The sequence below is a fragment of the Ensifer oleiphilus genome (assembly GCF_013371465.1).
Lineage (GTDB): Bacteria > Pseudomonadota > Alphaproteobacteria > Rhizobiales > Rhizobiaceae > Ensifer > Ensifer oleiphilus.
Genome location: NZ_JABWDU010000003.1, coordinates 114,638 through 229,099, shown reverse-complemented (window position 1 = coordinate 229,099; position 114,462 = coordinate 114,638). Strand labels below are relative to the sequence as shown.

Sequence of the window (114,462 nt, the reverse complement as noted above, 5' to 3'; positions counted from 1 at the left end):
TTCCGCCAGTGGTATGACGTGATGCCTTATGCGGACGGCGTACACGTGGCCACCATGACCGGGGCGCAGATCCGCGACATGCTCACGAGCAACGCAAAACGCATCCTGCGGCCGGAGGAGGTCGACAAGGTCGATACTTCGGCGTTTGTGTCGCGCGGATTCCTGCACTTTTCTTCCGCCTTGCGTTACGCCATCAAGCTCAATGGCAGTGCTCGCGAGGCCGAGGCGTTTGATATCACAATAGCGGGCAAGCCGATCGAGCATGCACTTGATCAGAATTACAAGGTGGCGTTCAACACCTATGTTGCACTTGGGGGATTTGGCGAGACCTGGAACGGTAAGCCGATTGGCGGCGATGTCCCCGGACAGATCCCCAGCATGGATCTCAGGAGCCTGCCGTTTGACCACACCGGATTGATTTATCGCAATGAGGTGGTGGCCATGATCCGCGAAGTCAGAACCGTGGGGACACAAACGGGTGTTGCGCTCGATCAAAGGGTTCATCTCCTCCGCTAGATCCACTGCACCGAGGGGAGTGCGATGACATGCAAAACCGCGTTTCCGAACGAGACGCGGTTTTGCGTGTGGTGGGTCGGACGGCCTGTCAGGGGCCTCAAGATCATTGCAAGCCCTCCCTGGACAGACGATCTACCAGTGGGTTGGGAATGTTACTCGACTGTACAAAGCCATTGGCGATGGTGAAGCCGGCAGAAATCATGCGGTGGCCTTGCAGCTGACGCGCCATTTTCAGTTGGTGCTGTTTTTGCGCCCATAGAGTGCGATGGCTGGGGCCGGGCGTGGGGGAGGAAATGACGTGGGCTGCGAAACTGCGGCTTGGCGCAAAGGAAGGACGTCCGCTGCCGGTCAACAGGACGGGAGAAAGCGGACGTCCGCAGGCAAATGATAAGACTGTAATTTCATGCGTTAATTGCGACGTTTCCAACCCGTGATCATCGAGATCACGAGATTCTCGCGGTGCTCCAGGCTCGCCAAAATGACGCCGACGACATGCAGGCATACCAGGGCAATCGTCAGGTAAACCAGGGTTTTATGGACATCTTCCACCCACTCCATGCCCCAAAACACATCCGTGGTCATCATGTACCCGGTCAGACCGATACAGGTGACCATCGATAATAGTGCAATGACCATGGCTCCCCCTGCCGGGTTATGGCCGAGGTAGCGTTTGGCACGCAGTCGCGCAGTATCGAAAAGGAAGCGCGCGACAACGTGTGGAGCGTAGATGAAGTTGGCGAAACGGGCGTGTTCGGAGCCGACGATGCCCCAGAGAACGCGAACAGATATAATGCCCAGAATGATATAGCCGGAAAGCACGTGCGCTGCCTTCCACTCATCGCCTGTCAGGAACGAGAAGGTGAACATACCGACCAGACACCAGTGGAAAATACGCACCACGGGATCCCAAACCTTGACCCGTACCGGCCGCTGATCGCGACCGGTGTTGAGGGGGGCAAATTCGTCGGGAGCCATCCGCATCAATCGTCTCCGTCAACGCCGACTTGAACGCCTGTCTGCGGATTGAAGAGAGCTTCAACCTTGTTGCCGTCCTTGATCCCGTAGACCTCGTAGCAACCGTCTTCGACCTTGATCTTGCGAACGTCGAAGCCGAGTTCGGTGGCCTTGGATTTCATCGCATCCTCGGTCATCCATTGGTTCTGCGGTACGTTTCCGCATTTCGCGTCGTCGTCTGCATGGGCGACGCCAGCCAGGGCTGTCAGGGTAAGCAGGGTTGCAGCGAGAGATTTCATCATCGACAATGCTCCGTTGTTGAGTTCGGCCGGGCACCAATGCTCGAACCGATGCCGAACCTAGGCCACGGGGACTGAGCGATAGCTGACCGAGAATGTCAGCGAAATTTCAGCTTTGAGATGATATTGAGAGACATGGGATTTGATCGTTTGAGATGGCTGCTGAACACCTTCGAAATAGCGGTGGTCGCCTCTGTCATTCTGGGCGTGGCGTTCGGCGGCACAGTTGACGCACACGCCGATGACGATAACCGAAAGATGCAGCAGGGCGATGATGCGCGCGAAGGCATCCGCAGGGGGGTCGGCAGCGGCAGCATCAAATCGCTGGCCGCACTTCGCCGTATCGTCCAAGCGCGATTTGACGGCCAGATCGTGTCGACGAAATTCGATCGGGAGCACGGGCGACCAGTCTACGAATTCCGGATTCTTGCGGCGAACGATCGTCTGATAGAGGTCGAGGTCGATGCGGCCACCGGCGATATTCTGGAGGTCGAGAACGAAGAATGAGAATCTTGCTTGTCGAAGACGATCCGCTGATCGCGCGCGACATCGTGAGCAACCTAGAAAGGGCCGGCTTTCTGATCGTGCATGAAAGGGAAGGGGAAGCTGGATGGATTGTTGGCGACAGCGAGGAGTTCGCCGCGGTGGTTCTCGACCTTGGTCTTCCATCCCTTGACGGCCTTTCAGTTCTGAAACGCTGGCGAGATGCCGGCAGGACGGTGCCCGTCCTCATTCTGACGGCGCGTGGCAACTGGCAAGAGCGCGTCGCGGGCATCGACGCCGGTGCCGATGACTATCTGACAAAACCGTTTCAGATGGCCGAATTGCTTGCCCGGCTTCGCGCCATCATTCGCCGAAGTGCAGGTCAGGCAAGTCCGGTCATTTCATTCGGCCCCGTTTCGCTCGACACGCGCACCAAGGTGGTCATGAAGGACGGGTTGGCTGTCGATCTGACGCCTCTCGAATATCGCTGTCTTGCCTTTCTTGCGCACAATCGAGACCGTAGCGTTTCCCAGATCGAACTTACCGAACAGCTCTATGCTCAGGATTTTGATCGCGAGAGCAATTCCGTCGAGGTTCTGGTCGGGCGCTTGCGCCGCAAGCTGGGGCGCGACGTCATCGCCACGCGTCGCGGATATGGCTACCGTCTTGGCGAAGAGCTCGATTGATGCAATCGATCCGCACGCGTTTTCTCCTGATATCGGCGGGCAGTGTTGTGGCCGCGCTGGCAATGGCGAGTATCGTGCTCATCTCGCTCTTCACCCGCAATCTTGAGGACCGCATCGACCAGGAGCTTTCGGGGCATATCAATAATATTGCCGGTTCTCTGCAGTTTGGCGCCGATGGCGCAGTGACGCTCGAGGCGCGGCCTGTGGACCGTCGCTTTGAAGAACCTTATGGCGGGCTCTACTGGCAGGTGGAAGACGATCAACGCGGCACTAGCCTCCGGTCACCTTCGCTTTGGGATTATTCCCTGCCGCTGCCTGATGACGAGCACGAAGTGGGGGCTATTCATCGCTATCGGCTTGCCGGTCCGGAGCTCGCGGACGTGGTCGTGCAGGAACGCAGGATCATCTTCGCCGCACCGGGCGGTCAGCGGGCGATCCGCATCGCGGTCGCTATCGACGCTTCCGTGGTCGAAAACGCCAGCCGCGCCTTCGCATACGATATCGTTCCTTACATGCTGGCGCTTGCCATTTTCCTGGTGGCTGCATCAGTCGCGCAGCTCACGTTCGGTCTTCGACCGCTTTCAGCTGTAAGCGCGGGACTTGACCGGATCAGAGAGCGCCGGGCGGACCGGCTTCAAGGTCCTTATCCGAAAGAACTGACGGGCGTTGTCGACGCCGTCAACCAGTTGCTTGAGGCGCAGGCCAAGCTGATCTCGAAAGCAAAGACGCGCGCAGCAGACCTTGCACACGGATTGAAGACGCCGCTGACAGTACTATCAAACGATGCAGCCACCCTGCGCGAGAGAGGGCAGGGGCAGATGGCCGACGAAATAGCGCACCTGACCGCTATGATGCAGTCTCATGTGGACCGGGAATTGACCCGCAGCCGCATTGCTGCCAGCGCCGGTCTGCGCGCGTCCGACGCCCACCTTGCAGTGTCGATTGCCATGATCGTCAAGACACTGAAACGCACCCCGCGCGGCGAGGCATTGGATTGGTTGATAGACGTCCCGCCCGATATTGTGGTGCCCGTTGACCCAAATGATCTGCAAGAGCTTCTGGGCAGCATCCTCGACAATGCGGTAAAATGGAGCCGCTCCTCCATTCGCGTTACCATGGGTGCCGATGCCGATCGTCGTGTGCTCGTCATCGAGGACGACGGTCCGGGCGCAAGTCCATCCGGACTGAAATCGATGGTGGAACGAGGCAAACGGCTCGACACGTCGATGCCTGGGACCGGCATAGGACTGGCGATCGTCCGCGACATCGCCGATGTCTACGGCCTGCGCCTGACGATTGAGAACAGGGAAGCAGGAGGTCTGCGTGTAGCGATTGGATTTTGAAGCAAGGTGATTGCACGGCACCTTACAGCCTTGGTGCATGCATCCCCTCAGGAAGTTGCTGCGACAGGTGCCGTTGACGCTTCGGCGTGATCCGGTCGGGCCGGTCCACTCAGAGCTCGCAAAGCGTTTACAATCACCGCAATATCGATCCCCTCCTGCAGAAGAGCGCCAGCGACCGGAGTGATGTACCCAAAGGCTGCAAACACCATGGCGATACCGGACAACACCAGCCCGACAACGATACTCTGCAGCGCGATATCTCTGGTACGTCGCGCGATCATCACCGCATCGGGCACGCGATCGATCCGATCGACCAGGATCACCACGTCCGCCGCTTCCGAGGATGCAGTCGCCCCGCGTGCGCCCATGGCGATCCCGATGTCGGCTGCCGCCAGCGCCGGTGCGTCGTTTATGCCATCCCCGACCATCATCGTCGGTTGGCGCCGCTGTTCAGCCGACACGGCCTCGAGCTTGTCTGCCGGGCTGCGATCAGCATAGACTTCGTCGATGCCGAGCGAAGCTGCGACCGCATTGGCGGCAGTAGTGTCGTCGCCGGTGACCATGATGATACGGGATATTCCCGCCGCGTGAAGCCGTGCCAGTGCAGCCGGCGCTCCTTGACGGATCGCATCCGCCATCAGCAGGAACGCGACGATGCTGCCGTCCACCGACACATAGATTGCAAGCCCGGAGCTTGCCTCTTGAGCTGCAGCGGCCGATCGCGCCCAAGGTGGCGCTTCCTCGTCCGCAAGCACCAGGGCGCGGGAGCCGGCGCGGATATATCTGCCGTCGACAAAACCCTCCAATCCCGAGCCCCGAAATTCGCGTATGGCTGACGGAGTTGAAAGCGGCATCCCCTTTGAACGCGCCAGCGCAACGAGGGTCTCTGCCAGAACATGGTGCGAGGCCTGCTCAAGCGATGCAAGAAGACGAAGCGTTTCGCCAGCATCGACATTCGGCGCTGTCTTGTAAACGGTAAGCCTTGCGCCGCCTTCGGTCAACGTCCCCGTCTTGTCGAAGATTGCCGTGCGCACAAGTGCCAGTGCCTCCAGCGCTGAGCTGCCCTTCATCAGGATACCGGCGCGCGCCGCGCGCGAAACACCGCCGATGAAGGCAACCGGTGCGGCAAGAATGAGGGGGCAGGGTGTGGCGACAACGAGAACCGCGAGTGCCCTGATGCGGTCACCCGATAGCCACCAGGCGAGCCCTGCAACCAGAAGCGTCGCCGGCAGAAGCAATAGCGCGAAGCGATCTGCCATTCGGATGAACGGTGCCTTGGCCGTCTGAGCGTCTTCGACCATGCGGACAATGCCGGCATAGGTGCTCTTGCTGGCGGGGGCCGAGGCGCGATAGTTGAAGGCTTCCCCGGCATTGACGGTTCCGCTTCTAAGTTGGTCGCCCTTCAACCGCGTTTCCGGCAGCGGCTCACCGGTGACGGCGGACTCATCGAGCTTGGCATGCTCATTGAGGAGATGTCCATCAACGGGCAATAACTCGCCGGCTCTCACCAGCAATTCGTCGCCCGTGATGATCTCTTCAGCCGCAATATCTGTGACTTCACCGTCAGTCAGCTTGTGGGCAAATCGAGGTGTGCGGTCACGAAGTGAGCGCAAGTCGCGCTCGGCCTTGCCGCGTGCATAGTCCTCCAGGAGATTTCCACCTGTATACATCATGGCGACCACCGTGCCCGCCAGCGGCTCTCCCATGGCTATTGCGGCAATCATTGCAACGAGCGCTATCGCATCCACCCCTAGCCGCCCTGCCAGGAAGTCGCGCACCATCGTGATGGTGAGCGCGACGACGACGGGAACCGTCGCCGCGCTCCAGATTATGTTTGGTGCCAGTGCCAAACCGTACCATTGCGCTAGAAGGCCGCCAATCGTCCCGACAAGGGCGATCGCCAAGAATGTCAGGTGGATCAAGCCAGTGTTCATGCCGCTGCGCACCTCCTCTGTCACAACTGCGGGTAAGAACCACTGTGCCACAATCTGGTGCAACCGCGAACGTAACTCCTCACGGGCTGCGCAAGCCTATGGGTGAGAAGCGAAGCAGGGTCACGGTACCCCGGCACCTCCAGGGCGCGCTTTCATAGGTCGTCAACGCGCCATGAGCACTGGCACGGTTGCCGTTTCCAGCATCGATTGGGTCACGCCACCAAAAACCCGTTCACGCATTCTGGAATGGCCATAAGCGCCCATGACGATCAGATCCACTGAAGCATCCTGGGCATATCTATTAAGCACCTCGCAGATGCTTCTCCCCTCGCTTGGCAGCCGCAAGACGTCAACCGAGATGCCGTGGCGAACAAGATATCCTGCAACGTCGGCACCGGGCTCTTCGCCATTGCGACCGTAGCTGGCACTCGGATCGACCATGGTCACATAGACCTCGTCGGCACCGGCTAAAATGTCCAATGCCTCACGAGCCGCCCGCGCAGCCTCGAAGCCGGAATCCCAGGCAAGAACGACCTTCTTCGGAGCGAGCGTCGCCGCCTTTCCTTTTGGTATGATCAATACCGGCCGCGCCGATTGAAAAAGGGCCCCGTCAATCACGCGCGAACGCAGTTCCGGATCTTCTATCAGGCCATCGCCGACAAGCGTGAGATCCGCATAGCGCGCGCGCCCTCCGATTTCATCGTCTGCCCAGGCAACTTCCGTATACATCGTGGTGACATCGAACGAGCTTATTATAGGCTCCAGGACCGCTGTCGCCTTTTCCGCAGCCTCCTGAAGCCTGGTCATATCGCGTTGCCGTCCATCGAGCCAATCGACCGAGACCGCAGCTGCGTAGTCGCCGATCGGCGGAGGTGCGGCAAGTTTGACGATCAACACGGAGAGATGCGCGCCTGTTGATGCGCAGATGTCGGCAGCAGAACGCAGGCTCCGTTCCCCGTGAGGGATGCCGACTATGGCGAGAATGGTCTTATAACTCATCGCAGTTTCTCCCGACGATCTGCCCAAGGGCCAGTGCGGTGCAATCTAGCTTGCGCAAGGATGTCCGCATTGACCGGTATCAACAACGATGCGCCATAAGAGGATAATGTCGCTGATACGGGCAACCGTGTGCCGGGACTTCTTCATCTTCGCGACTGAGGCGACCAGTTGAACATGGTCCGTGCGCTGTCACAAAACCATGGCCGCTGCCAAACATTCCAAGGGGTGGAAACGAATGGAAGAGCTTGTATCGCGGCTCGGGATCGCCTTGGCCATTGGTTTGCTCGTCGGGCTGGAACGCGGCTGGCGCGAGCGGGATGCGCCGGCTGGAAGCCGAACAGCAGGTATTCGAACCTTTGGAATTGTAGGTCTGCTTGGAGGCGTCTTCGCAGCTTTGTCGAAGGAGTACGAACAAGGCATCATCTTTGCTGCCGGATTTATTGGCTTCGCCTTCAGCTTTTGCTGGTTCAAAGTGAGAGAAGCCACACACGATGGAGACTATAGCGTTACCGGCGTCGTTGCCGGGTTCTGCGTATTTGCGCTTGGCGGCCTGGCAGTGTCGGGCGACTATCGTGCCGCTGGCGCAGGCGGTGCCGTTTTGGCCGCAATCCTGTCGAGCCGCGATGTGTTGCATAGCTTGCTCCAACGCTTGTCCTGGGTGGAACTGCGTTCGGCGCTGTTGCTCGCCGTCATGACGGCGGTCATTCTGCCGCTGCTTCCGGATCGGCCGATTGACCCTTGGGGTGGTTTCAATCCGCGCGCAGTCTGGTTCTTTACCGTTCTGAGTGCGGTGATTTCCTATTGCGGATACATCGCTATTCGCTTGTTGGGCACAACAAAAGGTCTGATCGTCAGTGGCCTTGCGGGTGCACTCGTTTCGTCGACAGCGGTGACGGTAAGTTTCGGACAAAAGGCTGCAAGCGGCGAGGAACCGTCGTCCTTGGCAGGCGCCGCAATGCTGGCCGCGACCGTGTCGTTGCTGCGTGTATTTGTTCTGGTGCTGGTGCTCGCGCCTTCATTAGCCGGTGGACTGATTGCGACCATTGCACCTGCGGCTTGTGTCTTTGCGCTCTTCGGCGCCATTTTGCTGGCGAGGGGCGACTTGCGAGAGAATTCCCATGTCGCCGCCCATAATCCCTTCGAATTAATGCCACTCCTGGTTTTCGCCGGGATGTTTGCTATTACAATGACGCTTAGTGCAGTTTTGGCCAATCGGGTCGGCAATGCCGGGTTCCTCATTGTCTCCGCCGTTTCAGCGCTCTTTGATGTGGATGTATCGGTCCTTAGTTCTCTGCGCCTCCTTGGCCATTCCGTCGGTGCAGAGATCGTAACGTCTGGGGTTCTCGTAGCGCTTGTCTCGAATGCGTTTGGGCGGCTTGTGCTCGCGGCTATCGCTTCGCCGGTCGCGTATTGGGGCCGGCTGGCTCTCGCCACTGTCTTGGCGGTGAGCGCTGGTGCAGCTGCTTACGCCTTGATAAGCTAGAGTTGTCGAAGTCGGCGAGACCACACAAACAAGGCTCATCGTTCTATGTGCCAGGGTGCAGTTCGCGCCGGACTAAAACCAACGTCGGGTCATCGGGAAACTGCGTTATCTGAAAACCCATCTCCAACTCTAGTGTGATCGCGGAGCGGTTCGCGCGACTTTCGACACATTGGATGCTCTTTAGCTGACGACCCTCGGCATAGCGCGCCACATGGGAAAGCAGTTCCCAGCCGATGCCGAGATGTTTGTGGTCTGACCGCACGGAAAGTGCGACTTCTCCATGACGAAGGCTTTCGTCGATGGCCAGAGAACCGACCGCCACAAGCAGATTGCTCGGTGACAAGGCGAGAAAATTGACAACCATGGGATCGTCCGCGCACGTCATCGCCTTTAGCCGTTCATGCGATACGTCCTTCATGCCAGACAAAAAGCGGAATGAAAGGTCCTCCGGCGTGACATGGGCGAAGAAGTCGGCGACAAGCGCTTCGTCTTGAGGAACCGCGCGACGAACGCGAAGGTGTAGCCCCGACCTGGTTGTCAGATTTGCCTCGATATCACTGGTGTTGTGCATGACCGTGTCCTTTTCAAGTAGGGCATTTCCGCTTGGCACCGCCCAATGAGGGTGATCTTTTGGGCCGACCCGAAACCTATCGCATTTAGTCTTGTCCATCGATTGTACGGCCAGCCACTAGCGGTTGATTGACCGACATCAACGACCGACACCGGACATCAGCATTTTCTCAAGCCAATCAAGAAGCGGTAATTGACCGATGCTGATCTTTTCGCGCGCCTCGGTAACCGTGAACCAATCGGCGCGGTCCACTTCGGGAAATTGCTGGATGCGCCCACTTCGCGGTGGCCATTCGAGGTCGAACAAATTGCTGTGAAGGCGTGACGTTTCGAAATCAATGGCTGCGGCAAAAGCCACGATGAGCTTGCCGCTTTTCTGACGGCACTCTCCAAGCAGCGTCAGGGGCACGGTCAATGCTTGACCGGTTTCCTCCTCGAATTCACGTCGCGCGGCAGTTTCGGCGGCCTCATCAGCGTTGTATTCGCCTTTCGGGATGGACCATGCCCCTTGATCGCGATTGCTCCAGAAGGGGCCGCCAGGATGCACCAGCAGGACACGAAGGACGCTTCGGTCAAACTTGTAGGCGAGGACGCCGGCGCTCCTTCTCGGCAATTCGATACTCTTTCCTATAAGGGTCTGCGATCACCGCTTTGATCATCAACAAGCAGTTGGTCCTCGACCACCGTAACGCCAGTGGCCGACCAGGCTGCCCTCTCAACCAAGGCTCGCTCGCGAAGCGTGCGCACACTGCCGCTCAACGTGACCTGTCCTCCCGAGGTCTTGATGTGGACGTCCTCTGCATCAATTTCGGTGTTTCGTTTCAGGGCATCCTCGATCTCTCGCGCCATGGCAAATCGGTTGACGTTCGGCCGGATCTCGAGCTGATTGCTGATACCGGTGACACCCGCGAGTTGACGCACCGCGTTTTCGGCGGCGGTGCGTTGAAAGTGCCAATCGACCGTGCCTTCAAGTGTCACGAACCCATGTCTGACCGTCACATCGATATCGTCCGGCCTGGACACCGCGGCCGCCCATTCAAGTACGGCCAGCACGCGGCTGGCGATCTCGTCGTCCGCGGTTTTCTTGTGTTCGGGCAGGCGAACCTCAAGCTCCTGGGCAATCGCCCTCACGCCACGCATATCGCGAACGATCCTCTCCACGGCGTATTTCTCAACGAAGCTGGCAACATGACCGCTCAACGTGACGATGCCTTGATCCACAGCGACACCGATACCGGCTGCATGAACGCTTGGCTCATATTCAAGTTCATCGAGAATGTCTTGCCGCAGAATGAGGTCGTTCATTGTCTCGTCCTCAGTTTGTTTTCGCAGCAGCAATATTACAATCATCGCACCCGCCGTCATTGAGCGGCGTCAATGCAAGGCTTCCAGTCTGTCGCCAAGCTCGACGCGAAAACGGGCGACCTGGAAGGGAAAGGCAATGTTTGTCAGGGAAATGTCCCATTACGAATGCTTCAGTGTTGTCTGCGCCTCCCGCATCGGTCGCCTAGCCTGTTGCAGAAACGACGAGCCTTATGCCGTGCCGATCTACTACTCCATCGCGGGCAATTGCCTCTACAGCTTCTCCATGCTGGGCAAGAAGATCGAGTGGATGCGAGTGAACCCAAAGGTGTGCGTCCTGGTGGAGGACGTCGTGAGTTCACGCGAGTGGCGCAGTGTTGTGATCAACGGGATTTTTCAGGAACTCTCGGCGGAAGGTCACTGGCGTCGAGAGTATATTCATGCGTGGTCACTGCTAGAGAAGCACGCAAACTGGTGGGAGCCCGGCGGGCTGAAACCCGCTTCGCCCGAGATATCAACCGTTTACCAGCATCTATTCTACAGCATAGTTATCAGCGCCATGACGGGCAGGGACGCATGTGACCAGGACAGGTGAGATCTTGCGCGCGAACGCAGTCAAGCGTCGAGGAGTTTGCGCAGCCTGATCTCCAATTCACGTGCCGTATAGGGCTTCGCCAACCACTCCTCATCGCCGGACAGATGGCGGCTCGACAGCGTTGGCTCGGCGTAACCGGACGAGAATAGAACCTTGATATCCGGTCGGAGTGCCCGTGCACGATGTGCTAACTCATCGCCTGTCATGCCTCCCGGCATGATAACATCCGTGAACAGGAGCGAAACTTCCGGGTGTCGGGATAGGAGAGTGAGTGCTTCTGCGCCGGTCCCTGCCTCAATGACGGTGTAACCAGCCTGAACAAGACGCGCTACGGCAACCCGACGCACTCGGGGTTCGTCTTCGACCACAAGAACTGTCTCATGACCCGGAGTAAGCTGCACCTCGATCTCGCCTTTGTCCGCGCCGATGGGGGTCTCCTGCCTCGGTGCAGCTGGTAGGAAGAGGCGAGCGCAGGTGCCCTGTCCAAGCTCGCTGTCGAGTTGAATGTGGCCCCCTGATTGTTTGATAAAGCCATAGACCATACTCAAGCCAAGGCCGGTTCCGGCACCAACGGCCTTGGTGGTGAAGAAGGGCTCAAAGGCATGCTGCTTTACCTCTTCAGTCATGCCGACGCCAGTGTCGGTTACGGAAATGAGGATGTACTGCCCCATGCGCGCCTGTGGGTACATTTGCACATACTCACGGCTAAGCGTGGCGGCGGATATCTCAATACTGACGCGACCGCCGTCGGGCATGGCGTCGCGCGCGTTGAGCGCCAAATTCAGAAGAGCGTTCTGTAGCTGAGAAGCATCAACCAGGGCAGCGTTGCCGACCCCGGTGGTCGCCGTGTGTAGCTCGACGGTCTCACCGAGTGTTCGAGCGAGCAGCTTGGCGAAGTCTGAAACTAATTCACCGATGTCGACAACTGTCGGGTTGAGCGGCTGCCGCCGTCCAAAGGCTAGCAGTTGTGCGGTAAGCTTGGCGCCGTCTTCGGCGGCAGCTTGGGCATCCCGGACATGATCGAGAAGTCGTTTGTCGGTTAGGCGGGCTTCAAGCATCTCAAGATTGCCTGTGATGATCGTCAGCAGGTTGTTGAAATCGTGCGCCAAGCCCCCAGTCAACTGGCCTACCGCCTCCATTTTTTGAGCTTGCCGGAGTTCCTCTTCTATGCGCTGGCGACTTGTGAGGTCGCGTATGAAGCCGGTAAAAATGCGTCTTTCGTCCGATACTGCCTCGCCCACCGACAGTTCCATGGGGAAGGTCGATCCATCCTTGCGCAGGCCTGTCACGACCCGACCAATGCCTATTATTCGACGTTCGCCGGTCTGCAAATAATGCTCGATATAGCGATCGTGCGCATCGCGGTCCGGTGATGGCATCAGCATTCTGACATTCAAGCCACGAACGTCGTTCTCTGTGTAACCAAACAGGTTTTCGGCCGCTGCGCTGAACGATATGATCCGCGCATTTTCATCGATGACGACCATGGCTTCAGGCACAGTCTGCAGGATCGAACGGAGATGAGCCTCCCTGGCGGCAAGTTCTGACTGCGCCCTTCTAAGGACGGTTACATCGGTATCCGTTTGGATAAAACTGCCAACCGTATCGAGCCGGACCCATCTTGTCGCCACGAATACGAAGCATCCGTCACGGTGTGTATGCCTGAGTTCGCCGCTCCAACTCCCCGTTCCGATCAACTGGCTCCGAATTGTTGCCTGGGGCACTGGAAAAACAGTGGCGAGCAAATCGCTCGACATTCTTCCGACGGCCGCGGCGCGCGACCAACCATAGAGTTGTTCGCATCCTTTGCTCCAATGGCTAATAGTGCCATCGCTTGCGTGAGCGATTACATTCGCGTCGTCGAGGACGGCCATGATTTGATTGATGCGATTGTCTGTCATGATTGCTCGTCTATCGGCACCGCGAGCGCAGCTCTTCGTCAGGCATTTGCTGGCAGGCGGCGCTTGTTGGTCGTCGTTGGCGCGGAAGCGGCCTCAAGGTCTTCGCCCCTGGCGATCGAGCGAAGGGTCTCCATTCTCAAGATAGTAATGATATGTCGGTCTGGAACAGCGACAATACCGTGGCTAACGAGTTTGGTCGTCGTGCGAGAAACCGTCTCGATCGTCATGCCAAGATAGTCCGCGATATCCTGCCTGGTCATTGGGAGATTGACCTCCACATGCTGTCCAATCTGTCGGTTCGCCATGAGAAGGAGGAAGCTTGTCAATTTCTCATCGGCGCTTCGACGTGAAAGCAAGACGGTCTGATCCTGTGCCGCCGACATTTCATCGCAAAGTTTCGAAAAGATCATCTCCCGCAACTTGGGTTGCCGAGCGATCTCGCCTTCGAAAAGATGGCGCGGAAATCGCCGCAGCGCGACTTTCGTAACGGCTTCGACGGTGTAGATATACTTATCCTTGAAGGAGACCCCGACGAGATCGCCAGGCTTCAGGAAGCCAACAATGACACGGCGTCCGTCACGCAGCAGCCGAAGTGCTCTCAGCATACCCTCGGCAACCTCGAAGACCTGCGTGGCCTTGTCGCCTTCCCAAAAAATCGTCCGGCCCGATGCGACGCTCTCAGCCGGTTGGTCGACGAACAGAGATGACAGGTTAGCCGCACAAGCCGTTGCGTCGTGGGTAGAGATGCGTTTTGTTGGCTGCACGCTGCTCAGTTGCATGCTCATCTGGCATCCTCCAATTGCTGCGATCGCAAGAGTTGGGTCGGATGGGTGACGCGCCGACGACAGCCGTGCTAGACTCTGTTCGAATATGTGACGGATTGTAACTGTGCTCGAGCGGATTAGCCGCTGACAAGGTGCTTCAAAATGCTTTCTCGCAAGCAGCCGGAGCATGTCCTTATTGTCGATGATGACGACAGAATTCGCCAGATGCTTTCTCGGTACTTCGAAGACGAAGGGTACGGAGTGAGCGTCGCCGGCGACGGCCAGGCGATGCGCAGTTGCCTGTCGCGTGGCGGCATCGACATCGTCCTCCTCGACATTGTCCTACCCGATTCCGATGGTTTTGCCTTGGCCCGGGATCTTCGCAAAGAGTCAGACATCCCGATCATCATGTTGACCGGTCGCAATGACGTGATCGACCGCATCGTCGGGCTTGAACTTGGTGCTGATGACTACATTGCCAAGCCCTTCCACCTTCGAGAGTTGCTTGCTCGGGTGAAGGTCGCGTTGCGCCGCCGCTCACCTGTCGCCAGCAGGCAAATCGAAGGTCGAAATCATGAGGTTTTTTGCTTCGAAGGCTGGCGCCTGGATACTGCGCGCCGGGAACTGTTATCGCCCGCGCGAGAAGAAATTCGTTTGACGACCGGCGAGTTCGAGATGCTTTGTGTCTTCGTCAAGCATGCGGGCCGCGTGATGGGGCGGGAGCTCTTGATGGACCTTACGCGTGGCCGCAATCTTGAAGCGTTTGATCGTACCATCGATGCTCAGGTGGCGCGATTGCGCCGCAAGATAGAGGACGATCCTGCACATCCGTCGCTGATCAAGTCGGTAAGGGGGGTTGGGTACGTTTTCAGCGCCCGCCCCGAGCGGCAATAGTCACAGGGCAACCGGTATCACAACACCGTTCCTGGGATTGGGACCATTGTCTGGCCATAGGCCTGGATCGATGCTTGCCACAATGATGTATCTGCAGTTGTCGGCGCGCGCCATCGCCATCAAGTACCCCATCAGCGCTTTGGAAACGCCGGCAGTGTCTGACACGGTTGCGACCACGAATACGGGCACGTCGAGGATATGCCCATAACCCGCATCGTTTCCCGGATAGGCGATACTGAGGCCTTGGATATAGCCGAGGGGGTTTTCGACGGTAATCACGTCACGTGGAGAGGAGGAAATGAAGCGACGATTAAACTGGCGGTTGCAAAAGCTTCGCCACTGCTCCAGATCGACCGGGTAGTCGACGGCTTCAATCAGGCGATATGCATGATCGACCTGATGACGTTTGATACGTCCAACGAGATATGCCATCGCCATTTCCAGCTCCCTGTCCGAACGTCGCCGTTCTCGCGACACGCACATCGGCACGCTTGCTAGGTTGTCTCCAAGACGTGCTCGACCCTCAACCCTCTCGTGCCAAAGAGACCGACCTACCCATTTCGCCTGTCCAGTGGAGGATTGACCAAACTGCGCACATGATCATTGACGCCCGTCAAAGCTCGAAAATTGGCAAGGTGGCTGGCGTGCGGTTGTTTAACGCAGGTAGCGCCGATCGGTGAGGGCGAGGCCAACAAGGAGCGGAACAGAGCAGTGACTTCTATTACGGACGCCTCGGTGTCGTGTTTCGCACGCCAGATTGGGAAGATTTCGTGCAACTCACTTTGGGCAACGGAGCCGCGCCTTTGGGCGAGTGCGGCGTCATCGCGTCGTTGATTTCTGAAGCGGGTTGGTTCTGCAGTGCCGTATCCTGCCAGATGCGCAAATCGCTTCGGCGATCTCGATTGCTGAATTCTTCTTTATTCGTGGACGAGTTGAGGAGACACGCAGCAATTGCAAGCGACGCTCTACCATTCGAGCAGGCTGAGGCTATGGAGAATAATCTGCAGACCAAGTGCGGCCTGGGTAACGCCGAGAACCACAGCCAACACCTGAAGCGAAGTTCCAATCCATCTCAGAATGGTCTCCGCGAACATCATCGCCGCCCAGTCCATAACCAGGATCAGCAATACGATCGCAGCCAGGGTGAGTCCTTCCGTCTGGTGTCCACCCGACAAAGTTGCGAAAACGATGACGGCGGCGATACCATAGGGCGTTACGATTGTCGGAAATGCAAGGGGGTTAAGGGCGAGTTTCAGGTCGGGCTTTTGCCCCGCTTCAGTCACATGATCCGGCATGTTGACGGATTGTTGCAAAACGGTTCGCAGAGCAACGAGAAACAAGATGATGCCGCCAGTCATCGCCAAGACGGGCAATGATATTTCGAAATTCTCCAGCATGGTGCGCCCAAGCAAACCGGCGATTGCCAGGGCGGCAGCCGAAAAGAGGATCGCCCTGGTGGCCATCCGGCGTCTTAAGCGGGGGTCGCAGTTGGTGGTGATTGCGACGAAGGGCATGAGAATCTTGATCGGGCCAAGCATCAGAAAGAGCATGAAGAACATCTTTCGCGCGCCGAACTCAACGTCTGGCATGCCTGCTGCGAGCGATGATTGCGCAAAGGATTGCGCCGGCATACAGGCGAGAACGAATGCGAGAGTAGGGAGCAGGCGGGTCGCGCAGCGTAAGGCACGCGACTGGGGCATTTCGCAATGAATTGACGTGCGTGACCGCATGCGATCGGCGTAGACGGTGACGAATATACAGTTGAACCTGCTCCACCACGTCGCCATAGGTCGGTCTCCTGTCCGACTACACTCTCTGTAGTCCCCGTCAATGGTGCTCGCGCAGAGCTTGACAGCTCACTTCAAATGGCGGCGTGGCTTACGATAGTAGTGGGTTTGTGGTCGCGGCGGTTTTTCTTAAGTTTGCCTCGCGGCGAAGCCTTTGCCTTAACGCCCAATTCCTTTATTCGCTGCTCAACAGCGAAGGAGGAAATTGTTTGCAAAATGGTGCTGTCGGTCAACTTGGGATCTGAGAGCGCCAGCATTGCCGCACGGACGATCTTACCACTTGCGGCCTTCGGGCAGCGCTCAACCGTAAAGTCGTAGAGCGCCGTTCCCGAGAGACCGTCCGTTGCCCCGGTGAGGATTGCTTCATAAATTCGCGTGCGTTTCTTGCCCATCAAGTTTCACTCCCGATTTGTTACATGAGTTATTCTATTGGGCACGCTTCGGGGGGGATTCGCATTGATGCGCATCAACGAAAGCTGCGAACTTTGGCACTTCCCCAAAAGTTCTCACACCTCATCTTCGATGCTCAAGTCGGGCATTCGTCGCTTGCTGCCGAACGCAAGGGGCAGGCGTCCATCGTCGGCCAATCGTATCGGTGCGCAACGCGCCGAGCGAGGTGTTGCGGAACGTAGGCGATACCGCGAAGCTGCGTGATAACGAAGACATCAGGCCGCGGCTTCGCCCTCCACTGTCTCGCCGGCCAAAGCCTTCTTCTGGGCCTGCTGGAGTTGATGAGCAGCCGCGGCGGCTTCGCCGCCTCCTTCTACATGCACGGTTGGTACAGCAATCTTGATGCCGTTCTCATCAAATGCCTTCTTGATCATCATGAAAGCGCGTCGCCTGATGGCAAATTGCACGCCAGGCTTGGTCATCAGCTTGAGCCTTAAAACGATCGCAAAATCGCCGAAGCTGTCGACCCCCTGCATTTTAAGCGGCTGTAGCGTGTCTGCGGCAAATTCAGGATCCGCTGCCAGCTCCTGGCCAACCTTCTTGATGAGTTTGCGCGCCAATTCGACGTCGGAATCGTAGGTGACGTTGATGGTCATCTTGTCGATCACCCAGTCGCGGCTTAGATTTTCGACCGCGCCGAGTTCTCCGAAAGGGACTGTGTAGATCGGGCCACGGTGATGTCTCAGTCGCACCGACCTCAGGCTGAATGACTCGACAGTCCCCTTATAGCTGCCGCTCTGTATGTATTCACCGACCCGGAAGGCGTCGTCGAGCATATAGAAGACCCCGCTCAAGACGTCCTTGACCAAAGTCTGTGAGCCGAATCCGATAGCGACCCCGAAGATTCCGGCGCCTGCGATGAGGGGCGCGATTTGAACCCCCAGGCCTGACAAGATCGTCAAGGCAGCAACCGCGCCGATAAACACCGCCAACGTGTTGCGGAAAATCGGCAACAGCGTGCGCAACCTGCCGCGTCTTGCCTCGTCACCCGGAGTACTGCCTGTCTGATCAACTAGGTCCAGCCGATGGTTGATCAGGGCTTTCGACGATTGCCAAAGCAAGTCGGCTACCAACAAAATGACAATGGCATTCAGTAGTCCATTGACCACGATTTTACCAATTTCGCTATCGGTCAACGCCGTGGCGCTGTAGCGCCAAACATAGGCGAGCCACGCAACTGCTAATCCGATAACGAGGGCACGAGCGCCCCTGACAACCACCACGTTCACGACGAGGCCAATAGCGCCTGTCAATTGCGCCCTGTTGACGAAGACCTGTGCCAGGTGGCCCGCACCGCGCATCAGGGCCGGCAGAACGAGGGTATAAATGCCGATGAACAACAGGCCGAGGAAGCCACCAACCCAGGCAATCCAAAGTGTGATCAGATAGAGGGTGAGCAGCGAAGAGGCGACGGCGGAAGAAGGGGAGCCGGGGCGTCGCCAGACCACCTCGATCCCTGTCGCAAGAATTCCCATCCCGAAGGATAAGGCGGCCAGCCGTCTCACCTCCATAGAAAACCCCAGGAAAGGCATGATGCTGACAGTGGCTGAGCCGATCAGCAAGATGCCGGCGATCAAACTAATGCGGCGAAGCCAAAAGTACCCTTCAGCATCGCTTGCCGCGAGAGGCATCGACCAATCCGACGGCGGACTGCCGGTTCGGCTGAAACCGACAAGCCATTGGGTGGCCGTGTAGACAAACCGAAACGTGATCGCGGCAACGAGTAACGTCAGCACGACCTTCCGCAGGAGCGGGGGCCATTCGAAGACGAGAAACGAGGCGCCGCTCGTCAACGCAAACGTCAGCAGCGCAACGGCTTCCGCGAGAACACCTTGCCCGCTGTCCCGCACTGCTGTCATTCGTACTCGTGCGAGCGCTTGCCGGATCAGCCACTCGGCGCCGAAGCCGATAGCAAGCACAGCAGCCATGATGCCGGCTACAAGGCCGGGTTTGCCGGAATTGACATCGCGCGAGATCACCGCGAGAGCATGTGTGATCTCCGTGGGTACGCGCGGAATTGCGTTCGCAAGCCCATTCATCCGGTCATCGACGGCGGTCGCCCAATCCGAGATCGCCTCGGCGAACGGGGGATCAGATTTTGGGGAAGGTGTCGCAACCTTTCCTTCGAGCCATGCCTTGACCTCCGGATTATTGGCCAGGTCGAGGAACTGCCGCACCTTTTCGGGAGGCAATCCGGCGGCACCCCCCGTTTGCGCCCCCGAAACGCTCGGTAGCGTCATGATGACGACGATCGCCATAGGCAGGGTCCAGGAGCTACCGATTCCAGACCGGTGTCCAAATAGAAACTTAAACATCATTCACCTCGCCCATCATGGCCTTGGTCTGCAGCAGACACCCATGTTGCGCTGCTTGATCTGCCGGTCGCGGTGGCGCCAGACCAGCTTCGCTGGGCAAGGTCAGGTCACGTCCCACGCAAAGCGGAGCGACTGGGCGTTGCAAGATTCACGGCGAGGGCCGACAAACCAAAATGCCGCCGATCAATATATTCAATGCTAATTTAGGAAAGTGCATTGATGCGGATCAATCAGACCGCGGGGGGGAGGGGGCGCCCGCCGCAGCGCAAGGCATTCGAAGCATTGCGGAAAACTGGATCTCCGATTTTGTCTATGATCGCTACTTCTTCGATTGCTCTTTAGAAGATAGGCGTTCGTTACTTTCATCAGCGGGAAAAGACGCGGTCGATTCGCCGGATTTAACATCAGAATCCGCTGGGAATAGTTTCAGGTACTGTTCCACTGCCATCTCCGCGTTGAACAGCATGCGCTCTTGTCCGAGCTGAGCGTCCAGTTTTGCTCGTCGCACAACATCCAGTACGCTAGGGTTCAGACCTGCCAGCCAAATCGTAGCATTCTGCTCCTTCGCCCGTCTTTCCCCCTCCAACATCATCTGAAGCGCCGTGTACTCGACATCAGGCACCCTGCTGAAGTCCAGCACAAGCACGCGCGGTCTGTATTGCGCGACCAGGCTGCTGATATGGTCAGCCACGTTCTGCGCATTCACGAAGAACAGTCGTCCTTCAGGGCGCAGGATCAACAGCCCGGGAAATGTCTCGTCGTCAGGATGCTCGCTCGAGACCGGCCGCAGCACCGTCGTGCCCCTCTTTCGTCCGATCACATAAACCTGTGGGTACGCCGTTTGGCTGGCCAATCCGATCAACGACACGATGATGGCGATGACAATACCCTGCAGCGTCCCGAAAGCCAGGACGCCGATTGTCGCGACGATTGACCAACGAAATTCCATCCGACGGACCTGCCGGATGGCGAAGAACTCGGCTGGCTTGATAAGGGGCACGGAGTATACGATTACAATCGCGGCCAGTGTCGCATTCGGAAGCAAGCCAAGCAGCGGCGCCAGGACGAGCATGGTGGCGAGGGCGGCGGCTGCCGTAACCAGAGACGCCAGCTGTGTTCGCCCTCCCACTGCTCTCACCACCCCCGTCTGCGATGTGCCGCCGCCGGCGGGCATTGCACCTAGGAATGCTCCGGCGACATTCGCCGCACCGGTTGCGACGAGCTCGCGATTGGCATTGATCGGTGGATCCGTTGGGCCAACGAAAGCCCGCCCCGCCGCGATGGATTCCGTAAAGCTCATCAAGGCGATGCCGAGCGCGGCAGGGAGCAGAGCCCCAATCATACCCGCATCGGGAAATATGATGGAAGGAAGGCCGCGCGGGATATGCCCGACGACGGAAACGCCATGATCGGGAAGGCCCAGCAGGGCCGATGCAGCTATGGCAAGCCCCACAGCAATCAGCGGCGCCGGTGAATGTGGCTTCAAGAGATCCATTCCGATCAGCAAAGCGCCTGTGGCGAGCGCAACAGCGAGGGTCGGGAGAGAAGTTTCAGGCAGATGTTGGATGAGTGTAAGCAGATCGGCGAAGAAGGATTGCTTCGTGATATGAAGTCCAAACAACTTGGGGGCCTGGTCAATAAGTATGACAAGACCAATGCCCGCCTTGAATCCCGTCAGCACGGGACTTGAGATGAAGTTGGCGACAAAGCCGAGACGAAAAAGCCTGGCTAGCAGCAACAGGCCACCCACGAGCGTGGCTAGGGTGGCAGTCGCTGTCAGCAGCTGCGCCGGGTTCCCGTCGGGAACAACCGCACTGATGGCAGCGCCAGTCAGAATGGCGAGCGTTGCAGTGGAACTGACGCTCAGAACGCAGGAGGAGCCAAGCAGACCGTAAACGGTCATGGGAACCAGGGCTGTATAGAGCCCAACTTCGACCGGTAGGCCTGCAACCCCCGCGTAAGCCATGGCTTTGGGCAGAACGACCGCCGCTGCGGTCAGTCCCGCGACGATATCAAAGCGAAGCGCCTCAGGAACGACTCCGCTGGAATTCCCTGAGCTCGTGGTCATTGTCATGCCCTCTTCCCAAGGTCGGGATTGCCCGGCGTTTAGCATCCGCGCCTGTTAACGATCTTAGTTCTCGAGATCGGCTTTGAGGCGGCCTCGATGGACCGCTGCCTTCAGAGCAGAGTAGTCCTTCTCGGTCTGGTCGGCATAGAAAGTGGAGAATTTTCCGATTGCTTCGTCGAACTCGTCGCTGGACCCGAGGTATCCGCTGGTCGCTGCTGGGTCGCCGGACCTGGCGTGGGCCAATGCCAGCGCCCATCCGCAAGCCTCCGCGTAACTCAGCAGCAAGTCATTGTCGAAGTATTCTACCAGGGGCTTGATTTTTACGTCCCGCAACTGTCGCACATAATATTGCCGACCGGATCGCGGAGCTGTCACCCAACCCAGGAACATATCCGATGCGGGCTGTATAAGGCGCTGACCCATCACGATACGCTGACCGTGATGGGAGTAGACGTTCTTGCCGACATAGGCTTCGAGCGCCGATGGGACTGCCTCTTTGAATTGGAGGAACAAGGGATCGTTTGATGCGGACATCAGCAGCACGATCCAGCAGTGTCGGCCCACGCTACCGACGCCGACGACCTTCATCGCGGCGTCAACGAGTTCATACCATTCAAGCAAAGTCTTGCGCTCATCCGAGAGGCTGCTGCTGTACACGCGGAACGTCTCTCTTACGGTCTCTTCGAACTCGGATGCACTCGCCGCCTTGGGATGGAAGATCAGCGCTGGCGTATCGTGAATCCGCAATTTTCCGCCCACGACATTTGTGATTTTCAGCAGTTCGAGCTCGGAGCCGTGCTGACGGTTCGCTTCCTTGACCCGCTTCTTCATACGACCGCGCTCATGCGCCAAGCCGAAAAGGTCCTCCGCGGTGATCCGGGAGTACCAAACGTCGATGGGGTGCATCTTGGAATATCTGGCGATATGTTTCCGATAGGCGTGTGCGCAAGCGACGGCCGCTTGTCTGGCGTCCGATTCGGAATGGCCGTTCACGCGCGCCGCAAGGACGAATGACGTCGCCAGACGCTTCACATCCCACTCCCAGGGGCCGACCAGGGTTTCGTCGAAATCATTGATATCGAAAATTGTGTTTCGTTCCGGAGTGGCAAATCCGCCGAAGTTTGCCAAGTGGCAGTCGCCACAGGCTTGGACTGAAATCCCGGTTGCGGCAGTTGCGACTAGATCTGCGGCCATGATTGCTGCCGAACCGCGATAGAAGGCGAAGGGTGATTGCAGCATTCGGCCGTATCGGATCGGAACAAGCTCCGGAATTCGACCGAGATCGGCAGCCTGCAGGGTCGCTATGGGGTCCGGGCGACCTTCACGTTGCTTCCACGAACTGTGTGCTTTTCGGCCCACATTCTCCCTAAGGGCTCTGCCTGCCTGCTCTCGCACCTCGCGAGCGCTAAGCTTGCTCAACGCATACGATTGATGACCAACTTCCAGGTTGCCGGTATCGTCTCTGCTCCGCGAGCCAAGCAATACGGCGGGGTTACCTGCATCGGCCCGGCGCTCCAGATGCTTCCTGCGTGAATGCATAACAACTTCCTATCCTCCTGGACATTCTGTCATCTTCAACAATCATCACAGGTCCTTTCAGCGTAGCTGATCTACACGCCTCACTTACTGCGCTTCTGGGCAAGCAGCCCTAGGGATCGATGTTTGTCCGCAGCGACTGCCACCCCGACATCCGTTCGCCTGCCAGCCAGGAGCCGGTTCGAGAAATGCGAATTGCCGGTCACCTCGGGCCCAAGCCAATCGGGGAGCACGGGATTATCGGCCTGGTCTTTAAGTTCAACTTCTGCGATTACCAGGCCGCGATGCTGGCCGGCATAGACGTCCACTTCCCAGATGTGACCTTGATGTTCCACTTTGAAGCGTGTTTTTTCGATGGCTCCTTGAGCGTACTGAAACATCTCCTTCGCGTCCGCGTATGGAATGTCGTATTCAAACTCCTCGCGCCTGGCGCGGCTGCTTCTGATCTTTACCGTCAATTTGGCGCTCCGCGAATCAATCGTCCGAACTCGGACGATTCGGTCCTTCGTCGCCACGAGGTAGGCTTGCCGCAGCACAGATCCTTCACAAGCCCGCTGCCGCCACCGATCATCAAACACCAAAAATTTTCGCTCAATTTCTGCGGACATGCTCGGCCTCATCGATTGAAGGTGCGGTCAGTGCGGCTCAAAATTTGCAGAGCTTTGTCATCGGGTTCAACGTTGCGCGTTCGTTGACCTTTTGCATTGATCCCCGTCAACGGGGTTCCTTTTCGACGCTTTTAAACGGATCAAGCAGCAAGCAGGATCTGAGATGTCACAACTGCAGCTTCGAGGCGTTTATGATTATGGATCTCGTGCGGTCCATTCGCTCAGCGCCCTATAGTGTGCGCGTGCTCCGGGTTCGCCGCGTGGGCTTTAAGTGCTCGAACGCGACCGCGTATTTATCAGTGCACTCGGGAAGGCAGAAAGTTCCAAGTGGTCCCGCTGCATCAGCTTTTCAGGTCGTAATGGATCGCGCTATTCTGCATCCCTCGGCGGTGGTGAGGGCACTCCCTCACGAATTGCCTTCGAGAAGCCGGGCGTCAGGCCGATGGCGCGAGCCCGCTCGTTGATCTGTGCGATCTTCCTTAATTCGGTCAACGGCATTGAAGTGTCGATTGCCTTGCGGTCATAGGCATAGTCGGGAAGATATCCATTGACGATCAGTCTCCAATCGAACGGAACCTGGTCTCCCGCAACCCGCATCAGTTTGACGACAGTTGTCGTGCAGTTTGTCGTGAGAGAGTTGTACCACCGCGGTTGGGCTGCGAGTGCGTTCGCGTCGGCGACGTACTCTAGCAGGAGCAGTCGGGCTTGCTGCCGGGTGGCACGCAATCGATAGATCTGGACGTCCTCGCCGCGCACGTTCGAGCGCACGCCGACAACATCGCGCTCGTCTGCCGCCAGTATCACAAGGGGATCATTCTTGAAGAGATCGGCCAGTGGCGAGAATGAGCCGCCCTCGCGGTGGCGGACCTCTATCGACCATGCAAGCTGCTCGCCGCCCTCGAAGCCGAAGCTGAACATCACGTGGGCTATTTTCGGTCCGGACCAGTAGGACATGAACATGTCGACCGTCTGCAGGCGGCTGAGGTCGTAGGTGCGTGTCGTCCAGCGTTCAGTGAAGTCGATATTGCTGCGCCACTCGAAGTCGCGGACATTTGTGAGTGTCAGCGTGTCGCTATTGATCCTGCCTGTGACCTGCCGGGCAACATCGGGCGCCCAGGCGGCATTGGCCTCTGGTTTGATCGTACTCCACCATACCAGTACACCGAGGAAAAGCGCGAGATAGGCGCCCACTGCCGGGAGCCGCCAACGGCCAAAGAGTGCGACCACTACAACCAGGGCGAATCCTGCGGAGACGCTGGCGGCAATTCCGCGGCCGGCTTGCGGGATCGGTAGCCGATACCATAGGGCGAGTGACAGCCAGGCAGCTGTCAGCACAATGACTGCCGCGAGCACAACATTAATGACAACGGATAGGAATCGACGCACTCAAGTCTCCTTTTTCCACTGTGTACGGTTTTGCGTTACGAGACGATACAGCGGATCTCAAAGGAAATAGAATGTGCCTTCGATGGGAAAGATTATCGAAGAATATATCGATGGGAACGTCAGGGGCCGCCTCGCTTACGTTCTATAGCGAAGGCCGTCTGGGTGCGGACTCTATCGACTGTGACCTCGTGAGAAAAAGCCAAACCAACATTAGATGTCGTAGGGATTTCGGCGAGCCACGCTTGCCGATCGGAATCATCGAGTTTAGCGCGCATAATCAGCACTGCCATGAAGGCGGCAGGATCACCGCCACGGTCGGAGCCTGCAGCGATGGACGCCTGCGCTCGAACGTCTGGACCGCCGAGGAGCGCGTCCCAATCGCAGCCGTCAGTTCGTCTTCGCCGTGTCTCCTTCCCGCTCAGACTTCAACCAGCGAAGAGCGAAAACATAACTGTTGAATTATGATTTCCACCCCATATTTCATTTTTGCATCACCGTTTCGCATGGCAAACTGACAAGCATCAAATTCGGATTGCTTTGCGATGACGGTGCCGGGACGGGAGTGCACGGTGCCACAGGGAGGAACTATGAAACGGACATTTCTCGCCGCGCTTGCGGCCTTGGCCATGAGTGGCGCTGCCTATGCCGACACAATCAAGATCGGTGTCGTTGGACCCTTTTCCGGCCCGTTCGCGCTGCAGGGTAAGAATTTCAAGGCCGGCATCGATGCCTATATGGCCGTGAACGGCAGCAAGGTCGGCGACGATGACATCGAGATCATCTATCGCGACGTGCCGCAGGCCGATCCTGCCCAATCCAAGGCGCTGGCGCAGGAGTTGGTCGTCAAGGAAGGCGTGCAATATCTCGCCGGCTTCTATTTCACACCCGATGCAATGGCCGTGACCCCGCTGCTGGAGCAGGCAAACGTGCCTCTGGTGATCATGAATGCGGCGACCTCGGCGATCGTGACCAAGAGCCCGCTGGTGGTGCGCACCTCGTTCACCACCTGGCAGACCTCGACGCCGATCGCCAAGGTGGCAAAGGATGCGGGCGTCTCCAAGGTCATCTCGGTGGTCAGCGATTATGGTCCTGGCGTCGACGCGGAGAATGCGTTCAAGGCCGGATTCGAGGCTGCCGGCGGCCAGGTCGTCGAAGCGATCCGCATGCCGCTTGCCACCAATGACTTCTCGCCGATCATGCAGCGCATCAAGGATTCCGGCGCCGAGGGCGTCTTTGCCTTCCTGCCGTCAGGCCCAACCACGCTCGGCTTCGTCAAGGCCTATAATGAAAATGGCCTGAAGAGCGGCGGCATCAAGTTCTTTGCACCGGGCGACCTGACCCAGGAATCCGATCTGCCGGCGCTGGGCGAAGCCGCCCTCGGCATCCAGACGACATTCCACTACGCCGTCTCGCACGACAGCCCTGAGAACAAGGCTTTCGTCGAGGCCGCTTCGAAGGCGATCGGCAATCCGGCCGAACTCTCGTTCCCCTCCATCGGTGCCTATGACGGCATGCATGTGATCTACAAGATGATCGAAGCGACCGGCGGCGAGCAGGATGCGCAGAAGGCGGTCGATGCGGTCAAGGGTCTTGCCTGGACGAGCCCGAGGGGACCGGTTTCCATCGATCCGGAATCGCGCCACATCACGCAGAACATCTATCTGCGCGAAGTCGCCAAGGCAGATGACGGCACCTACTACAACAAGGAGGTTCAGACCTTCGAGAAGCAGGGCGACCCCGGTCTCGCAGCTGTGAAGTAGCCGCTTTGGCAAGGATGGGTGGTTGTTATGGCCGCCCGTTTGCCTGGGAGGAGACAGGCTGCATGACAGTCGATTGAACTGGACGAAAGGCCGTTGCCTCTGGAACGGCGCGACGTGCCTTCCAGCGGGAAGTGCTCTAAACATTGATCCGGATCGCTTGCAGCACTCGCTAAAGCAGCGGTGATCCTGGCGGGTGGCCGTTTGGCGGGCAGGGCTCGTCTGCCCTGCCGCCGCACCACGAGCGATAACGAAAAGGCATCGGATAGTCCCATGCAAACAGTCCTCAGCATCGCGATCGATGCCCTTGCCTACGGCATGGTGCTCTTCGTCATCTCCATCGGGCTTTCGGTGACCATGGGGCTGATGCGCGTCGTCAATCTTGCCCATGGCGCCTTTGCCATGATCGGCGGCTACATCGCATCCTACGCCGCGCGCGATCTCGGCCTTGCATATGGTTTTGCCATCGTGCTGGCTGTCTTCGGCACGATCCTGATCGCGATACCGATCGAACGCCTGCTTTACCGGCGCATCTATGGTGCGCCGGAATTGACCCAGGTGTTGATGACCATCGGCATCACTTTCTGCATCATAGGCATCGCCAATTACGTCTTCGGCCCGACACTGAAGACCGTGCCGCTGCCCCCGCAACTACAGGGTTCCGTCGATCTAGGCTTCCGCGCCATCGCCACCCACAGGCTGTTTGCGATCCTCTGCGGTCTCGCCGTGGCACTCGCGCTCTGGTACGCGATCGAAAAGACCGCCTTCGGTGTGAAGCTGCGCGCCTCGGTCGACAACGCGGCGATGGCCGCAGCGCTCGGCGTGCGCACCGAGATCGTCTATGCTGTCAGTTTTGCAGTCGCCGTCGGACTTGCCGCCTTCGGTGGGGTTGTCGGTGCGGAGCTTCTTCCGGTCGAGCCCTACTATGCGCTGCGCTACATGGTGACATTCCTGGTCGTCGTATCGGTTGGCGGTGCCGGCTCGATTCCTGGCGCGCTCCTGGCGTGTCTTCTGCTTGGCGGCATCGATACGACCGGCCGCTACCTGATGCCGGAATTCGGCGAATTCTTCTTCTATCTGGCCGTCATCGCAATCATCTGCGTTTTCCCGCGCGGACTTGCAGGGAGAGCCAAGGGATGAGCATGACCACCACAAACGACCTTATCGCGGAGAGGCCGGCCAAGCACCGCTTCGGCGGCGGCGACCTGATCGGCCTTGGCGTCATTCTGGCGCTCGCTGTCATCGGCTACTTCCTGTTTCCCAACAATCTGGCGCTGCTGACGCGCATCATCGCGATCGCGCTTCTGGTACTCTCACTTGATCTCGTCACCGGCTATTGCGGGGTCGCGACGCTGGGGCACGCCGCACTCTTCGGCGCCGGTGCCTATGCCGCGGGGATTGTTTCGGCGCATTACGGAATCAATGATCCCATCGCCATGCTCGCCTTCGGCATCGTCGCCGGTGCCATTGCCGGCCTGATCTGTGGTGCCGTGATCCTGCGCGCCCATGGTCTGCCCCAACTTGTGCTCTCAATTGCGCTCATTCACCTCTTCCATGAGTTCGCCAACAAGGCCTCGTCCTGGACCGGCGGCAGCGACGGTCTCTCCGGCATTGCGCCGAGTGCGCTCATCGGTCTCTACGAATTCGACCTTTGGGGCCGCACCGCCTACGTTTTCGGCGTCGTGCTGCTGGTGCTTGTCTTCTTCATTCTCAGGCTGATCGTGCGTTCACCGTTCGGCATGCTGTGCCGGGCGATCAAGGAAGATCCGATCCGCATCCGCTCAATGGGGGCATCGCCCAAGGCCGCGCTGATGAAGATGTATATCATCTCCGGCGCCGTCGCCGGCGTCGGCGGGGCGCTGAATGCGATTTCGACCCAAGTGGTTGGTCTCGACAGCCTGTCCTTCACCATGTCGGCCGAAAGCCTGGTCATGCTCGTTCTCGGTGGAACCGGGTCGCTGTTCGGCGCACTCACCGGCACCATCGTCTTCATGTTTTTCGAAGACGTCGTTTCCGCCGCCAACCCATTTCATTGGCTGACGATGGTCGGCGCTCTTCTGATTGCCGTCGTCCTCTTCGCACCGAAGGGGCTTTTTGGAACGGCCGCCGCCTTCGTCGCCCGCCGCCGGGAGGCAAAGTGATGCAGCCCATTTTTGAAGTTCGCAATCTCAAGCGCGCCTTCGGCGGCCTCGCCGTCACTAACGACGTCAGCCTCAGCATGGCGCCGGGCGACCGCGTCGCGCTGATCGGCCCGAATGGCGCCGGCAAGACGACGTTCGTCAATCTGGTGACCGGCAATCTGGTTCCCGATTCCGGCGATGTTCGTCTTGGCGGCGAGACTGTCACCGGCATCGATGCGATCGGCCGGGTGAGGAGGGGGCTTGTGCGCTCCTTTCAGGTCACGCGGCTTTTCCTCGACATGACGCCGGCCGAGCATGTGGCGCTTGCGGTGCTGCAGCGCGATGGCCGATCCGGGCGGCTGTTCGGCAACTTCCTCGCCATGCCAGATGTGATGGATGAGGTCGGTCAGTTGCTCGGCAAGCTAGGGCTTCGCGATCTGATGCATCGCAAGGTCAGCGAGATCGCCTACGGCCAGCAGCGCCTGCTTGAAATCGCCGTGGCGCTCGCCCTGAAGCCGAAGGTTCTTCTGCTCGACGAGCCGGCCGCCGGTGTGCCGCAGAGCGATACCGGACGGATCGAGCAGGCGCTTGCCGACCTGCCGGCCGATCTCGCAGTCCTGATGATCGAGCACGATATGGATCTTGTCTTCCGCTTTGCCAAGCGCGTCGTCGTGCTTGCCGCCGGCGCCATTATCTTCGACGGCTCGCCGTCTGACGTCACCCAGGATCCACGGGTGCGAGAAGCCTATCTGGGGAGCTACGCCAATGCCAGCCACGCCGCTTGAGGTGGAAAACCTGTCGGCCGGTTATGGGCCGACGCGGGTGCTCGAAGACATCTCGTTCTCTGTTCCATCGGGCGCGCGTCTTGCCGTTCTCGGCCGCAACGGCATGGGCAAGACGACGCTTCTTGCAACACTGGCCGGTCAGACGAAGCGCTATGACGGACGCATTCGTTTAGGTGATACGGATGTGACAGCGCTTCCAAGCGCCTCGCGCGCCCGCAGGGGCCTGGGCTTCGTGCCGCAGGCGCGCTGTGTCTTTCCAACGTTGACGGTCGAGGAGAACCTGTTCGTTGGCCTTAAGGACCGGCCGAAGGCGGCGCTGCAGGAAGCCTACGACATGTTCCCGCGGCTTTTCGAGCGACGGCGCAACCTCGGCAGCCAGCTCTCCGGCGGCGAGCAGCAGATGCTGTCGACGGCGCGTTCGATCCTCGGTCGCCCGTCGGTCCTGCTGCTGGATGAACCGCTCGAGGGGCTAGCGCCTGTCATCTGCGAGGAACTGATGAAGGCCTTTTCCGAGCTCGCGAAGACCGGTGATATGACGATCGTGCTCGTCGAGCAGCGCATCCAGAGCGCGCTCGATTTTGCCGATCAGGTCATCGTGTTGGAACGCGGACGTGTTGCCTGGGCAGGCACGCCACAGGCGCTTTCAGGTGACCACGGAGCCGTCGAGCGATTGCTGGGTGTCGGTGGGCTTCACTGAAGACCGAGAGCCACAACGGAAATCGGACATTCGGCACTTACGGTTTTTTGCACTGGGCTGTCCGGAGCCTGGCTCGCTCGCCCTCGTAGTATGGGGCGAGCGCTGGTATCGCGCTCTTCATCTGGTCGAAGATGACGTCGTGGATCGTGAGGTTAGCACCATACTTTGCTTCCAGGAAGGTCTGGTGACGCTGCAGAGCATCCTGCGGGGCGTGAGGAACGACCGTAAACACAGGTGAAACCGCGCTTCGGCCTTTGACGGTGATGCGATCGAGTTCGGCGACTGGGAACGTCTCCTTAACGAGCGAGGCGGTGCTTTCGCCCAGAAGCAACGGAATGTCGTAATCCTTGGAGGCGCCCTCGAGGCGTGAGGCTAGGTTGACTGCGTCGCCGAGCGCCGAATAGTCGAAACGTCGAATGGACCCCATGTTCCCGACAATACATTCGCCGGTGTTGACACCGATCCCGATGCGCAACGACTGGACCGCGCGGCCGTCTGTCTTGGCTTCCGTCGCAAGCTCATCATTGACCTCCTGGAGTGCCGCGAGCATATCAAGTGCCGCCTGCACTGCGTGGGTTGCGTGATCCGGGTCGTCGAGCGGTGCGTTCCAGAATGCCATCAGGCAATCGCCGATATATTTGTCGATTGTACCGCCCTGCTGGAGAACGGCCTCCGATAGCGGGGTCAGCAGTCGGTTGACGAGTGTCGTCAAGCCTTCGGGATCCTCCTTCATGTCTTCGGCGATCGAGGTAAAACCTCTTATGTCGCAAAAAAGCACCGACAATGTCCGCCGCTCGCCGCCGAGTTTCAGATGTGATGGGTCCCGCGCGAGCCGCTCGACAAGTGCGGGGGAGAGATATTGCGAGAAGGCGCGGGTGATCTCTCGCCGCCGTCGTCGCTCCTCGGCATAATCGAGCCCGGCCTGACCGGCAACAACGCCGAGAAACGCAAGGCCAGGTCCGATAGGCGAAACAAAGACCTGGCCGAGTCTCATGGTGGCATAGCTTGCAAGGACGATTAACACGAGAGCGATGACGGCATGGCCAAGCGTCTGCCAGCCGGTCGCGGGCAATACGGTCAAAGCGGCTATGATGGCGGCGATCAGAATAGCGGCGATGATGGCCGGCGGCGCCGCCCGGGTGATGAACAGGCCACATGCTAGATTGTCGTAGATCGTCGCCTGCATCTCGACGCCCGAGACGAGTTTGTTCGAATGCACAGTATCCGAACTTGGAAAGGCATCGGCTCCGCCGTCGGCAATCAATGGCGCATTCTGCAGGCTGAGGCCGACGAGCACGACCCGATCTCGGAAGGTGTTTTTCGGCAGAAAGTTGTCGGGATCAAGGGCCTGATAATAGGATACTGTTGGATAGGTGCGGGCCGGGCCAAAAGTCTGGATCAAACCATATTGTGGTGGAGGCACGGAACGTGCGCCAGCGACGTCGGCGAGAACAGCTGCAAATCCATCAGGGTAGACAGGCACTGCCCGCAATGTGCCGTCTCCGCCGAGATCGACCGAAGCAATTCCTGTTCGGGCACCCTTCTTGGTGAAGATCGCAAGTGGTTCCGTGCGGATAAACTGGTCGGCCTGAGGTGCCTCGACCAATGATTGGTCGCCGGCTAGGACGACGTCTGGCCCCAAGGCACGCTCAAGCAATGCGTCGTTTGCCGGATCCGCCGACGGTTCTGCAAAAATCACGTCGATGCCGATCGCACGCGCTCCGGCTTTGCGCAGAGCATCTATAAGGCGCGCATGTAGGGCTCGCGGCCAAGGCCATTGACGACCAATCTCGACCATGGACGGCTCGTCAATCGCGACGATCACCGGCCCGTTGGCGGGAAGCGGCGGCCGGTAGACAGTCGAGAGGTAGTCGAAACTGCGCAGTTCGTTGAGCGACCATGCGCCAGTCAACGATGCAATTGACAGCGCAATACCGATAAGTGCTGCAAGCACGAGCAACTTTAGCCGCCTTTGCAACTGTCCGTGTCCATCCCCTTGCGCAGATGCGCCGCCAGAAAAATAGAACGCGCCAAGATCCTTCATCAAAAGCGCACTTTGACCGTGCCCTTGAATGTCGGTCCCCAGCCGGGCAGGCCGTCTCGCAGTTCGAACTCCTCGTCAAGCAGATTGAACGCCGCCAGATTGACTTCGAGTTGCTTGTCGAAGGGCTCCCATTCCAGGGAAGCGTCGAGTGTCCAGAAATCGTCAAGCGTTTTGCCATCACCTGGGCGCGTGCCGACATAGTTGGCTGCGATCGTCGCCTTCACGTTGGCCGTGCTGACCCAGGTCAGGGCCACCTGACCACTGTTTTCCGGAACGAATAGCAATTCGTCGGCGAGGTTGGCGGGATCGTCTTTGACGTCGGCGTTTGTATGGGCGGCCGTCGTCGAAAGGCCAAAGCCGTGTCCGAGTGCGAAATTTGCAGTTGCAGCCACGCGGTCAAGCCCGACCTTGGCGTAGTCGAGGCTCGTCGTGGACAGCGGCACGTCGAGCGACAGCTCTCGAATTTTCTGGTGTTGGTAGTCGAGGGCGGTGAAGAGCCAGTCCCGCCATTCCGCGTCCCAACGAAACGCCAGTGTATCCGTGTAGCCTTCGGCACCGAAACGCAGTTGGTTCGGTTGCAGGTTGACGACGCCGATCGGGGCGAGCGTGGCCACGTCGAAGTTCACGCCGTCGCGCATCGCCGCTGCTCTCAGCCAATGCCTCTCCGCCGGCGCCCACGCGATGCCGATCTTCGGCTCCAAGCGAACATCGTCGTCGTTGACGTCCTCGATGTAGCGCGCAAGCAGTGCTCCCTCGACTTTCAGGTCCGGAGTGATCTCGTAGATGCCGTCTATGTAGGCCTTTGCCACTGATTGGGTCGCGGAAACCGAGCTTGAGAAAGAAACCGGAGGTGTCTGACCCGTAGGGTCCGTCAGGAGAATATCGGCGGCATTCTTGGATCTGACCTTACCCGCCTCGACACCATAGCGCCAGGTCATCGCATCATCGCCAATTAGGTGATTTACCGCAGCGACATAGGTTGTTTGCTGTTGTTCGTCGCGGGTCGCGACCAGTGCTGGTAGGTTCGCTCCGGAAAGCGCTAACCTCTCGCTTTCGACAGTTTTCTGATCGCTGAAGAAGAACGCAACGTTTGCGACATTCCGGTAACCGAATGTGTGGCTCCAAGCGATGCCGGAACGCAAACGTGATGAGGTGTCGTCGTTTACTGTGTCCAGATTGAAGGGCGCCGCGCGAGGATCCGGTATGTCAAATATGCTGCCGCTATCATCGAACTTACCATAGTTGGTATAGGCTATGATCCTGTCGTCTGGTGTCGGCGTTGCCGTCAGATAGCCGTTGCCGCCGAGAAGGCGTACTTCTCTATCGAGTCGCAGGCCCTGTTCGAGGTCGATGGTATCGCGCGGTTCTTCCCATTGCACACTGCCATAAACGCTGATCGGGAAAGGCGAAAACGTAAGACCACGCAGTTCCGCCTCGCCGATCCACCCTTGGTTCTCGCTATCAGTGATGATGCCACCGCCGAGTGCTGTCTCGAAGAATGGTCTCTGCAAGATGTTGGCGGTGCGTTCGCGGCTTGCGAGCATGAGCGGCTCGATCAGTAGACCTTGGAAGAAGGCCGAGAAACTTTGTGGGTTGGCAGTGTTGACGACAGGGCTGCCGTCGAAATCATACGTGTTGAAGAGCGGATTAACGCTTCCGCGCACGGCCTGGTCGACGTAGCTCGAGCCGGTGAAGGGATCAAAAACGGCGTCGCCGTAATATTGTCCCCAGGCATTGAGTCCCTGCAGGCGAAACGCGTCGTTGAGCGTGGAGCCGGCATCCTGATTGGCGCCTAGCGAGGTTGTTTCGCCACCGCGCGCCCGGGTTCGGCGCATGAGCTCCTGGGCATAACGAATTGCGGCGTCCGAATCATAGTCGTCGATGGCGATCGCAGTGCGCATCTGCATGACGACAGGATCGTTGGGATCTAACCGATCGGCGTTATCGAGCGCCTGGGCGGCGGGGATGCGATCACCCTTCTCATAGTAGGCGCCAGCGAGCAACACTTGGGCGCCGGAGTAGGCTGGATTGGCGGTAGACCCCGCGAGCAGATCTTCGACGGCTTTGTCCAATTCGCCGGTCTGCATGTGATAACGCCCGCGCGCCACCAGTGTCACGTCGAAGGTCGGGTCGGCGGCAAGCGCTGCATCAATTTCGCTCCTTGCCTCCACCATGCGGTTTTCCATCAGGTAGAAAATAGCCAGATTTGCATGTGAAACAGGATCCTGCGGGTCGAGCGCGATCGCACGCTTGAAGGCACTTTCCGCCGCGCGATTGTCGCCGCGTTCGCCCTGCACGAGCCCGAGAGAGTTCCAGATTGACGATGAGCCGGGCGCTGTCTTCAGGCCTTGCTCGAGGTCTGCCAAAGCTCCATCGAGATTATTCTCGATGTGAAAGCGGTAATCGGAGCGGGCTTGCAGCGCGGTTGGGTCCTCCGGATCGATAGCCAGCGCCCTTTCGATACCATCGCGGACTTCTTCGCGATCATCCAGTAGCAGGGCGAACTGCGCGCGGGCGGCGGGCAATGTCGGGTCGTCAGGAAACTGGCGCTCTGCCTGCTTGAGGGTATCAATCGCAGAACGGATGTCGTTGCGAAAGCCGTTGGTCCAGGCCCGGGCAAGCGCTCCGTAGGCACCCGCTGTATGACGCGGAGGCGCCTCAGCGTGGTCGGGGTTGGCAAGTGAACGAGCGAAGTAGCCGCCATAGGCAGCTATGGCTCGCCGATTGGTGTCCAGACCGCGCGCCGCACGCGAGAAGAGCATTGCCGCGTCGTCATAGCGATTTTCAGAACCCGCGATCAATGCCTCGACGAGGTCGGCACGTGCCTGCTGCGTTCGGCCAAGCTGACGTCCACGCGCCTCTGTCAATGCGTCTTGCGCTTTCTGACGACCGTCCAGGGACATGTAGATCTCTGACAGCGCGAGCCAGTCTTCGGCAGATCTTGATGACGGGGGTATTGCCTCTATCCGTTCACGCTCGGTGCGCATATCCGGCACACGTAAAGGAGATGCGGGCATCCAGACGAAAGAATCACGCAAAGAGAGATGGAAGAGCATTTGCTCGCGATCTCTCGGCGTGACGACCACGATCTTGGATGGAGCCTGTCCGATTGCGGCCACCGCACCTTCGCCTTGGCTGACGGTCACGCTGCCAAGCGCATTGCTAAGTTCGACCATGCCCTCAAGCACGATAAGAGACGTCTTGCCGTCGGCGCCAACTGTCAGTGTCCAGTCGGTGCCCCGCACAGCGGCAGTCGCAGCCGGGGTGTCGACAGCAAGCCCCTGGCCGCCGCGTTCGGCGCGAGCCCAAATCGTACCGGTCTCAAGTTCCAGTTGCGCGTCGCCAGCGGTCGCCATCTTCTTGACGCGCAGTGCCGTGTTTCGTCCGAGCCGTATCTGGGTTCGGTCGGAAAAAAGAACGGCAAGCGCACCAGTTGCGTTGGTGCGCAATACGTCGCCGGCAAGAAGATCTTGAGTGATATCCACAAAACGCCAGTTGGACACGTCGACGAAGCGTACTTCTTCGCCGGATCTGCGCGCAATGACGGAGCCTGCGGCGGGGGGCGGGCGAGGAACAGGGTCAGCCAATACATTGCTTGATGCAAGCACAGCTGCTGCCACAAGCATTATGTGAGAATTTGGCCGCCCCATCCCAATTCCCTATCCCGATCGCCTCGAAATCAGTGAATTTCGTCTATATTGAAAGTCAATGGGATTCTAATGTTTCGCGGTGTTTTCTAGTGTCGGTGTAGTATCAAGGCGACAGGTTTCTTGTCGGATCCCGGTTGCCTTTTTCAGGACTGTTTCGATCGAGCACAGTTTTTGGGCCTGAAGGTTTGAGCGCGAGCGAGCCGTCTTTGCCTTGGAGAGGCGACGTAAAACGCAGTGCTCGCCGCAGTTTGGATGGGCCGACGGACGGGTGGGCTCGCTCAAAATATTGTGGCTGACCCCAAGAATAGGACGCTGAGCAAGAAAGAGACCGCTAGCTTAGAACGCGACGACAACGCTTCTTCAAACCGAAGCGCGCACCCGCTCCCAGGCGTTCATCAGGTGGCGCCCCAACACTTCGGAAAGCTTGACTTTGTCGCGCGCTTCGAGTGCGACAATCATCTCATCGTGCTCTGCAACGGCCGCCGCCCATTTTTCCGGGCCTTCGTGACCGATGAAGCGAATGCGCTTAAGCCGTGTCTGCAGGACGGCGTGCATGTCGGCGAGTGCCGCATTTTCGGCGAGCTGGACGATCGCAGAGTGGATCTGCTGGTTGAGCTTGTAGTATTGCAGCCGGTCGCCGGCTTTGTAGCGGCGGACCATTTCGTCATGCAGAGCGCGGACTTCTGCAATGGCGGCATCGCTTGCCGCTTCGCAGGCGAGCTTGCCCGCAAGCTCCTCCAGCGTCTGCAGCACAGTCAGCATGTCGTGCACGTCCTTGGCGCTGAAGCGCTTCACGACGGCGCCGCGGCTCGGCACGAGTTCCACCAAGCCTTCGCTTGCCAGATACTTTATGGCTTCGCGCAACGGCGTGCGGGAAACACCGAGCTGCTCTCCGAGCTGGCCTTCATGCAGCCTTGTGCCGGGTGACAGGTCGCCTTCGATGATCATGTCGCGCAGGTGGCTGACCAGCGTGTCATGCAGAGCCGTCCGCCTGATCGGGCCGGGGCCGCCGTCGGCGCGTCTCTCCAGTGGTGTGATTTCGTTCATCGTTTCGCTTCTGCGCTTGGCGGCCGCGTGTCGGCCGTCCGTTCCCCGAGCGTGCCGATTGAATCAGCACTGTCTGATTGAAGCATGGAGGCAGGGCACGCCATCGTCAACAGAAAATGCTGCATACAGAATACAAAAGACTTGATGCAGAATTTTGAATAACGTATGAAAGCCGTCGAAAAGCATGAAGTGGAGGACATCTCACATGACGACCAATGGTGCTGCCGCTAACGGCGCGCGTCCTGTTATCGCGCTTGCCATGGGCGATCCTGCCGGCATCAGCCCTGAGCTGACCGCCCGCCTGCTGGCTCTTCCCGAAATCAAAGAGGCTGCACACATCATCACGATCGGCGATCGCCGCATTCTGGATGAAGGTGCCAAGGCTGCAGGCCTGACGCTCGATCTGGAGGCCTCAACGCTTGAAGATCTCGACAAGGCCGGAATGACCCGCCACGTCTTCGTAGATCTCGGCCATCTCGATCCGGCAGACGTCGATCGCGGCGAGGCGACGCTTGCTGGCGGCACGTTCGCAACGCGGAACTTCCGCACGGCCCTGGAGCTTGCTCATTCCGGCAAGGCCGAAGCCGTCTGCTTCACGCCCTTCAACAAGAAGGCGATGCGTTTTGCCTATCCGGGCTATGACGATGAAATCCGTTTCGTTGCCGACGTGCTCGGCTTCACCGGCAAGGTTCGCGAATTCAACGTTCTCGAAAAGGTCTGGAATGCACGCGTCACCTCGCACATTCCGCTCAAGGAAGTGGCCGATAACCTCTCGATCGAGGGCATTATTGCCGAGCTCGAATTGACCCGGGCCTGCCTCAAGGAGGCTGGTCACGAAGACGCAAAGATCGCGGTTGCCGGCCTTAATCCGCATGCCGGCGACGGCGGCAGCTTCGGCATGGAAGAGATCGATATCATCGAGCCGGCGGTCGAAAAGGCCAAGGCGCTCGGCTTCAATGTCGATGGGCCGTTCCCGGCCGACACCGTTTTCGGTCGTGCTCTCAAGGAGGGCTACAACGCCGTCCTTACCATGTACCACGACCAGGGTCAGATCGCGATGAAGCTCATGGGCTTCGACAAGGGCGTGACGATGATGGGCGGCCTGCCGTTCGCGCTCTGCACCCCTGCGCACGGCACTGCCTATGACATCGCCGGCAAGGGCATTGCCGATGTCGGCGCAAGCCGCGAAGCGGTTCTGCTCGCAGTTCGCATGGCGAAGAAAAAGGCTGCCCTCAACGCTGCTGCCTGAATTCGCACGCTTTCAATCACTACCGGCGCAGGAGGAGGTCTTGCGCCGCATCTCACCCAATGGGAGGACTAGACATGAAAAAATCCGTTTCACTCGCATGCATCATGGCAGCCGCATTCGGCGTTGCTGCTCCGGCCTCGGCTTTCGAGCCCGACCGTCCGGTTGAATTCGTCGTTACGGCTGGCCCGGGCGGCGGCACGGACATCTTCGCGCGCACGATCCAGGCGATCATCGGCAAGTACGAACTGATGAAGGCGCCCGTCGTCGTCACCAACAAGGGCAGCGCCGGCGGCGCCGAAGGTTTCGTCTACACGGCGACCAACAAGGGCGACGCCTACAAGCTGGCATTCGGCACGAACAATGCATACCTGCTGCCGGTCCGCGCCAAGGTACCCTACAAGGCCGAAGACCTGACACCGGTTGCAGCGCTTGCCTCCGACGAGTTCATTCTCTGGGTCAATGGCAAGGCATCGTACGCAACGGCTGCAGACTTTGCCGCAAAGGCCAAGGAAGGCGGGCTGAAGATCGGCGGAAGCCAGTCCAAGGACGTCGACCAGATCCTCACCTCGATGATCAACGAGGCGACCGGCGCGACCATCAACTACATCCCGTTCAAGAGCGGCGGCGAAGCGGCAGTCCAGCTCGCAGGCGAACACCTCGACGCCAACGTCAACAACCCGAGCGAAAACCTCGGTCAGTGGCAGGCCGGCATGGTCAAGCCGCTTTGCGTCTTCAAGAGCGTCAAGCTGACGAACGATGCCAAGGTTGCCGGAGACAAGGGCTGGAGCGACATTCCGACCTGCAAGGAAACCGGCATTGCCATCGACAACTACTCCATGCCGCGCACCGTCTGGCTGCCGGCCGGCGTTGAACCCGATGCGGTCAAGTTCTATGCGGACCTGATGCGCAAGGTCTCCGAAACGCCGGAATGGGCGAAGTACCTGGCCGATACCTCGCAGTCTCCCGCTTACATCGCTGGCGAAGACTTCAAGGCCGCCATCGAGATGGACGGCGCCGCAGTCGGCGAAGTTCTGAAGCGCGAAGGCTGGCTCGCCAACTAAAACTGGCGATATATCGGGACGGGCGCTGCTGCAGCGCCTTGCGTCAAGTCTGACGCCGAGAGGATGCTTCAGAGCGCCCGTCAACCGGTTCGAAAGGTCACGATCATGAGTGAAAACAGTGCGAATGGGCTGTCGCGCTTCGCGGTGGAGCTTGGCGTTGCCACGTTGACGGGTATCTTCGGCGCAGCCGTCTGCTATGGCGCCTCCGATGTCGGCGCCGGATGGAGCGATTTCGGCCCGGAGGCCGGCTATTTTCCCTTCTACATCGGCGTTCTGATCATTCTGGGAAGCGTCGCAAACGCGATCGGTGCGTTCGTGAAGCATCGTGGCACCGGTGATATCTTTATCGACGGTGCCCGCGCCCGCGTCGTTGCCTCTTTCTTTTTGCCCCTGATTGCGTTTGCCGGCGTCTCCGCCTGGCTCGGTCTCTATGTCGGTACTGCGCTCTACATTGCCGGCGCGATGCTCTTCCAGGGTCGCTACAAGTGGTGGATTTCACTGCCGGCAGGCGTTGCCGTTTCGCTCTTCTTCTTCATCGTATTCGAGATCGGCTTCAAGGTTCCGCTGCTGAAGGGACCGGTCGAGGCCTGGTTCGGGATCTACTGACCCCGACCCCATAAAAGTTTCCCCGGGAGGAATGACATGGAAAATATCGGTCTTCTGATCGATGGCTTCGGCCACATCCTCAGCTGGAATCACATCCTGCTGATGATGGTCGGCGTCACGCTCGGCATTCTCGTCGGCGTTTTGCCCGGCCTCGGTGCGCCAAACGGCGTATCGCTGCTATTGCCGCTGACCTTCTCCATGGATCCGATCTCCGCCATCATCCTGCTCTCCTGCATGTATTGGGGAGCGCTGTTCGGCGGTTCGACGACATCCATCCTGTTCAATATCCCGGGTGAGCCTTCGTCGGTCGCGACCACCTTCGACGGCTATCCGATGGCGAAAGCCGGCCAGGCGAGCCGCGCCCTGACGCTGGCCTTCGTCTCCGCCGGTATCGGTGCGCTCGCCGGCGTCGTCATGATCACGCTTCTGTCGGGCTGGGTCGCGAATTTCGCGCTGCGCTTCTCGTCGCCTGAATATTTCGCGGTCTACTTCCTTGCCTTTGCTAGCTTCATCTCGATGGGTGCACAATCGCCGTTCAAGACGCTTGTCTCGATGATGATCGGTTTTGCGCTGGCATCTGTGGGCATGGACACGATCTCCGGCGACCTGCGCCTGACCTTCGACATCCCGACGCTGATCAAGGGCGTCAGCTTCCTGATCGCCGTCATGGGCCTCTTCGGCATCGGCGAACTGTTGCTGACAACGGAAGAAGGCCTGCGCTTCGAAGGCATCAAGGCGCGCGTCAAGCTCGCCGAAATCGGCCGCACCCTGGTGGAAATCCCGCGCTACTGGCTGACGATCGCCCGCTCGACCATCATCGGCATCTGGATGGGCATCACGCCCGCCGGTCCGACCGCAGCCTCCTTCATGAGCTACGGCGTTGCCCGCCGCTCGGCGCGCGACAAGTCGAAGTTCGGCAAGGGTGATCCACGCGGCATCGTAGCCCCCGAGACCGCCGACCATTCGGCCGGCACCTCCGCACTGTTGCCGATGCTGGCGCTCGGCGTTCCCGGCTCGGCCACGGCCGCCGTCATGATGGGCGGGTTGATGATCTGGGGCCTCACGCCCGGTCCGATGCTCTTCACCGACCGTCCCGATTTCGTCTGGGGCCTGATCGCCTCGATGTATCTCGGCAACGTCGTCGCCGTCATCCTGGTGCTTGCCACCGTGCCGCTCTACGCCTCGATCCTGCGCGTGCCGTTCTCGATCATCGGCCCGATCATTGTCGCCGTCATCTTCTCCGGCGCCTACCAGGTGGCAAACTCCGTCTCCGATATCTTCATGGTCATCGGCTTCGGTGTGCTCGGCTACGTCTTCAAGAAGCTCGATTATCCGCTGGCGCCGCTGGTGCTCGCTATGGTGCTCGGCGACAAGGCGGAGGACGCCTTCCGCCAGTCGATGCTCCTGTCGAGCGGCTCGCTCAACATCTTCTGGTCGAACGCGCTGGTTTCGTCCCTGATGGCGCTTGGCCTGGCAATGCTGCTGTCGCCCGTCGTCTTCGGACTGATCGGCCTGGTTCGCAAACGCAAGCGCGACGGTAGCGCGGCGGCTTGACGGAGCCGCCGCACCAAACATTAAGACTTGGGGGAAACGCCATGGCCAATGCGACGCGCAAATGGAACCGTGACACCTGGCCGATCGCGGCCGCGATGATCCAGTATCCAAACATTCTTGCGGATGGTCGATCGGTTCAGGACCAGTCGGTCGAGGAATGGGCGCTGACACTCGACGACGTCGTCGATGCCGGCTTCACCGAGCTTGATCCGACCGATAGCTGGATCCGGCTTGCGGATCTGTCATCGGCCAGGCTCGAAAGCTTCGTCAAGTTGACGCGCGATCTCGGCCTGACCATGCCGGGCATCTCGACCGCACGCCGCAGTGTCATCGATCCCGTTCATGGCGACGAGTACCTTGCCTACGGTCACAGGGTAATAGAAACGGCAGCTGCAATCGGCGCGGGCTCGGTCTCCTTCGGCTTCTTCGGTCCCCTGACCGATGCGCAGAAGAAGGCGCTGTGGTTCTGGACCGTCGATGGTGTCAAGAACCCCGACGATGCCGCCATCTGGCAGAAGGGCGTGTCGCGCATCCGTGAGCTTGGCCGCCATGCCGAAGAGCTGGGCATCGAGCTGGCGCTCGAGATGTACGAGGATACCTATATCGGCTCGGCCGACAGCGCCGTGCGCTTCGTCACCGATGTCGGCCTTGCCAATGTCGGCATCAACGCCGACCTCGGAAACCTGATCCGCCTGCATCGTACGGTCGAGCATTGGCAGGACATGATGGCAAAGGTTGCGCCCTATGCCAAATACTGGCACGTCAAGAATTACAACCGCACCGAGGACGAGACGTCGGGGCTGATCGTTACCCATCCGGCTCCGCTGGAGTTCGGTGTGATCAACTACCGGACCGCCATTCGTTTGGCGCTTTCCCACGGGTTCCAGAGCCCGTTCCTCTGCGAGCATTATGGTGGCGATGGCCTTTCCGTCAGCGCGACCAACCGGGATTATCTGAGGCGCATTCTGCCTCGCGACTAAGGGAATAAGTAGCGATGACCACGATCTTTGACGCACCGGAAGATTTCGCCGTAACCGCGCTCGCCGGCTTCAGCTCCATCTATGCCCGCAATGTCCGCCTGGTGAAGGGCGGCGTCGTGCGCTCGACCAAGGTGCCGAAGGGCAAGGTCGCGGTCGTCATTGGTGGCGGCTCAGGCCATTACCCGGCCTTTGCCGGCTATGTCGGCCCGGGCCTGGCGGATGCGGCCGTTGCCGGTGACGTCTTTGCCTCGCCGTCGACCGCTGCCGTCGCGCGCGTCTGCCGCCATGCCGACCAGGGCGGTGGCGTGCTGCTCGGCTTCGGTAACTATGCCGGCGACGTGCTCAACTTCGGCGTCGCTGCCGAGCGGCTTCGGGCCGAAGGCATCGACGTGCGCATCGTCCCGGTGACCGACGACGTTGCCAGTGCCGCGGCTGACACCGCTGCCAAGCGCCGTGGCATTGCCGGTGATCTCGTGGTGTTCAAGATCGCAGGCGCTGCCGCCGAAGCCGGTCTGTCGCTGGACGAGGTCGAGCGCATCAGCCGTTTTGCCAACGACCGCACGGTCTCCTTTGGTGTGGCCTTCGGCGGCTGCACGCTGCCGGGCGCCAACCATCCGCTTTTCACCGTTTCTAAGGGTGAAATGGCACTAGGCCTCGGCATTCACGGCGAGCCTGGCATCAGCGAAGAGAAGATCGTCTCGGCAACCGAGCTTGCCAAACTGCTTGTCGGCAAGTTGCTTGCCGAGCGCCCGGACGGAACCAAAAAGGTCGCACCGGTGCTGAACGGTCTGGGCTCGACCAAATACGAGGAACTTTTCGTTCTCTGGGTCGCCGTCGAGAAAGAATTGAAGGCGGCGGGCCTCGAAATCGTCGATCCGGAATGCGGCGAGTTTGTCACCAGCTTGGACATGCAGGGCTGCTCGCTGTCTCTGCTCTGGCTCGACGAAGAGCTTGAAACCTACTGGCGCGCGCCTTGCGATGCGCCGGTGCTGCGCAAGGGCACGATCATCAGCGCCGAACCGGCGACCGACGTCATTTCCGATGAGGACGGGCCGGCGACCTTCGCCCCTGCCTCGCAGGCGTCGAAGGAAAGTGGCAAATGCATTGCCCGGTTGATCGGCAAAGTCGCCGATGCCCTGAAGCAGGCCGAAGACGAACTCGGGCGTATCGATGCCTTTGCCGGCGACGGCGACCACGGCCAGGGCATGCGCCGCGGTTCTGCGGCGGCTCAGGACGCCGCTGATGTCGCAGCGGCCGCAGGCGCTGGCGCTGCCAGCGTGCTCGCAGCTGCAGGAGATGCCTGGGCCGATCGCGCAGGCGGAACCTCCGGTGCGATCTGGGGCCTCCTTCTTCGCTCCTGGAGCAACGCGTTTTCAGACGACGACAAACCGTCGGACGCGGCCATCGTCGAAGGTGCGCGCCTTGCGCTCGAAGGTGTCACCCGTCTCGGACGCGCCCGCGTCGGCGACAAGACGCTAGTCGACGCGCTCGTACCGTTCGTCGACGCGCTGGAGCGCGAATTCGGGGTCCACAAGTCACTGATCGCGGCCTGGGAGATCGCAGCCAAGGCCGCGACCGATGCGGCCGATGCCACCTCGAGCCTGACGCCGAAACTCGGTCGGGCCCGTCCGCTTGCCGAAAAAAGCATCGGCCATCCGGATGCCGGTGCGGTGTCGCTGGCGCTGACCGCCCGCGTCGCCGCTGATTTTCTGAAGGAATCCGTCGACGGCTGATAACGTCGCCCGGTTCATTCCTCGCAAAAAGGGCGCGGGTCCTCCCAACCGCGCCCTTATTGTTGTCTTGCGCACTGCTGCGTGGGCAGCTCAGACACAAGCGGTGTGCCAGCAGAACCTTGACTGAGATTTGATCATCAATGGCGAGCGGTGATGCCTACAGCTGCCGACCACAATGGTGTTCACCATGATTGGGCGCGGCAGATGAAAAACGGGCTTACCAAGTGCCATCCGCTTCGCGAAGATAGCGGCCAGCGACCCATCCCTTGACGCCTCTGCGGTTTTCGACCTGACACCACCTTGTGCCGCCGTTGATAGCGCAGCCTCGATTGCGCAGGATCTCGCCGTTGCGGGCCGTATCGAGGATGCGATCGCGCGCCGATGGCGCGGCGCGCAGGTTCAGCACGTCGCCGGCCGGAACCTCGCTGACACGCCAGGTGTCGGGGCCGCCTGCCAGACCGTCGGCAAAATCCGGGCTTGTCGTGGCTGCCTGACCGGTTGCTTCGGCCGACACCGTCAGCGTGTATCGGGCGCGTTCGTTGCGGCGTGCGGCGTTGCGCATCAAGTAGACGTCAATCACGTGTTTGCCCGATACCTCCGCGACAAAGCTCGTGCTCCCTCCGGAAACAGACCCGTTGAACAGCGCTGACTCTGCACCGGGTGCGATAACGTTGAAGTAGTTGCTCCGATTGCTGGTATCGAGCTGTATGCTGACGCGCTGCCCACGTTTCACATCGAGAACATATCGGACGGATTCACGCCCCGTGATCGAGCCTTTGATGCTCGCCGAGGAGGCCCCACGCAGGAAGCGAATCGTTTCCGTTCGGATATCCTGAGCCAGTGCGGCGGAGAATATCACTGACATCACGAGAGAAACAAAAGCAGTTAGAACCAGACGCATGGTCACTCCTTGCCCGTGACTAGAGATCGAAGACCTGACAGACAACGCCGTTCGTGCCTTGAGTTGTACTCAGGAAATTGAGCCCGTGCAACGCGGTTGGGTTGCCGTCCTGCGCAAGCTCTGCACGTGGTTTGCCCTTAAGTTATAGCGTTCGATGACCTCGTTCACTATGCGCCAGGTGCCAAGCTCTCCTAAACGATCTGCGTTTTTGACTTCATCCATCCAACGACGGTCCACCTCCCGTCGCTCATCGATGGATGGCGATCACAGATCACGGCTGGCAGACAATTTGGGGATGGTGCAGCGGCTCCGTTCAGGTGTAGCGCACCAGAAATTCTTCCGCCGTTAGGTCGCGGAAATCATCGAGGGCCTTGCGCAGGCGCAGATGGTCCCAATCCCACCAGGCGAGGCTGTCCATACGTTCGCCGATGCCGTCATTGAACCGATCGCGGATGAGCTTGGCCGGCACACCGCCGACGATCGTGTAGGGGGCGACATCCTTGGAGACGACAGCGCCGGCTCCGATCACTGCGCCATTGCCGACATTGACGCCGGGCAGAAGCGTTGCGCCGTGGCCGATCCAGACATCGTGCCCAATGCTGACGCGGTTGGACCGGCGCCAGGCGAAGAGATCGTGATCGACTTCGGTATCGTCCCAATAGTTCGGCGCGCGGTAGGTGAAGTGGTGCAGGGTTGCGCGCCAGGTCGGGTGGTTGGTGGCGTTGATGCGCACAGCGGCGGCGATGTTTACGAACTTGCCGATCGTCGCGCACCAGATGGAGCCGTCCTGCATGATGTAGGAATAGTCGCCGAACTCGACCTCTTCCAGGCGCGAGCGCTCCTGGATTTCGGTGTAGCGGCCGAGCGTCGAGTTGTTCACGCTGGCCGTCGGGTGGATGAAGGGCTCGAGCCCGAGTTTCTGGCTCATGCGGCAGCCTTTCGCGGCGAGAAGGCCGACACGTCGAGAATGCGGTCGGCAACCGCGTCGCGCACTTCCTCATCATGGAAGATGCCTATCAGGGCCGTGCCCTTCGCCTTCTTCTCCGCGATCATTTCCACGACCACCGCACGGTTTTTCGCGTCGAGCGAAGCCGTCGGTTCGTCGAGCAGCAGGATCTTGTGGTCGGTGATGAAGCCGCGGGCGATATTGACGCGCTGCTGCTCGCCGCCGGAGAAGGTCGCCGGTGGCAGGGACCACAGCGCCGTTGGCAGGTTGAGCTTCGATAGAAGCTCGGCGGCGCGTGCGCGGGCATCCTCGATGGCGACGCCACGCGCCTGGAGCGGCTCGGCGACGATATCGAGCGCCGACACCCGCGGCACGACCCGCAGGAACTGGCTGACATAGCCGAGCGTTGCGCGCCGGACTTCCAGCACGGTGCGCGGTTCGGCGGTGGCAAGGTTCACCAGCTTGCCGTCATGCTCCATCAGGATCTGGCCTTCATCGACGCCGTAATTGCCGTAGAGCATTTTGAGGATCGAACTCTTGCCGACGCCCGAGGGGCCGCCGAGCACGACGCACTCACCGGCTTTCACGGAGAAGGTGACGTTGGCGACGACGGGCAGGCGGATACCGTCGCGCAGGTGCATGGTGAAGCTCTTTGCGACTTCGGAAACAACAAGGGGCGTAGCCATGGTACTTACTTTCCTTTGCGCATGATCTTGGCCGAAAACCGATTTTCACTTTTCGGGATCATGCTTCAGACCTGCAAAATGGAGGAGACGAGGAGCTGGGTATAAGGCTCGCGCGGATCGTCGAGCACGCGGTCGGTCAGGCCCTGCTCGATGACGGCGCCGTCCTTCATCACCATCATGCGATGCGACAACAGCCGGGCGACGGCGAGATCATGGGTGACGATGATGGCCGCAAGCCCGAGGTCGTGCACCAGACCGCGCACCAGATCGAGCAGGCGCGCCTGGACAGACACGTCGAGGCCGCCGGTCGGCTCGTCCATGAACACGAGACGAGGGTTGGTCACGAGATTGCGGGCAATCTGCAGGCGCTGACGCATGCCGCCAGAAAAGGCGCGGGGCTGATCGTCGATGCGGTCGATACCGATCTCCACCCTCTCCAGCCAGTCGCTGGCGGCGGCACGGATGTTGCCATAGTGCCGGTCACCGACGGCCATCAGCCGCTCGCCAACATTGGCGCCGGCCGAGACCGTCATCCTGAGGCCATCTGCCGGGTTCTGATGGACGAAGCCCCAGTCGGTGCGCATCAGGAAGCGCCGCTCGGCCTCGCCCATGCGGGCAAGGTCACGGTACTGGCCGTCACGCATATGATATTCGACGATGCCCGAAGTCGGCATCAGCCGGGTCGAAAGGCAGGACAGAAGCGTCGTCTTGCCCGAGCCGGATTCGCCGACGATCGCCAGCACTTCGCCTGGAAAGAGGTCGAAGGATACGTTCCGGCAACCGATGCGGCTGCCATAGAATTTCGAGACATCGTTGACTTTAAGGAGCGGTACGGCACTCATTCTGCGGCTTCCTTTCGGGCAAGCATATGTCCGGCATGGCCGCAGTCGCGGCGGTCTTCGCAATGGTCGGTGTCCGAGCAGACGAACATGCGCCCGCCCTTGTCGTCGAGCACCACTTCGTCGAGGTAGACGTTCTCGGCGCCGCAGAGCGCGCAGGGCTTGTCGAACTTTTGCACTTCGAAGGGATGATCCTCGAAATCGAGGCTGACGACTTCGGTATAGGGCGGAACCGCATAGATGCGCTTCTCGCGGCCGGCGCCGAAAAGCTGCAGCGCTTCCGACATGTGCATCTTCGGATTGTCGAACTTCGGCGTCGGCGAGGGATCCATCACATAGCGCCCCTCGACCTTGACCGGATAGGCATAGGTGGTGGCGATGTGGCCGTTGCGGGCGATATCCTCATAGAGCTTCACATGCATTAGCCCGTATTCTTCGAGCGCATGCATCTTGCGGGTCTCGGTCTCGCGCGGTTCGAGAAAGCGCAAGGGTTCCGGGATCGGGACCTGATAGACGAGCGTCTGGCCTTCGCGAAGACCTTCTTCGGGAATGCGGTGGCGTGTCTGGATGATCGTCGCTTCCTTGGTCTTGGTCGTGACCGCGACAGCGGCGACCTTCTGGAAGAAGGCCCGGATCGACACGGCGTTGGTGGTGTCGTCGGCACCCTGGTCGATGACCTTCAGCACGTCCTTGGGCCCGAGGATCGAGGCGGTGACCTGCACGCCGCCGGTGCCCCAGCCATAGGGCATCGGCATCTCGCGCGAGGCGAAGGGAACCTGGTAGCCGGGGATGGCGATCGCCTTCAGGATGGCGCGGCGGATCATCCGCTTGGTCTGCTCGTCCAGATAAGAAAAGTTGTATGTGGCGAGGTCATTCATCTCAGAGTACCCTCAAAAGAGTCGTTCGGTGACGAGGCAAAGACGTGAGCGAAATATTCTTCTGGTTCGCCATTCTCTTCATCATCGGTTCTGCCGTGGCCGGATTGGCCCACCTTGCCAGTATTGGTCGTCGCATCCGCGAGGCGGAGACGGGCGGAACGCCTGTCAACCGCAGAAAGGGCTGGCTCTTTGAAGCTGTCGTCGGCGATGGCGATGGTGGCGGCGACGGCGGCGGGGACTGAGGCGTCTACGAACTGCGGTGTCATTCGGCGGCCTCCTTCAGGTCGTCCGGGCCGCCGGTGCGGGCAGCGTCATAGTCGCGGCGCATGCGCCGGACGAGATCGAGCTCGGCCTGGAAATCGACGTAATGCGGCAGCTTCAGATGCTCGACGAAGCCCGTTGCCTGCACATTGTCCGCGTGCGAGATCACGAATTCCTGGTCCTGGGCCGGCGCGACGATGTCTTCGCTGAATTCGTCGGTCCTGAGGGCACGATCGACCAGCGACATCGACATCGCCTTGCGCTCGCTCTGGCCGAAGACGAGGCCGTAGCCGCGGGTGAACTGCGGCGGCTGCTTGGCCGAACCCATGAACTGGTTGACCATCTGGCACTCCGTCACCCTGATGACGCCGAGTGAGACGGCAAAGCCGAGCTCGGGCAGGTCCAGTTCGACTTCGACCTCCCCGATGCGCACTTCCCCAACGAAGGGGTGTGTGCGGCCGTAGCCGCGCTGGGTCGAATAGGCGAGCGCCAACAGAAAGCCCTCGTCGCCGCGGGCGAGTGCCTGCAGACGCAGGTCGCGGGCCATAGGAAACTCCATCGGCTCGCGGGTGAGGTCGCCCATCACGTGGCCTTCGGGCATGCGGCCGTCGCCTTCGATCAGCCCTTCGCCGTCGAGAATGTCGGAGACGCGCATCACACGTTCGCCCGGCTCCTTGACGGCAGGTTCCTTGACAGAGGCGTCATCGATCAACGAGGGATCGAGCAGGCGGTGGGTATAGTCGAAGGTCGGACCGAGCAATTGGCCGCCGGGCAGGTCCTTGTAGGTGGCCGAAACGCGGCGCTCGACCTTCATGGTCGCGGTGTCGACCGGCTCGGAATAGCCGAAGCGCGGCAAGGTCGTGCGGTAGGCGCGCAGGATGAAGATCGCTTCGATCATGTCGCCGCGCGCCTGGCGAACGGCAAGCGCTGCGAGCTCCCGATCGTAGAGCGAGGCCTCAGCCATGACGCGGTCGACGGCGAGGCCGAGCTGTTCGACAACCTGCTGGATGGTGATCGACGGCAACGTTCGGTCGCCGCGGCGGCGGTCTGCAAGGAGACGGTGGGCGTTGGCAATGGCGGCTTCGCCGCCCTTTACTGCAACATACATGGACTATGCCTCCTGTCGGACAAGGCGGGTGGTGCGCGGCAGGCAGAGAACGCTGTCGCCTGCTGTCAGTACGAGGTCGATGCCGCGTGGGAAGATGGCGCGGTTGGCACTCCAGAAGTCGAGGAAGACTTCAGGCAGGCCGCGCACGGCGATGGTGACTTCGTCCCGGATGCCAGGTCCGCGCGCGGTGAGCGGTTCGCCACCGGAAAGCGCTCCGATCTCTATGACAAGCGTCGTCGAGCGATCCGGATATTCCTGGGTGCCGAGGGAAAACTGGTCGAAGCCCGGGACCGGTGCGCCCTTTTCGACAAAGGCAAAGCGGGCATCCGTCTTGCTGTCAGTCACTGCTGCGCCGGTGTGGAACGCGATCCATTGCGGAACTGCAGACTTGGCAAGGGCCGGCGTCAACCAGACGGGCGTGTCATGATCGCAGAGCGTCAGGGCGACGGCTCCGGCGGCAGTGCCCATCGGCGCCGGCGGAACGCTCGACGCGCCAAGGCGAATGATCTGTCCCGGACGGGCAAAGCCGTCCATCAGGCTCTTGAAGACGGACTGGGCGGAAAAGACCGGATCGGCGAAGGCGCCGGCGAAGATTTGCGATTGGCTGGCCATCAGTCGTCTCCGCGAACCATGGTGAAAAAGTCGACGCGTGTTGCAGCGGTTTCCTCAGCCGTGCGGCGGTCTTCCGCTTCGATGCGCGCAGCGATCTGCCGGTGAAGAGCCTCTACGGCTGCGCGGTCTGGATCGCGCTGGAAAAGGGCATCGAAGATGGCGGCAAGGCGGGCCCGCTGCTTGTCTGTACCGAGCAGTTGCCCATGGCCGATTTCGCCGGTCGATAGCCGGACCGTGGCGCGCGACACGGTTGCTTCGCCGAGGTTGAAGGCATCGCCGCCGCCGCCGATGCGGCCGCGCACCATGACGAGGCCGGTCTCCGGGCCGCGAACCGGGGAAACGTCGGGCTTGTCGGCAATCGCTGCCCAGGCTGTATTGAGTTCTTCAAAAGACGCGCGGGCGAGCAGCCGCATGCCTTCCTTGCGTGCCATATCCGGGCGTGCCATGTCCGGCGGGCTTTCCTGTTTCAGCTTCGCATCCATCACTTTCACCTCAAATGTCTATTGATCTAGACAAGTGTACATCTTATACCTTTCCTTAGCGGCAGGAAATGACAGGCTTGTGACATGGCAATTCGAAAAGTGGTTGAACGGCAGACAGGCGTCGCGCTCTGGCGGCAGATCGCCGACAGGATCCGGTTGGCGATCAGCAACGGTGATTACGATGCCGCCGGCATGGTGCCGCCCGAAACGGTTCTGGCCGGCGAGTTCGGCGTCAACCGGCATACGGTCAGAAGCGCGCTCGCAGCCCTTGCCGAGGAGGGCCTGGTCCGCGCCGTCCAGGGCCGCGGCACGATGATCGAACGCAAGGAGCGGGTCAGCTATCCGATTTCCCGCCGTACCCGCTTCTCACAAGGGCTCGGTCGGCAGGTGAAGGAGATCGGCACCCGCCTGCTCGGCCATGCGGAACTACGGGCATTCGGCGAGATCGCCACGTCGCTGGGCATTGCGCCCGGCGAACCGGTGATCGAACTGCGCACGGTCAGCAGCGGCGACGGCAGGCCGTTGTCGGTTTCGTCAAGCTATTATCCCGCCGCGCGTTTTCCGCGCATGGCGGAGGAATTCGAGCAACTGCATTCCGTCACCAAGGCGTTTGCCGCTCATGGGCTCGACGACTATGTGCGCGTTTCGACTGAGATCGTCGCCCGTCATGCCGACGGCGACGAGCTTTCCAAGCTGAAACTCTCGGCAGGTGCGATCGTGCTTGAAACGCATTCGATCAACGCGGATCTCGACGGCAAGCCGGTGGAGTATTCCCGCAGCTGTTTCGCCGCCGACCGCATGAAGCTCAAGATCGAAACGTAGGCCGCTCGCGGCAACAGCGGCCGAACTCTCCGGGGCGCTTCGCCGCCGGCGTTAACGATCGAGACATGCGATTGCGCGAGAGGTCGGGCCGCAAGCTCAGGAGATGGTCGACGCAATCCGCCACATGAAGGCATTTCCACTTCTGAGGAAATAAGGCGAGACGCCGCATTTCCGACGCGTTCTTGCCGCATCACCAAGCCTTGCATCAGGATCCGCGCATTGGGAATTCTCCAGGGAGAATGGAAATGGCGACGTGGCGACCCGATCCTTCCTTTTATCCATCACCACGCATGGCGGCGAAGGCTCCGAAGGAAACCTTAGCCTATGTGGCGGCGTTTGATCCCGAACGAGCAAGGCCGGATGCCATCGCCGTCGTCGATGTCGACCCGACGTCGCCGCGCTACTCGCAAATCGTCGGGCAGGTCGACATGCCCAATGTCGGCGACGAGTTGCACCATTTCGGCTGGAATGCCTGCTCTTCCTGCCTTTGTCCCAACGCGCCGCACCCGCATGTCGAGCGTCGCTATCTGATCGTGCCGGGCTTAAGATCCTCGCGGCTCCACATCATCGACACCAGGCCGGATCCCCGAAATCCGAAGATCGTGCGTGTGATCGAGCCCGAAGAAATTGCCGAAAGGGCGAACTATTCGCGGCTTCACACGACGCATTGCGGCCCAGAGGGCATCTACGTCAATGCGCTGGCAGACCGCAACGGCAACGCGCCCGGCGGTATCTTCCTTCTGGATCACGAGAGTTTCGACGTGCTCGGCCAGTGGGAAATGGACCGCGGGCCGCAGAAGCTTGCCTATGATTTCTGGTGGCATCTCGGCCATGACACGATGATCACCAGCGAATGGGGCACGCCGGATACCTTCGAGAACGGGCTGGTTCCCGAGGTTCTGCTCGGTTCGAAATATGGCCGAAGACTGCATTTCTGGGACCTGCACAAGCGCAAGCACCTGCAGGAGATCGATTTCGGGGAGGAGCACCAGCTTGTCTTCGAGCTGCGGCCAGCCCACGACCCGACCAAGACCTACGGCTTCGTCGGCTGTGTCATCAGCCTAAAGGACCTCTCTGCATCAATCTGGACCTGGTATCGCGATGGCGACCGATGGGCGGTCAAGAAGGTGATCGAGATCCCGGCGGAGCCCGCCGACCCCGATCTGCTACCGCCGGTGCTCAAGGGTTTCAGCGCGGTCGCGCCGCTGGTCACGGATATCGACCTGTCGATGGATGATCGCTTCCTTTACGTCTCCTGTTGGGGCACCGGCGACATGATCCAGTATGATGTTTCCGATCCCTTCAGCCCGAAGGAGACAGGTCGGGTGCGGATCGGTGGCATCGTTTCGCGTGCAACCCATCCAAAGGCCAAAAACGGTGCGTTGAACGGTGGCCCGCAAATGGTCGAGATCAGCCGGGACGGCAGCCGCGTCTATTTCACCAACTCGCTTTACGGGGCGATCGATCCGCAGTTCTATCCCGAGGGCATCGAAGGCTGGATGGTCAAGCTGGATGTCAATGACGGCGGCGGGATAGCATTCGATGAAAAGTTTTTCGTCGACTGGCCGAAAGGCCATCGCCCGCATCAGGTCCGCCTCGAAGGCGGCGACTGTTCGTCCGATTCCTACTGCTATCCTTAAGGAGGGGCAGCCGTGCGGCCCGCTCAGGGCAAATGACGACCTTCTGGCCTTGGCTTTACCTTGCCGGCCTTGGCGCTTTTCACGGCGTCAATCCGGCGATGGGCTGGCTCTTTGCCGTGGCGCTCGGGCTTCACCGGCAGAGCCGGCGCACCGTCTGGCTGTCTCTCATTCCCATTGCCATCGGCCATGCCGTTTCCATTGCGGCCGTCCTCGCCGTTTTCGTCTCATTCGGCACGGCCCTGGATCCGAACAGCTTCCGGAAAGCTGCGGCCATGCTCATTCTTGGCATCGCCGGCTACAGCGCGCTTTACGGGCACCGTCACCGTGTTCGGGTCGGAATGCAAACCGGCATGGCCGGTCTTGCGGTCTGGTCATTCCTGATGGCGACGAGCCATGGGGCGGGTCTGATGCTGGTGCCGGCGGTCCTAAGTCTCTGCCTGGCAGACCGCGGGGGCGAACTCGCGATCGCCAGTTCCTTGCCGCTCTCGCTGGCCGCCCTGGCGGTTCATAGTGGTGTCATGCTCGCGGTCATCGCGGCGGTGGCGCTCGCCGTCTTCGAATGGCTTGGCCTTGCGGACCTGCGTTCCGCCTGGATCAACTTCGATCGCCTCTGGACCCTTGCTCTCGGCGCGACCGGTGTCGCGCTTCTTGTTCAATGAGCGACTGACCGCGCCTTTCGCTTGGAGCGGAATGAGGACATCAGATGTTGCGGCGCTTGCCCTCGATCAGGTCGAGCACGGCGCGGGCGGCGTCGAGCACGTTGGTGCCGGGGCCGAACACGGCCGACACGCCGTTGTCCATCAGATACTCGTAATCCTGACGCGGGATCACGCCGCCGCAGATGACGATGATATCCTCGCCGCCGCGCTTTTTCAGCGCTTGCGCCAACTGCGGCATCAGCGTCTTGTGGCCGGCGGCGAGCGACGATACGCCGATGACGTTGACCTTGCTTGTCACCGCCATGTCGGCCGCCTCTTCTGGGGTCTGGAACAGGGGGCCGGCCAGCACGTCGAAGCCGATATCCCCGAAGGCAGAGGCGATCACCTTGGCGCCGCGGTCGTGGCCATCCTGGCCGAGCTTTGCCACCATGATCTTCGGCTTGCGGCCGAGCTTGTCCGAGACCTCCCCCAGGCGTTCGGTGAGCACGGCCAGTTCCGGCTCGCCCTCATAGGCCTTGCCATAGATCTTGCTGACGACCTTGGGGGTTGCCGCGTGGTCGCCGAAGGCGGCGCGCATTGCGTCTGAAATCTCGCCAACAGTCGCGCGCGCCCGGGCCGCTTCCACTGCTGCGGCCAGCAGGTTCCCATCGCCGCTGCGTGCAAGGTCTGTAATCGTCGCCAGCGCCTTTGCCACATCCGCCGAGTTGCGCCGCCGTTTGGTTTCCTCGATCCGGCGGATCTGGGCCGCGCGAACGGCGGTGTTGTCAATCTCGAGGATGTCGATCGGCTCTTCGTTGTCGAGACGGTACTTGTTGACGCCGACGATGACTTCCTCGCCCTTGTCGACGGCCGCCTGGCGGCGGGTGGCCGCCTCTTCGATCAGCCGCTTTGGCAGGCCGGCATTGACTGCTTCGGTCATGCCGCCCATCGCCTCGATTTCCTCGATCAACGCCCAGGCTTTTTCGGCGAGCTCGTTGGTCAGGCTCTCGACATAATAGGAGCCGGCCAAGGGATCGACGACCTTGGTGACACCCGTCTCGTGCTGCAGGATCAACTGGGTGTTGCGGGCAATGCGCGCCGAAAACTCGGTCGGCAGCGCGATCGCCTCGTCGAAAGAGTTGGTGTGCAGAGACTGGGTGCCGCCAAGGGCTGCCGACATCGCCTCGAAGGCCGTGCGGATGATGTTGTTATAGGGATCCTGTTCCTGCAGCGAGACGCCCGAGGTCTGGCAATGGGTGCGCAGCATCAGCGACGACGGCTTCTTCGGCTCGAACTCGGTCATGATCCGCGTCCACAAGAGCCGTGCAGCCCGGAGCTTGGCGGCTTCCATGAAGAAGTTCATGCCGATGGCGAAGAAGAAGGAGAGCCGGCCGGCGAATTCGTCGACGTTCAAGCCTTTGGCAAGCGCTGCACGCACATATTCGCGGCCGTCGGCAAGCGTGAAGGCGAGCTCCTGCACCAGCGTCGCACCCGCCTCCTGCATGTGATAGCCGGAAATCGAGATCGAATTGAACTTCGGCATCTCCTTGGCCGTGTACTCGATGATATCGGCGACCAGGCGCATCGAGGGTTCCGGCGGGTAGATGTAGGTGTTGCGGACCATGAACTCCTTGAGGATGTCGTTCTGGATGGTTCCCGACAGCTTGTCGCGCGAAACGCCCTGTTCCTCGCCGGCGACGATGAAGGAGGCGAGGATCGGGATAACTGCGCCGTTCATGGTCATCGATACCGACATCTCTTCCAGCGGAATGCCGTCGAACAGGATCTTCATGTCCTCGACTGAGTCGATCGCGACACCCGCCTTGCCGACATCGCCCTCGACGCGCGGGTGATCGCTGTCGTAACCGCGATGGGTGGCAAGGTCGAAGGCGACCGAAAGGCCCTTCTGGCCGGCCGCGAGGTTCTTGCGATAAAAGGCGTTCGATGCTTCTGCCGTCGAGAAGCCGGCATATTGCCGGATCGTCCAGGGCCGGCCGGCATACATCGTCGCGCGGGGCCCGCGCAGAAACGGCGCGAAGCCGGGAAGGGAACCGACATGGTCGATGCCCTCAAGGTCATCAGCGGTGTAGAGCGGCTTGACGGCGATGCCCTCCGGCGTCTGCCAGGTGAGGCTTTCGGGCGATGCCTTCAGCTCGCGCTCGGCGAGGTTTTCCCAGTCCTTTATGGTTTTTTTGGTCATCGACGTGCTCCGCACTCTGCTTGTCCCAGCCAGCCCCTCATCCCCCTGCCGGGAGCTTCTCCCCGTGGGACGGGGCGAAGGAGGATACTGGCACTCTCGGCGCTCAACTTCCCTCCCCCCCGCGTGCGGGGAGAGGGGTAGGGGCGAAGCCTAGATGGCTTGCCCGGCAGTTCCTATTCGAATTCCATGATCAGTTCGTCGACCGCAAGGCTTGCGCCGGCAGCGACGGCGACGCGCTTGACGACGGCGCGTCTTTCGGCGCGCAGTATGTTTTCCATCTTCATCGCCTCAACGATCGCCAGAGACTGGCCAGCCTCCACCGTGTCGCCGGCCTTGACCGAGACTGACGTGATGACGCCAGGCATCGGGCAGAGCAGCATCTTCGATGTGTCCGGCGGCAGCTTCTTCGGCATCAGCTTGGCAAGCTCGGCGACGCGCGGGCTTCTGACCCGGGCGATCACATCGATGCCGCGCCAGCGCAGCCGGATTGCGGTGCCGGTCAGTTCGACCTTCACGCTCATCGGCTGATTGTCGATGTTGAAGGTGGCGAGCGTGCGGCCCGGCGTCCAATCGCCGGCGATCGAAGCGGACGTGCCATCCTCGAAGCGGACATAGGCGCCGTCGGCGGAAGAACCCGCGGTGAGCGGGAAGTCCATGTCGGCGAGATTGACCACCCAGTCGTTGCCGACGATGCGGCGATGATTGCCGATGGTGCCGGAAATCTGGCTGGCGCGCTCCTGCAGCACCTGGTTGATCGAAACGGCGATGGCCGCCAGCTTGCGCGCCGAGGTTTCATCCGGCGTCACGCCATGGAAGCCGTCGGCGAATTCCTCGGCGATATAGGCGGTCGTCAGGCGGCCGTCGCGAAAGCGCTGCTGCTGCATGACAGACGAAAGGAAGGGCAGGTTGTGGCCGATGCCTTCGACCTCGAACTGGTCGAGCGCGTCTGCCATGGCTTCGACAGCGGTCAGGCGGTCCGGCCCCCAGGTGCAGAGCTTGGCGATCATCGGGTCATAATACATCGAGATCTCGCCACCCTCGAAGACGCCGGTGTCGTTGCGCGTCACGGTGCCGTCGTCGTTTGCACCTTCTGCTGGCGGCCGATAGCGCGTCAGCCGGCCGATCGACGGCAGGAAGTTGCGATAGGGATCTTCGGCGTAAAGACGGCTCTCGATCGCCCAGCCGTTGAGCTTCACCTCCGCCTGGCGGAAGGCGAGTTTTTCACCGGCTGCAACGCGGATCATCTGCTCGACGAGGTCAAGGCCGGTCACGAGTTCGGTGACTGGATGCTCGACCTGCAGGCGCGTGTTCATTTCGAGGAAGTAGAAGTTGCGATTGCCGTCGACGATGAACTCGACGGTGCCGGCCGAGTGATAGCCGACGGCCTTCGACAGCGCCACGGCCTGTTCGCCCATGGCCTTGCGGGTCGCTGAATCGAGGAAGGGCGAGGGGGCTTCTTCGATGACCTTCTGGTTGCGACGCTGGATCGAGCATTCGCGCTCGCCAAGATAGAGCGTGTTGCCGTGCTTGTCGCCGAGCACCTGGATTTCGATATGGCGCGGTTCGGTCACGAACTTCTCGATGAAAATACGGTCGTCGCCGAAGGAGTTTTTCGCCTCGTTCTTCGAGGACTGGAAACCTTCGCGCGCTTCCTGGTCGTTCCAGGCGATGCGCATGCCCTTGCCGCCGCCGCCGGCAGACGCCTTGATCATCACGGGATAGCCGATCGATCCGGAGATCTTTACCGCCTCGTCGGCATCGGCGATCAGGCCCATGTGGCCCGGCACGGTGGAGACGCCGGCTTCGGCTGCAAGCTTCTTCGAGGTGATCTTGTCCCCCATCGCCTGGATCGCGCCAACAGGCGGGCCGATGAAGGTTACGCCTTCCTTTTCCAGCGCTTGCGCGAAGGCGGCATTCTCAGAAAGGAAGCCGTAGCCGGGATGGACCGCATCGGCGCCGGTCTTGCGGATCGCCTCGATGATCTTGTCGATGACGATATAGGACTGTGCGGAAGGCGAAGGGCCGATATGAACGGCCTCGTCGGCCATGCGCACATGCATGGCATCGCGGTCGGCGTCGGAATAGACGGCGACGGTGGCGATACCGAGTTTCTTCGCGGTCTTGATGACGCGGCAGGCGATTTCGCCACGGTTGGCGATGAGGATCTTCTTGAACATGCGTATCTCTTTCAAATCCTGGGTGTCGCGTCAGCGTTTGAACTTGCGCCGATAGGGCAGGAGTGCGATCGACGATGCCGCAACAGCGCCGCCGAAGAGCAGCGTAAAGGGCACGACGACCATGGCCGTGGCAAGAATGGGGCTGGTGGAGCGGGCGATGTGGGTGCCGACCGCGCCGATGTTGAGCCAGATCAGCACACCCGCGACAGTTGCGCCGGTCGCCAGGCCGTAGAGCGCGTGGATGCCCATGTAGCGCAGCATCTCGCGATGGTCGCGGCGGGCCTCCTCCGGCGTCATGATGCGTTCGCGTTCCGGCTCCATGATTGCCTCCATCATAAGGGGATCGTGTCGTGCTTGCGCCAGCGAACGTCGACCTGCTTGTTGCGCAGCGATGCGAAGGCGCGGGCGATCCGGCGGCGCGACGAATGCGGCATGATCACTTCGTCGATGAAGCCGCGCTCGGCGGCAACGAACGGATTGGCGAAACGCTCCTCGTATTCCTTCGTCCGTGCGGCGATCTTCTCGGCGTCGCCGAGTTCGGAGCGGTAGAGGATCTCGGTCGCCCCCTTGGCACCCATGACGGCGATTTCGGCGGTCGGCCAGGCATAGTTGACGTCGGCGCCGATGTGCTTGGAAGCCATGACGTCATAGGCGCCGCCATAGGCTTTTCGCGTGATCAACGTCACCATCGGAACGGTCGCCTGGCTGTAGGCGAAAAGCAGCTTGGCGCCGTGCTTGATGACGCCGCCATATTCCTGGGCGGTGCCGGGAAGGAAGCCGGGCACGTCGACAAGCGTCAGGATCGGGATCGAGAAGGCATCGCAGAAACGCACGAAGCGGGCGGCCTTGCGCGAACTGTCAATATCGAGGCAGCCGGCCAGCACCATCGGTTGGTTGGCGACGACGCCGACGGTCTGACCCTCGATGCGGACGAAGCCGGTGATGATGTTGCGAGCGAAACTCTGCTGCAGCTCGAAGAAGTCACCCTCGTCGGCAAGCGCGAGGATCAGTTCCTTCATGTCGTAGGGCTTTGCCGCGCTATCCGGGATGAGGCTGTCCAACCTACGCTCCAACCGCGACGGATCGTCGTGGAATGGGCGGACCGGCGGTTTTTCGCGGTTGTTGAGTGGCAGGAAATCGAAGAGCAGACGCACATGTTCCAGCGTCTCGATGTCGTTTTCATAGGCAGCGTCGGCGACGGAGGACTTTTTCGTGTGGGTACCGGCGCCGCCAAGCTCTTCTGCCGTGACGATCTCGTTGGTGACGGTCTTCACCACATCAGGCCCGGTGACGAACATGTAGGACGAATCGCGGACCATGAAGATGAAGTCGGTCATGGCAGGCGAATAGACGGCGCCGCCGGCACATGGCCCCATGATGACCGAGATCTGAGGGATGACGCCGGAGGCCTCGGCATTGCGGCGGAAGACTTCCGCGTAGCCGGCAAGGGAGGCCACACCTTCCTGAATGCGGGCGCCGCCACTATCGTTGAGGCCGATGACAGGGGCGCCGTTCCGGACTGCCATATCCATGATCTTGCAGATCTTCTGCGCGTGGGTTTCCGACAGCGAACCGCCGAGCACGGTGAAGTCCTGCGAGAAGACATAGACCTGGCGACCGTTGATCGTACCCCAGCCGGTGACGACGCCATCGCCGGCGACCTTCTGGCCGTCCATGCCGAAGTCGACGCAACGATGCGTGACATACATGTCGTATTCTTCGAAGGAATCATCATCGAGCAGAACCTCGATGCGCTCGCGCGCCGTCAGCTTGCCCTTGCCGTGCTGGGCATCGATGCGGCGCTGACCGCCACCGGCCCTTGCCTCCGCCCGGCGAGCTTCGACCTGTTCGAGTATGGCGCGCATAAATCCCTCCCGGTTTTTCCGTGATTGTGCAGAGGCGTTTGTCGCTTCGCAATAGCGTCGAAGGCCGGATGGTAAAACGGCCGTTCATGTGCAAATGTGAAATAGAGAATATTGCGAAATGTAAATTGCAAAGTTGCGAACATGGCGATCGGCAAACTCTATATCGGGCGCAAGGTCCGGGAACTACGGGATGCGAACAGGGCGACGCAGGGGCAGTTTGCCGAGCGCATCGGCATCTCCACCAGCTATCTCAACCAGATCGAAAACAACCAGCGCCCAGTATCGGCTTCGGTGCTGCTGGCGCTTGCGGAAAAGTTCCAGATCGATATCGCGGAATTGTCGACCGGAGAGGGCGACAGGCTGCTGTCGGCACTCTCGGAGGCGCTCAGCGATCCGCTGTTCGAGACCTATTCGCCGAGCCTGCAGGAATTGAAGCTGATCACCCAGAACGCGCCGGGTCTGGCGCACGCACTGATCAGCTGTCACCAGGCCTATCGGCGCAACAGCGAGCAGCTTGCCAGCATCGACGATACAATCGGTCGCGGCGGGCCCTCTGTTGAAACAACACCTTATGAGGAGGTGCGCGATTTCTTCCATTTCGTCGACAATTACATCCATGACATCGACCTGCTCTCCGAGCGGTTGGCTGGCGAGCTGGGGCTTGGCGAGGGCGACAACCATGCCGCCCTTGTCGCCTACCTCGAGCAGCGCCACGGCGTGCGCGTCTTGCGGGGTGCAGCCGGCGACGAGGCGATCCGCCGCTACGATCCGCGCGCGCGACTATTGACGCTGAACCCGTATGCCCCGGCGGCGACGCGCGACTTCCAGGTCGCGCTGCAGATCGCCCAGCTCTACGCTCGGGAAGAGATTGACCGTGTGGCCGGCGCTGCCGGATTTCGCACGGAGGAAGCCTACGAGATCTGTCGCATCGGGCTGCAGAACTATTTCGCCGGGGCGCTGATCCTGCCCTACCAGGCATTTCACAAGGCGGCGCGGGAACTCAGGCATGACATCGAGCTGCTGGCGGCCCGTTTCGGGGCCTCGCTGGAACAGGTCTGTCACCGCCTATCGACGCTGCAGCGCCCGGGGCAGAAGGGCGTACCGATCTTCTTTGCCCGCATCGACCGGGCCGGCAACATCACCAAGCGGCACAGCGCGGCCAAGCTGCAGTTTGCCCGCTTTGGTGCCGCCTGTCCGCTCTGGAACGTGCATCAGGCCTTCGAGACACCAGGCCGCATCATTCGACAACTGGCCGAGACACCGGATGGCGTGCGCTATCTCTGTCTTGCCACCCAGATCACCAAGGGCGGCGGTGGTTTTCGCGCAGCCCAGCCGCGCTATGCCTTGGCGCTCGGCTGTGAAATTTCCTACGCCGACGCCTTCGTCTATGCCGACGATCTCGATCTTGGCAACCGCGCGGCGTTCGATCCGATCGGCATTTCCTGCCGGATCTGCGAGCGGACGAAATGCGCCAGCCGCGCCGTGCCTCCCTTGAAGCGAAGGCTGATCGTCGATCATGACTTGCGCGGCGCTCTGCCGTATCGTCTGAGTGAGAGCTAATGGAGCTTGGTGGTGTCTGTTCGTTTTTGAACAGAACCTGTGAGAAGTTGCACCTGTGCCTGTACGGAATTTGGTGTAACTAGCCGCATATCGTTCAATATGCGGTCAGGGAGGACATGCATATGGATTTTCGCCTGTCAGAGGAACAGGAAGCCATTCGTCAGATGGCGCTCGATTTTGCGCGCGACGAACTGGCGCCCAATGCCATCGAGTGGGACCAGGAAAAACACTTTCCGGTCGATGAGTTGCAGGCCGCCGCCGCGCTCGGCATGGCCGGCATCTACGTGCGCGACGATGTCGGCGGCACGGGCCTGACCCGGCTCGACGCCGCGATCATCATCGAGGCCTTGGCAACGGGCTGCCCGGCGGTCGCCTCCTTCGTCTCCATTCACAACATGTGCTCCGGCATGATCGACCGCTATGGCACCGACGAGCAGCGCCACCGGCTGCTGCCGAAGCTGCTGACGATGGAGACGCTGGCGAGCTATTGCCTGACGGAGCCTGGATCCGGTTCGGATGCGGCGGCGCTCAAGACAAAGGCGGTCAGAGACGGCGACAGCTACGTGCTGACCGGGCAGAAGCAGTTCATCTCCGGTGCCGGCGTCTCCGGCCTCTATGTGATCATGGCACGGACCGGCGAGGACGGGCCGAAGGGCATCTCTACCTTCGTCGTGGAAAAGGACGCGCCGGGCCTCACCTTCGGTGCGAACGAGAAGAAAATGGGCTGGCACGTGCAGCCGACCCGCGCGGTGATGCTCGACAGCGTGCGCATCCCCGCTGAAAACCGCCTTGGTGCCGAGGGAGACGGCTTCAAGATCGCTATGGGCGGGCTGGACGGAGGCCGGCTGAACATTGCCGCGGCATCGCTCGGCGGCGCGCAGGCCGCCTTCGACAAGGCGCTTGCCTATGTTCAGGAGCGTCGCGCTTTCGGCAAGGCGATCGGCGAGTTCCAGGCGTTGCAGTTTCGCCTCGCCGACATGGCGACCGATCTCGAGATTGCTCGCACCTTCCTCTGGCGTGCGGCCTCGGCGCTTGACGCCGGTGATCCGGAAGCAACCAAACTCTGCGCCATGGCCAAGCGCTTCGTCACCGATCGCTGCTTTACGGTCGCCAACGACGCGCTGCAGCTTCATGGCGGTTACGGCTATCTCGCCGACTATGGCGTCGAGAAGATTGTCAGGGACCTGAGGGTGCACCAGATACTCGAGGGCACAAACGAGATCATGCGGCTGATCGTGGCGCGATCGATCATCGGCCGGAAATAGGAAGGGTCTTTCATGGAAATGCAGGCGGCAGCACCTGAGGTCATCGTCGAACGCCAGGGCGCGATCGGCCGGATCCGGCTCAATCGCACACGGGCACTGAACAGCCTCAACGTTCCGATGATCCGGCTGATTGCCGAAGCGCTGACCGAGTTCGAGACCGATCCTTCCGTCGCCGTCGTTATGGTGACGGGCGAAGGCGAGCGCGGACTTTGTGCCGGCGGCGATATCCGCATGATCTATGAGAGCGGCCGCGAGCGGCCGGCCGAAGGCGCGCAGTTCTGGCGCGAGGAGTTTATCGTCAACAGCCGGATTTCCGCCTATCCGAAACCCTACATCGCCATCATGGACGGCATCGTCATGGGTGGCGGCGTCGGGATTTCTGCGCATGGCAGTCACCGCATCGTCACCGAACGCACACGGCTCGCGATGCCGGAAACGGGCATAGGCTACTTCCCTGATGTCGGGGCGACCTGGCTGCTGCCGCACGCGCCCGGTGAGTTCGGCACTTATCTCGGCCTCACCGGCCGCGACATTGCTGCGGCTGACGCGATCCATGCGCGGCTTGCCGATCACTTCGTGCCGGCGGCCAAGCTCGACGACCTGTTCTCTCGCCTTACCGCACTGCCGGCTTCGGCCATTTCGGCGGACGTCGATGCCGCAATTCTTGGCCTTGCAGAGGAAGCACCGGCCTCGTCACTCGCTCCGCATCTGAAGGCGATCGACCGCTGCTTCGCCTTCGACACGGTCGAGGAGATTCTTGCGGCTCTGGAGGCGGAAGACAGCGATTTCGGTTGGGAAACGCTGGCTCTGCTTCGCTCACGTTCGGCACTGAGCATGAAATTGACGCTCGATCTCTTGCGGGCTGGGCGCAAGAGCGCTTCGCTCAATGAATGCCTTGAGCGCGAGTATTCAGCGACGCTCGGCATGCTTGCCAATCCTGATTTCTATGAGGGCGTGCGCGCCGCCGTCATCGACAAGGACCGCAATCCGAAATGGTCGGTGGGTCTGTCGGATGTGACGGAAGAGATGCGCGCGCGTTTCGCGAACCGAGATCACCTGCCACTGTTTGTCGCCTGAGGGAGCCACCCGCTCCTATCGGCGTCGGTCGAACTGCAATTCAGGAGGAGTGAAGATGACGAAGATTGCCTTTATCGGGCTTGGCAACATGGGCGGTCCGATGGCTGCCAATCTGGTGAAGGCCGGCCACGCGGTGACCGGCTTCGACCTGTCGGAGGCTTCGCGCAACGCAGCCGCCAAGACGGGCGTATCGGTTGCAGGCTCGATCGCGCATGCGGTGCGCGAGGCGGAATGCGTCATCACCATGCTGCCCGCCGGCGCCCACGTTCTCTATGTCTGGGATGAACTGCTTGGCTTCGTCGATCCCGGCACCTTGCTGATCGACAGCTCGACAATTGACGTCGATAGCGCCCGCAAGGCGCATGCGTTAGCCGAAAAGGCCGACTGCCGTTCACTGGATGCGCCCGTCTCGGGCGGCACAGGCGGCGCTGCCGCCGGCACGCTGACCTTCATGGTCGGTGGTGCCGACGACGCCTTTGCCCGCGGCAAGCCGTTGCTCGATGCCATGGGCAAGAAGATCGTCCATTGCGGCGATGTCGGCGCGGGCCAGGCGGCAAAGATCTGCAACAACATGATCCTCGGCATTTCCATGGCCGGCGTCTGCGAGGCCTTCGTGCTCGCCGAGCGTCTCGGCCTGTCGCACCAGGCATTGTTCGATGTGGCATCGACCTCGTCGGGCCAGTGCTGGTCGCTGACGACCTATTGCCCGGTGCCGGGGCCGGTGCCGACGTCGCCCGCCAACAACGATTACCGGCCGGGATTCGCCGCCAGTCTGATGTTGAAGGACCTGAAGCTGTCGCAACAGGCGGCAAGCACAAGCGGTGCATCGACGCCGATGGGCGCCCAGGCGGCGCAGCTCTATTCGATGTTCGAAAAGCTCGGCCACGGCGGAGAGGATTTCTCCGCGCTTATTCATCTGCTGCGCGGCAATGACGAAGCGAAGCCCGGCTAAGCAAGCTCAAAAGAGGTACGGCGTCGATTCGAACCGACGCCGTATGCCCACTGGCTCCGTCATAAGAGTTGACGTTCAAACCGCAGCCTTGAGCTTGTTGCTGATGTAGCGAAACTCCTGCGTCTTGCCTTCGAAGCCGTAGGCGGCTGCGGAGACCTCGTGCACGAGGATGTAGCTTTCCGAGTGCACATTGCCGAGCAGGCTTTGGAAGCCGGCAAAGACGGCCTCGAGATAGCTCGCCATATCCTGCTTGGTGTTGGTGCCGTCCACAACCTTGATATCGAGCCAGAAACTGTTGGCGCCCTGGTCTGCGAGTGAGCGGCCGCCGGCGAACCAGTGTGCCGGATCGGCGTAGTTGACGACGATGGCCGTGATCGTCGGGTCCTTGTGGAGGTGCTTGGCGGTCAGGTCGCTCACAGCGGCGGCAATGCGCTGGGACAGGGCAGGGTCGGCCTTGCCGGTGACGGTGACATTGATGATGGGCATGATGGGCTCCGTGACGTGCGGGTTGGTGTTGACGCCAATGTCGCATCCATATTGATTAATGAAAATCGAATTGTTTTTAAGATATAGTTCGATTATTGTGAAGTTATGCAGATGCTCGACCCTGACCTTTTGCGGACATTCCTGGCTTTTGCTGAAAGCGGCTCGCTCGCCCATGCGGCGACAGTGGTCGGACGCACGCCCTCGGCGGTCACGGCCCAGATGCAGCGGCTGGAAACAGTTATCGGGGAAGCGTTGCTTGCCCCTTCTGGCCGCGGTCGCGTGCTGACGTCCGCGGGCGAAGATGTCGTCGTGCAAGCGCGCAAGATCCTCGACGCCCATCGCGATGCCTGGCTCAGCCTCAAGGGGGCGCGCACCGACGGTCGCGTTTCGCTCGGCTGCACCCAGGATTTCGCCGACAGTACGTTGCCGATGCTGTTGCAACAGTTCGCGCGTGCCCATCCGCGCGTGCGACTGGACCTGCGCGTGGGCCGCTCGAGGGAACTGGTGAGCCAGTATGACCAGGGGGCAGTGGACGTGATGATCGTCATGCGGCAAAGCGGCGCGGTCGACGAAGCGGCGGTGCTGAGCGAACCGATGGTCTGGCTCTGCGCGTCGCCCGATGTCATGCCCGTCGATGAACATTTGCCGCTTGCCGTCCTTGATCCGCCCTGCGGCTTCCGTTCAGCGGCGATCGATGCGCTGGAAGTGAGTGATCGGCCCTACCGGATCGCGGCGACAAGCCCGAGCCTCTCCGGGCTGCGCGCCGCCGTGCGCGCCGGCATCGCGGTGACGGCACGAACCACGCGCTTTGTCGGGGACGGTGTGGCGATCGCGCCTGAGAGGTTGGCGCTTCCCGCCTTGCCCGACGCGGAATTCAGCCTGCGTCTCAAGCGGAATGCCGAAAAGGCAGCGGCCACGCTCGCGGACCTGCTTGCCGATGGGCTTTCAAAAACGGTCGCTATGCCCTGACCGCCTATGCCGGCGCTATCCCCTACATCTGAACGGTCATGCCGCCGTCGACCGTCAAGGTGATTCCGTTGACGAAGCTTGAGGCAGGCGAGGCGAGGAAGACTGCTGCAGGAGCTATCTCTTTCGGCCGTCCCCAGCGTTTCAATGGGATGCGGGCATCGACGAATTGCTGCAACACCGGATCGGCCGCAAGTGCTGCGTTGGTTTCCGTCGCGAACCAGCCTGGCGCGATGGCATTGACCGTCAGGCTGTCGGAGCCGAGCTCGACCGCAAGCGATCGGGTCAATGCGCCCAGTCCGCCTTTGGCTGCGGTGTAGGCCGGGTCGCCGGCGCGAGCGGCAAAGGCGGCGATCGAGGTGACGAAGATCAGCCGTCCGGCGTTCGATCGTCGGAGATAAGGCAGTGCGGCTTTGGCCATTCCGTAAGCGGCAGTAAGATCGGTGTTGATGAGGGCGGCAAAACCGGCGGCATCCATGTCGTCGGTACCGCGCCGGTCGCGCTCGCCGACGGCGTGGATCAGAATATCCAAGCCTCCGGTGTTGAGTGTAGCCGCAGTCAGAATCTCTGCTGCATCCGTGGCGACATCGCCCGGCGCCACCTCGAGCGTGATGCCTTCGCTCCCGACCCGATCGCGGGCTTCCTCAAGCGCCGACCGGTCACGGCCGTTTATCGCAACCGATGCGCCCGCCTTGGCGAGTGCCTTTGCCATCTCGAGGCCAAGTCCGCGGCCACCGCCGGTAACCAGTGCGCTTTTTCCTGTCAGATCAAACATTGATCGCCTCATCTTGCTTCTGCGACGGACTTTGGCCGGACGGAAACGCACAAGCAAGTCTCTGCAGAGGCCATAGGAGCGATCGGGCTATTGCGATTGGTGGCCCCCGTCGCAGATCGTCAGTTCGGCCTGGACATGAGCATAGTGGCCGGCATCGACGACCGATGCAGCGACTGCGCATTGACTTGCCAAAACGGTGCTAAAGCTTACGGGCGAAGACTGCGATCTCCGCAGCGTTCTCCGGGAAGCGTTGGCCGAGCCGGACCAGTCCTTCGATCGTGTTTTTGCCGACGATATCAAGCACCTCGCCCATCTGGCCATTGGAGAACGGCTTGAACATGTAGCCCGAGAACGCGAGTTCTCCGAAGCCGGCTTCGACGACCATCTTCTCCAGCGTCTCCCGGTGGAAGACATTGGGCTGCCCGAGTTCGACGTTCCTCTCCGAGAGTTGCGTTGGCGATTGCATCAGGCCCATTTCGACGCCGAGCAGGCGATGAAACGACAAGGCGTTCGGCACGCTGACCAGTAGTGCGCCGCCGGGCCTCAAAAGCGCGTTGGCGGCCGACAGCATGGTCTGCGGGTTGGTTGTTTCGTGCAGCAGGCCCGATAGCAGAACGGCGTCAAAGCCTTCCGGCATTCTTGCCTTTGCCGCTTCGACCCGCTCTTCCAGATAGCCGCGTTCAAGCTCAAGCTTGCTGAAGGATGCGCGCTTCTGCTCGATCAGGTCGGCGTAGAACGAGGGCTCGATCACCAGCCAGCTTTGGATGGACGAACCGGCGAAATCGAAGCGGTCTATCAAGAGATCGGGGCCGCAACCCACCTCGACGACCGACGTTGGCGAGAATGTATCGAGGAACTCCAGGCAGTTGTCCTGGCGGGCGGTGATGAGATGCTGTTCGAACGCCATGTCGACGAGATACTTCTGGGCATACTCCTCGGCACCAATCAATTTGGACGCAGTGGCAATGGCGTCAGGCATAGTCTTCGGCTCCGATCGTAGTTTTGATTGCCAATGCGGCTTCCTGGATAATTCCGTCAAGGAAAGGCGTACCCGCCGAACGGCCGACAAAGCGCAGATTGGGGATGAGCTCAAGCGTATCCCGCTTCAGCTGTGCCGTCGCCTTGCCGTAGTCCACGGTAGGGACAGGAATGATGTTGCGATAGAGATCGCTGTGACTGCCGAGAACGGTCGCCCTGGCATCAATGATGCCGCATCGTTTGCATTCATCCAGCGCCGCACCTGCAAGGTCCGCCGGCAGAAGTTCGTCAACGAGGTGTTCGAAGGTGATGATGTGGCTGTCGGCCGCGACATCACCGATGTTGTCGTGGAAGATGGCGCGGAAGAAGGCCGGGTGGCGATTGAAGTTCAGCGCGTACTCCGCCTGATGGCTAACAGGCCGGTCCACGAGCGCGTGGGAGATCTGCAAATGGCGGAACCGCGGCATGGTACCGGGGGACACGCCCATGGCGCGGGCGACGAGCGCGGGCGCGATTGTGCTGATCACTCCTGCCGGGCGGATGACCTCGCCGGAGCGAAGCACGATGCGCTCCAGACGCTGGGTGACCGGTGCGCGATGAATCTCTTGCACCGCGTCGTTGAACAGGAATGTCACACCGTCTGCTGCGAGGCTCTGCTGCAAGGCATTGATCCAGGTCGAAATGCCGCCGCCTTGCGGACGCAGGAACTGCCGCGCAGAATTTTTGGGCAAGTCACTGTAGCGTGCATGCGCAATGCGCCCGGCGAGAGCCTCGTCGTTCAGCAGTATCGAGGTTGCCTGATGGTCCCCCGCGATCATGCGGCGCGGCAGGAACCACTTGACGGCATTCGGTGCCAGCTCGGGCAGTTCCGTTTCGAAGAGCCCGAGTACGGCGTCGCGAACGAGGCCGTTTGTCAACGTCGGACCGAACCAGTTCAGGCTGTAGTCTTCGGCATTGTCGGCATTTTCGACCGGTCTTGTCGCACGCATCTCGTCGAGCGCAACATTCAGACGGGTCCCAAGGACGGTTGTGTCGAGACAGGAGCTTTCCGAATTGAAGCTGTCCGCGGTGATCGCGCTTTCGCGTGGCCAGCCGTCATAATAGACCCACGAAAACTTGAAGTCGGGGCGGTGGAAGATGGCATCGTCGATCGACTTCGTCCCCGAAAGAACCGGGAGCCGCAAGCCGGCATCCAGCTTATGCGACCGTCCGCCGAATTCGACGGCGGTCGATTTCCACAGGCCGCCTGCCGTCGGGCCGGCCTCGATCACGGTTACGGAAGCACCTTGCGCCCTCGCAAGCGCTGCGCACACGAGCCCTGCGACGCCGGCTCCGATGACAACGAGTTCGGTCATGTCAAACCTTCCAGATCCTGAGCCACATTGTCATGATGCAAAACCCGCATCCACATTCGCCAGTTGCTCCAGGTCGACGTCGAAGTGCCAATGCACCGCGACGCCGGAGCCGAAACGTAGCTTCTGCTTCAACAGATTGGTGTTGATCGCGTATCCATCCGACAGGGTGTTGATGCCGAACGACATCACCTTGAAGCTGCTGGCCGCTGTTGCGTCGATCACGCCGGCCAACAGGTAGTCCACGGCGCCAAGTTCTCGCCCGCGCGAATTGGAGGCGATGTATTGGGTGTGGAGCGTTTCGGCGTTGTAGGCGAAACACCATGTGCCGGCGAGAATCTCGCCGTCCGGCCCGTATGCAAGCCACAGCTGGTTTTCGCCCTCGAGGCGCTGGCGCAGATCGAGCATTTCGGCGAGGCTGTGCACCGGCACGGTCGAATGTCGCTCCTGTAGGTTGCTGGACAGCAGCGTGTGGAAAGCTACCCAATCCGCCTCCTGCTCGGCTTGCCGTAGCTCTACGCCCTTGCGTTCGGCGGCTTTGATCGACGCGCGCCTTTTGGCGGAGAAGGCATAGGCTCGGTCGATCCGGATGAAACTCCAGAGATCGGCCCGGCGCACGGTGCCCGCTCTTAAGAGCAACCGCAGATCGCTTTCGTCGAATTGTTGTCCGAAGATTGCCGGAACGGTCTTGTAGACCAGCTTGCGATATCCGCGCTCGAGCAGCGTCCCGGCGATCGCCGAGAGGATGCTGGCCCGCTCCGAAGGGTCGATCACGCTGGCGATCATGCCACCGAAGGTGCTTCCCGGATGAGAGGCAACGACATCGGAAGTATTCGGTGCGCGCGCCAGGGGAATGGCTGCCTTCAGCCGAACACCGGGGTCGCTCCAGACGCACACGCTCTCGTCCTTGAAGCGCTCGCCATGGTATTCGAGGAACCGCCGGCTGTGCATGATCGTGCCGGCTTGCGTCGTTGGCACGAAGGCGTCCCAGGTTTGTTTGACGCTGTCGTCATAGGACGTGATGTGATGGATCATGCGCAGTTCGCCGCTATAGAGTTTCCGCTGACCTTAGCGCTTGGCTCGCGGCATCGGTCGGTGATGACATCCTACGAAAAGCGAACGGCAAATCTCGGCCAGTCCGTCTATCTCGTAGCGTTCTCCGAAATGTTTCCAGTCCGGAATAATACTGGTGAATTCATAGTCTTGGCGCGGCGACAACGATTGCGTTTCGAGGTCTGCCGCAATCGCGTTGTATTGGTGCAATCTTTTGCCAGGCTTTCCTTCGCTGACTCTTCGGCCTTCTATTATCAATCGGAAAATTAGCCGCGTTCAGGCCGGGACAAGCTTTGTGATCCAGTTTGCGGCGCATAGTTTTCTTGATGGATGGGAATATGATCAAGGTCGCATTGTTTGGAATGGGATATTGGGGGCGAAACCTATTCCGGGTGATTTCCAGCAACCCTGGCCTCCAGTTGGCCGCAGTTGTTGATCCCGCGCCTGGGCTGCAGGAAAGGCTGGCTGCATCTCACCCCAACGTCAAAGTCTACCCCGACGCGGCGCCGGTGATGGCCGATAGCGATATTGACGCGGTTGTCATCGCGACGCCGGTTGCGTCGCATTACGATCTTGCGCGTGCAGCGCTCGATGCCGGCAAGCATGTCATGGTCGAGAAGCCCATGTGCAGCTCGAGCGATGAAGCGGCCGATCTCGTTTTCCGGGCTGCTGCTCGCGGCCTGACCCTGATGGTGGATCACACCTTCCTCTTTCATCCGGCCGTCATGAAGCTTGCCGAGCTCGTGCACTCCGAGGCGCTCGGCCGCATCTCCTATTTCGACTCGCAGCGCGTCAATCTCGGCCTGTTTCAGCCCGACGTGAACGTGCTCTGGGATCTGGCTCCGCACGATCTGTCGATCATCGACTATCTGTTCCAGCACGAGCCGGTCGAGATCGAGGCAAGCGGCTATTGCCACGTCAACCCGACCTCGCCTGATATCGCCTACCTGACGTTCCATTATCCCGGATCGATGGTTGCCCATCTCAATCTCAGCTGGATGTCCCCGGTCAAGGTGCGGCGCATCGCCGTCGGCGGCAGTGCCCAGATGGCGGTCTGGGACGATCTCAATCGCGAAGAGCCGCTCAAGGTCTACGATTCGGGTATCACCTTCCAGTCGGAGCAGGAGCGTCACATGATCCTGCCGAGCTACCGTATCGGCTCGGTGCATTCGCCACGCCTTGCGGGATCCGAGCCGCTGGTGGATGTGCTTGAGCATTTTCGGCGGGTCATTCTGGGGCAGGAGCGATGCAAGACGGACGGACGCCTGGGGCTCCGGGTCGTGCGCACCCTGGAGCAGGCGCAGGCCAAGCTGGACTTCAGTCTGCGGCGTGTTCGCAACGGCCTGGCGGCGCAGCAAGCAAGTGTCGTTGCGGCGGAATGAGATCCGGCCGATCCGGCACCTTCTTCAGAATCAACATTTATCAGCGTCGATCGCTTTCCCAGCCGTCTACAGGCGGGCAGGTGTTCGAGTGCAAGGGAAAGAGAGCTAGATGAACGCGCATTCCACAGTGCCCTTCGTGGACCTGTCGATACAGTGGAACCAGATTCGCAGCAGCGTCCTGCCTGATATGGAGCGCCTGTTCGAAGCGAGCGCCTTCTGCCTCGGCCCTTGGGCCAAGGACTTCGAGCAACGGATTGCGGAGTATCTTGGTGTACGTCACGCCGTGGCCGTCAGCAGCGGCAGCGCCGCCCTGCATGTCGCGGTGATCGCAGCCGGAATTGTCCCGGGTGACAAGGTCCTGGTTCCGACCCACACATTTATCGGCACGGTCTGGGGTCTCATCTATGCCGGAGCCATCCCGGTGTTCTGCGACGTTGAGCCGGGCGCCGGCACGATTGACGTCCGAGATGCCGAAAGCAAGCTGGACGAAAAGGTGAAGGCAATCATACCGGTTCACCTCTATGGGCAGCCGGCCGACATGGCGGCGGTTCTAGACTTCGCCCGGCGTCACAAGCTTCTGGTGATCGAAGACGTGGCGCAGGCGATCGGCGCCCGCTACGATGGGCAGTCGCTGGGCTCTCTCGGCGATTTTGGCTGCTTCAGCTTCTACCCCGGAAAAAACCTTGGCGCAGCCGGGGAGGGCGGCCTTGTCGTCACCAATGACGATCGCAGCGCCGATGCGATGCGCGCCTTGCGCGACCACGGTCAGGCGCAGCGCTACGTTCACCAGATGATCGGCTACAACTACCGCATGGATGGCATCCAGGCGCTGGTGCTGGGGCACAAGCTTGCACATCTCGACGATTGGACGAACCAGCGGCGGCAGATTGCCCTGCGCTACGCCGAAGGTCTGGCCGGGCTTCCCTTGACGCTGCCGGAGATTGTTCACGGCGACCACGTGTTCCACCTCTATGTCGTGCGCACGCAGCAGCGCGACGCGCTGAAGGGCTATCTTGAAGGACACGGCGTGCAGACGGGCCTTCATTATCCGATCCCGCTTCATAAGCAGCCATGTTTCGCCGACATGGCAACTGCGCAGGGCAGGTTCCCGGTCGCCGAAGAGTATGCGGGCACGGTGCTGTCGCTGCCGGTGTTCGCGGGCCTCACCCCGGACCAGCAAGACCGGGTCATCGATGCCGTGAGAAGCTTCTTCGAGCGAGGTGACGAAAATGGCCGCTAAAGCGCCCCGCAGGCGGGTCCTGTGTGTCAGGCCGACGCCGAATCCGAACGCCGCACCTTTTTTGCGGAAGATATCGGATGAGTGGGTTCATGCACTCGCGCTGCATTGCAACGTCGAAACGATCGAGCACGACTTCGACTTCAAGGAAGTCTGCGGCAGATTTAAGCCCGATTTCGTCGTCTTTGATGCCGTCCATTGGGTCCGCCCTCAGCGTCTCAACATCACGAACATCGACGCATATGCGGAAATCCCGCGTGTCTTGTACCTCAATTGCGATCCTCATGATCCGATGAGGCCACTGCTTTTCGGCATGTTGGATGCCTATCGCATCGAAGCCATCTTTTGCGGCATCGAGCATCTGCAACACACACCGGAGTTGGAGCGCTTTCCCTGCTACCTCCTGCCTCTTTTCGTCGACAGCAAGATATTCAAGGATCACACCGTCGAGAAAACGATACCGATCGCCATCTTTAGCGGTCACTTGTTCCCGGCGTTCTACCCCTGGCGCGCAAAGATCACACAGGAAATACAGCATTTCCTGCCAACGCTGATCTATACGCACCCCGGCTATCAGTCCGGCACGCCGGTGCCATTCGAGGTTCGCGACGAAAAATACGCTCGTCTGATATCGCAGAGCTACTTCTCCATCGCCGATACGACCCGGCTGGATTACGTGGTGCGAAAGCACCTTGAGATACCGGCAGCAGGTGCGATCCTTGTCGCGCCGGACTCCGAGGTCGTGAAGAGATATGGGTTCGTCGACCTTCAGAACTGCATTCTGGGTGCGGGGGATGAACTCTACACAAAGATCGTTGCGGTATCCTCGAAGCCTGATGTGTACAACCGCATCAAGAACAATGGCTATCGACTGATACAGGACAATTTCACGCGCGAGAAATGGACTTATCTGCTCGACTGGTACGAATGCCGTCTTGTGCGCAAGGCCGGCGAAGTCACGCAGCAGACAAGGCAGTTTGGCAAGTTCAGGAATGTGCCGGCGAAGCCGGGCATGCCCGCGATCGATAATTTCTCGCTTCACGACAATCCGATGTCGGCCATCCTGCGCGATGCTCGTGATGCGATTCTGATCGGCGACGACCTTGTTGAAACCCAGGCGGCGCTCAACGACGCAAGCCAATGGATAGGCCATATTGCCGAGCCGCCGTTCATGCTTGGCATTCTGGCCATGCTTCAGGGGCAGCTCGAGGATGCTATCGTCCTCTTCACCCGCAGAGGCAATGCGCAGGGGCGTCTCGATCCGAACATGGGGCGCTTGGATCCGTGTGAAATCGCCTGGCTTCTGTTGCTGTCGGCCCTGTTGAACGACGCAGATCTGCGCGAAATGATGATGCGGCAGGCAGAAACCGTGCCTCACGTCAGCATTCGTCGCACCATGTGGCTTATATCGGGGCCGGTGCAGTGCATCGATTTCGAGAAGGCCGGCTTGGAAGGCCCGGTGCCTGGGGATTGCCTCTCCATTCATTGGTTTGGACAGGAAGATTTCCCGCAATGGCTCTCACTCATGGAGCGAGTCCTCGACGGCTGCGGTCTCACCGACCAGGCTGCGATGATCCGCGTTTTGGCAGACGGCCTTTCCGGTATTGCCTCGGCGAAAGCGATAGCGGTGTAGCGGGTTCACCGGCCGCCGTGACGGCGGCCGGTCGCAAACGATCCGTCTTACTTCATCGTGTAAACGTCGACGGTGAAGTACTTGTCGTTGATCTTCTTGTAGGTCCCGTCGGCGCGGATTTCGTCGAGCGCCTTGTTGAGCTTTTCGCGCAGTTCGTTGTCGTCCTGACGCACGGCGATGCCGACGCCTTCGCCGACGAACTTCTTGTCGGTGATCGGTTCGCCGATGATTTCGCAACAGGCCTTGCCGTCGTCGTTCTTCGTCACCCAATCCAGAAGCGGCAGCATGTCGCCGACCTGAAGATCGAGACGGCCGTTGACCATGTCGAGATTGGCTTCGTCCTGCGTCGGATAGAGCTTGATCTCCGCGTCCGGATAGGTGGCGGCGATGAAGTCGGCCTGGGTCGTGCCCGACTGCGCGCCGATCACCTTGCCCTTGAGGGCCTCGTTGGTAAACGTGGTGATGCCGGCGCCCTTTGGCGCAACATGCGTCATCGCCGCAAGGTAGTAGGGATTGGTGAAGGCGACCTGCTTCTTGCGATCCTCGGTGATGAACATCGAGGCGATGATGAGGTCGTATTTCTTGGCGAGAAGACCGGGGATGATGCCGTCCCAATCCTGCGCGACAACCTCGCACTCCGCCTTCATGCGCTCGCAAAGCGCCAGCCCGATATCGACGTCGAAGCCGCCGATCTTGCCGGCTGAATCGATAAAGTTGAAAGGAGGGTAGGCGCCTTCGGTGCCGATCTTGATCTTGTCGGCGGCCCCGGCCGAACTTGCCGTTGCCATGACAGCCAGCGCGATCGCTGCAATCTGTTTTTTCATCGTCGTTCCCCTTGTTGGCGCATCATTCTTGATGCTTCCGGAGAACAGTATGTCCGGTCTTCCTATAAGCGAAATAGATAGGCGCGATAATCGGTATTGTTTCGATTGATTGTGATCGCCGTCAGGCGATCACTTGTAGCGGCCGTGGCGCTGCAGCACTTCGATCTTGTAGCCATCGGGATCGGTGATGAAGAAGAAACGCGCCAGAAGGGCGCCGTCGCGATTGAATTCGACGATCTTGTTCGGGCCAAGTCCAGCCTCGGTCAAGCGCTTGTGCTCATTGTCGAGGTCGCTCACCGACAAGGCAAGGTGGCCGTAGCCATCGCCGAGCGCATAGGGTTCGGTGCGGTCCTTGTTGATCGTCAGCTCGAGCTCGAATTCGCTCTCTTCATTCGCAAGGTAGACGAGCGTGAAGGTTTCGAAATCGAGCCGCTCGGCGATCTCGAGCCCGAAGGCCACTCTGTAGAAGTCCAGCGACTTCTGCTCGTCGAGCACACGGATCATCGAGTGGATTGCCTTGGCCAAATGAGCCTCCTTCAGCGTTGAGACGGGTGCGAGGTATCAGAGGAGGAAGAAGGATGGAACCCTTCCCCTCAAAGTGACGATCGTCAGTGCGCTGTCAGATATTTCGGGCTTGTCTTTTCAGCTGCTGCTCGCGGAAGAAGATGAAGAGGCCCGAGGCAACGATCAACCCGGCACCGATGATGACGGTTGGGCGCGGCATATCGCCGAAGAAAAACCAGCCGAAAACGACGGCCCAAAGCAGGAGTGTGTATTGTAGCGGCACCACCGTCGCCGCGTCGGCAAGCTTCAGCGCGCGGTTGACCAGAATGTGCGCGAGCATTGCGACGATGCCGAGCATACCGAGCTGAAGGATGGCCTCGCCATCGACCGGAGCCCAGCCGGCCGGGTTGGCGGCAACGCCGACGAGCGAAAAGACGAGCGCACCGATGACCTGCCAGAACACCAGTGTCGTATCCGGGGTCGAGCGCAAAGTTCGACCGAGCATCAGCGCGAAGGCGAAGGCAGCGCTGCCGACAAGGGCGATCAACGCGGGCAGGCTGAACGTGTCCTTCGACGGCTCTAGCGCGATCACCACGCCGGCAAAGCCGATGAGGATTGCCGTCCATCGCCGCCAGCCGACCTTCTCACCGAGCAGGAACGGGGAGGCGGCGGCCACGTAGATCGGCGCTGCCAGCCAATAGGTCATGGTGTCAGCGAGAGGCATATAGGCGACGGCGAAATAAAACGCCGATGCGTCGACGGCGAAAAGCAGCGAACGCAGCGCCTGGAGCCACGGCCGCTCGACCTGCAACATCGAGCGCAGGCCGCGCTTGAGGATGAACGGCGAAAGCACGAGCAATGCTGCGATGCTGCGAATGACCATCAGCTGGCTGACAGAATATGTCGCCACCAGCCATTTGCCCATGACGTCGTTGAGCGAAAACATCAGCATGCCGAGAAGCATGATGATGACACCCGTCCGAGCAGCGTTCGGCGCGGTGGCGGAGGTGGCTATGATGGTCATGGGAGTGGCTTTCAAACGTGTTCCCCCGTGCCTTTTGCACATTCTGGCGCGCCGATCCATCGCGCTCTGCGTATGGGACCATAAGTTTTACGAATGATACGGCCGGGAACCACCTCGATCTACCATCGAGGATTTCGATGGTGGAATGGCAGATCGGCCTCGGAGAGGTGGCCTTGCCTCTTGACGTAACGTGCGGCGCTGCTAGTTAAGGGGTGATCTCGCCGACCAGACATCGGACCGCGGGATGAACACTGGTGCCGGGCCCCTCTGGCGAGAGTTTTTACGGCGCTCTCGTGATGTCGGTACCGCCAGCAAATGAGCCGGCGGATTAGCTACCATGAAAACTGATCTCATGCCTAACGCATGCGCCCTTTCGGCCGTGCGTGTTTTCGTTTCCAAACCCCACTTCTTCTCGGAACCGGGCGTCGTGCGCTCGAAGGAGGCACGTCGATGACGCAGCCTCCCACGCACGCAAGCTCGCTTGGCTACTTCAAGTGGGCCTTCATCGTTACCGCGGTCGGCCTGGTGCTTGGCGCCTGGCTCGGTTGGCAGTCGACCGGCACGCTCGGCGGCATGGCAACCGTATTCTTCATCTGCACCGTGTTGGCAGTCCTTGAAATCTCGCTGTCCTTCGACAACGCGATCGTCAACGCCAACAAGCTGAAGGACATGACCCCGGAGTGGCAGCACCGCTTCCTGACCTGGGGTATCATCATCGCCGTCTTCGGCATGCGCATCGTCTTTCCGCTGCTCATCGTCGTCATCGCGGCGAGCATCGGCCCGATCGACGCGATCATGCTGGCGGCGACCAAGCCGGAAGAATATGCCCGCATCATGAATGATGCCCATCTGCCGATCGCAGCCTTCGGCGGCACCTTCCTGATGATGGTCGGCCTCACCTATTTCTTCGACCATGAGAAAGACGTGCACTGGATCGCCTGGGTCGAAAGCAAGATGGCGCGCTTCGCCACGATCAAGGGCATCGAAATTGCCTTCGTGCTTGCGCTCATCCTCGGCTTCTCAAGACTGCTTGAGCCCGCTGACGCGCATACCTTCGTCTACTCGGGCATCTACGGCCTGTTGACCTTCCTCGCTGTCGAGGTGGTCGGGGGGCTGCTGGACGCGTCGCAGCAGACGCTGGACGCAGCGGCAAAGGGTGGCTTCGGTGCCTTCCTCTACCTCGAAGTGCTTGATGCGAGCTTCTCGTTCGACGGTGTCATCGGCGCCTTCGCCTTGACGCAAAACCTCTTCGTCATCGCCATCGGCCTTGGCATCGGCGCGATGTATGTGCGCTCGATGACGATCATGCTGGTGGAGAAGGGTACGCTCAGCGAGTACCGCTACTTGGAACACGGCGCATTCTACGCGATCCTGATCCTTTCGGTGGTGATGTACTTCCAGACATTGGTGCACATTCCCGAAGTGATCACCGGCCTCGGCGGCGCTGCCTTGATCGGCATCTCGCTCTGGTCGTCGATCCGCTACAACAAGCGGGAGCGTCAAGCAGAGCTTAATGGCGAACTCAGCCATGGCCAGGCTCGCGTCGAGGCATAACCGCTTCGACCCCAGCGCTCTGAAAAAAGGGCCCCGGCGCAAAATTCGCGCTGGGGCCCTTTGCTTTTGACCACCGCAACACGAGTTGCTGAGATTGCCAAACGATCGCTATCCGGAGATAAGCGTTTGATGATTTCAAGTGATCTGACGCGGGTCTTGGAAGAGGTATACCGAGCGGGCGCCCACCGGGTGGCGGCCGACGATATCGATTGGCCGCAGGAGCTTCACGCAGCAGTCTTTCGCGCCTTGAACATGCAATATATCACAAGACGAGAGATCGACGGCAGCGTCCGTTTTTCGCTGACGCAGGCCGGATACCGGGCAATCGATGCGGAGGTGCCATGGGGGCGCATTCTGAGGCAGCGCATGCGCGACTTTGTCCGCGCGGCCACGGGGCGCTAGCAAAGCCAAATGCAAAAAAATGACGGCCCGCCATCTCGCGATGTCGGGCCGTCTCATCCTTGGGAGGATAACGCGCCCTGTCGCGATGACGGGCGCTGGAAATCTCTGTTAGTTGCGCTCTGCACCCGGGAAATTGGCCGGATCGATGCCGAGGGTGCGCAGGTCGCTTGCCTTCGGGCGGCGGTGGCCTTCGACAGCAGCTGCAGCAGCGCTAGCGGCGCCGAGAACTGCGAATGCGCGGCCGATGAAACCCTTGCGGTAAGTTGTGGTAGCCATCTTTTTGCTCGCTTTCGTTTTCTCTCTGATGAGCAAAAGATGGGGTTTGCCGGGTCTTTTTGCAATGCATAATTGGACACTCCAGCCATGCAACGGAAGCAGGCCCGGCCGATTATCCATCGACCGGGCCCGCTGTTTGAGCCTTGGGAGGCTCCTGCATCATTCCCCCAAACCGGAAACGATTTAGGGACAACGATGCAGAAGGTCAGAGCCATACCGCGCCGGCCCTGGAAGGCGCGACGCGGGAGGGCAGTTTAGTCTTCGTTGGCCGCGAGCTGTGCCAGCACTTCCCCGCGCCCGCGCGCCCTGAGGATCAACGGGATGATCAGGGCTGCAGCGGCGATGACCAGCAGCACGGCTGCGATCGGCGAGGTGAAGAGCACGCTCACGTCGCCCTGGCTGATGGCCAGCGCGCGGCGGAGCTGCTGCTCGGCGAGCGGTCCGAGGATCAGGCCGACGACGACAGGCGCAATCGGATAGCCGAAGACGCGCATCGCATAGCCGAGCAGACCGAAGGCGAGCAGCATGCCCAGTTCGTAGACCGACGGGTTGGCGCCGATGGTGCCGAGCGTCGCAAACAAGAGAATGCCGGCATAGAGCCATGGCTTCGGGATGGTCAGCAGCTTCACCCAGAGCCCGATCAGCGGCAGGTTCAGGACCAAGAGCATGAAGTTGGCAATCAAGAGGCTGGCGATCAGACCCCAGACGAGCTGCGGATTGGTCGCAAACAACAGCGGGCCGGGCTGCAGGCCGTACTGCTGGAAGCCGGCCAGCATGATTGCCGCGGTCGCCGTCGTCGGCAGGCCGAGCGTCAGGAGGGGCACGAGCGTGCCGGCGGCCGACGCGTTGTTGGCGGCTTCCGGGCCGGCGACGCCTTCGATGGCGCCGTGACCGAACTCTTCTGGATGTTTCGCCAGGCGCTTTTCCGCCGCATAGGACAGGAAGGTGCCGATTTCGGCGCCGCCGGCCGGCATCGCGCCGATCGGGAAGCCGATGAACGTGCCGCGAAGCCAGGGCTTCCACGAGCGTGCCCAGTCGAGCTTGCTCATCCAGATCGAGCCGCGCACGGCCTCAACCTTGTCAGGACCCTTTTCTCCCTGTGCGGCAATGAACAGCGTCTCGCCGATCGCAAACATCGCCACGGCGAGCGTGGTGACTTCGATGCCGTCGAGCAGTTCGGGAACGCCGAAGGAGAGGCGCGCCTGGCCGGTCAACTGGTCGATGCCGACGACGGAAAGCGCCAGGCCGACGAACAGTGCGGTCAGGCCGCGAAGGGTGCTGTCGCCGAACGCCGAAGAAACGGTCACGAAGGCGAGAACCATCAGCGCGAAATATTCGCGCGGACCGAAGACCAGGGCGAGCTTGACTATATAGGGCGCGATGAAGGCAAGGCCGAGCGTCGCGATCAGGCCGGCAACGAACGAGCCGATGGCGGCGGTGGCAAGTGCTGGCCCGCCCCGTCCGGCGCGCGCCATCTTGTTGCCTTCGAGCGCGGTGACGATCGAGGCGCTTTCGCCCGGCGTGTTGAGCAGGATCGATGTGGTCGAGCCGCCATACATGCCGCCGTAATAAATGCCGGCGAACATGATCAGCGAACCGGCGGGATCGAGCTGATAGGTGACGGGTAGCAGAAGTGCCACGGTCAGGGCCGGGCCGATGCCGGGGAGAACGCCGACAGCAGTGCCGAGCGTTACGCCGATCAGCGCATAGAGCAGGTTCATCGGCTGGGCAGCAACCCACAGTCCCTGCAACAGGAATTCAAAAGTAGCCATGGTCTACGGCCCTCTTAGAAGAACAGGTGTTCGAGCGGCCCTGCGGGCAGCGACAACTGCAGGAGCTTGGCGAAAATCACCCACACGGCAAAACAGAGCGCAATGCCGACTGGCAACGAGAACCAGAGCTTGCGTTTCCCAAATCCGCGCGCGGTGAGCGCAAAGAGAATGCCGGTTGCGATCGAAAAGCCTGCGACGTTCAACAGCAGCATCTGCGCTGCAAGCCCGGCGACGATCCAGATGACCGGCGAGATTTCCTGGTGCTCACGCTCGGGGAAATCGTTGCGGAATGCGGCAAAGACGGTCCAGACGGCAAGGCCCGCGAGGCAGCAGGCTATGGCATAGGGTACTGTCGTCGGTCCGACCTGGGAGTAACCGGCAGCGCCCGAAAGGCGCGACACGTCCCAGAAAATGAGGCCAGCGATGGCGGCGAGCACAGCCGCGATGAAGAGCGCCGCCCGATCCGGGCGACGCGTTGTGGTTGAAGGGTTGAGCCCCTTGTTCATTTCACCAGTCCAATGTCCTTGAGGACGCCTTCGGTTGCCGCAACGTCCTTGTCGAGTTGGGCGGCGAAAGCGTCGCCGGAGAGGTAGCTGTCCTGCCAGCCCTTGGTCTTGAGCACTTCCTGCCAGCCGGCCGACTTGGCGAGCTTTTCGACGTCGGCAGAAACGGCTGCCTTCTGCTCGTCGGTGAGGCCCGGAGCGGCTGCAACCATGCGCCAGTTTTCAACGACGACATCGAGGCCGGATTCCTTCAGCGTCGGGGCGTCGATGCCGGCGAGGCGCTCGCCGCTCGAGACTGCAATCAGGCGCAACGTGCCGGCCTTCACCTGGGCTTCGAACTCGCCGTAGCCGGAGATGCCGGCCGTGACCTGGCTGCCGAGAATGGCTGCAAGCGCTTCGCCGCCGCCGGAGTAGGCGATGTAGTTGATCTTGGTCGGGTCGACGCCCGCTGCCTTGGCGATCAGGCCAACGGCGATGTGGTCGGTACCGCCGGCAGAGCCGCCAGCCCACGACACGGCGCCCGGATCCTTTTTGAGGGCCGCAACGAGGTCGGCCATCGTCTTGATCTCGGAAGCGGCCGGAACGACGATCGCTTCAAATTCGCCGGTGAGGCGCGCGATTGGGGTAACGTCCTTGAGAGTGACCGGCGACTTGTTGGTCAGGATCGCACCGACCATGACGTAACCGCCGACGATGAGCGCGTTCGGGTTGCCCTTCTGCTGGCTTGCGAACTGGGCGAGGCCGATGGTACCGCCGGCGCCCGGAACGTTCTGGACCTGAACGTTGCCGGAGATGCCTTCCTGCTGCAGGACGGTCTGGAGCGAACGGGCCGTCTGGTCCCAGCCGCCGCCCGGATTCGCCGGAGCGATGATGGTGTAGTCAGCCGCATAGGCCGGCAGCGCCATTGCGCCGGCGAGAATGGATGCCAGGAAAAAGTGTTTCAAGGTCAGTCCTCCATGAGGCGCGATTTTCCACGCGCACGTTGTTTCTGCGTGCGAACGGGAAGGCGCGACGGTGCCCGAAGACCCTTGTCGCTGACCGGATTGGTGACTTCCTCCCAGTGCGCAACCGGCGGGCCCGCCTCCACGGGGCGCCAGTGACTGCTAAGCCATCATAGAAAGCTGACATTAAGCTGACATCAAGCCCTCAATGCGAAAATGAAACGCGGTGTTTACGAAATCTTAGACGGTTCTTGCCGTCAGGCGGCCTGGCCGCAGGATCAAAAGCGGAGCCGCGGGCCAGTCGCCGTCTGCAGGTTGGGTCACGGGTTCTGCCCGGAGGTTAGAATCAGTTGGTCTGATCGCGTGTTTCGGCGGCGGACTCGTGCCGGATGGCGGCTTGCAGCGGGCATGCCACCAATGCGTATGCCCACCGCGCGGTGAAACGCTGATCTAACCCGCAGTCTCCGCACCATTGAGATGAAGGGAGAAGCCGGTTGCAGTGGGCTCGCCCAAGCCGGGACGCAACTCGAGGCTCGGGATCAGATAGTCGCCGCCGTTCTGGCGCCGGTACGGAATGGGTGGTGTGGTCGAAAGGGTACGCATCCTCTCGCGCAGGCGCTCCGCAATATCTTCGAAGCCGGCTTCGTCAATGCGATCGACCCGGTAGGCGACGAAAGGTGGCAGCACATTATATCCGGGGTAGTAGAGGATGCCGTGGTTGATGGGGAACAGGAGGTCGTCGATCGGTCCGTTGACGCCGCGCGCCGAGTAGTGCTCCTGCCAACCGCCGGTGGTGACGATCAGCATTGCCCGCTTGCCCTTGAACGTGCCCTCGCCAAACCGATCGCCCCAATGGGCGTCGCTGTGCTCGCCCACGCCGTAGGCAAATCCATAGGCGTAGACTCGATCGACCCAGCCTTTCAGGATCGCCGGCATCGTGTACCACCAGAGCGGAAACTGCAGGATGAGCGTATCCGCCCATAGCAGCTTCTCATGTTCAACCGTCACATCCTTGGTCAACTGGCCGGCTGCAAAGGCGGCTTTGGAGGCGCGGCTCGGTTGAAACGGCGTTTCGTGGTCAAGAGACGGGAAGTCGGGCCGATCGATTTCGGACTTCCAATTGTCGGCGTAAAGGTCGGAAACCCTGACTTCGTGCCCCTGGGCCTCCAGTTCACGGATGGCGACGTCGCGAAGAGATCCGTTGAGTGAACGCGGCTCCGGATGGGCGAAAACAAGCAAGACTTTCATGATCAGCATTCCTTTGATGAGAAACCGACCCTCGATGTAGACAGCATCGCATTGCTGCACTAGATCTACGCAATGGATATGATTGTGCCGGAAAATGGATAAATCGGATATCACGCTCGACCGCATCAGGACCTTCGTTCGTGTTGCCGAACGCGGCAGCCTGTCGGCCGTTGCGCGCGAACTTGGGCTCGGGCAGTCGACAGTCACGCGGCAGTTGCGTGAACTGGAACAGGCACTCGGCGTGCCTCTCATCAGCCGCACCACCCGGCGCGTGACGATGACCGACGAGGGCAGCCAGTACTATGCCAACAGCGTCCAGATCCTGCGTCTGGTGGAGCAGGCCGCCGATGAGGCACGCGGCACCCGCGGGGCCTCGGCCGGGACGATCCGGGTGTCCTCAACTGCGGCTTTCGGCGTGCTGCACGCCACGCGGTTGATCTTTGCCTTCCAGGAGCGCTACCCGGATATCGGTGTCGATCTCAACCTGACGGACGAGCGCATCGATCTTGTGCGGGAGGGGATCGATATCGCGCTGCGTTTGGCGCCGCTGACCGACAGCTCCATGAAGTTACGGGCGCTGGGCCAAAGCCGGCGTCTGCTCGTTGCCGCGCCTGACTATCTGGCCAAACGTGGAATGCCGATCGTTCCCAGAGATCTGTCGGACCATGAGGGTATTCGCATGTCGAATGTGGCAGGCAGCGACCTGCTGGAGCTTCACGGCGAGAACGGCGAGCGGCATAGGGTGCCTTTCCATGGCCGTCTGCGCGTGGACCATGGGCTGGCAGTGCGCGAGGCGCTCGTCGCTGGCCGCGGGATCGCTCCGACCCACCGTTGGCTCGTCGACGATCTGCTTGCCGCCGGCCGGTTGGTGCCCGTCCTGCCGGAATATCTTCTGCCGTCCGTGCCGTTGAGCATGCTGATCGCGCCCGAGCGTGCAGGCATTGCCCGGGTGCGGTTGCTCGTCGACGATCTGGCTGAGCGGATCGGCGGAATTCCGGGCCTGGAATGAACGGCTTGCATTGACGCACGACAGTCCATGGTTGCCCGCGATGTTCGCGGTCGTGCTCTGCCGCCTTAGACCCAAGACATTCAGTGTCGAAATGCTTTGGCTAATGGAGCCGCAGGACCTCGTTCCAGCGGGCAATGAGCCGCGACCGCTTGACCTGATCGAGATAGACCATCAGTCCCGGGCTGACGGGCACGGGACGCAACTGCGCGCCAAGCATTTCCTGCATCGTGTTGGCGGTGTTTTCTCCGGCGACATCGGGGCTGACGGCCGGGATCTGCAATTGCCGCGCCATGATCGTCTGGCCTTCCTTCGACATGAAGAATTCCAGGTATCGGCGGCCGAGGTCGGGATTGGCGGACGCCTGCGGCACCAAGCCGATCCGCGACATCACCACGGTGTAGTCCTTTGGCAGCACGATGCCGACGTCCGGGTGGCGTTTTGCCCAATCGGCAGCGTAGGAGCCGAGGATGTTGTAGCCGAGCACGAACCGTCCATCGGCGACACGCTCCAGAATGGCCTGGCTGGTCGAATAGAGTTTGACGCCGGCAGCGCCCATGGCCTGGATGACGTCCCAGATATCGTCGAACTGTTCCTGGTCGCGTGACATGAAGAGAAAGCCGACGCCAGAGCGCTCGATGTCATAGGTGCCGATCCGGCCGAAGACATCGGCACCATGGCGCTTGAGATAGGCAACGAACTCGGCACGGGTGGAGGGCGGGGCTTCCTTGGCAAAGCTCGGCTTATGGTAGACGAAGACGGCCGGCTCGAAGGTGAGCGCGTAGGCGGTGTTGCGCCAATTGGCCCAGGCCGGCCAGCGACCGCTCATCGGCATGTCGCTGCGCTGGGCATAGCCGTCGTTGCTGAGCTTGACTTGCAGATCCATTGCGGACGAGAAGGCGAAGTCCGCGGTCTTCAGCCCCGCGTCGGTTTCCTTGACGATACGGTCGTAGATCTCACCCGTCAGCATATCCTCATAACGCACGGCAACATCCGGATTGGCCTGTTGAAAGCCTAGGATCATTGGTTTGGCCAAGGGCTCGTCGAGCGAGGAGTAGACGACCAGCGTCCGGGCATCCGAGGCGCCCGACAGTGCCGGGAAAATGACCGGTGCGGCCAGAAGCAGCCGGGGACAGAGAGCGAAAAAGAGAAAAGAAATCAAGTACCGCATAAAACCACAATGCCTCAGCGCGCCACCGTTCACAAGCAAGCCGACGGCGGATAGAGTGGAGCGGGGAGTAAAGACAATTGCGCATATTGCTCGTTGAAGACAATCAGGTCCTGGCCGAGGGCCTGTCGGCCATCCTGCGCGGTAGCGGCTATGCCGTGGATGTCGTCAGCGATGGCGCATCGGCTCACGCGGTTGCCGCCGCCGAGACATTTGATCTGGTGATCCTTGACCTCAACCTGCCCGAGATGGACGGGCTTGAGGTCTTGAGGGCGATGCGTGCCCGGCAGAACAGCGCTGCGGTCCTGATCTTGACGGCAAGGGGCACGCCGGAGGAGCGCGTGAAGGGCCTCGACCTTGGCGCCGACGATTACATGATCAAGCCGTTCGATATCGGCGAGTTCGAAGCGCGCGTGCGCGTGCTGCTTCGAAGGCAGGCGGGCTTGCGGGCGTCGACGGTCAGCTATGGCAATGTGTCACTCGATCTCAATGCGCGCAGCTTTTCCTCCGGCGGCGTGCCGATCGAAATCCCGGCGCGTGAACTCGGTCTGCTCGAACTCCTGTTCATGCGGGCCGGTAAGGTCGTCGCCAAGGAGGCGATCATGCAGTCGCTGACGGGTTTTGACGACGACCTCAGCCCGAACGCGATCGAGCAATATGTCAGCCGCCTGAGGAAGCGGCTTGCGCCCCATGGGCTGACGGTCAGAACGGCGCGCGGTATCGGCTACTATCTCGACAAAGCGGCCGGGCCCGAATGAGGTCGGCGGTCTACTCCCTCCGCCGGAGGCTGCTTGGCTGGCTGTTGATCTCCACTGCGGTCATCGGCGTCATCGCGCTGATGGACACCTATCGCGAAGCTGTCGCGACGGCCAACGTCGTCTCGGACCGTGTTCTTGCCGGCTCGGCTCTGGCGATCGCCGAGCGCGTTGTTGTCGCCGAGGATGGATCGCTCGAGGTCGACATTCCCTATGTGGCGTTGGAAATGCTGACATCGGCTGCGCAGGACCGCGTCTTCTACCGGGTCGATGGCCCGCCGGGGCAATTCATCACCGGTTACCAGACGCTTCCTTCGCTTGACGAGGTTCCGGGAAGCTCGACGAGCTTTGCCGACGCCTCGTTCCGCGGCGAGCCAATCCGCATCGCGGCCCTTCGCCGTTCGGCCTCGACCGGCATCAACTCGGTTCCCTTCGTCGTGACCGTTGCTGAAACGACGATCGCGCGCAGGCAGCTGGCGCAGACGATCCTCGTTCGCTCCGCTTTGCGCCTTGGTCTGATGATCGCCGGTGCCGCAGTCATCGTCTGGATTGCGGTTACCTTCTCTCTGAGGCCGCTCTATCGCCTGGGTGATGCGATCGCCGAGCGCAGCCCCGACGATCTGCATCCGATCGGCGAGCGTGTGCCGAACGAAGTCCAGGGACTGGTTGATACCGTCAATTCCTTCATGGGGCGGCTTCAGTCCGCGCTCGAAGCGCTGCGCAACTTTACCGGCAATGCCAGCCATCAATTGCGCACGCCGCTTGCGATCATCCGCACGCAGCTGGCGCTCGCACTGCGCGCCGGGTCGATCGAAGACACAAAGATAGCGGTGAAGAAGGCCGATGAGGCCGTGGCGAATGCCGAGCGCATCCTGGCGCAACTGCTGCTGATGGCGAAGATCGACGCTGCCGGCAAAGATGAGGCACGGAAGCTTGAACGGATAGACCTGGTCGAGCTGACGCGCGGCATCACAGCCGAGCATGTACCGGCCGCTGGAGACGCCGGCATTGATCTCGGGTTCGACGGCGAGGGCGAAGCCTTCGTTCGTGTCGAGCCCCTGCTGGTTGGCGAGATGCTGAAGAACCTCATCGGCAATGCGTTGCTCTACGCCGGGCGCGGCGCCGAGGTGACCACCCGGGTGACAGAGAAGGAAGGTTTCGTGTCTTTGGAAGTCGAGGACAACGGGCCGGGGATCAGGCCCGAACTGCGCGAGAGCGTGCTGAGAAGGTTTCAGCGGGGCGCCAGCGAAGCTCCGGGAACGGGGCTGGGCCTGCCGATTGTCGAGGAAATTGCAGCACTTTATGGCGCACGAACGAGCCTTGGTGATGGGGCGGGTGGATGCGGGCTTAAAGTTGCCATCCTGTTTCCGGCCGGATGAGCAAGGAGCCGGTCAGTACTCATCCAGCGCCACAGATAGGGCAGGCCGGACAAGGACTGGAGTAAGCGCTTTAGCGGCTGCGCTGGCCGAAGAGGGAAGCTGTTTCGCGGGTCTGGACCCGAAGCATCGCGTTCCAAAGCTGAAGAACGAAACGCGGCTGGAACTGGCTCGCAAGCTTGCGCTGCGACAACATGATAAATCTCCGATAGTTTTGGATGGCGGACATATAGTTGATCGCGGGTTCAATTTCCAGAGCAGTTGTGTCGTGGCAGCTTTGCGCGGCAAGCATATCTTCATTCGGGCGAAGCGTAACTTGCGTGACCGAGCGAATTTCGACTTGCAGATCCGATCAGAGCCTGCACCGTTTAGTGCGTTTATGGAGCGAGTGCCAGTGCCGCGTGATCTCCGCCTGCTCTCATGAAGCGCGGCGGTCACTTTGTTCATGATCAAAACCACCCCTGAATGCGGCCAGTCTTCATGCGCGGTAATCTGCCTTGCGCGAGGCGGCGTCGTCACACGGAGCGGTAAGCGATGAGACGCGCGTCTCGAAATTATTCACCCGAGATATCCTTTGCCTTGGCTGGACTATACCCGTGCCTCCCAGGTCGCGGGGCGCGAGAACGTTACGACGTTTGATACGCGCTGTTTCGCACCACCTTCAAATTCAGATGATCAGCCAGTCGCATTGCGAGTGCAAGGATCATCAATGTGGGATTGGCGTGACCACTGGTTGGGAACACCGAGCCCCCGGCAACATACAAATTGTCCACGCCGTGAACTCTGCAGTCGGGGTCGACGACACCCTTCGTCCGATCGGTCGCCATACGCGTCGTGCCAAGCGTGTGCGCCATGTCAATAATGACGAGATCTTGTGGCCGGTCTCTTGTCCAGGATTCCAGAATAGGGGTGGGCAGCTCGGCCCCAGCAAGAGCCTGATGCGATAATTCGGCAATTCTGAGCAATGTCTTGCGTTCGAGATCGCCAATGCGCCAGTCGATCTTGGCCAGCGGCACGCCGAATCGGTCCTTTCTATCACTGAGGGTTATCCTGCTTGAGGGATCCGGCGCCTGTTCGCAGATCGCTTCGATTCTCAAGCCGGACAACTTGTGTGGCAGCCCACGAGACTGAAACTCTTCGGCAACGAGATTGGGTGAAAGCAGGATTGCACCGTTCACGAAGAAATCCTTGATGATCTTGGGTGTTCGGGTGTCCGATAGGATTTTCATGCCGATCCCTCTGGCAATGAAACCGGACCCGGAAACAACGGAGAGCAAATCTCGTCCGAGATCGGAGCTGCGCGAGTTCAAAAGCTTCTTCAAGGCAACCCATGGATCGTCGGGGGCACGTTCAGTTGAGAAGAAGACAGCAGCATTCAGGACTTGGTCGCGCTCTTGCACCTCCGGAGTAGGAGCCAGGCCGTGCGCGAACATGTGCGCACGCTTTTCATGGTGGAGCCCATAGAAGCCGAAGTGCTTTGTTAGCTCCGCAATTTGATCAGTCTGGAATCTCCCAACACGTGCTGCAATGTGATCCATCAGGTATCGCCCGACGACATCGAAGTGATTGCCTATGCCTTTTGAGCAGACATCATTGGACGCTAGCAACAACCGGGCATTCTCAATTCCGCCGCAGGCCAGCACACAGAATGTGGCGTTGATGCGAGCGCATTTGCCACCCAAGCTCACAACGTCTATGTGCGAAAACTTCGATCCTTCGCGGTTCAGGCCCACGCATCTCACCGTCGCGTCAAGAAGAACATGCAAATTGGCAGGGCGGCGAGCCAGGAACTCTTGGCCGAACCGCATGATGTCAAGGCGATCGATGCGCGAACGAGCAAATTGCCAATAGAATGAATGCAGACCTTCCTTGTCGAAGCGTCCCGGCGGTTGCTTCGGGCTGAGGTTCAAGACATCCATCGCCCGCAGGAGATAGGGAATGATGTGCTGGTAATCCATTGGCCACCCGGAATGTGGCACCCAGCTTCTCGCCTTGAAGTCGAGTTCATCAAACGGAGCTGATTTTCCGGCCCATGCGTGCGTTGATCCCCCAAACGCCCTGCACCGAACGCCATAACGCTGCACATCAGGTGACCAGAACCTGGCCTGCGAGCCATGAAATTTTGTTCTCTTGTGGATCTGCGCCTCGGTTTGAAGCTCGCCGATGTTTTCAACTTCATTGAGCGCGGAATGCTCGGAGGTCTCGAGTTCTTCCCCGCTCTCTACGACCAGCACCTTTCTGTCCGGTCCCGAACACTGTTCAGCGATTGTCAGACCAGCAGGGCCAGCCCCGACGATAACGATATCGGCCGAAATGATGGAATTATCATCCAATTCCGCAAGGCGCGAGATTCTCATTTCAAGCACACACTCTTCAAGTATGCGCCGACTATCCCTATGGTCAGACTTGGATGAGCGGAGCGGCGACTGATTTCGTCAGGCTGAATGACTCCAGGAACAAGCCTTTGCACTTGTGGCTTGAGCGAACTTACGGCGCTGCAGTCCCGGTGTGCCTGAACGCCTTTCTCCATCAGCCCCTCCAGCCCTAATGCTTGTGACTTTACAGGCCCTGACGCCCGCCAACGTTGCGCTGGATCAACTCGTCGATCAGCACGACGCTGCGCGGGTTCATCGGTCAGCGCAGCACGGCGTTAACTGCTAGCTGTACTCGGGAGTGTGAGGGATTTCGCCCAAATCTGTTGCCTGATCCATTGCCCGAGACAACCAAGCGCGGCATGATCTGCGGCATGCTTCACCACCTAGATCCAGAAAGCTTTATTGTGCGCGCCGAGGTTCATATCCTCGGTATCGAGCCCAAGATCAGACGCACTCTCGAACTGCCAATCTCCCTCAATCTTGCCCAACTTCACGAGGTCCTGCAGGCCGCCTTTGGCTGGACCGATAGCCATCTGCATCAGTTTAATATTGGTGGTCTCATCTACGGAGCCCCGGAGTTCGATGAGGACGGTCTGTCCGACAGCCGCACCTTCGAGGCGACCGAGGTCAGGATGATCGACTTTCACTTTCCCTACGACCCCGAGGAAGACCCTCTCACGATCCTCTACGAATACGACTTTGGCGATGGTTGGCTTCATTTGCTGCGTTTGGCGCGCGTCGTGCGCGAGCAGAATGCAGTATATCCCCGCTGTATCGCGGCCGAACGCTCCGGCCCTCCCGAAGATGTTGGCGGGCCTTCAGGTTATGCCGACTTCCTTGAGGGATGGATTGATCCCGACCACGAAGAGCATAAGGCGTTGCGTCGATGGGTCGGCCGTAAGTTCCATCCCGAGATCTGCAACGTTGACGTCATCAACAAATCTATCGCCAAAGCCTTGCGCGCATCGAAAGGGGACTATCGCTTCCGTCGAGAAAGCGATCATGGTTGACAAACTGGCAACACTTCAGCGCCAAAGTCCAAGGCGCATCCAAAAAGGCGAGGGGAACAAGGATATTCAGTTGAAAGTACGGTTGATGCATTTTCTGGATGCTTCATTCGCTTCAGCCTGATGTCGGCGCAAGCTCATCGCCAAAGGCGCCTCCAATGACGGGTTGCCTCGCCCGATGGCTTGCGTTGATCCCCGTCAATGTCGGAGCGACCGCAATCAGATATTCTTAGAAAGTCGCGCACCATCAAATCGATTTCAGGTTCGTGCCAGGTCGATCGGCATGCGCACATTGGCTAAATGCGTTCGGATAGATCCCCGATGAGAACCGATACCGATGTTTTCAAAGACTTTAGGCTGAACGCCACGGCTTTTCGCTTGTTTCACAAAGCCTCCAGTGTCGGCGAAAAGCGGGGAACCTTAGCGTCGGTCGCCGCCATCTTGCTGTCTTATCTAACAATCTTGATCTTTGTGAGTTCCGCGCAGGCAGCACACTGCAAAAGCTGGCCGAAGCCAGGCGTGAACTGGAGCGAATGCAACAAGAGCCGCCTCATGCTTGCTGGCGCGAACTTGGAAAGCGCCAACCTATTTAACGCGAATTTCACCATGACCGATCTCCGCGACGCAAACCTAAGCTTCGCCAATCTCGAAAAGACAAAGCTAGTGCGCGCCTCGCTGGCCGGGGCCAGTGCTAGGAAGGCAACTTTTGCTCGAGCCGAAGCTCACCGGGCCAGCTTTGTCCGCTTCTCCGCCAAAGACGTTTCTTTTGAAAGTGCCGAGTTACAGCGGACCGACTTCAGTCGGGCGGATCTCGCTAGGGTCAATTTCGAGAAGTCGGAGCTCGGCCGTGCCACGTTCGGTGGTGCGAGGCTGGAAGACGTTCGTTTTTCGCTTGCAAACTTGTCGCGAGCCGACTTCACTGGCGCATCTTTCGCAGGGTTTATTGCATTCGATCGTTCTATTTTATTCCTGACGAGAATAGAGGGGGTCGACCTCTCGACTGCGACCGGCTTGCGGCAAGCTCAGATCGATACAGCCTGCGGGGATGCCGCCACGAAACTACCGGCTGGACTTTCTGTGCCGGCAAGCTGGCCCTGCATGTTCGACTAGGTATGTTCGATGAGATGAGCGTGAATGCTCACTGGTCCGCAAGTGAGATTGCTGTCAATATCCAATCGCGGCAAACACGATCGCCGTCGAAATTCCTGCTGTTACGAGTGCCACCACTAGCATGGTGGCGAATTTTCAAAGCCGATCACGCCTGGCACGCATTTCGCACCGCTCATATGCCACACCATCCTCATGGCTAAGTGTGGCGAGTCGTCGCTTCCGGCATCGACAGCACGCTGAAGCAAGTCGGTAAGGGTGTGGCAGCTTCTCGCTTATGCAAATACGCATATGCTGCAAGCGGCGGTGACTGAACCAGCATGGGATCGTCGACTCCAGACGATTTTCGTGACGTCCCGCCGCTGAGCGATGCTCATGTCTGTCTCCACGGCCGGTTCCACCTCGATCTGGAAAAGCCGGACCGACATCGGCAAAATCACAGCGTGAGCAGTCAGTACAAAATGGGAGTCGGGAATCGAATCCCAATTCCGCTCTTCGAGCCTCCGAAGCAACTAGGCAGCAATCTCCCAATGACAATAGCACAGACAAGCTTTGACCACGGTCAATGTGGCTCTCGCCGTATGGGCTTACTGTCGGGTTTTCCAATCAGGTGAGGAGCAAAAAATGGCTACGAGACGTCAGTTTATCGGCGCGATTCCTGCTGCAGGCGCCGCGTTTGCCGTCGGAGGCAACTTCTTGCTGGAAAACAGTCCTGCGCGAGCATCCACCTCGGCTCAGCCGTTACCAAGCCACTTCCATCCCAAGGGCAAGGCCCCATCCAGCTTTACAAAAGCGATGCTCCAGGATGCCAAGGCAACATTGCCATTCACCGACGTAAGGGACTTCGAAGAGCAGAAGAAGGGCCTAATTGCGCCAATGACTGACATGAAGATCATGGCCGACGCCGGACATGTCGCATGGGACATGGAACGTTTCCAGTTTCTTGATCAGCAGGAGGAGTTTGACAGTATTCATCCATCGCTACACCGTCTTTCGCGCCTCAATAACAACTACGGCCTTTATGAAGTAATTCCCGGCATCTACCAGGTGCGGGGTTTCGACCTTTCGAACATTACGTTTGTTCGCGGCAAGACCGGCTGGATCGTCTTTGACCCGCTGGTGAGCGGTGAACCTGTCAGGGCCGCATGGACCCTCTTTCAAAAACACGTCGGCCTGGGCCTGCCGGTCACCGCCGTGATCTATTCCCACACGCACGGGGACCATTGGGGTGGGGTGCGGTCGATCGTCGATGAAGACGATGTTCGCTCCGGTAAGGTTGCGATGATCGCACCGGCAGAGTTCATGGATTTGACTATTTCTGAGAACGTGTATGCCGGCAACGCGATGAACCGCCGTCTCTTCTATCAATACGGTCTGCTCTTGCCTGCCGCACCTCATGGCTATGTCGGCCAGGGACTAGGACAAGGGGTTTCGGCAGGCGCGACCGGACTGATCGCTCCAAACCGTTTTGTCTCTGACCCCATTGAGGAATTCGAGGTCGACGGCATCCGCATGATCTTTCAGAATACGCCCAATACCGAGGCGCCACGCGAGATGAACACATACATCCCGGACATGAAAGCGCTGTGGATGGCAGAGAATATTATCGCTTCCCTGCATAATATTTATACGCTGCGCGGCGCACCCGTGCGCGATCCGCTCAATTGGTCGAAGTATATCGCCCAGGCGCTTCAACTCTATGGTCAGGAGGCCGAGGTCATGTTTGCGTCGCATCATTGGCCGAGATGGGGCAATGAAAGGGTCCAAGATGTACTCCGTGCGCAGCGCGACCTCTATGCGAACATGAACAATCAGGTCCTTCACCTTGCAAACCAAGGTGTCACGATCAACGAAGTCCATAATGTCTACAGGCTGCCAAAGGGTCTGCAGGAAAAGTGGTATTGCCGCGGCTATCATGGCTCTCCTGAGCATAATGCCCGCGGCGTGATCCAGCGCTATCTGGGTTTCTGGGACTGCAATCCGGCGACACTCATCCCCCTTTCGCCTGCGGATTCGGCGCCGCTCTATGTCGAAATGATGGGTGGCCCAGGGAAAATCTTGGAGAGGGGGCGAGCACTACACGACGAAGGTAAATACCATTTGGCGAGCGAAATTCTAAATAAGCTTGTGCTAGCAGAGCCCAGCAACGGCGACGCTAAGGATCTGCTCGCTGATGTCTTCGAACAACTCGGCTATCAGCAGGAAAACCCGGGATTGCGCAACAGTTTCCTGGCAGCCGCATACGAGCTTAGAACTGGCATACCGCAGGGCGAAACGGCAAATTCGAGCAGCCCGGATGTCATTCGTGCAATGTCGACTGAACTCTTTCTCAACTTTCTCGGCATCCGTATGGATAGCCGCTTGGCGGAGGGCATGCGGTTTACTGTCAATCTGATCATTCCAGACAACGGCGAGAAGTTTATAATCGAAATGGAGAATGCTACACTCACCAACATCGCTGGCTTTCAATCACCGAAGCCTGACCTCACCCTCACGATTAATCGCTCCGACCTTGAGCAGACTATGATGGGTGTGAAGACGCTCGAGGCTCATCTGGCCAGCGGTGCCGCCAAGGCCGATGGTGATATCAGTGTTCTCGCCAAGCTCGCTTCAACAATGGTCGACTTCGATCCGCGATTTGAGATCATGCCGGGAACCAAGGCACGGACGACGGTGATCGCGCATGCAGACCCTTACGAGGCTGTACCGACGAAACCGATCGCTGAATAGAAGCGCAGTTTACGTGTTGCCATTTGAAACGACTCCAGTGACACCATGCGACTCTGTGGTAGTTGCCGAGGGGAGTGGTCGGTGAACTCCTACTCCAGATTTTTTTGCGGTGCTGCTAAATCTATGTGTGCTCGGCGCGTCCCCGGTGTTTGCGGCTGACCCACGGATGGGGGTATCGTCATCCGAAATTGCCACGATCGACGATCCAAAATGATAGGCAGCGGACCGAAAATCCTCATCGGCGGCCGGCCAAGCTGGATACATTAGCCGCGCCTTGTGCCACAGGCTCGGTGCCCGTGAAGGCATAGAGCGCAACATGCTCGCCACGCCCACCTAGTGGTTCTCGGCCGACCTCGCTCCATAGATGATGCTGTCCTGCCTGCATGATGACAGTCTCAGACACGAGCAGCGCGATATTGAATCGCTTGGTGGCCTGCTCAATCTTTGCGGCGACATTGACAGTGTCGCCAAGGACGGTGAATTCAAGCCGTTCGTCATCGCCGACAAGCCCGTAATACATCTCGCCGCTGTGGATGCCGATCCCGACCCGGATGGGCGGATCGAAACCACGTTTGCTGTTCCACTGCTCTATGAGCTCGAGGATGCGATGAGCGCAGGCTATCGCACGTGCGCAATCATCACGCTGGGGTTCTGGAATGCCGAAGACAACCAGAGCTCCGTCGCCAATGAATTTGTCGATCACCCCTCCGTATGCTTCAGTGGCACGCATGACACGTCGCCGGAAGGAGGAAATGAAGATCGACAGCCTCGCTGGGTCTAAATTCTCGGCATAAGCCGTGAACCCACGGATATCGACGAATAGGATGGCGCCCTCCTGTCGGCGGCCTTGCCGCCAAGTGGCAACATCATTTTCTCCCACCAATGGCGCGATTTCGGCTGGCAGAAAGCGAGCAAGGTTTGCGCGCCTGGCTGTCTCACTCGCTACGCGGATCAGAAGACGCCGAGAACGTGCCATGGCCAGTGCCGTTATTAGACCCATCAGTACCAATATGACGGCCCGCATGAGATAGGGCGGCAGTGAAAGGAGGCGGCCGATGTTGTCCGCCAAACTGCCGAAAGAGTCCTGGTTCACAACACCCGTAAGGTTAAAGCCGAGCCCAACCGCGACGCCAACCACAGCCACCATTGTTGCCAGCGTGGCCCATATCTGAACAAGAGGCCGATATCGAAGCGCGCCGACCGCGAGAAGGAGGGGCGCGGCCCAGATGGTCGGGATAGCAACCACCCAATTTCCGCCCATCCCCATCCCTTTGAGGGCAAAATAGAGGCTGGCCCCAAGAATCGCTGCATCTCCTGTAACCAGGGCAAAGGCCATCCAGGGCCTGAACTGACGGCTGATAACGAGCAGGAACGATAGGATGCCGAGGGCCAGAAAGGCGGCGACGGTAATCAACGCCGTAACGCGAAGTTGGTTCAGATTGTACTCTTGAACGAGCTCGGCCGTTTCGGAGGAAACCAGGAAGCCACTCGCAAACAAGGCAAGACCCAGCGTAATCCGGACCCACCCGATCGTATATTCTGCTTCATGCTCAGATTCCCAGAATACCGTGTCGACAGAGGTGCTCGGCAGGTCCGACGGGCGTGTCTCGGGCCGAAATGCAGTGAGATGAAATATCCCCATCAACAACCACTCCACAAAAGACGATGGGCCTTCCAACAGAAAGTCGCTGGAGGAACGCTATCGCATAGTAGCGCGATAGAACCGATTGCGTGAGAGGGTCGAGTTGCTCGGCCATCGGTTGATCTTCGACCCTCCACCGCACGTTAGAATTGCCGGGTTGATCTCGGTGGGCCCTATATTTTGTCCTCGCCTTGTCAACCATTTCGGGGACGCTCCGCCGAAAGGCGCAGCTTTGACCGACATAACAGTTGAGCCAACGGGATGGGGGCGTACGATTGCAATGGTGGGAGGGGCGCGGCTCACTTATAGGCGAGTTGGATCGCGAAGCACGGCCATGAGGTGCGCCTGATGCGGCTGGCCTGCGTTTGGCCGGTCTTCAAGTCGGACTAGAAGCCTCACATGGAGCGAAGAGGGCTTTTGAACCGGAAATCATCAATCGTGTGAAATGGCGAGTTGTGAAGAGCATTGCCTGCCGCCTTCATCATCGATGGCCCTGGCCGCACATTTAGTCGTCGTTCAGCTGCAAGCAGATCGACGTAATCGCCCACCTTCGGACGCGTAGTGAGGGTCGAATTGATGCGCGTCAATGCGTCGGCACGCGAAGCTGAGATGCTGAAGCTGTTGCAAGGAGCCCAAAAGATGCCGAATGTTCCATGTCTTTTGCTGACCTTCGCTATCCAGATGCTCACCGTATCCTTCGCCTCAGCAAGCGGGTTCGACCTGAGTTTTTCCGGGACGCTCGACCGTGTAAGCCCTGCCATCGTCGGTATCAGCACTACCGCCAATCGCGTGCTGACGAACGAAATGCTCGATGACAAGAATGTCCGTAGAATTTTGGGCCTGCCGGAGGGCGCGCTCATCGTCGAGAGCAACGCGACCACAACCGGATCCGGTGTGATCATTGACGGAGATAACGGCTACATCGTCACCAGTCGACACGTGATAGCCGACGCCGATGACGTTGCCGTTACACTGAAGGACGGCCGGGTCTTCGCGGCGGAAATCGTTGGAAGCGACGCGACGACGGATCTAGGCGTGATCAAGATTGGCGCCTCGCCGCTGGTCGCCCTTGAGTGGGGCCGATCATCCGACTTGAAAGTGGGGGACTTCGTGGCTGCGGTGGGTAGTCCACTCGGTCTGGAGCAGACCGCCACGTTTGGAATCGTGAGTGGGCTGGGGCGTTCCGGCCTCGGTGTTGACGACTACGAAGACTATATCCAAACAGACGCAGCCGTTAATCCCGGCAGTTCGGGCGGCGCGCTCGTAAACGCGGCTGGCGAGCTTTTGGGCGTGATGCGGGGCGTGCCGATACCCAATGAGGCAAGCCAGGGCATCGCCTTTGCGATACCATCCGACATCGCAGCTCAGGTCGTCCAAGCTCTCATCAAGGATGGTGAGATCAAACGAGGATGGCTCGGGGTTTCCGTCACATTTGCCCGCACCGACGACGGCAACGCCGGCGGTCTCGTCGTTGACCAACTCGCCTGCAATTCGCCAGCGGAACGTCAAGGTGTAAGGCTTGGCGATATCATCACAGCCCTCAATGGTCGGCCGCTTTCGACAGAGGCGTCCTTCAATAATTTAGTCAGCCTTCTTTCCCCCGATGCTCGCATCACGCTGGACGTTCGCCGCGGAGAAGCGATAGAAAGATTGGCACTGACGCTCTCAAATCCCGACTCTATCCAGACTGCTCCGATGCATCCGGTGCTTGGCACGGTGGTATTTGGCTTGCCAGTATCGTCGCCTTCGCGCGCGTGTATGCCTTCTGGCCCGGTGCTTTTGATGGTTCCCTCCGATGGCGCTGCATTTATGGCTGGCCTTCGGACGGGGGACTATCTCACCGCCATCAACGGCGAGCCTGCTTTCTCCGCCGGACAAATTCAAGATCTTTTGGAACAGTCCGACGGAAGGATTTCAATCGATATCCTGCGCGCTGGCACTGCCTATCGCATCGAGGCCGAGTAGCGATCGCTAGGGAGTTTGCTCCAAGTCAGGAACCACAGGAACGGGAACGCGATACAATGGTCGATCAAACTTGGAACTGCCGCGAGGGACCGAGATACGCGTGCACGTGACATTCGCCCTGTTGCTCATGTGGATCTGGGGCATGCGCGATCGCAGCCATTCTTGCCTGGCGCATGTCATGGACGCGTGCCACCAAACTGCGGTATTAGATAGCAAATGCCACCAACGGCCTCTTCCGGCCCGAAGTCGACACGGAGGCGCGATTTTCTAGGGGCAGCTTCGCGCCCCGATAATGGTCATCGAGCCACCGGTCGCTGTCGCCGCAAAGCGGACATGTCGGTGATTAGATCACGAATTCCTCCTCGTACGTCTGTGGCTCGGGAACGACAGTAACCTCCACGGGAACGATCCAATTGGCCGCGTAGCTCTCGCAGTCGGAACGCGGGAGGTCGGGCTGCACGCACCCCGCCCCATCGATCGCGCGACATCGCAGTTTATATGGCCCCACTTCTTCAGGGGTCCACATGTACTCCCACAAGCGCCATGCAAAGGGATGTTCGGTTTCGAGGAGCCTTCCCTCGCGCCAACCCCTGCCATCTCCGGTACAGACCTGCACCTGCCGGATAACAGCCTCGCCGCTCCAGGCGGCTCCGAAAATCCGATACGGTTGGCCGGCGATGAGACGCGCCCCCTGCACGGGTCGCGCGATCTGTGCTTTGACCTCCATCTCCGCGAGAGGGACCAGCCTGGGTTCCCCGAGGTTGCGCTCCCAACGGAAGTAGTCTCGCGCCTGCCAGTAGCCAAGGAACGGTTGCTCCAGAACTGTGATATGCGTTATCCACTTGACCCAAGCCATGCCGAACCAGCCACCCACGACCGCGCGCAGCGGGTAGCCGTGATCGCGCGTCAACGGCTCCTCGTTCATCGAATAGGCAAGGATCGAACTGTGAGCGATCGCCTTCTCAAGCGGTAAGCTGCGCGCGAAAGCGATGGGGCCGGGAGAAGCCGTTTTCTTGTTCGTGTCGACGACGCCGCTATCTGCGCCTACGAGCAGAACCTCGCATGCGGATCGCTTAACACCCGCCATTTCCAAAATCTCCCGCAGAAGAACACCTGTCCACGCGGCATTGCCGACGGCTCCGTTCTGCCACTGCAACCCCTCCTTCGGCGGCACATAGTAGACGCGCCCGTTCCCTGCGCACTCGACGACGGCGGTGCAAGTCGTGCTCCGCATCGCCTTGATGCTGTCGAGGTCAAGTTCGATTGGCCGCTCCACCGCCCCGCCAACGCGCAATCTCCAGTCTCGCGCATCGAGGTCCGGCGACGGGAAATGGTTTCGCACGAAGAACAGCTCGGTTGGGATCAGCCAATCGGAGAGCGACGCAAACGGAAACTCGATGTTCTGTGGGGATTTCTGTCGAACTATTAGACTGGGTCGCTCTGGTGTCGGCATCGTCCTCGTCTCCCCTTCCAAGACCACAACGTCGGCTCTCGGTCGCGCGAATTCCGGTTCGATCACACCGCCCATCGCAGTGCGTCTGTCGCGTTCCGCCCTTCGGTTGCATTCTAGCACATACCGCACGTTCCTCGGATCGACCTCGAACGGCAGCAAAGCGCTTCCATTTCGGTCACTCCTCATCGAGGACGGATCTTCCGAAACCGGCCTTCCCTTTAGCCCAAGCGAATGCCTATGAAGGGCGGTGAGCGAATATTCGCGTGTAGAACCCCATGGCATCTCGACGAAGTGGTCGTGACGATTGGCGGGAGAAAGCACTGGCTGTGGCGCGCGGTCGATCAGGACGGATACGTGCTCGACGAGATCGTCCAGAGCCGACGCAACACCAAGGCTGCCAAGCGTCTCTAGGTCCGGTTGATGAAAAAGCAGGGATGCCCTCCAAAGTGCATCGTCACTGACGAGCTTCGCTCCTATGGTGCGATACGACGCCAGGTCATGCCGACAGTTGCGCATCGATCGCAAAAGGGCCGAACAATCGCGCCGACAACTCGCATCTGCCTTTGCGAAAACGAGAGCGGGCCATGCAGGGATTTCGGTCGCCGGGCGGGATGCAATGATTCCTGTCCGTCTTTTCGGCGGTACGAAATCTCTTCGTTCCGCCTCACTCGAAACACTCAGCCATAGCCCTCCATCTGCATCGCCTCAGGGCGATTGCGCATTGGAAGGCCGTTACCGGCGCAGCAGCCTGATTCAGGCATCTCGTAAACGTGCTCTCTGGCGGATTTAACCTGATGTGGTGGATGGCGCCCTCCGACGGCATCGAGTGCGCCAGAATAGGTTGTTGCAAACCTTGAGAGGAGCCACCCACCATGGGAGAGATTACGACGATTGGCCTCGATGTCGCAAAGAATGTTTTCCAGGTTCGCGGGGTCGACGCGGATGGGCATGTCGTTGCGGCGCAGCCAGATGCAACCCTTCTTCAAGCAGCTTGCCCCTTGCCTGATCGGCATGGAAGCCTGCGCGACTGCCCATCACTGGGCGCGAATGCTATTGCAAGCTGGCCATGACGCCCGGCTGATCCCGCCCAGCTACAAGACAGTTGGCGGAATGACGATGATATGATGTGACAGCGACAGCGGAATGGACCGCACGCACCGAAGAACCCTAGGTGATGTCTTGCGCACAACAGCGCGATAACTTGATAGGGATCGGCTCAAGCAGACAACATCAGGGCCGGCGGTCGTATCGTACCGCACAGACAGGCCGGAGACATGACTGCACCCGACCCGCAAAGCTCAATCATCATCCAAGATCACATTGCCAAGCGGGCGCCATCCAGACATGACATCACCAGCGCACTTCCTGTCAGAGCTTAATGTCATGGGGGCGAACAACACTGTTAATTGAAGTTAAGTCTCGGGAAAACTGGTGTCGCTTGTTGAGCGATGATCGAGCAATCCCCCGAAACTCGGCTTTGCGGTGCCGCGTATGACGCGTTTCTGGCGGCAATCCGACGCACCAGGGCCCCGCCCGCACGAGCGAGGCATTCGATGGAACGGCTTTGTTCAGTCGTCGATCGGCAACGGAGCCCCAGGATTGACTAATCCAGCCTCGCGCAGTCCACGCCAGAAGTCGGCAGGCACGCGTTCCTCGAGCGCGGCACGGTCCTCAGCAAGTCGGCTCGGCTGGCTCGCTCCGGGGATAACGGCAGTCACTGCTGGGTTGGCGAGCGAAAACTGCAGGCCAGCCGCCTTCATGCTGACCCCATGGCGTTCTGCGATTGTCTTGATCCGCGCAACTTTGTCGAGGATTGCCGGCGTTGCCGGCGCATACTCGAAGTTCGGACCGCCGACCAACGCGCCGGAGCTGTATGGGCCGCCGACGACTATGCCCAAACCGCGTTCTGCAACGGTGGGGATTACCCGCTGCAGCGCGCGGTCGTGATCAAGTAGGGTGTAGCGACCTGCAAGCAGGAATCCGTTGGGTCGCGGCTCCTCAAGCGCCAACAGCAATTCGATCGGCTCGACGCGATTGACGCCGAGACCCCAGGCCTTGATCACGCCTTCGTCGCGCAACCGATCGAGCGCCTTGAAAGCCCCCTTTCTGGCGGTTTCAAAGACGTCGAGCCATTCGTCACCGTAGAAATCCTGGGCTACGTCGTGGACGAAGGCGATCTCGATACGATCGGTCTTCAGCCGCTTGAGGCTGTCCTCGATCGAACGCAGCGTCGCGTCTGCCGAATAGTCGTTGACGATCCTATTGGGACGGCCGTACTTGAAGACGTCTCCCTTCTCGCCAAGATCACGCGCGGTGACATCCCCGATCTCGTCAAGGATTATTCGGCCGACCTTGGTGCTGATGGCGAACTCATCGCGGGGTTTTCCGGCAAGCACTTCACCCATGCGCAGTTCCGCCAGGCCAGCCCCATAAAAGGGTGCATTGTCGAAATATCGGATACCGTCATTCCAGGCTGCTTCTACGGTCGCGAGCGCTTCCGGTTCCGGAATGTTGCGGAACATGTTGCCCAGCGGAGCCGCGCCGAATCCGAGCTCACTTGGTAATATATCTTTGAGAGTCATCGATTCGATCCTTTGCTGGTTTTTGATCCTGACCGCGGATTCAGTACCGAGGTCCATGGCAAAAGATAAAAGGCAAACCCGAGATCGGTAGGCGTCCAGGGATCCCGATGTTGTCGGTCGCGCCGAACGCTGCGCGACGATACACAAGCCCGATCCGTTTATGCCTTGCACCCGTCGCCAGCGCTACTGGGCGAGATAGCCACCGTCGATGTTCAATTCGGTGCCGGTGATGTAGCTGGCCTCGTCGGAGGCAAGGAAAAGGCAGCCATAGGCGATCTCGATCGGCTTGCCGCCGCGTTTCATGGGCGTCGCCGCGATGACAACGTCGTTCAGGTCGGGTGCCTGCGCGTCCGTCAGCGGCGTATGGATAAAGCCCGGATGCACCGAGTTGACCCGGATTCCGTCGGATACGTACGTCATGGCCGCGTTCTTGGACATGTTGCGGACAGCGCCTTTTGCGGCGTGGTAGGAATGCGCACCGGAAACGGCCGCACTGCCCCATATCGACGAGATGTTGACGATCGAGCCGGTCTGGTGCTTGCGCATGACGCGAACTGTCTCCCGCATGCCGAGGAAGACTCCGGTCTGGTCGACGGCGATCATCTTCAGCCACTCCTTCATCTCCAGCTTGTCCAAAGGCTCGTAGGCGATAATCCCCGCATTGTTTATCAGCACGTCAAGACGCCCATGCTTCTTGACGATCGCGGCAACGATCGTTGCCCATTGCTCTTCGCTGGTAACATCATGCGTCATCGCTTCGATCGCCCCAGGATACGGCTTTTCGGGCGGCTTGACGTCTGTGGCGACGACGATGGCACCCTCGCGATCGAACAGTTCCGCGACGGCGAAACCGATGCCGCCTGCGGCACCTGTAACCAATGCAACTTTGCCCTGAAGTCTCATGTCGCAACTCCTTTCCGATTTGATGGTACAGCCTTGGAAACGTGGTCAGATTCGATGTTGGAAACCGCAACGCGGCCTTCGCAAGCCCCAAGCAACCATGGTGGCATGACCTACTTGCCGGTCGGCGCAAGGATTTCCATTCGCATCACTTTCACTCCGCCATCGGCGAGATCCGGAAGCTTGGCAAACCATTCCTGCACATAGGGCATGGCGTTATGAGCCTCGAAGTCGGCTTCGTTGGCGAATATCTCGTAGAAGATGAAGTGTCCGGGGGTCCCGCGGTTCTCCTGGAGAAAATAGACGAGATTGGCTGGATCGCCGCGGACGAGCTCGACGAGTGGCAGCGTAATGGCACGCAGTTCAGCCTCTTTGCCCGGCTTGGCGCGAACCTCGGCAACGACTGAATAGGCTCCGTTGTCGATCTTAGCGTAGCCTTGGCCCGGTCCTTCCTGTGCCATAGCACCGCCGGCATTGAATATCGAACCTGCAAGCAGGATGGCTGACGTCTGTAGCCTGAGCGTCGTCATCATGTGGTCTCTCCTTCTCCCGTCGGGCGTGGTGAGATGGCGGGCAGCCCAGCCGGCTGCCGGCTGGCAAATATGGCGGTGCTTGCAGGTTGCCTTCAATTGGCGCTGGCAAGTTGCAAATGCGCAGCCAGAGCATCCGCGAACCGCTTTTTCACCGGGCCGAGCGCCTTGACGAATTCGAGCTGTTCGCCCTCCGGGCCCTTGCAGTAGATCAACTCCCAGCCGTCCGAGGGCGCAACCGTAACCTTGTTGGTGTTGGCGCTGAGGGGGGTCGCCTTTCGTTCCTCCTCCGTCGAAACGCGAATGATGCGGTTTGCCCGTACCTGTGTCATGCCCCGCTTGGTGGATTCTGCTTCGAGATCGGCGATGAACTGGTTGAAGTCGACATCGTCGCGAACGTAGAAGCAGATGTGCATCATGCGCGGAAAAGCCGGACTCATGTGCTCCAGCGGCTCGGCGAAAGCCTTGGGGCCGCCCATCGGCTGGTCGGCATCGCGATATTGAAGCAGTTCGATCACGACGTTATCGAACTGGATGAACCGGACGTCGAGGCGTTGGGCGCCGCCCCTCAGATCCGGAACGCCGATCGTCCGGGGATTGACACCGAGTTCATTGGCAAGGATTTCCTGATCTGCAAGCAGCGTGTTCTGGACGGCGTCGCCTTGGAAGTCGCCGTGGCGAAAGACTTCTGTGCCACCGAGCACTGCAGTGTAGAATTCGTACGCGCGTTCCATGTTCTGCACAGTGAGGCCGAAATGCTGAACGCCCTGGAGCCGGGCACCCAGCGAACCTGGATCGCGGGTTGTGACCTGCGTATCCTGGGCGGACGCTGTACCGGGGCCTGCAAGAGCGGCGGCAATTCCACCGAGGGCAACGGTTCCGGCAGCACAGATCACGGCGCGACGATCCGGGTCTTGCGGTTGGATAGAGATCTCTTGCTCGTGCGACATCGTTGCCTCCCGTTGCTCGTGAATGTGCAAATTCTAATGCAGCCGCGCTTGCTAGGCTGGTTAATATCGGGGAAATTTAGTGAACCGAGCAGTGATCCGGTTAACACGATGCCGACGATGCGGTGTCTTGTTGTGAGGGGACTGCGGCCTCCAGGGAACGGCGCCAACAAGGGCTCGCAGAGGATATGGACACGACGGCGGGGCGGACGAGACGGATTGCGATCGTGCTGGGTTCCGGCGCGGGGATGTATCTGAGCATCGGCATCGTGCTGATCTACGGTTTCAGCGTTTTCATTGTGCCAATCACGGAGGACACGCGCTGGGACCGGACCGTTGTTGCTGCGGTCGTCGCACCGATAGCCATCGTAAATGGCCTTATGTCGCCGGTGGTGGGGGCCCTGACGGATCGCTTCGGCCCGCGCCGGGTGCTCACCTTTTCATCCGTGTTGATGGCGCTCGGCCTGATTGGCATCGGGATCGTGTCGCAGAACCTCACCGCCTTTATCGTGGCAGTGGTCGTGGCAAGCCTCTTGGGCGCCGCACAGACCGGTGTGCCATATACCTATGTGGTGGTCGGATGGTTCACCGCCCGGCGCGGCCTAGCATTGGGTGTCATGCTTTCCTTCGTCGGGCTTGGAATCGCGACGGTTCCTCCGATCCTTGCGTTTCTGATAAGCGAGTGGGGCTGGCGCTTTGCCTTCATCGCGGCCGGCCTGGCGGCGATGGCAACTACGCTTCCGGTCGCACTTTTCGTTATTCGTGATCCACCCGTCGTTCAGAAGGTCGATCGCGCGGATATCGAGGGCTGCACTGTTCGCCAGGCGGCGGAGACAGCAAGCTTCTGGCTGATGCTGGGCGCATTTTTTCTCAACTACTTCGCTGCTGCGGCCGGGTCGATCTCGCTTCCCGTCGTGCTGGCGGATCGCGGAGCCGATCCGGCAACGGCGGCATTGGTCATGAGTTTTGTGGGTTTGTCTTTCATTGTCATGCGTCTCGGATTCGGGGCCTTGCTTGATCGATTTCCCCCGGTCCCATTGACCAGCCTGGCCTTTCTGTCGCCCGTTGTAGGCCATCTTATTCTGTTGAATTCCGAGGGCCTGATCCCGGTCTATGTCAGTGCCGTCTTTTTCGGCCTCGCCACCGGAGCGGAGGGCGACGCGATCGGCTATCTTCTGGCGAAACGCTTCGGAATGCGAAGCTTTGGCAAGCTCTTCGGCATCAATTACATGGCTTTGACGTTTGGCGCGGGTCTCGGACCGGCTTCGTTACACATCGCGGCCGCCGAAGGCGCCCGCTACCTCGAGGCTTTCACGATCTTTGCCGGCATTGCCCTGATCGCGCCAGTGTTGCTGATCCTGGATCGTCGAACGCGATCGCTTACTGCCCAGGTTTAGATACCTTGCCGCTCGTAGCATCGAAGACGGCATCGCGTCTCTTGCCGGCGTCTCCCAAAACATTGAGAAGCGTGCGCGCCTTAAGAACATCGCGGGTGGCTAACCCGTCATTGAAACGTCGGTAAACTGGCGCCAGAACTCCAACCGCCTTTGCGCCTTGATCCATCCGATGCCAATGCTTGGCCAGAGCCGTTGCGGCGCGCAGTTCCCATGACAGCGCCCCTTGCCGTCGCGCAAGATCAAGCGCTTGCATAAAGAGTGCTTCGGCGGCGTCCGCCCTCCGGCTGGTGCCTTCCTTGCTCAACAAGTCCGCCTTTATGCGCAGCAGTTCCGGCATGCACCAAATCTCGCCGGTTGATGCCGATAGTGCGATCGCCTCCTCGATGGCGATTCTGCCTGCATCAACGTCTCCATGCTTCCCCAGAGCAGCCGCATAAATGCCGATATAGAAGGGGCACCGCATGCGGAAATGCACCGCGAGAAGCTCATCGAGCGCGCGCCTTAGCGTTGTCAGTCCAGACGCATCGCCGCTTTGCAGGAGCCACTCCGCGCGAAGGCAGCGGCTCATGGCACTCCAAACTGTCATCGCATGTTCGGCGACATGAGCTTCGATGCCGAGAAGCAGGCGCTCCGCGGTGGCGAGGTCTCCCGTCAGCAGCGCGATGGGGCAGGTCGTGTGGACCACTGCATTGCAGAGCGCGAGGGCATGCTGCGCCGCCCGCGCCTCGTCCAGTTGGCGCTGCGCCATGGCAACCGCCTTGTCGGGATGCCCCTGCAACCAGATGACGTTCGCAAGGGTGCCACGCGCCGCCGATCGCGGATCCAACTGAAACCGCGCGATGTCCGAGCGAGCCACGGGAGGAATGTATCGGGCGATCATGCGCTCGAGGTGACGCTGCGCCTCGGCGAGCTCGCCGAGGTAGCGCAGAGCGGTTCCTGTTTGCCTATCGACATTGATGCGTGCGTCGAGGTCGCCGCGATCGGTTGCCAGCACTCTGATCTTTTCCGCCATCGCAAGGGCCGAGTGATGGTCGCCCGTCCAGGTGAAATAGTCGCACAATCCCCAAAGACATCTGAGCCGGTAATCCGTGTCGTGGAGCGACTCGGCGCAGCCGAGAGCTGTGATCCAGGCCGCCTTGACCTGCGGAAGGGGTCCGCGTGTATGAAGCAGCGCCGTGCCATAGGCAAACTGCAGCTTCATTTCGTCGACCGGGCTACGAAATTTTGTGAAGCGACTGCTGAGCGCGAGTTCCGCCCCCGCGCGGCATTCTTCTGTGAGCGATAGATGCTCCCAGAACGGGAGAGCGGCTACAGTGAGCGCGACGGCAATGGCAGCGTTGCCGCTCCCCGATAGCGCCCAGCCCAAAGCACTGCGGAGATCATCCATCCTTCTCCCGTAGTCTGCGAGCCAGTGGGCAGTCGGCCGGATTTTCCACTCGGTCTCGGCGCGTTTGGCGAGTTCGAGGAGATGTTCTGCGTGGCGTTGGCGCAGGCTCCCACCTTCACCGCTTTCAGTCAGTTTCTGTTGCGCGTATCTGCGGGTTGTGTCGAGCAATCTGTACAGCGTCCCAAACTCTCCTCTCTCGATCGAGACAAGGGATTTCGCAACGAGGTTGGCGACGGCGTGAATGCATTCGGATCGGGCACGACCCTTGTCGACCGCTACGACGCAAGCGGATTCGACACTGAAGGCGCCGGCAAAAACCGAGAGGCGTCGCAGCAGAACTCGCTCGGGCTCGGCGAGCAGGCCAAAACTCCAGTCCAGTGTCGCAGCCAAGGTGTGATGGCGAGTGTCGCCGCACCGCCTATCGCTCAACACAGGGGTTTGATCGGCAAGAAAGCCCAGGAGTTCGCTTGTGCTGAACGCATCTAGTCGAGGCGCGGCAAGTTCGATCGCTAGGGCCAGCCCGTCGAGCCTGCGGCAGATCTCGGCCACGACCGGCGCATCTCCGTCCTCAAGCACGAAATCGCCGCGGCTTCCGGCTGCGCGCTCGACGAAGAGCTCGACTGCAGGGAACGCCAAAGCCTCGGCCGCGGACAGTCTGGACACCTTGGGCGGTGTTTCCAGCGGCGGCAGGCGATAGACCTGTTCTCCGTGAACCCGTAGCGGTTCGCGGCTTGTGGCGAGAATCCGCACCCTTGCTGCAGCAGCCAGCAACGCTTCCACACAGGCGGCAACCGCTTCGATAACATGTTCACAATTGTCAAGGACAAGCATGAATTCGCGGTCGGCCGCGAAGGCGGCGATCGCCGCCTTGATGTTCGCCGAGTGGACCCTCAATCCCAAGGCCGTTGCGATCGACGTCGGTACGAGCGTCGCATCGTTCACCGTCGCCAGATCAACGAACCATACTCCATGCTCATAGGCTGCGGTGAGTCGACCAGCGATTGCGAGAGCCAGCCTCGTCTTGCCAACGCCACCCGGGCCAACGATCGTCAAGTGGCGCGATGCCTCAAGGGCGGCCCGGATCGCATCAATGGCATGGTCTCTTCCCACCAGACGGGTTGTCGAAATCGGAAGGTTATTCGCGCGGCCACCCTGAAACTTCGCGGCGACGGCGGCGGAGCTCTGCTCGGAAACACTTACGGGAAATACGAAACGATAGCCACGGCCGCTCACCGTCGCTATGTACTGCGTGCCGTCCGGAGCGTCGCCCAGCGCCCGACGAAGAGCTGCAACATTCACCTTGAGATTGCTTTGCTCGACAAAGGTATCCGGCCAGGCACGCGAAATAAGCTCAGCCTTGCCAACCACTTCGCCGGGACGCTCGATCAGCGCCGCCAGGATTTCGAGTGCGCGGCTACCGACACGAACGGCCGTGTGATCACGCAGCAGCGACTGCCGCTCTGGCACAAATACATACGGACCGAAGGAATACGAAAGCACGGCCGAAGCTCCGGATGCAAACGCACAGGCTTTCTGAATGCGTGAACGATCGTTTCACGAGAGCTCACACGTCCGGACTATAGCCGCTGTTACATGCGAAATACATCACTGATTGCTCAGCAATGATGGCCGTTCCCCCGCCGATGGATAAGTGCTCGGCGGCCATGACGCCGCGACAGGTCATCAAGGCATCTGGCATCGGTTTTCGCAAGGCCGCTGGGCGCAGCGGCCTGCCGCAGGTGGCGTGCCCAGGCTTCGCGTGCTTACTTGGCGTCCTCCGAGCCGTGGGATTAGTTGCGGCCAGCGGTACACCCTGGATTGTGCAGTGTGTACTTGGAAACCGGTATACCGTGTTAAGGTAGTGCGTAAGCGTCATCGAGCCTTCGTTCCAAGCTCGCATCATCGATTTGAAGGCCCGCTTTCTCTGACTGCCTGCAGAAAAGCAGCCATTCTGCTTCCGGCCCCAAGTTGGTCACCGCTCTAAGCACAGGAATGTCTCCTGTTGGCGCGCAAAACGGCCACCGCACGATCACCGGCTGGTGGCATTTGCTACATAATTCCGCAAACTTGCGGCTCTAATCGCGCAAGCGATCACCTTAGAAACGGGTGTCTTTGGCGTCTTCTTCAATCCGCTGCTGATCCTGATTTCCATCTTCCCATATTTCCCCGCGGAAACGCAAAGCAAAGCAAAAAGCGTCGGGCGATCTCCGACGGCACGTGCGTTTGCTGAGGTGATCAATACCAGTTTCGCAACGCTCGGCCCGCAGGCTCATGCCGGGGCAGTAGAGCTTTTGCTCGCGACCAGCCAAATTGAGTTTCCTGTTGTTGACAAGGCCGGGCGGTTCGAGGGGCTAATGACGCGCGAGGGCATCGTTCAGGCGATGAGTGAAAAGAGCAACGAACGCGTCAGTGCGAGGTGTCATGCGGCGCGACATCCCTACAGTCGACGCGCGGTCCCATATCGACGTCAATCTACGGTAGATGCAGGATGCGACCGCGCTCGCCGCAGCGGTTCGATCGGTGTCAGGCGCCTCCCATCTGGCCTTCAATGCGCCATTAAAATGGGAAATTTGGCCTCACTAAACATCGATTTCGTGACACCGCCGAGGATCAGCTGCAGCAGTTTGGAATGTCCATAGGCCCCCATAACAATCATGTCGGCGTTGATGTCAATTGCGTGTCTGTGCAGGGTTTCCACCACAAACCGGCCCGAGCTCGGCAGAGTATCGACCGAGACGTTGATCCCGTGACGCGCAAGATAGGTCGCGATGTCTGCACCAGGTTCGTCACCACTCACTCTCGAGGCGGCAACCGGGTCGACCATGGTGATGTGTACGGACTGGGCCATCTTCATCATTTCGAGCGAATCCCTTGCGGCATGTGCCGCACTCGGGCGCGAATCCCACGCGAGCAGGATTGTCTTTGGCTTCAGCGTCACCTTCACATCTGGTGGAACGAACAGGACGGGGCGTCCCGCTTGAAAGAGCCCGCCGCTGATGATCTGTGGCTTTAGGTCCTCGCTCATAAAGGCGGCGGGCCCGGCCAAAAGAAGGTCGGCGTAAAGCGCCCTCTCACCGATGTCATAGGCTGGTCCGGTGACTTCCGCGTAAACACTGTCGACGTCAAACGACAATCCGCTCGGTGCGATCCGCTCTCGGATAGTCGTGAGGCTTTCGGCAAGCTTCTGCAGGTTGCGTTCGCGCACTTCCAGCCAGCTCGGCGATAGCGTCTGATAGCGCCCGCTCGGCACAGGCGCCATCACGACCAGAAGCGCGGTTAGATGCGCACTTACCTCGCCTGCGAGTTTCATCGCGATCTGAAGATCCTCGCCTGCACCGTGCTCGCCGAGCACAGTCAGAATTGTCTTGAAGGGCATATCTTCCTCCTTTTCTGCGCGCAGCTCCACAGAGGGAGCGTGTCCTTTGTGGAGCCGGACGCCAGATCCTCAAGCGGCTTTTATCTGAATCTTGCGATCGTTCTGGAGAGCCTCCTGGCTCTTCGGCAGCGAGACCGTCAGCACCCCCTTGGAGAAGGTCGCTGCAATGTCGTCAGCTTTGATGCCCTCGGGTAGTTTGAAGGTTCGTTGGAACGAACCGTAGCGCCGTTCCGACAACACGTATTCCTTGTCCTTTTGTTCGCGGTCCTCCTGCTTTTCTCCTCGGATCGACAGGTTGCCGTTTGAAACCTTCACCTCGATATCCTTCTCTTCGATACCTGGCAGCTCGGCGGTGATCTCGTAGCTTGCCTCCTTCTCCACCAGGTCAACAGCCGGTGCGATCGCCCAACTCGGCAAAAGAGGTGCCCGACGAGCAGGGGTAGGCTCAAACGAACGGCGCCAGAAGCTCGGGGTAAAGTCATCGAACAGGCGGTCGATTTCGGCCCGAAGGCTGTCAAAGGGCATCCACGATTCCGTGCGAGCCGGGGTTTCCTTTTCTTGCTTGATCGGGAGTTTGGTTGAAGTCTCGGCCATGATTGCTTTCTCCTTCAGATGGAAATGGATCTCGGCCAGTGACGCACGTGAGGGGAGGGAGGTTCGGTTTGGTCGCCGTTCCTCTGGTGTTCGGCCCGCTGGCCACCAGACATCGCGATTAGAGCGCTTCCGGGCGGGGCGCGCATTGACGGCGATCAAAAAGTGATGTTGCCGGAGCTTTGACAGGGAGCAATGCAGAGCGCCGGTGGACATGTCGCTATTGGTAACGCGAGCGCACTCTGTGAAGCAAAGATGTCCGGGCGTCGGATATTGCACATGGTACAGATGGCCGTGTTAAACAGGGTCCTGCTGATAAGCGCTGCGCTCTTCAGCGCCTAATGATCAAGACCACTCTTCTCAAATATAGGCAGGATGAGCGGCGCGACCTAACCCAATTGAAGGCATGTGGGTGTCTGGCATAAACGCGAACGAGCGCGTGGTGCGTCACATCTTTTGTGCTCAATCACAATGCTGTAAGAGTACCGTCATCGACCTAGGCGGGAATCATTGGGGAGCACAACGAATGGAATTTCTGACGCTTCAAAACTTTGCAAGTTGCGTCGGCCAAGCCTTCGATCTTTCGCTTGGCGAGAGTACCGTGCCACTGACCTTGGCGGAAGCTACTCCCGGAGGACCGCAGATCATGCCCGGCATGAGGCGAGCTCCGTTTTCCCTGTTGTTCCGCAGTCAATCGGCAATAGTCCTGCCTCAGCAAATCTATCGCATGAAGAATGCGTCACTCGGCGCGTTGGAAATTTTCCTCGTGCCGGTTGCCCGCGATAAGCAGGGTATCGTCTACCAAGCTGTCTTCAACTGATTGCGGGTCAGCGCGGCGTCGCGTTGGAGACAATACTGCAAGGCCATTCCATCCGGATATGCGAGCTACCACCCTCCACATCACGAAAGCCAAGTCGGCGATAAAGCGCCTGTGCTGCTATATTGTGGTGCTCGACATGCAGCATCAGTGACTGGACGCCTGATCTGGTCATCTCACGCTGAATGGCAGACAGGAGAGAGCTTCCTCTGCCCTGGCTGCGCCACTCCGGCGCCAGGCCGATATCGACGATAAGCCACTGTTCTCGGCTAAAATTCAGGTAGAGGCGACCGATCGGCATTCCCTTGAGTTCGATAATGAGGAATTCGGCGTCAGGGAAAGCCGCCATATAGTGGCGGTGTTGAAAAATAAACTGCTGCTCCAGAAAGGCGTGCTTCTGCTCCATCGGCCATCGTACGCCCGCAAGCTCGTCCATCCGAAAAGATCGGTAAAGCCGCTGGAGAAACGGCATGTCATCAGACGTGGCATGGCGTAAGCCCATATCTGCCACCGTCAACCGGGGTGGATTGCGGCGTGTCGGAAATCCTGTCGCGGCTATGTCGAGTGGCGACATCACCCGAACGACGGGTAGTTGCCGTAGAGGGCGATGCAGAAGTTCACGGCAAGATAAGGTTGTCTGTTTTCATGCGGCAGGTTGTTGCCCGCCAAGCCGATCATGTTTGACGCGAATTGCGCGTTTGGTTGAGCGTCCTTTGCGGTGACCGAGGTCTCGATGGGAAGTGTCAACGCGTTGCCGGCAGAAGGTACGCTTGCCCGTTTTGCCGTATCGGTCTGGTTGTAGATCGTGAACCCGTGCGAATGCGCCGGCATCTCAGGATTGCTCAGCGTCACACTGTTTTCGCCCACAACCTCGCCGATCGTGCGTTGCGAAAGTCCCGGTGCCATGCCCTGACTGAAGCCGGCGCGACCGGTGAAGTTTGGCAACTGGAAAGTGGTACTGCCATTGCCGCCGTAAGATACGCCCAGTAATGAGAACAAAGCCGTGTTCTGCTGAATTGCAAGCGTCGCACCATTACAAAGCGCCCAATTGCGGGGCGCGAAATTGAAGCCGAATAGCTGGATTTCACCAATGAAAGGCTCTGACATTTCTTCTCCCTTATCGTGCAATGGGGGCTGTATCAGCTTTGCGACGGAAAGACGCCGTAAAGCGAGATGCAGAATTGCACCGTCAACGTGGGCATCATGTTGTCGTGGGGCTGGGTCTGGCCGGCAGGGCCGGTCGAATTCGGGGACGTATTGAACCCATTGAGGCCAGTGACATCAGTGGCATACATCGTGTTGCCCGAGAGTGCACCGAGTTCGGCGTTCGTTCCGATAGCGGTCGCGGTGGCTGCCGTCGTCGTTGCAAACATCGG

104 protein-coding genes and 2 pseudogenes (2 of these 106 only partly in view) are annotated in these 114,462 nt (G+C 60.0%); 45 read left to right on the top strand and 61 right to left on the bottom strand.

The features are described 5' to 3' along the window. A protein-coding gene (locus HT585_RS13790; protein ID WP_210270414.1) for a bifunctional metallophosphatase/5'-nucleotidase crosses the window boundary here: on the top strand, positions 1 to 516 show its 3' portion. 1,365 nt of this gene lie to the left of the window's left edge; 516 of the gene's 1,881 nt are visible here — the last part of the coding sequence; its start codon lies beyond the left edge, outside the window; its stop codon occupies positions 514 to 516. Between the two features lie 408 nt (positions 517 to 924). On the opposite strand, the gene HT585_RS13785 is transcribed toward HT585_RS13790, so the two are convergent. Together HT585_RS13785 and HT585_RS13780 are read right to left on the bottom strand one after the other, a co-directional pair. Continuing rightward, complete coding sequence (locus HT585_RS13785; protein WP_425513744.1) at positions 925 to 1,497, bottom strand: cytochrome b/b6 domain-containing protein; 573 nt, start codon at positions 1,495 to 1,497, stop codon at positions 925 to 927. Beyond that, a complete protein-coding gene (locus HT585_RS13780) occupies positions 1,497 to 1,772 on the bottom strand; it encodes a PepSY domain-containing protein (RefSeq protein ID WP_176353479.1) in 276 nt (91 codons plus the stop codon). Before HT585_RS13780 ends, HT585_RS13785 begins: the two co-directional genes overlap by 1 nt. A 132-nt stretch (positions 1,773 to 1,904) precedes the next feature. Between HT585_RS13780 and HT585_RS13775 the strand changes: the two genes are divergently transcribed. From HT585_RS13775 to HT585_RS13765, 3 genes are read left to right on the top strand one after another with little or no spacing between them, the layout of a single operon-like run. After that, the gene (locus HT585_RS13775) at positions 1,905 to 2,276 is read left to right on the top strand and encodes a PepSY domain-containing protein (RefSeq protein ID WP_176353478.1); all 372 of its coding nucleotides are present in this window, start codon (positions 1,905 to 1,907) and stop codon (positions 2,274 to 2,276) included. After that, positions 2,273 to 2,938, top strand: coding sequence for a response regulator transcription factor (locus HT585_RS13770; protein ID WP_176353477.1), 666 nt, complete (start codon positions 2,273 to 2,275; stop codon positions 2,936 to 2,938). The genes HT585_RS13775 and HT585_RS13770 overlap by 4 nt, the downstream gene beginning before the upstream one ends. Beyond that, complete coding sequence (locus HT585_RS13765; protein ID WP_246707682.1) at positions 2,938 to 4,281, top strand: sensor histidine kinase; 1,344 nt, start codon at positions 2,938 to 2,940, stop codon at positions 4,279 to 4,281. Before HT585_RS13770 ends, HT585_RS13765 begins: the two co-directional genes overlap by 1 nt. A gap of 47 nt (positions 4,282 to 4,328) precedes the next feature. Here HT585_RS13765 and HT585_RS13760 read toward each other — a convergent pair whose 3' ends face one another. Together HT585_RS13760 and HT585_RS13755 are read right to left on the bottom strand one after the other, a co-directional pair. Further along, on the bottom strand, positions 4,329 to 6,215 hold the full coding sequence (locus HT585_RS13760; RefSeq protein WP_176353475.1) for a heavy metal translocating P-type ATPase: 1,887 nt from the start codon (positions 6,213 to 6,215) through the stop codon (positions 4,329 to 4,331). A gap of 162 nt (positions 6,216 to 6,377) precedes the next feature. Next, entirely contained in the window at positions 6,378 to 7,214 is an 837-nt protein-coding gene (locus tag HT585_RS13755) for a universal stress protein (RefSeq protein ID WP_176353474.1), read from the bottom strand. A gap of 235 nt (positions 7,215 to 7,449) precedes the next feature. On the opposite strand from HT585_RS13755, the gene HT585_RS13750 reads away from it, so the two are divergent. Beyond that, positions 7,450 to 8,697, top strand: coding sequence for an MgtC/SapB family protein (locus HT585_RS13750; RefSeq protein WP_176353473.1), 1,248 nt, complete (start codon positions 7,450 to 7,452; stop codon positions 8,695 to 8,697). 43 nt (positions 8,698 to 8,740) lie between these two features. Here HT585_RS13750 and HT585_RS13745 read toward each other — a convergent pair whose 3' ends face one another. From HT585_RS13745 to HT585_RS13735, 3 genes are all read right to left on the bottom strand, one after another. After that, positions 8,741 to 9,268, bottom strand: a complete 528-nt coding sequence (locus tag HT585_RS13745) for a GNAT family N-acetyltransferase (protein WP_210270413.1) — start codon at positions 9,266 to 9,268, stop codon at positions 8,741 to 8,743. Positions 9,269 to 9,406: 138 nt separating this feature from the next. Beyond that, positions 9,407 to 9,880, bottom strand: coding sequence for an NUDIX hydrolase (locus HT585_RS13740; protein WP_176353472.1), 474 nt, complete (start codon positions 9,878 to 9,880; stop codon positions 9,407 to 9,409). Between the two features lie 14 nt (positions 9,881 to 9,894). Further along, complete coding sequence (locus HT585_RS13735; RefSeq protein WP_176353471.1) at positions 9,895 to 10,572, bottom strand: BON domain-containing protein; 678 nt, start codon at positions 10,570 to 10,572, stop codon at positions 9,895 to 9,897. A gap of 136 nt (positions 10,573 to 10,708) precedes the next feature. Between HT585_RS13735 and HT585_RS13730 the strand changes: the two genes are divergently transcribed. Beyond that, positions 10,709 to 11,164: a pyridoxamine 5'-phosphate oxidase family protein gene (locus HT585_RS13730; RefSeq protein ID WP_176353470.1), complete on the top strand. Its 456-nt coding sequence runs from the start codon at positions 10,709 to 10,711 to the stop codon at positions 11,162 to 11,164. Between the two features lie 20 nt (positions 11,165 to 11,184). Here the strand turns inward: HT585_RS13730 and HT585_RS13725 are convergent, their stop codons facing one another. Further along, entirely contained in the window at positions 11,185 to 13,065 is a 1,881-nt protein-coding gene (locus HT585_RS13725) for a hybrid sensor histidine kinase/response regulator (protein WP_176353469.1), read from the bottom strand. Positions 13,066 to 13,103: 38 nt separating this feature from the next. After that, positions 13,104 to 13,850 (bottom strand): Crp/Fnr family transcriptional regulator, encoded by a 747-nt coding sequence (locus tag HT585_RS13720; protein ID WP_176353468.1) that lies wholly within the window; start codon positions 13,848 to 13,850, stop codon positions 13,104 to 13,106. A gap of 141 nt (positions 13,851 to 13,991) precedes the next feature. Here HT585_RS13720 and HT585_RS13715 point away from each other — a divergent pair, with 141 nt between their 5' ends. After that, the gene (locus HT585_RS13715; RefSeq protein ID WP_176353467.1) at positions 13,992 to 14,723 is read left to right on the top strand and encodes a response regulator; all 732 of its coding nucleotides are present in this window, start codon (positions 13,992 to 13,994) and stop codon (positions 14,721 to 14,723) included. Here the strand turns inward: HT585_RS13715 and HT585_RS13710 are convergent, their stop codons facing one another. The 8 genes from HT585_RS13710 to HT585_RS13675 all read right to left on the bottom strand — a co-directional run bounded on the left by HT585_RS13710 (position 14,724) and on the right by HT585_RS13675 (position 24,873). Beyond that, positions 14,724 to 15,155 carry a hypothetical protein gene (locus HT585_RS13710; RefSeq protein ID WP_246707681.1) on the bottom strand — a complete coding sequence of 144 codons (432 nt, stop codon included), beginning with the start codon at positions 15,153 to 15,155 and terminating at the stop codon, positions 14,724 to 14,726. It lies immediately after the preceding gene. 533 nt (positions 15,156 to 15,688) lie between these two features. Then, positions 15,689 to 16,510 (bottom strand): MarC family protein, encoded by an 822-nt coding sequence (locus tag HT585_RS13705; protein WP_246707680.1) that lies wholly within the window; start codon positions 16,508 to 16,510, stop codon positions 15,689 to 15,691. A gap of 74 nt (positions 16,511 to 16,584) precedes the next feature. Further along, a complete protein-coding gene (locus tag HT585_RS13700; RefSeq protein WP_176353465.1) occupies positions 16,585 to 16,902 on the bottom strand; it encodes a hypothetical protein in 318 nt (105 codons plus the stop codon). 273 nt (positions 16,903 to 17,175) lie between these two features. Next, the gene (locus HT585_RS13695; protein ID WP_176353464.1) at positions 17,176 to 19,218 is read right to left on the bottom strand and encodes a mechanosensitive ion channel family protein; all 2,043 of its coding nucleotides are present in this window, start codon (positions 19,216 to 19,218) and stop codon (positions 17,176 to 17,178) included. A gap of 376 nt (positions 19,219 to 19,594) precedes the next feature. Further along, on the bottom strand, positions 19,595 to 21,349 hold the full coding sequence (locus HT585_RS13690; protein WP_176353463.1) for a SulP family inorganic anion transporter: 1,755 nt from the start codon (positions 21,347 to 21,349) through the stop codon (positions 19,595 to 19,597). A gap of 57 nt (positions 21,350 to 21,406) precedes the next feature. Continuing rightward, a complete protein-coding gene (locus tag HT585_RS13685; RefSeq protein WP_176353462.1) occupies positions 21,407 to 22,882 on the bottom strand; it encodes a DUF2252 domain-containing protein in 1,476 nt (491 codons plus the stop codon). A gap of 80 nt (positions 22,883 to 22,962) precedes the next feature. Continuing rightward, positions 22,963 to 23,487: a CYTH domain-containing protein gene (locus HT585_RS13680; protein ID WP_176353461.1), complete on the bottom strand. Its 525-nt coding sequence runs from the start codon at positions 23,485 to 23,487 to the stop codon at positions 22,963 to 22,965. 369 nt (positions 23,488 to 23,856) lie between these two features. After that, positions 23,857 to 24,873, bottom strand: a complete 1,017-nt coding sequence (locus tag HT585_RS13675) for a lipoprotein N-acyltransferase Lnb domain-containing protein (protein WP_176353460.1) — start codon at positions 24,871 to 24,873, stop codon at positions 23,857 to 23,859. A 587-nt stretch (positions 24,874 to 25,460) separates the two neighbouring features. Between HT585_RS13675 and HT585_RS13670 the strand changes: the two genes are divergently transcribed. From HT585_RS13670 to HT585_RS13650, 5 genes are all read left to right on the top strand, one after another. Continuing rightward, a complete protein-coding gene (locus tag HT585_RS13670; protein ID WP_176353459.1) occupies positions 25,461 to 26,633 on the top strand; it encodes an ABC transporter substrate-binding protein in 1,173 nt (390 codons plus the stop codon). A 270-nt stretch (positions 26,634 to 26,903) separates the two neighbouring features. Continuing rightward, on the top strand, positions 26,904 to 27,770 hold the full coding sequence (locus tag HT585_RS13665; protein WP_176353458.1) for a branched-chain amino acid ABC transporter permease: 867 nt from the start codon (positions 26,904 to 26,906) through the stop codon (positions 27,768 to 27,770). Next, on the top strand, positions 27,767 to 28,771 hold the full coding sequence (locus HT585_RS13660; protein ID WP_176353457.1) for a branched-chain amino acid ABC transporter permease: 1,005 nt from the start codon (positions 27,767 to 27,769) through the stop codon (positions 28,769 to 28,771). Before HT585_RS13665 ends, HT585_RS13660 begins: the two co-directional genes overlap by 4 nt. Next, positions 28,771 to 29,535 (top strand): ABC transporter ATP-binding protein, encoded by a 765-nt coding sequence (locus tag HT585_RS13655; protein ID WP_176353456.1) that lies wholly within the window; start codon positions 28,771 to 28,773, stop codon positions 29,533 to 29,535. The genes HT585_RS13660 and HT585_RS13655 overlap by 1 nt, the downstream gene beginning before the upstream one ends. Beyond that, complete coding sequence (locus HT585_RS13650; protein WP_176353455.1) at positions 29,516 to 30,232, top strand: ABC transporter ATP-binding protein; 717 nt, start codon at positions 29,516 to 29,518, stop codon at positions 30,230 to 30,232. Before HT585_RS13655 ends, HT585_RS13650 begins: the two co-directional genes overlap by 20 nt. A 37-nt stretch (positions 30,233 to 30,269) precedes the next feature. Here the strand turns inward: HT585_RS13650 and HT585_RS13645 are convergent, their stop codons facing one another. The 3 genes from HT585_RS13645 to HT585_RS13635 form a co-directional block, all read right to left on the bottom strand. After that, positions 30,270 to 32,210, bottom strand: a complete 1,941-nt coding sequence (locus tag HT585_RS13645) for a CHASE2 domain-containing protein (RefSeq protein WP_425513743.1) — start codon at positions 32,208 to 32,210, stop codon at positions 30,270 to 30,272. Between the two features lie 65 nt (positions 32,211 to 32,275). Further along, complete coding sequence (locus tag HT585_RS13640; protein WP_246707679.1) at positions 32,276 to 35,902, bottom strand: FecR domain-containing protein; 3,627 nt, start codon at positions 35,900 to 35,902, stop codon at positions 32,276 to 32,278. 384 nt (positions 35,903 to 36,286) lie between these two features. Further along, the gene (locus HT585_RS13635; protein WP_176353452.1) at positions 36,287 to 36,973 is read right to left on the bottom strand and encodes a GntR family transcriptional regulator; all 687 of its coding nucleotides are present in this window, start codon (positions 36,971 to 36,973) and stop codon (positions 36,287 to 36,289) included. Between the two features lie 205 nt (positions 36,974 to 37,178). Between HT585_RS13635 and HT585_RS13630 the strand changes: the two genes are divergently transcribed. From HT585_RS13630 to HT585_RS13605, 6 genes are all read left to right on the top strand, one after another. Next, positions 37,179 to 38,222, top strand: a complete 1,044-nt coding sequence (locus tag HT585_RS13630) for a 4-hydroxythreonine-4-phosphate dehydrogenase PdxA (protein ID WP_176353451.1) — start codon at positions 37,179 to 37,181, stop codon at positions 38,220 to 38,222. 74 nt (positions 38,223 to 38,296) lie between these two features. Further along, positions 38,297 to 39,283 (top strand): tripartite tricarboxylate transporter substrate binding protein, encoded by a 987-nt coding sequence (locus tag HT585_RS13625; protein WP_176353450.1) that lies wholly within the window; start codon positions 38,297 to 38,299, stop codon positions 39,281 to 39,283. 105 nt (positions 39,284 to 39,388) lie between these two features. Then, a complete protein-coding gene (locus HT585_RS13620; protein ID WP_176353449.1) occupies positions 39,389 to 39,889 on the top strand; it encodes a tripartite tricarboxylate transporter TctB family protein in 501 nt (166 codons plus the stop codon). Between the two features lie 36 nt (positions 39,890 to 39,925). After that, on the top strand, positions 39,926 to 41,443 hold the full coding sequence (locus HT585_RS13615; protein ID WP_176353448.1) for a tripartite tricarboxylate transporter permease: 1,518 nt from the start codon (positions 39,926 to 39,928) through the stop codon (positions 41,441 to 41,443). Between the two features lie 41 nt (positions 41,444 to 41,484). After that, the gene (locus HT585_RS13610; protein ID WP_176353447.1) at positions 41,485 to 42,423 is read left to right on the top strand and encodes a sugar phosphate isomerase/epimerase family protein; all 939 of its coding nucleotides are present in this window, start codon (positions 41,485 to 41,487) and stop codon (positions 42,421 to 42,423) included. A 14-nt stretch (positions 42,424 to 42,437) separates the two neighbouring features. Further along, complete coding sequence (locus HT585_RS13605; RefSeq protein WP_176353446.1) at positions 42,438 to 44,156, top strand: dihydroxyacetone kinase family protein; 1,719 nt, start codon at positions 42,438 to 42,440, stop codon at positions 44,154 to 44,156. Between the two features lie 217 nt (positions 44,157 to 44,373). Here the strand turns inward: HT585_RS13605 and HT585_RS13600 are convergent, their stop codons facing one another. The 5 genes from HT585_RS13600 to HT585_RS13580 all read right to left on the bottom strand — a co-directional run bounded on the left by HT585_RS13600 (position 44,374) and on the right by HT585_RS13580 (position 48,406). Continuing rightward, positions 44,374 to 45,057 carry an SH3 domain-containing protein gene (locus HT585_RS13600; RefSeq protein WP_246707735.1) on the bottom strand — a complete coding sequence of 228 codons (684 nt, stop codon included), beginning with the start codon at positions 45,055 to 45,057 and terminating at the stop codon, positions 44,374 to 44,376. A 313-nt stretch (positions 45,058 to 45,370) separates the two neighbouring features. Next, entirely contained in the window at positions 45,371 to 45,985 is a 615-nt protein-coding gene (locus HT585_RS13595; protein ID WP_176353444.1) for a DapH/DapD/GlmU-related protein, read from the bottom strand. Beyond that, entirely contained in the window at positions 45,982 to 46,689 is a 708-nt protein-coding gene (phnL, locus tag HT585_RS13590) for a phosphonate C-P lyase system protein PhnL (protein ID WP_176353443.1), read from the bottom strand. The genes HT585_RS13595 and phnL overlap by 4 nt, the downstream gene beginning before the upstream one ends. A 65-nt stretch (positions 46,690 to 46,754) precedes the next feature. Then, positions 46,755 to 47,531, bottom strand: coding sequence for a phosphonate C-P lyase system protein PhnK (gene phnK, locus HT585_RS13585; RefSeq protein WP_077499183.1), 777 nt, complete (start codon positions 47,529 to 47,531; stop codon positions 46,755 to 46,757). Beyond that, complete coding sequence (locus HT585_RS13580; RefSeq protein WP_176353442.1) at positions 47,528 to 48,406, bottom strand: alpha-D-ribose 1-methylphosphonate 5-phosphate C-P-lyase PhnJ; 879 nt, start codon at positions 48,404 to 48,406, stop codon at positions 47,528 to 47,530. The genes phnK and HT585_RS13580 overlap by 4 nt, the downstream gene beginning before the upstream one ends. 44 nt (positions 48,407 to 48,450) lie before the next feature. Between HT585_RS13580 and HT585_RS13575 the strand changes: the two genes are divergently transcribed. Next, entirely contained in the window at positions 48,451 to 48,648 is a 198-nt protein-coding gene (locus HT585_RS13575; protein WP_176353441.1) for a hypothetical protein, read from the top strand. 20 nt (positions 48,649 to 48,668) lie between these two features. Here the strand turns inward: HT585_RS13575 and HT585_RS13570 are convergent, their stop codons facing one another. From HT585_RS13570 to phnG, 3 genes are read right to left on the bottom strand one after another with little or no spacing between them, the layout of a single operon-like run. After that, positions 48,669 to 49,775 carry a carbon-phosphorus lyase complex subunit gene (locus HT585_RS13570; RefSeq protein ID WP_176353440.1) on the bottom strand — a complete coding sequence of 369 codons (1,107 nt, stop codon included), beginning with the start codon at positions 49,773 to 49,775 and terminating at the stop codon, positions 48,669 to 48,671. Positions 49,776 to 49,778: 3 nt separating this feature from the next. Continuing rightward, entirely contained in the window at positions 49,779 to 50,387 is a 609-nt protein-coding gene (phnH, locus tag HT585_RS13565) for a phosphonate C-P lyase system protein PhnH (RefSeq protein WP_176353439.1), read from the bottom strand. Then, a complete protein-coding gene (gene phnG / locus HT585_RS13560; protein WP_176353438.1) occupies positions 50,387 to 50,869 on the bottom strand; it encodes a phosphonate C-P lyase system protein PhnG in 483 nt (160 codons plus the stop codon). The genes phnH and phnG overlap by 1 nt, the downstream gene beginning before the upstream one ends. Positions 50,870 to 50,953: 84 nt before the next feature. Here phnG and phnF point away from each other — a divergent pair, with 84 nt between their 5' ends. The 3 genes from phnF to HT585_RS13545 all read left to right on the top strand — a co-directional run bounded on the left by phnF (position 50,954) and on the right by HT585_RS13545 (position 53,990). Then, entirely contained in the window at positions 50,954 to 51,691 is a 738-nt protein-coding gene (phnF, locus tag HT585_RS13555; protein ID WP_176353437.1) for a phosphonate metabolism transcriptional regulator PhnF, read from the top strand. Positions 51,692 to 51,936: 245 nt separating this feature from the next. Beyond that, positions 51,937 to 53,331, top strand: coding sequence for a selenium-binding family protein (locus tag HT585_RS13550; protein WP_176353436.1), 1,395 nt, complete (start codon positions 51,937 to 51,939; stop codon positions 53,329 to 53,331). Between the two features lie 32 nt (positions 53,332 to 53,363). Beyond that, positions 53,364 to 53,990 (top strand): hypothetical protein, encoded by a 627-nt coding sequence (locus HT585_RS13545; protein WP_176353435.1) that lies wholly within the window; start codon positions 53,364 to 53,366, stop codon positions 53,988 to 53,990. Positions 53,991 to 54,030: 40 nt separating this feature from the next. Here the strand turns inward: HT585_RS13545 and scpA are convergent, their stop codons facing one another. From scpA to HT585_RS13525, 4 genes are all read right to left on the bottom strand, one after another. Beyond that, the gene (gene scpA, locus HT585_RS13540; protein WP_176353434.1) at positions 54,031 to 56,169 is read right to left on the bottom strand and encodes a methylmalonyl-CoA mutase; all 2,139 of its coding nucleotides are present in this window, start codon (positions 56,167 to 56,169) and stop codon (positions 54,031 to 54,033) included. Positions 56,170 to 56,342: 173 nt separating this feature from the next. Beyond that, entirely contained in the window at positions 56,343 to 58,346 is a 2,004-nt protein-coding gene (locus HT585_RS13535) for an acetyl-CoA carboxylase biotin carboxylase subunit (protein ID WP_176353433.1), read from the bottom strand. Positions 58,347 to 58,376: 30 nt separating this feature from the next. After that, positions 58,377 to 58,682 (bottom strand): hypothetical protein, encoded by a 306-nt coding sequence (locus HT585_RS13530; RefSeq protein ID WP_246707678.1) that lies wholly within the window; start codon positions 58,680 to 58,682, stop codon positions 58,377 to 58,379. Further along, on the bottom strand, positions 58,679 to 60,211 hold the full coding sequence (locus tag HT585_RS13525) for an acyl-CoA carboxylase subunit beta (RefSeq protein WP_176353432.1): 1,533 nt from the start codon (positions 60,209 to 60,211) through the stop codon (positions 58,679 to 58,681). Before HT585_RS13525 ends, HT585_RS13530 begins: the two co-directional genes overlap by 4 nt. Before the next feature lie 141 nt (positions 60,212 to 60,352). Here HT585_RS13525 and HT585_RS13520 point away from each other — a divergent pair, with 141 nt between their 5' ends. The 4 genes from HT585_RS13520 to mmsB all read left to right on the top strand — a co-directional run bounded on the left by HT585_RS13520 (position 60,353) and on the right by mmsB (position 65,065). After that, the gene (locus HT585_RS13520) at positions 60,353 to 61,771 is read left to right on the top strand and encodes a helix-turn-helix domain-containing protein (RefSeq protein ID WP_176353431.1); all 1,419 of its coding nucleotides are present in this window, start codon (positions 60,353 to 60,355) and stop codon (positions 61,769 to 61,771) included. A gap of 122 nt (positions 61,772 to 61,893) precedes the next feature. Further along, positions 61,894 to 63,036 (top strand): isobutyryl-CoA dehydrogenase, encoded by a 1,143-nt coding sequence (locus tag HT585_RS13515; RefSeq protein ID WP_176353430.1) that lies wholly within the window; start codon positions 61,894 to 61,896, stop codon positions 63,034 to 63,036. Positions 63,037 to 63,048: 12 nt separating this feature from the next. Further along, positions 63,049 to 64,113, top strand: a complete 1,065-nt coding sequence (locus HT585_RS13510; RefSeq protein WP_176353429.1) for an enoyl-CoA hydratase/isomerase family protein — start codon at positions 63,049 to 63,051, stop codon at positions 64,111 to 64,113. A gap of 55 nt (positions 64,114 to 64,168) precedes the next feature. Next, positions 64,169 to 65,065 carry a 3-hydroxyisobutyrate dehydrogenase gene (mmsB, locus tag HT585_RS13505; protein WP_176353428.1) on the top strand — a complete coding sequence of 299 codons (897 nt, stop codon included), beginning with the start codon at positions 64,169 to 64,171 and terminating at the stop codon, positions 65,063 to 65,065. A gap of 75 nt (positions 65,066 to 65,140) precedes the next feature. On the opposite strand, the gene HT585_RS13500 is transcribed toward mmsB, so the two are convergent. Next, positions 65,141 to 65,551: a tautomerase family protein gene (locus tag HT585_RS13500; RefSeq protein WP_176353427.1), complete on the bottom strand. Its 411-nt coding sequence runs from the start codon at positions 65,549 to 65,551 to the stop codon at positions 65,141 to 65,143. Positions 65,552 to 65,656: 105 nt separating this feature from the next. Here HT585_RS13500 and HT585_RS13495 point away from each other — a divergent pair, with 105 nt between their 5' ends. Continuing rightward, positions 65,657 to 66,520, top strand: a complete 864-nt coding sequence (locus HT585_RS13495) for a LysR substrate-binding domain-containing protein (RefSeq protein WP_176353426.1) — start codon at positions 65,657 to 65,659, stop codon at positions 66,518 to 66,520. 22 nt (positions 66,521 to 66,542) lie between these two features. Here HT585_RS13495 and HT585_RS13490 read toward each other — a convergent pair whose 3' ends face one another. The 4 genes from HT585_RS13490 to HT585_RS13475 all read right to left on the bottom strand — a co-directional run bounded on the left by HT585_RS13490 (position 66,543) and on the right by HT585_RS13475 (position 70,657). Next, positions 66,543 to 67,292, bottom strand: a complete 750-nt coding sequence (locus HT585_RS13490; protein WP_176353425.1) for an SDR family oxidoreductase — start codon at positions 67,290 to 67,292, stop codon at positions 66,543 to 66,545. Between the two features lie 199 nt (positions 67,293 to 67,491). Next, positions 67,492 to 68,271 carry a class I SAM-dependent methyltransferase gene (locus tag HT585_RS13485; RefSeq protein ID WP_176353424.1) on the bottom strand — a complete coding sequence of 260 codons (780 nt, stop codon included), beginning with the start codon at positions 68,269 to 68,271 and terminating at the stop codon, positions 67,492 to 67,494. Then, positions 68,264 to 69,625 (bottom strand): NAD(P)-binding protein, encoded by a 1,362-nt coding sequence (locus HT585_RS13480; protein ID WP_176353423.1) that lies wholly within the window; start codon positions 69,623 to 69,625, stop codon positions 68,264 to 68,266. Before HT585_RS13480 ends, HT585_RS13485 begins: the two co-directional genes overlap by 8 nt. A 30-nt stretch (positions 69,626 to 69,655) precedes the next feature. Further along, positions 69,656 to 70,657, bottom strand: coding sequence for a GNAT family N-acetyltransferase (locus HT585_RS13475; RefSeq protein ID WP_176353422.1), 1,002 nt, complete (start codon positions 70,655 to 70,657; stop codon positions 69,656 to 69,658). Between HT585_RS13475 and HT585_RS13470 the strand changes: the two genes are divergently transcribed. The 4 genes from HT585_RS13470 (at position 70,649) to HT585_RS13455 (ending at position 74,927) form a co-directional block, all read left to right on the top strand. Next, positions 70,649 to 70,945, top strand: a complete 297-nt coding sequence (locus HT585_RS13470; protein ID WP_176353421.1) for a hypothetical protein — start codon at positions 70,649 to 70,651, stop codon at positions 70,943 to 70,945. The genes HT585_RS13475 and HT585_RS13470 overlap by 9 nt on opposite strands. 68 nt (positions 70,946 to 71,013) lie before the next feature. Next, entirely contained in the window at positions 71,014 to 72,057 is a 1,044-nt protein-coding gene (locus HT585_RS13465; RefSeq protein WP_176353420.1) for a Gfo/Idh/MocA family protein, read from the top strand. A gap of 109 nt (positions 72,058 to 72,166) precedes the next feature. Beyond that, positions 72,167 to 73,297 (top strand): DegT/DnrJ/EryC1/StrS family aminotransferase, encoded by a 1,131-nt coding sequence (locus HT585_RS13460; RefSeq protein WP_176353419.1) that lies wholly within the window; start codon positions 72,167 to 72,169, stop codon positions 73,295 to 73,297. Next, on the top strand, positions 73,287 to 74,927 hold the full coding sequence (locus tag HT585_RS13455; protein ID WP_176353418.1) for a glycosyltransferase: 1,641 nt from the start codon (positions 73,287 to 73,289) through the stop codon (positions 74,925 to 74,927). Before HT585_RS13460 ends, HT585_RS13455 begins: the two co-directional genes overlap by 11 nt. 47 nt (positions 74,928 to 74,974) lie before the next feature. Here HT585_RS13455 and HT585_RS13450 read toward each other — a convergent pair whose 3' ends face one another. The 3 genes from HT585_RS13450 to HT585_RS13440 all read right to left on the bottom strand — a co-directional run bounded on the left by HT585_RS13450 (position 74,975) and on the right by HT585_RS13440 (position 77,279). Continuing rightward, positions 74,975 to 75,751 carry an ABC transporter substrate-binding protein gene (locus tag HT585_RS13450; protein ID WP_176353417.1) on the bottom strand — a complete coding sequence of 259 codons (777 nt, stop codon included), beginning with the start codon at positions 75,749 to 75,751 and terminating at the stop codon, positions 74,975 to 74,977. A 129-nt stretch (positions 75,752 to 75,880) separates the two neighbouring features. Next, a complete protein-coding gene (locus HT585_RS13445; RefSeq protein ID WP_176353416.1) occupies positions 75,881 to 76,276 on the bottom strand; it encodes a VOC family protein in 396 nt (131 codons plus the stop codon). 94 nt (positions 76,277 to 76,370) lie between these two features. Next, positions 76,371 to 77,279, bottom strand: coding sequence for a DMT family transporter (locus HT585_RS13440; protein ID WP_176353415.1), 909 nt, complete (start codon positions 77,277 to 77,279; stop codon positions 76,371 to 76,373). A gap of 450 nt (positions 77,280 to 77,729) precedes the next feature. Between HT585_RS13440 and HT585_RS13435 the strand changes: the two genes are divergently transcribed. Beyond that, entirely contained in the window at positions 77,730 to 78,833 is a 1,104-nt protein-coding gene (locus tag HT585_RS13435; RefSeq protein WP_176353414.1) for a DUF475 domain-containing protein, read from the top strand. Between the two features lie 66 nt (positions 78,834 to 78,899). Beyond that, positions 78,900 to 79,235 carry a hypothetical protein gene (locus tag HT585_RS13430; protein WP_176353413.1) on the top strand — a complete coding sequence of 112 codons (336 nt, stop codon included), beginning with the start codon at positions 78,900 to 78,902 and terminating at the stop codon, positions 79,233 to 79,235. Positions 79,236 to 79,343: 108 nt separating this feature from the next. Here HT585_RS13430 and HT585_RS13425 read toward each other — a convergent pair whose 3' ends face one another. The 5 genes from HT585_RS13425 to HT585_RS13405 form a co-directional block, all read right to left on the bottom strand. Further along, positions 79,344 to 79,511: a hypothetical protein gene (locus HT585_RS13425; protein ID WP_115422651.1), complete on the bottom strand. Its 168-nt coding sequence runs from the start codon at positions 79,509 to 79,511 to the stop codon at positions 79,344 to 79,346. 254 nt (positions 79,512 to 79,765) lie between these two features. Continuing rightward, the gene (locus HT585_RS13420) at positions 79,766 to 81,283 is read right to left on the bottom strand and encodes a tripartite tricarboxylate transporter permease (protein WP_176353412.1); all 1,518 of its coding nucleotides are present in this window, start codon (positions 81,281 to 81,283) and stop codon (positions 79,766 to 79,768) included. A gap of 14 nt (positions 81,284 to 81,297) precedes the next feature. Beyond that, positions 81,298 to 81,789 (bottom strand): tripartite tricarboxylate transporter TctB family protein, encoded by a 492-nt coding sequence (locus HT585_RS13415; protein ID WP_176353411.1) that lies wholly within the window; start codon positions 81,787 to 81,789, stop codon positions 81,298 to 81,300. Further along, positions 81,786 to 82,730 carry a Bug family tripartite tricarboxylate transporter substrate binding protein gene (locus HT585_RS13410; protein WP_173421894.1) on the bottom strand — a complete coding sequence of 315 codons (945 nt, stop codon included), beginning with the start codon at positions 82,728 to 82,730 and terminating at the stop codon, positions 81,786 to 81,788. Before HT585_RS13410 ends, HT585_RS13415 begins: the two co-directional genes overlap by 4 nt. 447 nt (positions 82,731 to 83,177) lie before the next feature. Continuing rightward, positions 83,178 to 83,975, bottom strand: a complete 798-nt coding sequence (locus HT585_RS13405; RefSeq protein WP_176353410.1) for an NAD(P)H-dependent oxidoreductase — start codon at positions 83,973 to 83,975, stop codon at positions 83,178 to 83,180. Positions 83,976 to 84,069: 94 nt separating this feature from the next. Between HT585_RS13405 and HT585_RS13400 the strand changes: the two genes are divergently transcribed. Next, entirely contained in the window at positions 84,070 to 84,984 is a 915-nt protein-coding gene (locus HT585_RS13400) for a LysR family transcriptional regulator (protein WP_176353409.1), read from the top strand. A gap of 100 nt (positions 84,985 to 85,084) precedes the next feature. On the opposite strand, the gene HT585_RS13395 is transcribed toward HT585_RS13400, so the two are convergent. Beyond that, positions 85,085 to 86,152, bottom strand: a complete 1,068-nt coding sequence (locus HT585_RS13395) for an ABC transporter substrate-binding protein (RefSeq protein ID WP_176353408.1) — start codon at positions 86,150 to 86,152, stop codon at positions 85,085 to 85,087. A 77-nt stretch (positions 86,153 to 86,229) separates the two neighbouring features. On the opposite strand from HT585_RS13395, the gene HT585_RS13390 reads away from it, so the two are divergent. Both HT585_RS13390 and HT585_RS13385 read left to right on the top strand, forming a co-directional pair. Continuing rightward, positions 86,230 to 86,907 (top strand): response regulator, encoded by a 678-nt coding sequence (locus HT585_RS13390; RefSeq protein WP_176353407.1) that lies wholly within the window; start codon positions 86,230 to 86,232, stop codon positions 86,905 to 86,907. After that, positions 86,904 to 88,283 (top strand): sensor histidine kinase, encoded by a 1,380-nt coding sequence (locus tag HT585_RS13385; RefSeq protein ID WP_176353406.1) that lies wholly within the window; start codon positions 86,904 to 86,906, stop codon positions 88,281 to 88,283. Before HT585_RS13390 ends, HT585_RS13385 begins: the two co-directional genes overlap by 4 nt. 70 nt (positions 88,284 to 88,353) lie before the next feature. On the opposite strand, the gene HT585_RS13380 is transcribed toward HT585_RS13385, so the two are convergent. Continuing rightward, a complete protein-coding gene (locus HT585_RS13380) occupies positions 88,354 to 88,572 on the bottom strand; it encodes a hypothetical protein (RefSeq protein WP_176353296.1) in 219 nt (72 codons plus the stop codon). 334 nt (positions 88,573 to 88,906) lie between these two features. Further along, on the bottom strand, positions 88,907 to 90,637 hold the full coding sequence (locus HT585_RS13375) for a GMC oxidoreductase (protein ID WP_176353405.1): 1,731 nt from the start codon (positions 90,635 to 90,637) through the stop codon (positions 88,907 to 88,909). 377 nt (positions 90,638 to 91,014) lie between these two features. On the opposite strand from HT585_RS13375, the gene HT585_RS13370 reads away from it, so the two are divergent. From HT585_RS13370 to HT585_RS13360, 4 genes are all read left to right on the top strand, one after another. After that, complete coding sequence (locus HT585_RS13370; protein ID WP_176354155.1) at positions 91,015 to 91,665, top strand: plasmid pRiA4b ORF-3 family protein; 651 nt, start codon at positions 91,015 to 91,017, stop codon at positions 91,663 to 91,665. Then, positions 91,658 to 91,786 (top strand): hypothetical protein, encoded by a 129-nt coding sequence (locus tag HT585_RS32080; RefSeq protein ID WP_281410676.1) that lies wholly within the window; start codon positions 91,658 to 91,660, stop codon positions 91,784 to 91,786. Before HT585_RS13370 ends, HT585_RS32080 begins: the two co-directional genes overlap by 8 nt. A gap of 197 nt (positions 91,787 to 91,983) precedes the next feature. Continuing rightward, positions 91,984 to 92,772: a pentapeptide repeat-containing protein gene (locus tag HT585_RS13365; protein WP_176353404.1), complete on the top strand. Its 789-nt coding sequence runs from the start codon at positions 91,984 to 91,986 to the stop codon at positions 92,770 to 92,772. Positions 92,773 to 93,393: 621 nt separating this feature from the next. After that, entirely contained in the window at positions 93,394 to 95,499 is a 2,106-nt protein-coding gene (locus HT585_RS13360) for an alkyl/aryl-sulfatase (protein WP_176353403.1), read from the top strand. 235 nt (positions 95,500 to 95,734) lie between these two features. Here HT585_RS13360 and HT585_RS13355 read toward each other — a convergent pair whose 3' ends face one another. Then, positions 95,735 to 97,141, bottom strand: a complete 1,407-nt coding sequence (locus HT585_RS13355; RefSeq protein WP_176353402.1) for an adenylate/guanylate cyclase domain-containing protein — start codon at positions 97,139 to 97,141, stop codon at positions 95,735 to 95,737. A 576-nt stretch (positions 97,142 to 97,717) separates the two neighbouring features. Here HT585_RS13355 and HT585_RS13350 point away from each other — a divergent pair. Next, entirely contained in the window at positions 97,718 to 99,106 is a 1,389-nt protein-coding gene (locus HT585_RS13350; protein ID WP_246707733.1) for a trypsin-like peptidase domain-containing protein, read from the top strand. A gap of 343 nt (positions 99,107 to 99,449) precedes the next feature. Here HT585_RS13350 and HT585_RS13345 read toward each other — a convergent pair whose 3' ends face one another. Beyond that, positions 99,450 to 100,559 (bottom strand): sulfite oxidase, encoded by a 1,110-nt coding sequence (locus HT585_RS13345; RefSeq protein ID WP_246707677.1) that lies wholly within the window; start codon positions 100,557 to 100,559, stop codon positions 99,450 to 99,452. Between the two features lie 276 nt (positions 100,560 to 100,835). On the opposite strand from HT585_RS13345, the pseudogene HT585_RS13340 reads away from it, so the two are divergent. Continuing rightward, a pseudogene (locus HT585_RS13340) lies at positions 100,836 to 101,311 on the top strand (IS6 family transposase); the annotation flags it as partial. Between the two features lie 120 nt (positions 101,312 to 101,431). Further along, positions 101,432 to 101,654, top strand: a pseudogene (locus HT585_RS13335) (IS110 family transposase); the annotation flags it as partial. Between the two features lie 473 nt (positions 101,655 to 102,127). Here HT585_RS13335 and HT585_RS13330 read toward each other — a convergent pair. The 4 genes from HT585_RS13330 to HT585_RS13315 all read right to left on the bottom strand — a co-directional run bounded on the left by HT585_RS13330 (position 102,128) and on the right by HT585_RS13315 (position 105,521). After that, positions 102,128 to 103,141: an aldo/keto reductase gene (locus tag HT585_RS13330; protein WP_176353400.1), complete on the bottom strand. Its 1,014-nt coding sequence runs from the start codon at positions 103,139 to 103,141 to the stop codon at positions 102,128 to 102,130. A gap of 183 nt (positions 103,142 to 103,324) precedes the next feature. Continuing rightward, positions 103,325 to 104,044, bottom strand: coding sequence for an SDR family NAD(P)-dependent oxidoreductase (locus HT585_RS13325; RefSeq protein ID WP_176353399.1), 720 nt, complete (start codon positions 104,042 to 104,044; stop codon positions 103,325 to 103,327). Positions 104,045 to 104,154: 110 nt separating this feature from the next. Next, on the bottom strand, positions 104,155 to 104,574 hold the full coding sequence (locus HT585_RS13320) for a putative quinol monooxygenase (RefSeq protein ID WP_176353398.1): 420 nt from the start codon (positions 104,572 to 104,574) through the stop codon (positions 104,155 to 104,157). A 92-nt stretch (positions 104,575 to 104,666) separates the two neighbouring features. Then, positions 104,667 to 105,521, bottom strand: coding sequence for a VOC family protein (locus HT585_RS13315; protein ID WP_176353397.1), 855 nt, complete (start codon positions 105,519 to 105,521; stop codon positions 104,667 to 104,669). Positions 105,522 to 105,706: 185 nt separating this feature from the next. Between HT585_RS13315 and HT585_RS13310 the strand changes: the two genes are divergently transcribed. After that, complete coding sequence (locus tag HT585_RS13310; RefSeq protein ID WP_246707676.1) at positions 105,707 to 106,915, top strand: MFS transporter; 1,209 nt, start codon at positions 105,707 to 105,709, stop codon at positions 106,913 to 106,915. On the opposite strand, the gene HT585_RS13305 is transcribed toward HT585_RS13310, so the two are convergent. The 4 genes from HT585_RS13305 to HT585_RS13290 form a co-directional block, all read right to left on the bottom strand. Continuing rightward, on the bottom strand, positions 106,899 to 109,802 hold the full coding sequence (locus HT585_RS13305; RefSeq protein WP_176353396.1) for a winged helix-turn-helix domain-containing protein: 2,904 nt from the start codon (positions 109,800 to 109,802) through the stop codon (positions 106,899 to 106,901). The two genes, HT585_RS13310 and HT585_RS13305, sit on opposite strands and share 17 nt — an antisense overlap. Before the next feature lie 596 nt (positions 109,803 to 110,398). Then, a complete protein-coding gene (locus HT585_RS13300; protein ID WP_176353395.1) occupies positions 110,399 to 110,611 on the bottom strand; it encodes a hypothetical protein in 213 nt (70 codons plus the stop codon). Between the two features lie 236 nt (positions 110,612 to 110,847). Then, complete coding sequence (locus HT585_RS13295) at positions 110,848 to 111,678, bottom strand: universal stress protein (protein ID WP_176353394.1); 831 nt, start codon at positions 111,676 to 111,678, stop codon at positions 110,848 to 110,850. 69 nt (positions 111,679 to 111,747) lie between these two features. Then, positions 111,748 to 112,272 carry an Hsp20/alpha crystallin family protein gene (locus HT585_RS13290; protein ID WP_176353393.1) on the bottom strand — a complete coding sequence of 175 codons (525 nt, stop codon included), beginning with the start codon at positions 112,270 to 112,272 and terminating at the stop codon, positions 111,748 to 111,750. A 523-nt stretch (positions 112,273 to 112,795) separates the two neighbouring features. Between HT585_RS13290 and HT585_RS13285 the strand changes: the two genes are divergently transcribed. Further along, complete coding sequence (locus HT585_RS13285; protein WP_176353392.1) at positions 112,796 to 113,089, top strand: DUF6916 family protein; 294 nt, start codon at positions 112,796 to 112,798, stop codon at positions 113,087 to 113,089. 7 nt (positions 113,090 to 113,096) lie between these two features. On the opposite strand, the gene HT585_RS13280 is transcribed toward HT585_RS13285, so the two are convergent. The 3 genes from HT585_RS13280 to HT585_RS13270 all read right to left on the bottom strand — a co-directional run. Further along, on the bottom strand, positions 113,097 to 113,588 hold the full coding sequence (locus HT585_RS13280) for a GNAT family N-acetyltransferase (protein WP_281410685.1): 492 nt from the start codon (positions 113,586 to 113,588) through the stop codon (positions 113,097 to 113,099). Between the two features lie 71 nt (positions 113,589 to 113,659). Beyond that, a complete protein-coding gene (locus HT585_RS13275; RefSeq protein WP_176353390.1) occupies positions 113,660 to 114,193 on the bottom strand; it encodes a phage tail protein in 534 nt (177 codons plus the stop codon). Between the two features lie 32 nt (positions 114,194 to 114,225). Next, positions 114,226 to 114,462, bottom strand: partial view of a phage tail protein gene (locus tag HT585_RS13270; RefSeq protein ID WP_246707675.1) — the 3' portion only. Its footprint extends 264 nt past the window's final position; the window shows 237 of its 501 coding nt (coding positions 265-501); its start codon lies beyond the right edge, outside the window; the stop codon is at positions 114,226 to 114,228.

Coding starts and splice junctions, on each gene's coding strand:
- HT585_RS13785 (WP_425513744.1), bottom strand. CDS start 1,497: ATGCGGATGGCTCCCGACGAATTTGCCCCCCTCAACACCGGTCGCGAT.
- HT585_RS13780 (WP_176353479.1), bottom strand. CDS start 1,772: ATGATGAAATCTCTCGCTGCAACCCTGCTTACCCTGACAGCCCTGGCT.
- HT585_RS13775 (WP_176353478.1), top strand. CDS start 1,905: ATGGGATTTGATCGTTTGAGATGGCTGCTGAACACCTTCGAAATAGCG.
- HT585_RS13770 (WP_176353477.1), top strand. CDS start 2,273: ATGAGAATCTTGCTTGTCGAAGACGATCCGCTGATCGCGCGCGACATC.
- HT585_RS13765 (WP_246707682.1), top strand. CDS start 2,938: ATGCAATCGATCCGCACGCGTTTTCTCCTGATATCGGCGGGCAGTGTT.
- HT585_RS13760 (WP_176353475.1), bottom strand. CDS start 6,215: ATGAACACTGGCTTGATCCACCTGACATTCTTGGCGATCGCCCTTGTC.
- HT585_RS13755 (WP_176353474.1), bottom strand. CDS start 7,214: ATGAGTTATAAGACCATTCTCGCCATAGTCGGCATCCCTCACGGGGAA.
- HT585_RS13750 (WP_176353473.1), top strand. CDS start 7,450: ATGGAAGAGCTTGTATCGCGGCTCGGGATCGCCTTGGCCATTGGTTTG.
- HT585_RS13745 (WP_210270413.1), bottom strand. CDS start 9,268: ATGCACAACACCAGTGATATCGAGGCAAATCTGACAACCAGGTCGGGG.
- HT585_RS13735 (WP_176353471.1), bottom strand. CDS start 10,572: ATGAACGACCTCATTCTGCGGCAAGACATTCTCGATGAACTTGAATAT.
- HT585_RS13730 (WP_176353470.1), top strand. CDS start 10,709: ATGTTTGTCAGGGAAATGTCCCATTACGAATGCTTCAGTGTTGTCTGC.
- HT585_RS13725 (WP_176353469.1), bottom strand. CDS start 13,065: ATGACAGACAATCGCATCAATCAAATCATGGCCGTCCTCGACGACGCG.
- HT585_RS13720 (WP_176353468.1), bottom strand. CDS start 13,850: ATGAGCATGCAACTGAGCAGCGTGCAGCCAACAAAACGCATCTCTACC.
- HT585_RS13715 (WP_176353467.1), top strand. CDS start 13,992: ATGCTTTCTCGCAAGCAGCCGGAGCATGTCCTTATTGTCGATGATGAC.
- HT585_RS13710 (WP_246707681.1), bottom strand. CDS start 15,155: ATGGCATATCTCGTTGGACGTATCAAACGTCATCAGGTCGATCATGCA.
- HT585_RS13705 (WP_246707680.1), bottom strand. CDS start 16,510: ATGGCGACGTGGTGGAGCAGGTTCAACTGTATATTCGTCACCGTCTAC.
- HT585_RS13700 (WP_176353465.1), bottom strand. CDS start 16,902: ATGGGCAAGAAACGCACGCGAATTTATGAAGCAATCCTCACCGGGGCA.
- HT585_RS13695 (WP_176353464.1), bottom strand. CDS start 19,218: ATGGCGATCGTCGTCATCATGACGCTACCGAGCGTTTCGGGGGCGCAA.
- HT585_RS13690 (WP_176353463.1), bottom strand. CDS start 21,349: ATGACAATGACCACGAGCTCAGGGAATTCCAGCGGAGTCGTTCCTGAG.
- HT585_RS13685 (WP_176353462.1), bottom strand. CDS start 22,882: ATGCATTCACGCAGGAAGCATCTGGAGCGCCGGGCCGATGCAGGTAAC.
- HT585_RS13680 (WP_176353461.1), bottom strand. CDS start 23,487: ATGTCCGCAGAAATTGAGCGAAAATTTTTGGTGTTTGATGATCGGTGG.
- HT585_RS13670 (WP_176353459.1), top strand. CDS start 25,461: ATGAAACGGACATTTCTCGCCGCGCTTGCGGCCTTGGCCATGAGTGGC.
- HT585_RS13665 (WP_176353458.1), top strand. CDS start 26,904: ATGCAAACAGTCCTCAGCATCGCGATCGATGCCCTTGCCTACGGCATG.
- HT585_RS13660 (WP_176353457.1), top strand. CDS start 27,767: ATGAGCATGACCACCACAAACGACCTTATCGCGGAGAGGCCGGCCAAG.
- HT585_RS13655 (WP_176353456.1), top strand. CDS start 28,771: ATGCAGCCCATTTTTGAAGTTCGCAATCTCAAGCGCGCCTTCGGCGGC.
- HT585_RS13650 (WP_176353455.1), top strand. CDS start 29,516: ATGCCAGCCACGCCGCTTGAGGTGGAAAACCTGTCGGCCGGTTATGGG.
- HT585_RS13640 (WP_246707679.1), bottom strand. CDS start 35,902: ATGCTTGTGGCAGCAGCTGTGCTTGCATCAAGCAATGTATTGGCTGAC.
- HT585_RS13635 (WP_176353452.1), bottom strand. CDS start 36,973: ATGAACGAAATCACACCACTGGAGAGACGCGCCGACGGCGGCCCCGGC.
- HT585_RS13630 (WP_176353451.1), top strand. CDS start 37,179: ATGACGACCAATGGTGCTGCCGCTAACGGCGCGCGTCCTGTTATCGCG.
- HT585_RS13625 (WP_176353450.1), top strand. CDS start 38,297: ATGAAAAAATCCGTTTCACTCGCATGCATCATGGCAGCCGCATTCGGC.
- HT585_RS13620 (WP_176353449.1), top strand. CDS start 39,389: ATGAGTGAAAACAGTGCGAATGGGCTGTCGCGCTTCGCGGTGGAGCTT.
- HT585_RS13615 (WP_176353448.1), top strand. CDS start 39,926: ATGGAAAATATCGGTCTTCTGATCGATGGCTTCGGCCACATCCTCAGC.
- HT585_RS13610 (WP_176353447.1), top strand. CDS start 41,485: ATGGCCAATGCGACGCGCAAATGGAACCGTGACACCTGGCCGATCGCG.
- HT585_RS13605 (WP_176353446.1), top strand. CDS start 42,438: ATGACCACGATCTTTGACGCACCGGAAGATTTCGCCGTAACCGCGCTC.
- HT585_RS13600 (WP_246707735.1), bottom strand. CDS start 45,057: ATGCGTCTGGTTCTAACTGCTTTTGTTTCTCTCGTGATGTCAGTGATA.
- HT585_RS13595 (WP_176353444.1), bottom strand. CDS start 45,985: ATGAGCCAGAAACTCGGGCTCGAGCCCTTCATCCACCCGACGGCCAGC.
- phnL (WP_176353443.1), bottom strand. CDS start 46,689: ATGGCTACGCCCCTTGTTGTTTCCGAAGTCGCAAAGAGCTTCACCATG.
- phnK (WP_077499183.1), bottom strand. CDS start 47,531: ATGAGTGCCGTACCGCTCCTTAAAGTCAACGATGTCTCGAAATTCTAT.
- HT585_RS13580 (WP_176353442.1), bottom strand. CDS start 48,406: ATGAATGACCTCGCCACATACAACTTTTCTTATCTGGACGAGCAGACC.
- HT585_RS13570 (WP_176353440.1), bottom strand. CDS start 49,775: ATGTATGTTGCAGTAAAGGGCGGCGAAGCCGCCATTGCCAACGCCCAC.
- phnH (WP_176353439.1), bottom strand. CDS start 50,387: ATGGCCAGCCAATCGCAAATCTTCGCCGGCGCCTTCGCCGATCCGGTC.
- phnG (WP_176353438.1), bottom strand. CDS start 50,869: ATGGATGCGAAGCTGAAACAGGAAAGCCCGCCGGACATGGCACGCCCG.
- phnF (WP_176353437.1), top strand. CDS start 50,954: ATGGCAATTCGAAAAGTGGTTGAACGGCAGACAGGCGTCGCGCTCTGG.
- HT585_RS13550 (WP_176353436.1), top strand. CDS start 51,937: ATGGCGACGTGGCGACCCGATCCTTCCTTTTATCCATCACCACGCATG.
- HT585_RS13545 (WP_176353435.1), top strand. CDS start 53,364: ATGACGACCTTCTGGCCTTGGCTTTACCTTGCCGGCCTTGGCGCTTTT.
- scpA (WP_176353434.1), bottom strand. CDS start 56,169: ATGACCAAAAAAACCATAAAGGACTGGGAAAACCTCGCCGAGCGCGAG.
- HT585_RS13535 (WP_176353433.1), bottom strand. CDS start 58,346: ATGTTCAAGAAGATCCTCATCGCCAACCGTGGCGAAATCGCCTGCCGC.
- HT585_RS13530 (WP_246707678.1), bottom strand. CDS start 58,682: ATGATGGAGGCAATCATGGAGCCGGAACGCGAACGCATCATGACGCCG.
- HT585_RS13525 (WP_176353432.1), bottom strand. CDS start 60,211: ATGCGCGCCATACTCGAACAGGTCGAAGCTCGCCGGGCGGAGGCAAGG.
- HT585_RS13520 (WP_176353431.1), top strand. CDS start 60,353: ATGGCGATCGGCAAACTCTATATCGGGCGCAAGGTCCGGGAACTACGG.
- HT585_RS13515 (WP_176353430.1), top strand. CDS start 61,894: ATGGATTTTCGCCTGTCAGAGGAACAGGAAGCCATTCGTCAGATGGCG.
- HT585_RS13510 (WP_176353429.1), top strand. CDS start 63,049: ATGGAAATGCAGGCGGCAGCACCTGAGGTCATCGTCGAACGCCAGGGC.
- mmsB (WP_176353428.1), top strand. CDS start 64,169: ATGACGAAGATTGCCTTTATCGGGCTTGGCAACATGGGCGGTCCGATG.
- HT585_RS13500 (WP_176353427.1), bottom strand. CDS start 65,551: ATGCCCATCATCAATGTCACCGTCACCGGCAAGGCCGACCCTGCCCTG.
- HT585_RS13495 (WP_176353426.1), top strand. CDS start 65,657: ATGCAGATGCTCGACCCTGACCTTTTGCGGACATTCCTGGCTTTTGCT.
- HT585_RS13490 (WP_176353425.1), bottom strand. CDS start 67,292: ATGTTTGATCTGACAGGAAAAAGCGCACTGGTTACCGGCGGTGGCCGC.
- HT585_RS13485 (WP_176353424.1), bottom strand. CDS start 68,271: ATGCCTGACGCCATTGCCACTGCGTCCAAATTGATTGGTGCCGAGGAG.
- HT585_RS13480 (WP_176353423.1), bottom strand. CDS start 69,625: ATGACCGAACTCGTTGTCATCGGAGCCGGCGTCGCAGGGCTCGTGTGC.
- HT585_RS13470 (WP_176353421.1), top strand. CDS start 70,649: ATGGATCATGCGCAGTTCGCCGCTATAGAGTTTCCGCTGACCTTAGCG.
- HT585_RS13475 (WP_176353422.1), bottom strand. CDS start 70,657: ATGATCCATCACATCACGTCCTATGACGACAGCGTCAAACAAACCTGG.
- HT585_RS13465 (WP_176353420.1), top strand. CDS start 71,014: ATGATCAAGGTCGCATTGTTTGGAATGGGATATTGGGGGCGAAACCTA.
- HT585_RS13460 (WP_176353419.1), top strand. CDS start 72,167: ATGAACGCGCATTCCACAGTGCCCTTCGTGGACCTGTCGATACAGTGG.
- HT585_RS13455 (WP_176353418.1), top strand. CDS start 73,287: ATGGCCGCTAAAGCGCCCCGCAGGCGGGTCCTGTGTGTCAGGCCGACG.
- HT585_RS13450 (WP_176353417.1), bottom strand. CDS start 75,751: ATGAAAAAACAGATTGCAGCGATCGCGCTGGCTGTCATGGCAACGGCA.
- HT585_RS13440 (WP_176353415.1), bottom strand. CDS start 77,279: ATGACCATCATAGCCACCTCCGCCACCGCGCCGAACGCTGCTCGGACG.
- HT585_RS13435 (WP_176353414.1), top strand. CDS start 77,730: ATGACGCAGCCTCCCACGCACGCAAGCTCGCTTGGCTACTTCAAGTGG.
- HT585_RS13425 (WP_115422651.1), bottom strand. CDS start 79,511: ATGGCTACCACAACTTACCGCAAGGGTTTCATCGGCCGCGCATTCGCA.
- HT585_RS13420 (WP_176353412.1), bottom strand. CDS start 81,283: ATGGCTACTTTTGAATTCCTGTTGCAGGGACTGTGGGTTGCTGCCCAG.
- HT585_RS13415 (WP_176353411.1), bottom strand. CDS start 81,789: ATGAACAAGGGGCTCAACCCTTCAACCACAACGCGTCGCCCGGATCGG.
- HT585_RS13405 (WP_176353410.1), bottom strand. CDS start 83,975: ATGAAAGTCTTGCTTGTTTTCGCCCATCCGGAGCCGCGTTCACTCAAC.
- HT585_RS13400 (WP_176353409.1), top strand. CDS start 84,070: ATGGATAAATCGGATATCACGCTCGACCGCATCAGGACCTTCGTTCGT.
- HT585_RS13395 (WP_176353408.1), bottom strand. CDS start 86,152: ATGCGGTACTTGATTTCTTTTCTCTTTTTCGCTCTCTGTCCCCGGCTG.
- HT585_RS13385 (WP_176353406.1), top strand. CDS start 86,904: ATGAGGTCGGCGGTCTACTCCCTCCGCCGGAGGCTGCTTGGCTGGCTG.
- HT585_RS13380 (WP_176353296.1), bottom strand. CDS start 88,572: ATGCTTGCCGCGCAAAGCTGCCACGACACAACTGCTCTGGAAATTGAA.
- HT585_RS13375 (WP_176353405.1), bottom strand. CDS start 90,637: ATGAGAATCTCGCGCCTTGCGGAATTGGATGATAATTCCATCATTTCG.
- HT585_RS13370 (WP_176354155.1), top strand. CDS start 91,015: ATGATCTGCGGCATGCTTCACCACCTAGATCCAGAAAGCTTTATTGTG.
- HT585_RS32080 (WP_281410676.1), top strand. CDS start 91,658: ATGGTTGACAAACTGGCAACACTTCAGCGCCAAAGTCCAAGGCGCATC.
- HT585_RS13365 (WP_176353404.1), top strand. CDS start 91,984: ATGAGAACCGATACCGATGTTTTCAAAGACTTTAGGCTGAACGCCACG.
- HT585_RS13360 (WP_176353403.1), top strand. CDS start 93,394: ATGGCTACGAGACGTCAGTTTATCGGCGCGATTCCTGCTGCAGGCGCC.
- HT585_RS13355 (WP_176353402.1), bottom strand. CDS start 97,141: ATGGGGATATTTCATCTCACTGCATTTCGGCCCGAGACACGCCCGTCG.
- HT585_RS13350 (WP_246707733.1), top strand. CDS start 97,718: ATGCGCGTCAATGCGTCGGCACGCGAAGCTGAGATGCTGAAGCTGTTG.
- HT585_RS13345 (WP_246707677.1), bottom strand. CDS start 100,559: ATGCCGACACCAGAGCGACCCAGTCTAATAGTTCGACAGAAATCCCCA.
- HT585_RS13330 (WP_176353400.1), bottom strand. CDS start 103,141: ATGACTCTCAAAGATATATTACCAAGTGAGCTCGGATTCGGCGCGGCT.
- HT585_RS13325 (WP_176353399.1), bottom strand. CDS start 104,044: ATGAGACTTCAGGGCAAAGTTGCATTGGTTACAGGTGCCGCAGGCGGC.
- HT585_RS13320 (WP_176353398.1), bottom strand. CDS start 104,574: ATGATGACGACGCTCAGGCTACAGACGTCAGCCATCCTGCTTGCAGGT.
- HT585_RS13315 (WP_176353397.1), bottom strand. CDS start 105,521: ATGTCGCACGAGCAAGAGATCTCTATCCAACCGCAAGACCCGGATCGT.
- HT585_RS13310 (WP_246707676.1), top strand. CDS start 105,707: ATGGACACGACGGCGGGGCGGACGAGACGGATTGCGATCGTGCTGGGT.
- HT585_RS13295 (WP_176353394.1), bottom strand. CDS start 111,678: ATGCCCTTCAAGACAATTCTGACTGTGCTCGGCGAGCACGGTGCAGGC.
- HT585_RS13290 (WP_176353393.1), bottom strand. CDS start 112,272: ATGGCCGAGACTTCAACCAAACTCCCGATCAAGCAAGAAAAGGAAACC.
- HT585_RS13285 (WP_176353392.1), top strand. CDS start 112,796: ATGGAATTTCTGACGCTTCAAAACTTTGCAAGTTGCGTCGGCCAAGCC.
- HT585_RS13280 (WP_281410685.1), bottom strand. CDS start 113,588: ATGGGCTTACGCCATGCCACGTCTGATGACATGCCGTTTCTCCAGCGG.
- HT585_RS13275 (WP_176353390.1), bottom strand. CDS start 114,193: ATGTCAGAGCCTTTCATTGGTGAAATCCAGCTATTCGGCTTCAATTTC.